The following is a 115,343-nucleotide window of genomic DNA, read 5'->3' on the forward strand; positions in this document are numbered from 1 at the left end:
CGATGCCCGCTTCGTCGTCGTCACCAACGGACCCATCGACGAAGCGATGGCGTACCGGGCGAAGGTGGGCAACACGATGGACTGGTACTCGTCGTCGGAGAGTTCGTTCGGCGCCGACGTGGACGCGCCGCCCGGCGGCGGTTTCGCGGTGAACGTGTTCCTCCGGGACGGCGCCACGGTCTATCGCACCTGGCATACCAGCGGCCGCGGTACCGAACAGCTGAGCTACACCTTCGCGCTGGTCGACCTCCTGCCGTGGGGCCGCCAGGAGGATTGGCAGGATTCACCCGGCGGATGGCCGAAATCGCCGGCCTACTCCAAATGGCTCGACTCGCCGGATATCGCCCGGCTCTATGGGCCCGGTGGCGACGCCGCGGCGGGGCCCGCCGGTAACCGGTGACCGGCCCGGGCCGGCCGCGCGACGTGCGCGACCGGCCCGGCGTGGTCGATCAGTGTGCGAACACCAGCCCTTCCTCGCCGGTATCGGCCGCCTTGTCCGGTGCGGAGAGCTGGACGATCCGGCGCGGCAGCGCGACCGCGACCACCGCGCCGACGAGAGCGGTAGCGGCGCCGATGAGGAACGCGATGGTGAACCCGCGGTCCAGGTAGAACACCGCGCCCTGGGTCATCTCCGGCGGGATCGGCGCGATATAGGAGTTGTTGAGGACCGTGAAGGCGACGACCGGCAGCACCGCCGGGAATACGCTCTGGGACACCCCGACGATGCTGGCGGTGCTCGCCTGCAACTGCGGCGGGACCGCTTCGATCAGCAGGTTCGGTACCGCCGCATAGGCCATACCCATACCGGTGCCGAAAACGCCGGCGAAGACGATGAGCAGCGGCTTACTGTCGTGGACGACCGCGGTCAGGGCGAACCCCGCTCCCATCAGCAGCATGCCGGTGGCCATCAGCGGGCGGGGCCGGATATCGCGGCCGACCAGCAGCCCCACCAGCACGCCGCCGACGACCACCATCAGTCCGATGGGTGCCTGGAAGATCGCGAAACCCTCTGCTGTGACACCGAATCCGTAACCGAGGCCCAGCGCGGCCGGAGTCATGGCGAGCATCGGCAGCAGGATGGTGAACAGGCCGCTCGACCCGTAGCACAGTCCGGCGCCGAGGGTGGTCAGCAGAACCGAACGACGCCCGAGGACGTCGAGGTCGATCAGCGGTTCCCGGATCATCCGGGCGGTCACCGCCCAGACCAGCAACAGCACGATACCGCCGGCCAGGTACGCGAGCGTCGCTCCGTCGCGCCAGCCCCAGGTCGGGCCGAAGCTCACCGCGACGAGCACACCGGCGATCCCGCCACCGAGCAGCACCGCGCCGAACAGATCGATCCGGGAGCGCAGCCGCACCGGCGATTCGGCCGTGGTCAGGAAGATCAACGCGCCCAGGACCGCGAGGCCGATCACGAAGAACCAGAAGATGCTGCGGAACCCGTGATTGTCGATCAGCCAGCCGGTGAGGAACGGTGCGGGGATGGCGATCAATCCCATACCGCTGGTCGCGATGCTCACGGCCAGCGCGATCGTTCTCGCCGGGAACACATCCCGGATCAGCGAATAACTCAGGAACAGGCAGGGGACCAGCAGCCCGGTGAGCGCCCGGCCCGCGATCAGCACCGCGTAACTGCCCGCGACCGCGGAGACCAGCGATCCCGCCGCCGCCACGGCCACGCAGCCGAGCAGCGCCTTACGTTTGCCGAACATATCCGCCAGCTTGCCGATCAGCGGTGCGGTCACCGCGCCTACCAGCAGGAACGCCGTCAACAGCCAGGCGCCCTGGGTGGTCCGGTAGTGCGCGGCGATCGACGGCAGCGCCGTCGAGATCATCATGTAGCTCACCGCGAGCATTTCGAGTAGGAGCACGATCGAGGCGAGCGAGAAGATCAGCCGGGGTGTCCAGCGCTGCGGAGCGTCGGACGTGGGGGTGGGAGCGACCATCATCGGTCCTTTCGGGTGGTTCCCGCATTCGACTAGCGATCGGAATGCGTAACCGACATCACACTTTCTCCCCGCCGGTCACTGATCGGCCGATCCCACCCATCGGGAGACGAGTATGCCTGATAGGCATATCGAGACAGCTGATTCAGCGTTGACCAGCTGTTTGTGCGTGTAGCACACCCCTTCGGCCGCCGCCGCCGCGAAAACTGCCACACCACGGGAGCACTCGGTCGGCACGCCGAGGCCGCCGGATCGCTGGTCTTCGCTCACCGGGGCCGGGTCACTCGGCGGGGCGGATTCGCTCGCCGTGGGGGAGAACCCAGGCGGCGGCGACGACGGATCCGCTGGCCGGGTCGGTGACATCGGCGACGAAATGCCAATCCATCCGGACCCGGTCCGCGGTCACGTCGAGGACGCCGTAGCCGTGCGATTCGAGATCCGCGTACCGGATATGCCGGTTGAGGGCGCGTATCGAGGTGGCGAGGGCGGCCGAGGCGGTATGCGGGGGTCCCGGAAGCAGATCGCCGATCGCGGCCGAGGTCACCGACGGGACGACGAACTCGGCGCCGGTGGTCGGGCCCGCCGGATAGTCGGCCGCGTCGAGCGGGACGTCCGATGCCCAGGAGCTGTGGATATCGCCGGTGAGGAAGACGACGTTCGAGATCCGGTGGTCGGCGAGCGCGGTCAGCAACCGGTGGCGGTCGGCGGGGTAGCCGTCCCATTGATCGGTGTTGGGGGCCAGGCCTTCCCGCGGTATCCCGAGTGCTCCGCTGACCGTGGCCGTCGTATCAGGATCCAGCGGCGGGAACGCCAGTGGAGCGATCATCACCGACGTGCCGACCAGTTGCCAGCGCGTCGCTCCGGACACCAGGCCGGCGGTCAGCCAGTCCATCTGCTGCGAACCGGTGAGGGTCCGGGCCGGGTCGTCGACCTCGCGGGCGCTCGGACCCGGCTGGATATCGCGGTAGCTGCGCAGATCCAGCATGGACAGCTCGGTGAGTGTTCCGAACCGCAGCCGGCGGTAGATCCGGATACCGCCGGCGTCGGTCTCGGCGCGTACCGGCATCCATTCGAGGTAGGCGCGTATCGAGGCGGCCCGGCGTTGCTGCCAGCTGCCCTCGGTCGCGGGGTCGTGGTTCTCGGCGCCGCCGGACCAGGCGTTGTTGGCCGATTCGTGGTCGTCCCAGGTGCAGACGAACGGCACCCGGGCGTGCAGGGCGGCGAGGTCGGGGTCGGTTTTGTACTGTGCGTGGCGGATTCGGTAGTCGGCGAGGGTGACGGTTTCGTGGGCGGGTTCGTGGCGGCGCACCGCACCGGAGCGGCCGCCGAATTCGCCGGGCGCGTACTCGTACAGGTAATCGCCGAGGTGGACAACCGCGTCGAGATCATCGCGGGCGGCCATATGCCGGTAGGCGGAGAAGTAGCCGGCCTCCCAGTTCGCGCACGAGACGACGCCGAAGCGTATGTGCGCGGGCTCGGCGCCGGCGGCGGGCGCGGTGCGGGTACGTCCCACCGGTGACCGTTCGCCGAGTGCGGTGAACCGGAAGTAGTAGTCGGTGCCGGAGGCCAGACCACGGACGTCCACCTTGACCGTATGGTCGGACTCGGCGCTCGCGGTGACGGTTCCGGCGGCGACGACCGTGCCGAAGGCGGCGTCGCGGGCGATCTCCCAGTGCACGGCGGCGGAGGCGCCGAGGCCCGAGCCGGGAACAGCGTCCGGGGCGGTGGTCACCCGGGTCCATAGAAGGATGCCGTCCGGCAGCGGGTCACCGGAAGCGATACCGTGCCCGAACACCGGGACCGCGGCGCGGGCGCGGCCCGCCGGTAGGGCGAGAGCGGCCGCGGAGGCCACGGCTCCGGCCTGGAGCAGTGTTCTGCGGCCCACCGGACCCGGGCTCGTCCACACCGTGCTGTCTGCGCTCACGTGCACCGATCCCAGCCGAACGGGCGCGGATCGGCAAGCCGAAGCGCCGGATACCGGGGTTGTTCGTGGTGTGCGCCACTACGCGCCCCGGTCGCAGTGACCGGGGCGCTCGCCACGGTGGTTCACACCGGCGTGGGCATGGCACCCGGTGACGACGCGGGAGCCGCCGGCCGTAGCCGGGCGATGATGCCGGTGAGGTCGGTGGTGAACAATGCCGGCCGGAAGACGTGACCGCCGGACACCTCGTGCGAATCATGGGGGATACCGGCGTTGTTCAAACGGGTACGGAACTCTCGCTGCCCGGCGAGTACCTGGGTTTCGTTCACGCTGTCGAACCAGTTGACCGGACTCGGACTGGTGCCGGCGACCAGGAAGATGCGCTTGTTCCGGTATCTTTCGACCCGTTCGACCGGGTTGTCGGCGGTGACCCGGGCCTGGTTCCAGAACGGCGCGCCGTAGATCGTGCCGCCGCCCAGTTCCACCGCCGCCGAGGACAGATTCGCCCAGTGGACGACCAGGCCGAAATCGCGACGCAGACTGGCCGGCCCGGAATGGCTGCTGACCGAGGCGAAATGGCCGGGGTATTTGGCCAGGTACTTCAGCGCGCCGAAACCACCCATGGAGAACCCGGAGACCGCGCGGCCGTCGGTATCGGCGTAGGTGCGGAAGTTGGCCTCGATCCAGGGGATCAGCTGGGCGATGTGGAACGTTTCCCAGTTGCGCGGGCCGGCGAACGAGCTGACCGGGTTGGAGTACCAGCCCGCGTGGCCGCCGTCGGGCATCACGACGATGATCGGTTTCCCGGCGGTCAGGTCGCGGATGCCGAGGAAATCGAAGGTGCGGAAATCCTCGTTGCCGCCGTGGAACAGATAGAGGACGGGATAGGTGAGTCCGCTGGTGCGGTAGTCGGCCGGGAGCAGGACGTTCACTCCGGGGTTCCAGCCGATCGCCTGGGTCTGGAACCGGTAGTACCACATACGGGTGTCGTCCTCGTTGCTGTCCACGATCGTCAGCCCGAACCCGTCACTGCGTCCCGTGAATACGACCAGTACGGTCCCGGCGGTGACGGCGTCGGGGTCGGCGATCTCGTTGACGGCGGTGATCAGCGGTGCGAACGAGGTATCGCCGTAGAAGCGTGACGCCAGCTCGGGCAGGGTGTCTCCCGCGAGAACCGTGTATCCGGCCAGCTCGGGAACGATCAGCCGATCCCCCGCGTCGATCGTGTCCGGGTCGGTGATTCCGCTGGCGGTGGCGATGAAGCGGTGGAGTTCCGCGTCGCCGTAGTAGTGCGCCGCCAGGGCCGGGAGTGTTTCCCCCGCGGCGACGGTGTGCCCGGTGAAACCGGGAACGACGAGTCGCCGGCCGGCTTCGACGGCGCCGGGTTCGGTGATTCCGCTGGCGGTGGCGATGAGCCGGTGGAGTTCCGCGTCGCCGTAGAAACGCAATGCCAAGGCGGGCAGCGTTTCCCCTGTGACGACCGTATGTGTTCTGACCATGCGAATCACCCCTTGATAGCAGATTGCTCTAGTGTCCATCGCGGGGAATTCGTTGTCCAGTACTCTTTTCCGTGGTCGACCGTGCAACGGAAAGTGTTGCAGCAGTGCGAGAGTGCGGTCGCAGACCTGGTTTCGGAGGTGTGCCTGCGCCGCGAGGCGCGAGCGACTGCTGCGAGAGTGGTTGGTGATCTAGAACACTGTTCCGATCTCGAGGCGGGGGAGAGCGTCGTGTCGTTTCGGCGCTACCGCATTCCTCCGTGGCCCGCGGATGTGCGGGCACGCATCCGCGCGGCGGGGATCAGAACCGTTGTGTGCCAGCGGTCCTCCTCCCAGAGGTGTTCGGGAAGCGGCCGGTCCGGACCGCGGTCGAGGGGCGCGGCGACACCGATCACCAATGTGGTGCGTTCGATCAGGCGGCGTCGTCTGCGGGTGAGCGGGCCGGAAACCTCCAGTACCCCCGGTCCGGGACCGATGGTCGTGGGGATATCCATCCGCAGCGGTTCCGCTTTCCAGGTGGTGGGGCGGGCGCAGTTCCGGGCGAGGTACAGGCGCGGAGCGTCCTCGGTGCCGAATGTGAGAGCGGCCAGGACCTCGTCGGCGCCGGGGAGGGCGAAGAGATCCCAGAAACCCGCCGACAGCCAGGAATGGATCGGGAGCGCGATCGTCCGGTCGTCCCGGACGATCGCCGGGGGAGTGATCTGCAGGAGGGTGATATCACTCGTGGACGTGCGCATTCTCGTGCTCGATTGTCGGCCCATGGCCATCAGGTGCCGGCGACCATGCTGCCATAGGGAACGGCCTCCAGGAGGGTCACCCGGATTTCGGCGCCGTTGGGTACACGGTACGTGCGTTGTTCGCCGCGGTGTGCCCCGGTGAGTGCGGCGCCCAGGGGCGAATCCGGTGAATAGACCTCGAGTTCGCGGTGTTCGGCGTCGCGGTTTCCGAGCAGGAAGGTTTCGGTATCGCCGGCGTCGTCGTAGCGGACGGTGAGCACCATGCCCGGCTCGGCGATACCGTCGTCGGGCGGGTCCTGCCCGAATACGGCATGGCTCAGCAGGTCACGGATATGCGCGATCCGGGTCAGGCGGAGATGCCGGGCGGTGACCGGATCGTCGGAGTCGGCATGGCCGGCGCCACCGCCGGCGTCGGCGGCCAGCAGCTCGGCCAGTTCGGCCCGGAGCCGGTCGTATGCCTGGGGTGTGAGCCAGATGGGTGCGCCGGTGGTCATATCGGTCCTACGTTCGATCGGTTGGGTGGTCCGGCCGTCGGGGCGGCGGAGGGAGAGGAGGGCCGCCCCGACGGCAGAACTCCGTGGAGCCGGGTACGACGAACACCGGCTCCACGGATGGGGAAATGGTTCAGGGGTCAGCCGGGTATCGGGCGACCTGCCCGGTACCGTGCCGCTCGTTCGCGGTCGAGCCGACTCGTTGTGCGCGCCATGCCCACCTCCCACGTCGAACGATGCGCTGTCCCAGTCATCATGGCGGAGAGGCCAGCCCGGTCGCATGTCCGATCAGGACAATTCCATCCCCTCGGGTTGTCCGAGTGCCACAACGGCCGGTTTCACCCGAAGGCGGCGAGGTCGATCGTCATGGCCAGGCGCGCGCGGGCGTCCTCGAGGTCGAGCGCGGCGGTGACCTCACGCATTTTCCGCAGCCGGTTGCGGACGGTGTTCGGATGAACCCCCAGCCGGGCACCGGCATCGGCCGGATCGCCCTGGGCGTCGAGCCAGGCGCGCAGGGTCGCGACGAAATCGGTGGCGTGCTCGCGGTCGTACCGGCGTAATTCCGCGATCGGGCCGCGCGCCGGAATCCGGCCCGACCGCGCGGCCGTCCGCAAGCGCTGCAGCAGGATCTCGCCCCAGGACTCGTCGTAGGCGGGAACGGCAGGATCCGTGGCGCCCTGTTCGTCCAGGGCCAGACATTCGTCGGCCTCCTGCCGGGACGCGGGCAGATCGGTCGCCGTGGCCGGTCCGCCGATACCGGCCGAAACCGTCACCCGGGCGGGCAGTGCCGCCCGCAGGGCCGTCACCCAATCACGTGCCGCCTGCACCCGCTCACCGGGCAGGATCGTATACACGGTGTTGTCGGCCAGAGCGCTGCGGCCCGGCCTCGACCAGCCGAAACCGAACGTCGCCTGTTCGAAGGCGAGCAGCAGCCCGGCATGACGTTCGGCCGCGACCCGGGCCCGCACCGCCACCACCCGCAACGGCACCGGCGCCAGCCCGAGCCGGCCCGTTACGGTTGCGGCGTCCGGACTGCCCTCCAGCAGCCGGATCACCAGATCGGATTCCACCTGACGTTCCAGGTCCGCGCTCGCCCGCGACCGGAGCAGATGCTGGGCCACCGTGCGGGCGCCCTCGACCAGTGCCGTCCGCCGCTCGCGGGGTAACGGCGCCGCGCAGGCCACCCATACCGAACCCAGCAGTTCCCGGCCCACACGGACGGCGACGACCATCCGCCCGCCGAACCCCCGTCCGGTGTCCGGTGCGACGAACACGGGCTCCTCGGAGCTTTCCAGCTGCGCGTACACGCCCCGGGATTCGAAGAGTTCCCGCAGGTGATCGGGTTGCCGGCGGTGCAGCACCGTCTCCGCCAGGGCATGGTCGGCTCCGCGCTGCAGCGTGGAGTGGGCCATCACCCGCGACAGTGGATCCTCGATGGTCACCGCGCCGTCCACGGCGACCGCCAGGCTGTCCGCCAACGCGAAGAGGTCCGTCGGTCCGCGGCCGGACGCGGTCTCCCGGCCCTCGAGCACGAGCCCGTATACCACCCCGGCGAGCTGACTCCACGACACCGCGGGGTCGACCACCAGCACTGCCACTCCGTCCCCGGGACCGGACTCCCCGGAGGCGGTGGCGGCGTCCCCGCGCACGAGGACGGCCACGGCCCGCGCCGCCCGGGCCGCGGTCACCGCCTCCCGGAGCGACCGGGCGCCGACGGCGAGGAAGATATCGCCGGTCGCCGTCTCGTCTCCGGCCGCGTCGAACATCGCGACACTGCGGACCACGGTCTCCCGCGGGACCGGGCAGCAGCGCAATCGCACACCGTATCCGCCCAGCACGTTCACGAGATGGTCCAACCGCACCATGAACGACTCCTGTTCAGCCTGGTCCGGCCACCGTAGCCGTCGCGGTCAGGATCTCCGAGCCGCCCTCCGGTGGCCGTCGCGGCGGATCGGTCACGGTGTACGGCGTCGGCCCGCCGCCACTACCGCCGGTACGCCGCACCGGGGTGGTCCGCGGCCAGCCGCGGCCCGGCTCCGCCCAGCTTCTCCCGCAGGGTCGCGCGCTCGGTACGCTCCGGAACCCGCCCCCGGCGCCGCAACTCCGGTACCACGAGACGGGAGAAGTCGGCGAAAGTCCCTGGTGTGGTCACATACGCGATATTGAAACCGTCGACATCGGCCTCGTCGACCCAGCGTTCCAGTTCGTCGGCCACTTCACCGGGCGACCCGGCGACCACCGGCCCGCGGCCGCCGATGCCGAGCGAGGCGGCGAGTTCGCGCGGGGTCCAGGTGCGGGTCGGGTCCGAGGTGAAGGAGGTCAGGGCCGACCGGTTCGCGTCGGTTTCCACATGGCGCAGCGGCCGGTCCGGGTCGGCCCGCGACAGATCCACGCCGGTCCACCCGCCGAACAGGGCGAGCGCTCCCTCGAGGCTGACGTACTGCTCGTAGGAGCGCCGCGCCGCCAGCGCCTCCTCCCGGGTTCCGGCGACGATCGGCGTCAGCATCGTGAACACCTTGATCGAACGTGGGTCGCGGCCGAGGTCGGCGGCCGCCTCGCGCAGGGCCCGCACCGGGCGTCGCACCACCTCGGGGTTCGGGCCGGAGACGAACACCGCTTCCGCGTGCGCGGCGGCGAACCGCACTCCGCGCGGGGAGGCGCCGGCCTGGAACAGGGTCGGGGTGCGCTGTGGGGACGGTTCACACAGGAAAGGGCCCGGAACCGTGAAATAGCGGCCCTCGTGCTCGATATCGTGGACTTTGGCCGGGTCGGTGAAAACTCCGCGGCGTGGGTCCCGTTGCACGGCATCGTGTTCCCACGATGCTTCCCAGAGCTTGTAGCAGACCTCTAGATACTCCTCGGCGATCTCGTACCGTTCGTCGTGCGGAATCTGTTCGTCCAGTCCCAGATTCCGCGCGGCGCCGGTGAGATACGAGGTGACGATATTCCAAGCGACGCGGCCGCCGGTGAGGTGGTCGAGCGTGGTGAGCCGGCGGGCCAGCGCGTACGGCTGCTCGTAGGTCAGCGAGATGGTGACCCCGAAACCCAGGCGTTCGGTGACGGCGGCCATCGCCGAGACCGCCAGCGTCGGATCGTTCACCGGGAATTGCGCGGCATCGGTGACGGCGGCGTCGCGGGAACCGCCGTAGACGTCGTAGGCCCCGAGCACATCGGCGAGGAACAGCGCGTCGAAGCCCCCGTCCTCCAGCAGGCGGGCGAGGTCGGTCCAATAGCCGAGTTCGTGATAGCGGTGCCCCTGGTCGGCGGGATGCTTCCACAATCCCGGCGACTGATGGCCGACGCAGGCCATATCGAAGGCGTTGAGGTAGATACGTGTCATCGGACCTCGTCCAGATCGTCGCGATAGGTATCGCGGGCCGCTACGGCCGCCAGCGTCGTCAGGGCGGACAGCGCGATGAAATAGCCGACGATCAGCCACGGCCGGCCGCCACCGGCCACCAGGAGCGCGGCGGCGATGAGTGGGGCGAATCCGCCGGAGAGCACCGCTCCGAGGTGATAGCCGAGTGAGCTTCCGCTGTAGCGGACCCGGGTATCGAACAGTTCCGCGAACCACGCTGCCTGCGGCCCGTACATGGCGTCGTGCAGAACGTTGACGCCGAAGACGATCGACAGTACGACAGCGATCTCCGAGCCGCTGTCCACGGCCAGGAAGAACAGGATGAGGGCACCGGGACCGCAGACCGCGCCGAACAGGTACAGCGGCCGCCGCCCGATACGATCCGACAGACGCGACCACAGCGGGGTGCTGAGCAAGCCCAGCGCCGAGGCGATGAGCACGGCCACCAGACCCACGGAGCCGTCCCCGGCGAACTCGTCCTGGATATAGGTCAGCGAATACGTGGTCAGCAGGACGAACAGGCCGATCTGGGCGAGCCGCAATCCGGTGGTCAGCACGACATTCCGCGGCCGGGTGCGCAGCACCTCGACCACCGGCAGCCGGGCCACCGCACCGTCCGCCCGCAGCCTGCCGAATATCTGCGCGTCGGTCAGCCGCAATCGGATCACCAGTCCGACCGCCACGAGCAACACGCTGAGCAGGAACGGGATCCGCCACGCGCCGTCGAGGAACGCCTGTTCACCGGCCGCCGCCCGGACCGCGTAGAAAACGCCTGTGGCCAGAAGCATTCCGGCGGGCGAGCCGAGCTGGGTGAAGCTGCCGTACCAGCCGCGCTGCCCGCGCGGCGCGTGCTCGACCGACAGCAGCGCCGCCCCACCCCATTCCGCGCCGACCGCCAGACCCTGCAACACCCGCAAAGTCGCGAGGAGAGCGGGGGCGGCGAGACCGGCCTGCGCATAGGTGGGCAGGACACCGATCGCCGCGGTGGCGGCCCCCATCAGCAGTAACGCACCCACCAGCACGATCTTCCGGCCGATCCGATCGCCGAGATGTCCGGAGATGATCGCACCCACCGGGCGGGCGCCGAAGCCGGCCGCGTAGGTGGCGAAGGTCGCGAGAGTGCCCGCGGTGGGCGAGACATTCGGGAAGAACAGCGGTTTGAACACCAGCGCGGCGGCGGTCGCGTACAGGTAGAAGTCGTACCACTCGATGGTGGTGCCGACCATACTGCCGAACGCCACGGTCCGCGGTGACGGCCGGTTGGGGGCGGGGGCCTCGGCACGGTCGGTCGCGATACTCACCGGCGGGAACCTAGTGGCCGGCAGCGGCGGGGCAGAGGTTTGTTCTCCCCGTGATCACAATCCGCGGACTTCTCCGTGGTCAGCGCCGGCCGATCGACCCCAGCCAGCTCTCGGTGAGAACGTCGAGCATCTCGTCGTGCCCCGCTCCCCACTGCCCCGGAGTCCAATTCCGGGCCACATGATCCAGTTCGGTGATCGCCAGCACGCTCCGGAGCCGCCGGGTCGCGGCCGGGAACCTTCCGGCCCGGCCGAGTCCGTCCTCGATATCGCCGATCGCCTCGTTCAGCCATTCGTCGAACAGCCCGCGGATTTCCGGATCCACCGCCGCCGCCTCGAACGCCGTGGTGGTGTAGGGCCGGATCGTGTCCCAGCGCTGCGCGCTCGCCGCGAGCCAGGCGCGGATCCGCTCGCGTGACCCGTCCTCGGCCACCGCGACCAGTTCCCGTTCGGTGGAACCGTGCTCGTCGGACGGCACCCGGTTCAGCGCGGGATTGAGGCGTTCGGTGATGAGGGCCTTCATGAGATCGACCTTCGAGGGGAAGTACGCGTAGAAGGTCACCCGCGTCGTTCCCGCCGCCGAGGCGATGTCGTCGACCTTGGTCGTCGCGTAACCCTTCGATACGAACAGTTCGAGACCGGCGTCGAGCAGGAGTGTGCGGGTCATCTCCTTCTGGGCCTCACGCAGCGTCGCCATGGCATCAGCGTAGAGCACGACGGCCGGGTTCCTTCCCTAACGCTCGCGCTGGATGCATGCTGATCGAATACTTGACGGTAAGTCAAGCGATGTGACAGCTCTCGGATGACGCGGGATGCCCCGCCGAACGGCCGTCCGGAGGTCCGGGCGGTCAGGCGGCCGTGCGAGGGGTTTCGCCGCGTTTCGGGTAGACGCCGTGACCGACCTGCAGGACCGAAAGCCGGTCGGCCAGCCGGGTACTGAACCGGCGCACGATGTCGTAGACGCGGGCGTCCTTGCCGATCACGACGCGACCTCTGCCCTGGGCGGTCGCGTCGACCATGCGGCGGGCGACCCGCTCGGGATCGGCCGAGAAGGCCTTGGCGAGCTTCTCGGGGGCGCCGAGTTGGCGGGCGACCTTGCGGACGAGGTCGGTCCACACCGCCCCCGGGAGCACGGTGGTCACGGTGATATTCGAACGGCCACGCAGATCCTGGGCGAGCCCGTAGCCGAACAGGGCGAGCGCGGCCTTCGACGCGCCGTATATCGCCGACCCCGGAACCGGGACGATCGCCGACAGGCTGGAGGTGTTCATGATGACCGCTTCCGGACGGTCCAGCAGATGTGGGAGGAAGGCCCGGGCCATCCACACCGCCCCGAAGAAGTTCACCCGCATGATCAGTTCGATCCGGTCGTCGCCGAGCTCGGCCACGGTCTGCAGTTCCTGGGCGATACCGGCGATATTGAACAGTCCGTCCACCGGGCCGTGGGCCGGGATCACCGAGTCCGGGAACGCCGCCACCGCCGCACGGTCGGAGATGTCGAGCGGAAAGCCGGTGAAACGCCGCGGGTCCGAGACCAGCGCGGCGGTGCCGGCCAAGGCCTCTTCGTCGAGATCCGCGCCGAGGACGATCGCGCCCCGTCCGACCAGTTCCCGCGCCACGCAGCGGCCGATTCCGTTACCGGCCCCGGTGACCACGAATACTCTTCCCGCGACCTGCACGCCGGACTCCTCCACTCACTGTTCAGCGGATTCAACGTAACAGGGCTCCGCGGCCGGTCCGACGGCCGTATCACGACCGGGGTATCCGGTATGCCACGATTGCCCGCGCCGCCGAGTTCATCGCCCGACTCTTCGCGAACGGAGCATCCGTGGACGCCAGCACGCCCGACGCCGCGACCATCGTGTCCACGGAACCGGAATCGTTTCCGTGGACGGTGCTGACCCGCCGTCATCCGGCGATCCTCGACCAAGTGGGCGACGCGCATCCGTATCCGCCGGACATCCGCCGGCGTCTCGACGACCTGCGGGACGAGATCACGGGAACTGTGCGGCCGTTGCCGGAAGGCCGCGCGGGGAAGACCCAGTGGGACCGATGGGGCCGGCGGATGTACAGGCGCCGATGGCTGGACGTCCCGTTCCTGTGGGCCGAGAGCTACTTCTACCATCTGCTGCTGGACGCGGTCGGCTACTTCGAACCCGGGCCCTGGCAGGGCATCGACCCGTTCACCCGGAAACACGCCGAACTCGCCGATCCCGCGCTCGCCGCCGATATGACCGCGGCCCCCGATCTCACGGCCGCGTCGCCTCCGGAACGCACCGCGGCGCTCGTGCGCGCCGCACTGTGGGGTAACCGGGCGGATCTGGGTTTCCGGCTGTCCGGTCCGGCGGCGGCCGAATCGCCCGGCGACATCCTCGACGATCACACCGACGCGGTGGCCGACCATCTCAACGGTCACTCGATCGGATCGATCGGCCTGATCGCGGACAACGCCGGCCGCGAGCTGATCCCGGATCTGCTGCTCCTCGACCACCTGCTGCGGCTGCACCGGGAACTATCCGTCGAGCTTCACCTGAAACCGCGGCCCTACTACGTGTCCGACGCCACCACCGCCGATCTCCTGGACACCCTCGAACGTCTCGCCGGTATTCCGGGCCCCGCGAGCGCGGCGGCCGTCCGCCTCGGCGCCGCACTGCGGTCCGGACGCCTGCGGGTCCGCGCCCACGAGTTCTACTGCGCGCCCTGGTCCTTCCATCATCTTCCGGACGACCTGACCGCCGATCTCGCGCGAACGGACACGGTGATACTCAAAGGCGATCTCAACTACCGGCGGCTGGTCGGCGACCGGCACCGGCCGGCCACCACGTCGTTCGCCGCACTCACCGAGTACTTCCCCACCCGGGTGATCGCGCTGCGCACCCTCAAATCCGAGGTCGCCGCGGGTATCGACGCGACCCTGCTCGCCGGCCTCGAAGCCACCGATCCGGGGTGGCGAACCAGTGGCTCCCACGGAGTCGTGCAGATGCGGGGAGCGCGCGGGGTCTGAGCCGGCGCGTTCGCGCTGTGCCCATCGCCGGATCATTCCCGGCAACGCTCGCTGTCGGCCGGACCGTCCGGCAGTTCGCTTACATAGAAGTCGTTCAGTTGACATCATGTAAGGAAATATGGCACCGTCTCTAGCGACGGCGTGACCGCAGTCACTGACCCCGGAATGCGGCATATCAGCCGGAGGCGCCATCGGAGCGCGAGGCCGTCGTCCCCGACGGAAGGACATCGACGTGAGCTACGTCGGCATCGAAAGGAACAGCCTGTGAACGGCGACCGCCTCGGCCCGCGCGAGACCGTCAGCACGGTGCTCGGCCCCGTCCCCGTGTCCGACCTGGGTGTCGTCGCCGTGCACGAAACGCTGCTGTCGGTGGTACCGGGCGCGGAGCACGCCTTCGACATCACCCTGGACCGCGCCGAGATCTTCGCGACCCTCGCCGCGAAACTGCGCGATTTCCGTGCTCTGGGCGGGGGCACGATCGTCGACAGCGCCGGGATGTTCCACGGCCGGGACGTGCGGCTGTACGAATCACTGTCGCGGGCGACCGGCGTGCACATCGTCGCATCGACCGGAATGGGTCCGGAGGAGTTGCTCGGCGGCTATTTCCTCACCCCGCAGACCGATCCGCCGACGCCGTGGCCGGCACCGAGGTTCGCCGAGTTGTTCACCGCCGAGATCACCGAAGGCATGGTGGTCCCGCGGGTCGAACGACGCGGTCACGCGGGGCTGGTGGCGACCGCCGCCGGCCGCAACGGGATGACGGCGACCGATGAGAGCCTGTTCCGGGGCGCCGCCCGGACCGCACTGCGGACCGGGGTGCCGGTATCCGTCCGGTACGGCGCCGACGCCGTGCACGATCTGGATATCGTCCTCGACGAGAAGCTGCCGGCGGATCGCGTGGTGGTCGGTGGGCTCGACCGCCCGGACGCGATGGCGGCCGGCGCGGCGCGGGAGGTGGCGCGGCGCGGGAGCTACGTGGCGCTGGACAACATCGGTTCCGAGGGGCCCGGGTTCGTGCGCGACAGTGAGCGGGCGGCTCTGGTGCTCGAGCTGGTCGGGGCCGGGCACGGTGACCGGATCCTGTTGTCCAGCAACGCGATCGGCGCCGCGTACGGGCAGGAGGGCCGGGAGGTGCCGTTCTCCCACGTCCTGTCGGCATTCGTTCCGCTGCTGATGTCGCGGGGACTGACCGAAGCCGATCGGCGCCGAATTCTGGTGGACAACCCCCGGGACCTGCTGACGGTGCGCTGAGCCCTCGCGATCGTTCCATTCCGACTTCGAAGGTGAGTGTTGTGTCGAGAGTGAATACCGTGCTGGGCCCGATCCCGGCCGAAGAACTGGGGTTCGTGGCCATCCACGAACATATCGGTTACGGGATGCCGGGATCCGAGCTGGACACCAGATGGTGGAAGAGCCCGGAACAGCGGTACGCCGAGACGGTGCCGAAGCTGCGGCAGTTCCACGAGAACGGCGGCGGGACCTTCGTCGACGTCACCGGAATCTGCAACGGCCGCGATATCGATTACTACAAATCGCTGTCCGCCAAAACCGGGGTGCATATCGTGGCCTGCACCGGATTCGTCGGTGGCGATACCGCGCTGCCGTTCTTCGAGCGGGCGAGCGTGGAATACCTGACCCGGCAGTTCGTCCACGAGATCACCGTCGGTATCGGTGACACCGGAAGCCGCGCCGGGGTCATCAAGGTCGGTGTCAGCCGCGGCGGCCGGATGACCGAACTGGACAAGCGCATCTACCGGGCGGCGGCCCGCGCCGCGCTGACCACGGGTGTGCCCATCCTGACCCATCTCGCGATCGATGCCGAGAACGCGATCGCGATCTTCCACGAGGAAGGTCTCCCGCTGGACCGGGTGCTGTTCGGGCACGCCGACGACGGGGTGAACGCGGAGAAGACCCGTGACACCTGGATCGCCGAACAGGGCGGCCGGGTCGGCTTCGACACCTTCGGCTACGAAACCGAACTCGAGGATCCGCCGTTCTGGGCCCGCCCCCGTCAGGAGCGCCTGGACCACTTCCTGCGGTTCCTGCGCCGGGGATACCTGGACCGGGCGCTCGCCTCCGCCGACGCCAACTGCAGTCCGCTGGGCTGGCCGGGCGTCGAAGGTCACACGGTGAACTACCTCTTCGACGATCTCATCCCGGACCTGCGCGCGGCGGGAGTCGACGAGGCCACCATCACCACGTTGTTCGTCGACAACCCGGCCGCCTTCCTGACCATCCAGGCCTGAGCCGCGCCCGCGCGCGAACCCACTCCGGCGCAATGCCGCGCCCGTCCAGAGAGAAGAATCATGCAAGCCTCGGACCTGTCGAATCTGAAGATCGCCGTTGTCGGAGCCGGATACGCCGGTGCGGCGGCCGCGAAGGCGCTGAGCGTGCTGGGCGCCGATGTCGAGGTGTACGAGCGGGCCACCGAGATCCGGGAGGTGGGCGCCGGGATCGGCCTGCGTCCCTCCACCATGGACCGGTTCCGCCAGTGGGGCATCTTCGACGCGATCGCGACGGTGAGCTCGCCCAGCGACTACTTCGAGATCCTCACCGCCGGCTGTGACCGGATCATGCGGGAGGAATGGCCGGGTGTGCACGACTACGGCGAACAGACCAGGACCCACCTGATCCATCGCGGGGACTTCATCGACGCGCTGCTCGGTGTCCTTCCGCCCGGCATGGTGCATCTCGGTCACCGGCTGGAGACCATCGAGGACCGTGGTGACCGCGCCGTGCTCACCTTCGCCAACGGCGAGACCACCGAAGCCGATCTGGTGGTCGGCGCCGACGGCATCAAATCCGTGGTCCGCCGGCAACTGTTCAGCGAGCAGGAACCGGTGTTCTCCGGTGAGCACGCCTACCGCGCGGTGATACCCGTCGCCGCCGCCTGCGGAATGGTCGTCGACGACAACCTGCGGATGTACATCGGCAAGGGGACGAAGGTCTACCTGCTGCCGTTGCGTCACCGCGATCAGGTGTCCTTCGATATCACCGCCCTCTGCCCGGACGGCACCTGGGCGCCGGAGGTCACCAGGGACGACATCGTGGCCACCGTCGAGGGCTTCGACGAGCGGATCGTGAATATCGCGCGCGCACTGGATATGAGCACCGTGAACGTGCGCGCGGTCTACGACATCGATCCGGTCGACACCTGGCATACGGAGTCGGTGGTGCTGGTGGGCGATGCGGCCCATTCGATGCTGCATCACCAGGGACAGGGGGCGAACTCGGCGATCCTGGACGCCGGTTCGCTCGCCGACGCCCTGCGCGATGCCGCCTCGGTACCGGAGGCACTGGCCGCCTATCAGGCCATCCGCAAGCCCGTCACCGACGAATTGCAGCGCATTTCGCGCCAGGGCTGGACCGAGGACGAGGTCGAGGACGTGTTCCCCGGCCAGAAGACCGCCGCGAAGTAGAGGAGGGCACCGCTATGCCACTGCATCCCGAAATCGCCCGGGTGATCGCCGAATCGCCCGCTCCACCGGAGGGACCCCTGGACCCGGCGGCCATGCGGGCCGGCGAAGAGGCGCGGGTGCTGCCGGTCGAGCGGCGATTGCCGGTGCACACGGTCGAGGACATGATCGCGCGGACCCCGGCCGGGGAGGTCCCGGTGCGGATCTGTACACCGGCCGCGGCCGATTCGTACCGGGTCCTCGTGTACTTCCACGGCGGCGCCTACTTTCTCGGCAGCCTCGATACGCACGATCACATCGCGCGTGAGCTGGCGGCGGCGACCGGATTCCGGGTGGTCTCCGTCGGGTACCGCCGTGCCCCCGAAGCGGCGTATCCGGCCGGTCTCCAGGATTGCTACGGCGTGGTGCGCTGGATCGCGGACCCCGGGACCGGCATGGACTGGGACGGGACGTCCCTCGCGCTGGCCGGAGACAGTTCGGGCGGCGGAATGGTCGCGGCGGTCGCCGCGATGGCCCACGACGACGGCTTCGACCGCATCACCCACCAGGTGCTGTTCTATCCCTCGCTCGATCTGCGTTTCGATCCGGACCGCTATCCGTCGCTGCGGGAGAACGCGCGCGGCTGTGGTCTCGAAACCGCCGCGCTGAGACCTTTCAACGCCTTCTATCTCGACAGTGGCGCCGACCCCGCCGATCCGCTCGTCTCACCGATCGAACGTGCCGATCTCACCGGATTCCCCCCGGCACTGATCGTCACCGCCGAATTCGATCCGATGCGCGACGAGGGCGAACTCTACGGTGCGCGGCTGGAGAAAGCCGGGGTGGACGTGACGGTCTCCCGCTACGCGGGCGCGAATCACGGTTTCGTCCAGAACTTCTCGTGGCTACCCGAATACCGGAAGGTCTACGAGGAGACCGCGGCGTTCCTGAACCGGGCCGGATCATGACCCGGGAGGTGGCGGTCCACCCGCTCCTGTCGCGGTGGGGCCGGTTCGGTCTCTACAGTTTCTTCGTCGACGCGCCCGAACCGGCCATCGTCGATACCGGTATCGCGTCCTCACCCGCCGACGGTATGGCCGCCGCGTTGGAGAAGCTGGGACGCGATATCGCCGAGGTGCGATGGATCCTGCTCACCCACGGACATATCGACCATATCGGCGGTGCCCACGCCCTGTGGGAGCTGACCGGCAGACGCGCGAAAGTGGTGATCCACGAGGCCGACGCGCCCATGCTGCGGTCGCGCCGGGCGCATATCGACGAATACCTGGCCGGTCGCGGGCAATACCTGGACGACCCCGCCGGTGTGGCCGGGCAGATCCGGGTCACCGAGGCGGTGATCTCGGGCGAAATGGAGCCCGCTGTGCTCGTCCGGGGCGGTGAAACCCTCGACCTGGGCGGCGAGGTGACCGTTTCCGTCCATTCCGTGCCCGGTCACACCCCGGGTTCGGTGGCCTACGTCGTCGACGGGCAGAACGATGTCTTCGCCGGCGATGCCGTGCAGGTCCACGGGGCCGCCAACGGATTCCCGGGGTTCGGTGATCCCGCGGCCTACCGTGCGAGCCTGCGATACCTGCGAGACGAGATCCGGCCGCGGCGCCTGTATCTCGGACACCCCTACCGGCGCGCGACCGGTGAGCCCTACGGTGTCGAGCTCGACGCCGAGCAGGCGCGCGAAGCCCTGGACCAGAGCCTCGAGATCGAAGGCCGGGTGCGGCGGGCCGCGCACCGGTGCCTGTGCGCGGGCCTGCCGAGCACGGATTCGGTCTACGCCCCGTTCGCGACCGCTGCCGCGGAACTCGGCTACGACGGCGACCCCACCCTCGAACCCTCGCCGTTCTTCACCTCGATGCACGGCTATCGCACGCGGTTCGACGACAACCACTGAGAGAGAACAGGAGTCGCAGACCCATGGCCGAGTTCGACATATTCGACGCCGCCGGGCAGACCATCCGAATCCGCAAGGATCTGCGGGTGCCGATGCGCGACGGGATCGAACTCGTCGCCGACGCCTACCACGCGTCCGGCGATATTCCGCGGCCCGCGCTGGTCGCGCTGAGTCCCTACGGTAAAGAACTGCAGGCGCTCGCGCTGACCACTCCGCCCCAGCGGCGGCCCAGCCCGATGTGGGACGGCTGTATCGAAGCCGGTGATATCGCCCGCGTCGTCGGCGAGGGCTATGTGCATGTGATCGGCGACCTGCGCGGCTCCGGCGGGTCCGAGGGCGACCATATCGGTAACTACAACGCGGGCGGCGTATCGCTGGGCCGCGACGCCTACGATTTCATCGAGTGGGTCGCCGCGCAGCCGTGGTGTGACGGCAACGTCGGCATGATCGGCATCTCGTACTTCGGATCCATGCAGGTGCTGGCGGCCGCCGAACGGCCCCCGCATCTGCGGGCGATCTTCGTCTCGGGCGGTCACTACGACTTCTACGAGACCACCTACCACGGGGGCATCATGTGGTTCATGCCCCGCGCTGCGCGCGAGGGCCGCGGCGGTGACTCCGGGTGGGCGTTCACCGACAGGGTGAAATCGCGGATGCTGGAGACGTATTCGGCCGAGGAGATCGGCAGGCGGGTCGCCGCCCGCCTCGCGGACCCCGATGTGGCCGCCTGGCCGAACCTGGTGCACGTCCTGAACTACCCGAAACACCACGAGGCCTGGTTCGACATCGTCGTGAACGAGGTGGACGGCCCATGGTACGAGGAACGCAATCCCGTCACCCTCGCGCCGAATATCGAGATCCCGGTCTACCTGCAGATCGACCAGGGGCGCGGTTGGACGGTGGACGGCACCATCGCGCTGTTCGACCGGCTGAAGGGTCCGAAGAAGCTCGATATCGGCTCCTACCCGCCCATGCAGTCGCGGCCCTTCGTCGAAGAGCACGACGCGATGTTCCGCTGGTACGACTACTGGATCCAAGGTATCGACAACGGTGTCATGGACGAGCCGGCCGTTTCCGTTTTCGTCGAGGGGTCCCGGCAACGGGTGACCGCCGACCGATGGCCGCCGAAACCGCCCGCCTACCGGCCCCTGTATCTGCGCCCGCGCGGCCGGCTCACACCGCGACCGGAACCGATGGATGCCCGCTACGCCGCCCCGGACGGGTTCTATCAGGCGCCGCTGACGGTGACCGACACGGTCGAGATACTGCGCTGGAGTACGCCCCCGTTCGAGGAACCGGCCGAGATGATCGGCACCGGCGCCGCGCACCTGTTCGCCGAGATCGACCAGGACGATACGAATTTCATTCTGCGGCTCTGGGACGAGGACCCGCGGGGCGGTCGCCAACTGCTCACCTCGGGCTATCTGAAGGCCTCCCACCGGGAACTGGACCCGCGCAGCACGGAGGGCGACCCGTACCACCCGCACACCCGCGCGGTCCCGGTCGAGCCCGGGACGATCCAGGAGTACGTCCTGCGTCTCTACCCGTTCGCCGCGACCCTGCGGCCCGGACATCGGCTGACAGCGGAACTGTCGAACAACGAACCCCTGCAGGACGCGCACAACGCACTGCTACCCCCCGATGCCTTCCACCTTCCGGTGGGGCGCCCGGTCACCCACAAGATCTATCGTGACGCCACGCATCCGTCCCGGCTGGTGCTGCCCTTCACGACGGCGGTGGACATCCGGTAGGGCGGTGCGGCGGTGGGGGATACCTGTCACCCACCTGATGTGCGTTTCCGGCCGTCCGGCCCGCGTCGCAATATGTAACCTGTCATTCTTTAGGCAGTTGAGACTTCGAGTCCCGTTGGTCGTGTGACGCGCGCTACATGATCACAGGTGACAAGCCGTGTTGATTCGAGCGCTTCGACGCGCACTGCCTATTCATGAGGTTTGCGACGGAGTGGCCCGGTGTCGCGTAACTACTCGCCAAACCATAGACAACTGTCTGGTACAGCTGATAAGTTAATCACAGTTCTTCGACCTCTGGAGGACTCGGTTTTGCACCGCGCCGGCGGTGATCGAACTCAACGAGGAGTGGCGAGATGGATGGATTGACCAGGCGTGATGCGTTGAGGGCCGGTGGCGTGGCCGGTGCCGCGGGGGCGTTGGTGTTGGCGGGGGCGTCGGCGGGGCGGGCGCAGCCGTGGTCGTGGTCGCCGCAGGGGTCGGTGGCCGGTAGCGGGCCCGGCGCCGATCCGATGGGGGTGTGGGATCCCGAGGCCGATCAGCTGGTGGCCTCGATCCTGGATCGGGGCGAAACCGCGCGCGTCAACGATCTGCTGCGCACCTGGACCCGCAACGGCCAGCCGCTGCCGGCGGGACTGCCGCAGGATCTGCGCGATTTCATGGAGTACGCCCGGCAGATGCCGTCCTGGGCGGATCCCGGAAAGCTCGCCACCGCAGTGGATTTCAACAAGAAGCGCGGTCTGTATCTCGGCGTCCTCTACGGTCTGGCGAGCGGAATGATGAGCACGGTCATTCCGAAAGAGGCGCGGTCGGTGTACTACTCCAAGGGCGGCCAGGATCTGAAGGACCGGATCTCCAAAACCGCCAAACTCGGCTACGACATCGGGAACGGCAACGCCTACGGTCCCGACGGTGAGATGGTCGTGACCTGCGTGAAGACCCGCCTCGTGCATGCGGCCGTGCGGCACCTGCTGCCCCAGTCACCGCACTGGGTGGCCTCCGCCGACGAAGACATCCCCATCAGCCAGAACGACATCATGGTGACCTGGCACAGCCTGCCCACCACCGTGATGCGTCATCTCACCGCGTGGAAGGTGCCGATCCCGGCGCACGAGTCGGACGCGTTCCTGCATTCCTGGCAGGTGGCCGCCCATATGCTCGGCGTGCGCGACGAATACATCCCGAATTCGTGGGATCAGGCCAACTCCCAGGCCGCGCAGGTGCTCGACCCGATTCTGATGCCGACGCCGGAAGGCGCCAAGCTCGCGGATCGGCTGCTGCGACTGGGCACCAATCTCGATCTCGCGATCCTGAGCAAAGGGGTGCTCGGTTCGTTCACCCGGTTCCTGCTCGGTGACCCGATCGCCGACGGCCTGGCCATCCCGCGCGAACCGGTCTGGGATCCGCTGCTGCGGTTCAGCTGGGGGCCCTTCATCGCCGTCCGCGAGGGCATGCTGACCCTCGCGCCGCCGATGCAGGAAGCGTACTGGCTGTTCGACGAATTCCTGCGGCAGTTCGCCCTCTGGTATCTGGCCGAACTCCGGATGCCGATCAGTATCGAACTGCCCAGCGCGAACCGGGATATGAGTCAGCCTCCGCGCTGACCTCGAACACGACCGCACCGGGAATCCGAGAGGGGTTCCCGGTTTCCGTCCTGCCTCGGCGGCCACCCGAACGAACCTCCGGCACCGGATGTCCCGGCCGCCGGACGAGCCGGAGTACCCATGTCCACCCGATGGAAGATCACCGCCGCCTGCCTGCTCGCCGTCGCGTCCACCGCCGTCGCGGTACGCGGCGGTGCGGCCGCGGCGCCACCGCAATCCTGCCCGGACCTGTACGTCGTGGCCGTTCCCGGAACCTGGGAGACCTCGCATACCGAACCCGGAAAGGGCATGCTCGCCCTCGTCGCCGACGATCTGCCGGGCAACGTACGCGTCGACTACGTCCGCTATGCCGCGACGGCGTTCCCGTGGGAGGGCGAGGTCTACGGACGTTCGAAAGGAGAGGCGCTCGACGCGGCGCGCGGCCTGGTCGCCGGCATCGCGCGGACCTGCGCGGCGACCCGGATCGCGCTACTCGGCTACAGCCAGGGCGCCGACGCGGCCGGGGACCTGGCGGCGGAAATCGGTACCGGGCTGGGGGTGGTACCCCCGCACCGGGTGGTACTGACCGGGCTGATCGCCGACCCGCGCCGGTCACCCACCGATGTTCTCATCGGACCGCCGGTGCCCGGGGCGGGAGCCGCCGGCCCGCGCCTCGGCGGTTTCGGACTGCTGTCCCCGCTCACCTATACCTTCTGCGCGACCGGCGATCTGTACTGCACGATGCCCGACGGGGATATCGCCGGCCGGATCGCCGGTTTCGCGGTCCAACTGTCCAACCCCGATCCCGCGGCCCTCGGCTCCTATCAGCAGCAGATGACCGATATCCTCGGCGACGCCCTGGAGGCCGGCGGGCTGGGGGCGCTGACCGACGAACTCACGCCTTCGGCCTACCAGCAACGACGGCAGCAGATCGGCGACTTCCTGAAATCCGGTGCCCATCAGAGCTATCCGAACTACCCCGTCGACGCCGGCGGTGCCACAGCGCTGACCTGGTTGCGGCAGCGCCTGCTCGCGGCCGTCCGTCCGTGAGCAGGCGCGTCCCCGATCGGTCTCGAATCAGTCGAAGGTGCAGCCGGGCAGCGGCTTATCGGCGAATCGGTCCATCAGGTATTGGAAGGCGTTGTCGGGGCCGTAACCGTCGATGATCTCCGGGCCGAAATGGTTGGGCAGGGTCGCGCCCGGCAGGATCGGGGGCAGGCCGTTGGTGCGGAAGGTGACCGTGGCGCCCTGGGCACACCAGTCGTCGGCCAGTTGGCGGGCCTGCTCGAAGGGCACGGTGTCGTCGTTGATCCCGCTGGTGACCAGGACCGGCGTCGGCGGCTTGCGCGCGCCGATCTTCTGGTCGGCCAGGATCTCGCGGGCGGCCGGCACCTCGCGCAGGTGATCCATGATGGGGCGCCGGTCGATCGTCATATCCGTGGTGTGGACGAACGGGTGCTCGAACATGACATCGGCGATGCAGGACACCGAGGCCTCACCGAGCAGGGCCGAGCCGACCGGGGAGAGGCGGGCGTCCAGTTCGGGGCGCAGATCGGGGTGACGCTCGATGAAGCCGTTGACCGCGAATCCGATCACGCCGGCGATGAGCGCACCGTCGATCCGGCCGATCACCGCGCTCAGATCGGCCGTCGGGGCGCCGGCCCAGGTACCGCGGACGTTCAGTTCCGGCGCGTACTCGGGGAGCATTTCGATCGCGGCCGCTGTGGCGCCGCCGCCCTGGGAGTAGCCCCACAGTGCCAGCGGGGTGTCCGGTCCGGAACCGGACAGGGTGTTCGCGGCCCGGGCGGCGTCGAGGACAGCATGTCCTTGTTCGCGCCGGTTGACGTAGGTGTGGAGACCGGGTGTGCCCATGCCGATGTAGTCGGTGACGAAGACCCGGGCGCCCAGCGCGTTCCAGATCGCGGCGGAGGCCAGTTCCTGGTTGGCCGACAGGCTGGGGTTGTTCGGGTCGACGTACATGCCGAGGGGGAAGGCCTTGGACATCGCGCACTGGTCGCCCTGCCCGGTGGTGCCGGGGGCGATGATCACGGTGGGGCGTTCGCCGGCTCCCGACCAGGGCCGGTTCGCCTCGATATAGACGCCGCTGACCGCGGTCGGCGTGTCGTCCTCGGTGTGGGAGGTGTAGAGGACCCGCTGTGCGGGGACCGGCCATCCGCTGTTTCCCGGAATCGCCTGCAGGATCGGCATCGGCGCGGTGCGGATCACGGACCCGGGGGCGGCGGCAATACTCGCGGGCGGGTTGTAGAAGGCCTCGTCGATCACCTGGGCGGGTGCGTCCGCGATGCCCGCCAGGGTCGCGGCCGCACCCGTGCATACGGCGACCGTGATGGCGGCCGCGGCGGAGAGACATCTACCCGTGCCGGTACGGACAGGGCGGCCCGTGCGTTCGATGTGACCACTCGTTCCGAAGGTGTTGTTCGACCCTTCGGGTGCCGGCGATCGTCGCCGCGACCTGAATCCGGTGCGTAGCGCCCGGGGTGATGACTCCGATGTCATAGTACTGTTGCCCGCTCCGATGCGGACGGCCTTTCTCTCCGGTAATCGGCTTTCCCGCGGTGATCACACGCCGTAAGTAAGCCCCCCGAATCGTGTTCCGATCACCTACCGGAGTAACTGCTCCGGTTGATACCGTAGTGTGCGTGAATTCACCCCGCCGCGTCAACAGAGGGCCCGCGGCAGCCGCGGAGAACCGCGCCGCCATTCTCATGGCCGCGCGGAGAGTGTTCTCGCGGCACGGGCCGGCCGCGCCGATGTCGACGATCTCGACCACCGCCGGCGTGAGCCCGGGCGTGCTCTACCGGCATTTCCCGGACCGGGAAACCCTGATCCAGGCGGTTTTCGACGAGGACATCCGCACAATGGAGCGGATCGCGTCCCGTCCGGGTTGTACCCTCGACGACCTGGTCACCGCCATGCTCGACCAGCTGGTCGAATGTACGGCCTTCGTGGCCACGGTCCGCTTCGACCGCATCGATCCCGCCCACGCGACTGCGGAATTGCGCGTGCAGACGCTGCTCGCCGATAAATTGAACGACGGTGTGGGGTCTTTCCGTGCGGGCACCACCGCCCGCGATCTACTGCTCGCCATCGGGTTGGTGGCCGCGCTGCTCACCAAAACGGCCGAACCCATGCGCCGAGTGGTCGCCGAAGAATCCTGGGAATTGATCCGGCGCGGGTTGGGAAATGAATACTGTTGATTTTCCGAAATATTCGCCGGCGTGACTGTGCGGTCTCATAAAGAAGCCGGATCCGCTTCGATGTGAGCGAGCATTCTCGCCGGCGATCGGATCGACTACCGCCTCCTCCGGTCAGCTGAGATCAGGCGGGACTCAGCCGGACCGGCAGGTGAGTGGGACCGCGCAGCGAACTGTTGGTCGACCATGTCGTCGGGCCGGTCGCCGTGATCTTGTCCACGCGGGTGACGAGTTCGCGCAGAATGGCGTGCGCCTCCATACGGGCCAGGGGCGCCCCGATGCACATATGCGCTCCGTGACCGAAGGCCAGATGGGTGCGAGGGTTGCGATCCGCGTGGTATTCGTCGGGGTCGTCGAACACCTCCGGGTCCCGGTTTCCCGCGCCGAAGGACAGCAGCACGCGGGAACCGCTGGGAATGACGACCTCCCCGACCTTGTAATCGGTGCGGGTGTACCGGTAGAGGTTCTGGATCGGGCTGGAATAGCGCAGCTGTTCCTCGACGGCCATGGGGATCAGATCCGGGTCCGCCCGGATCAGGTCGTATTGGCCGGGGTTGCGGGCGAGGGTGTCGAACATTCCGCCGAGCAGGTTCGTGGTCGTCTCGTTGCCGGCGATCAGTAGCAGCATGGCGATGTAGAACAGGTTCTCGTCGGTGAGTTGCTCGTCGGTGTTGTATTCGAGCAGCCGGCCCAGGATGGTGTTCGACCCCTTCAGATTTCCGGAGGCCAGCTGGCGGCGGAAGTATCGGCGCAGCGCCATGACGGCACGGATCGAGCGGGCCGCGCCGGTGATCCCGGCGGGTGTGGGCGCGAAGTCGATGATCTTGACCGCGTTCTCGGACCAGCGCCGGAAATCGTCGATATCGGTATCCGGGATGCCGAGGATTCCCGCGATGAGGCGCAGCGGCATGGGAATCGCCAGGCGCGCCACCACATCGCCGGGTTCGCGCAGGAGTTCGGTGACGAGTTCGGTCGCGATCTCGTCGGTGATACGGCTCCAGCTCTCCAGCGCCCTCTTGGAGAATCCGGGCTGTACCTGTTTGCGCAATTGAGTGTGCCGTTCGCCGTCGGTGAGCACCACGACATCGCCTGTCATCCTGATCCGGGTGACACCGTGAGAGCTGGTGATCGCGTCGGTGTCGCGCAACGCCGTGCGGATATCGTCGAGTTTGCTCAGGACCCAGGTCGCGCGTTGGGGGTTGTAGTGGACCCGGCCACCGCTGTGCAGCGATCGGTATGCCGCGAACGGCTGGGCCGCCGTCGCCGGATCCAGGGGGTCGTAATCGGTGTTGACGGCGCCGGCCCAGCCGCCGTAGCCGCGGCGCCGGGTCCGGATCACGCCGGTCAGGTTCATTTGCATCGCGTCGGTGAGGGGTTTGATCGCGGTGGCCGCGCCTCGCACGCTGTCGGTGACGGTCATCGGGTGTGTCCTTCGGGGGTGGGTGGGTGAGAACCGGTGCCGGGAGCGGGTTCTCGACTGTCGAACGCGGACCGCAACGCGGCGCATTGTCCGGCGAAGAAGGCCTTCGCGACACCGGTTCCCGGAAGCAGAGCGTCGAATCCGTGGAACGCGCCGTCCACCACGCTCACCTCGCAGGCGACACCGGCGTCGGCCAGCCGGTTCGCGTAGGTGAGGTCTTCGTCGTGGAACAGGTCGAGGGAGCCGACGCCGATCCACGCCGGTGGAAGTCCGGTGAGGTCGGCGGCGCGTGCCGGGACGGCGCTGCCGGGGTGGGCGTCACCGAGATAGGAACGCCAGCAGAAGGCGTTGCTGCGTTGATTCCACATGCGCACGGATGCGGAGGTCGCGGACTCGGTGGATCCGGTGCGGTCGTCGAGCATCGGATAGACGAGCAATTGGTGGACCGGCCGGATTCCGCCGGAATTCCGTAGCCGGATCGCGAGCGCCGCGGCGAGACCGCCGCCGGCGCTGACCCCGCCGACGGCGATGCGGGTCGTATCGACCGCGGGCAGCGCGGCGAGCAGCCGGAACGCCGCGTGACAGTCGTCGAGTGCCGCGGGGTACGGATGTTCGGGCGCGAGCCGGTAGTCGACCGAGGCGACGGTGATACCGAGTGTGTCGGCGAAGCGGCGGCAGAGACGGTCGTCGAGCCGGGCGGTTCCCGTGGTGTATCCGCCGCCGTGCATCCACAGCAGCGCCGGTGCGTGTTCGGGCGGGGCGGCCGGTTCGTACAGCCGTACCCGGGCGCCGTTGCCGAGGGTCTCGGTGCGCACGCCGGGAGTCCGGGGGCGGTACCACGACATGAGCCCGCGCATGATGCGCATCGCCACCGGCCCACCGGCGGTGCCGCGCGGAAGGAAACGTGCCACCCGCCGCAATTCGGGGTGGAAGTCGCTGTGCGACAAGTTCTCATCCTCCTCGATATTCCTGCTGTTCGCTGATCCCGGAGCATCGCCGGTGGGCCGCCCGATTGCGGTGCCGCCGGGGATACCGGCGGCTGTGCCCGGTCGTTCCGCTTCTGCTCTCAGCCTGGAATCCGGCCTACGGCTCAGTCAACGCTGCCCGCGCAAGCTGCAACGCGCGCCGTCTCGGCAGTGGCGGTGCGTTTCTCATCCGACCTCTGTGAACAGGGATGATGCGCCCCGGAGCCGTGCCGGAATTCTCACTGCGAGGAACTTCTTTTTCGTTCGTCACTCGGCCACGGGACCGGAGCCGTGCGGACTCAGAGGCTGCCGGAGAATCCCGGAGCCAGGAATTGGCGGACGATCGTTTCTTCCGTCCCGGGATCGGTTACGGGCCAGCGCCACAGCGCGAACACCGCGCGAATCAGCCACTGCGCCGCGGCGGGATCGCGGAGCGGGCGACCGATCATCTCTTCGGCGAGGATCGCCACACCGGGTGATTCGATCAGCCAGGTGCCTTCCTGTTTGTTCATGATCGAATGCATCATCATCGGTCCGAGCGGATCGGATCTGATCCGCCGCAATGCCACGAGGACCGCGGTGGCGACGCGTTCGGTTCCCTCCAGATCCCGGATCCCGTCCCGGACGAATTCCACGACTCGTGCGGAGAACAGGAGGAGGACGGCTTCCCGGATCGCCGCCTTTCCGCCGGCGTGGCGATAGATGGTCGCGGTCGAACAATGGATCTTCTCGGCCAGCGCGTCGATGGTGAACCGGTCGAAACCGTCCCGTGCGATCAACTCGGCGGCGGCGGCGTAGATACGCTGCGAGGCCTCGGCGGCGCGGTCGCGCCCGAGCAGCCAGTCACCGGATGTCACAGCGCGCCGTCCTCCGTCGGTGGCGGATATCTCAGAGCAGTTCGACCTTGCTCGCGAGCCAGCGCTCACCGTCGCGGTCCATGGTCATGACGATGCGGTTGCGGTCGAGGCGCGGGGCCGGTGTGGTGCTGTTGGTGATCTCGGCGTCGACGAACAACAGCACCACCACGCGGTTTTCGGATGCCGACTGCACACTGGACGCGATGATGCGGCCGTTGCTTACCGATTGTGCCTCGGTCAGAAGGGGTTTGAGCTGTTCGGCCGAGCGGGTGTACATCTGCTTGAACTCGCCGGTGGCGCCCTCGGCGATGGCCGTGAAATCCGCGTCCATACTCTTCACGTCGATGCTGGTCAGGGCGACCGCGTACTGCTGTGCGGACGCGAGCGCGGCGGTGGCGGCGCGGTCGACCTCGCGGCGTTCCAGCCACTGCAGGCCGAGAACGGCGGACAGGGTGGTGGTGACCGCCAGCAGCAGGACGAGTACGCCGAGGAGGGTGCGCCGCGATGAGATGCGGCCCGGTCTCCCGGCGGACCCCGGCCGATCGTCCTCGGTGCCGGATCGATCGTCGCCGTCGGCCGCGGCCGACATTGGTTCGTCGGCGGTGCCGGTATCGGAACGCTCGGTATCCGGCGGCGCCGCGCTGTCGCTTGTCGTGCCGGGTCCGGATTCCGCGGTGATGTCGGGTGATGTCATGGTGTTCCTCCGTTGGGCGGCACATAGGTCGGTGCGTGCGGCCCGCCGTAGGGCAGCGGGATGCTGTACGGCCCGGTCGGGGTGGGATCGGCCGTGGCCAGCGGGTCCGCGCCGGGCGGGACACCCGGCGGTTCGACGCCGGGCGGGCGTGGGGCGTTGCGGGCGCCGCGCGGGAGCAGGGTGGGATCGGGATCGGTGCAGTCGGAGTACAGGTAGGGCTCGGGGTAGTCGGGTACCGTCCCGGGGCGGCGCGGGACGTCGTAGGTGCATTGATACCGGGGGTAGATACTGGCCAGCGCCCAGACCTCGCCGTGGTGGAATCCGGTGCGGATGGCGTCGAGGACCGATCCGGTCCGCTGCCGGGGGAAGAAGAATTCCTCGAACGCCGGTACCCGCGGATTCGCCATCTGGGCGACGGTGGTCAGATTGCCCAGCAACTGCACCATGGTCGGCGAGTTCTGGGCGATGAGGGTGTCGACGGCGGCCAGTGTCTCCGGGGTGCGGCCGACGAGCTGTTCGAATCCGCCGGCCATGGCGGCGATTCCGCCGAAGGTGGCCGATAGGTTCGCGGCGGTGTCGTGGATTCCCGGTGCGGAGTCGGCGAGCGTGGTGAGGACGGTCCGGCTGTTGCGCAGCAGGCTCACCGTCTGAGGGAGCACCCCGTCGAGGGTGGCGAGCATGAAGGTGCCGCCGTCGATGATGGCGGCCAGCTTCTCGGGTCCGGCATCGCTCACGCCCAGTTCGTTCGAAATGGTGCGCAGCTGTTCGGGATCGAGTTGGGCCAGAACCGCCGAGAGCCCCTCCAGCATGGTGGCCAGGGTGGTGGGGCCGGACGTGCGGTCGAGGGGTACCACGGACCCGGATTCGAGGAAGGGACCGTTCTCGGTATCGGGGAGGAAATCGAGATACTGTTCCCCGGCCGCCGACAGCGCCGCGGTGCGAACCGGCCCACTGGCCGGGATCCGGGTCTTGTCGTCGATGCTGGCGATCGCCACGACCTTGTCGCCGGTCGCCTGCACCGAGTCGACGCGGCCGATCCGCACCCCGCGCAGGGTGACGTCCTGTCCTGGAAGCAGGCCGCCGGATTCGGCCAGTTCGACCTGCACCGTGTACTTTCCGGCGAGCGGATCCAGGTCGAGGGCGCCGAATACCAGGTACCCGCTGCCGGTGAGCAGAACGAGCGCCAGCCCGGTCAGGGAGGTCGTCGTTCGGCGGCGGCTGATTCGCCGGGCGAGGCCGACGACGACGCGCGCGGGGGTCTCGACGATGCCGTGGTGGCTGCGCCGGTTCATCGGGGAGGTCCGTTCAGTCGGCCGCCGAGGCGGTTCAGCATGTATTGGAGGGAGCCGACGAAGGCCGTCCAGTCGGTGATATCCGGCGGCCGGGCGCCGGGATCGCCGGGGAAGTTGGGGTCGGGCGCGGCACCGAGAGCTATCTGGGCCACATCGACATCGATATGAGCCGATTGGGCACTGGTGACCTTGTAGACGATGGACAGGATCTCGTTGAGACCGTGCGTGCTGGCCTCCGGATTGACCGCCGCGGCATTCAGCCCGGCGGCGAGTGCGTCGAGATCGGCGACCATACTGCCCTGGTTGGTGCCCTGGATCGAGGGAAACCGGGCCAGTTGCCCGGTGATGACGTGGATCCGGTCGACGAGCGCGATGATCGAGTCGGTTTCGTCGCCGATCACCTGCGCCGCCGGCGCCGCCGCGGTGACCGCGTCGCCGAGCGCGGTGTGCTGCTCGGCGAAGGTGGTGCTCAGCGCCGCGCTGCTCGCGAGGATCGCGTCGATCTGGCCCGACCGGCCCGCCAAGGTGGCCAGCAACTCCCTGGTCCGGGTGAGGAGAGTGGCGAGTCGTTCGCCGCGGCCGTCGAGATGCTCACCGAGCGCGGTGACCAATTCGGTGAGGTTCTTGATCGCGGAACCGTTGACCAGCAGCGAGGAGCGGCTGAGAACTTCTTCGATCGTCGCGGCGGCCGAGGTGGAATCGATCGGGATGGTGGCGCCGTCGCGGAGCATCCCGCCACCGGGGGAGGGGGTCGAGGGTGCGGCCAGGGCGATATAGACGTCGCCCATCGGGGTGGCGGAGCGGAGTTCGGCGGTGGTGCCCGCCGGGAGTTCGACGTCGGGCCGGATGCGCATGGTCACCACGGCGGTGTAGTCGCGGGCGACCATCGATTCGACCTGGCCGATATCGGCGCCGTTGAACCGCACCTTCGCCTTCGCCGGCAGGTTGAGCGCGTTGTCGAAGGACGCGGTGAGCGACCAGGAATCGGCGGGGATACCGGGGGAGGGCAGTGGCAGCTGATCTAGGCTCAGCGCACAACCGGCGGTCGCGGTGGTGCAGGCGACGATCGTTGTCGCGGCGAGGAACCGGGTGAACCGTCGAGAGATCATCGCGGCGGCTCCTGGGCCAGTCCCTGCAGGATGGCGGTGATACCGAAATCCGGTCCCATATCGCGCATGGATCCGGTGTCACAGCCGAGTTCGGTGAGATGCAGCAGATTGCACACCTCTTTCACCATCTGGCCGTCCAGCAGGACCCGGTTCAGGTCCACAGTGGCGCGCAGCGCGCCGACATTCTGGTCGATGGCGTTGTAGACGTTATCGGTGACCAGCGGGAAGACATCGAGGAATTCCCCGATATTCGCGTCGTACTCGGCCAGGGTGGAGAACATCGTGCCGGTGTTGCCGGCGAGTTCGGTCAAGGTGCCCTGATTCTGCTGGAGCAGTTCGGTGACCGTGGTGATGATCCGGTTCAGCAGCGCGCCGGTATCGCCGGAGCCGAGACCCTGCGCGGCGAGGAAGTCACTGAGCTGATGGACACCGGCGCCGAACTCACGCAGGGTCGTATCGTTGCGGGCGGCGGCGGCGACCAGCCCGTCGAGGCCGGTGACCACCTCGGTGATCGCGTCGCGGGTCGCGGCGCCGTGATCGCTGCCGAGCTGCATCGCCCGGGACAGCTCGCCGAGCGCGGTGCGCATCTGCTCGCCGTGCCCGGTGGTGACGCCGGTACCGAGATCCATCAGATCGCCCACCGGACCGGCGCCGGCTCCGTCGCCGCCGAGTGAGCCGGCGAGTTTGTTCACCATGGTGAGCAGGCTGTCGAATTCCACCGGCGTTCTGGTCCGTTCGGCCCCCAGTACCGCGTGCCGGGGCAGTTCGGGACCGCCGCGGTAGGCGGGACTCAGTTCGATCCGGCGGTCGGTGAGCAGGGAATCGGATACGGCGACCGCGAGAACATCGGCCGGTAACTGGATGGAGCCGTCGATATGCATTTCTATCTCGACGCCGGTGGGGTGCGCGCGCACCTCGGTGATATCGCCGACCCGCATCCCGAGGACGGAGACGGCGTTGCCGGTGTACATACCGTTGGCATTGGCGAAACGAGCGGTGATGACGGTGTCTTCCTGGCGCAGCGCGGGCACGCTCGCACAGCCGGCGAACAGTACGCCGAATACGGTGAGCGCCAGCACTGTCCGGCGAGCCGGTGTGTTCATTGGCAATCCTTGTAGTACGGGGCCTTACCCACCTGTACGGCCCGCCCGCTGAGCGCGCACATGAACGAGTCGATGAAGGCGCCGTCGGGGGCGTTGGCGGACAGCTCCATCCCGGTGCCGGTGGCATTGGCGAACAGACGCCAGGGCACCGGGAGGACCTGTAGCAGATTGCGGAGCAGGGCATCGTTGTTCGCGATCATGGCGGTCATGGCCCGCAGATCGTCGAGCAGTGTCTGGATCTTGCCGCGATCCCCGACGACGATCGGTTCGAGCTGGTGCACCAGCACCGTGGTGGCGTCCAAGAGCCGTTGGAGTGCCCCCTGACGTGCGTTGATCTCCTGGAGCACGGTGCTCGCCTGACCGATCAGCGCGCCCAGATCGGCCTGCTGGTCGTGCAGGACGGTGGTGATCTGTTCGGTGCTGTGTAGCAGAGCCCCGATCTGGTCGCGGCGCTGCCCGATGATGGTCGCGACGGTCTCGACGTTGTGCAGCGCCTCCGGTACCAGCGGGGGCAGTCCCTGGAGTTGCTGGGCCAGCGTGGTCATCGACTGGGCGATCTGATCGGCATCGACCCGGTCGAAGGTGGTGGTCGCGTCCTGGAGCGCGGTTTCCAGGTTGTAGGGCACGGTGGTCCGGTCGAGGGGGATGAGACGGTCCGGTAGCGTTCCGGTCCCGTCGGACCGCAATTCCACATAGCGCGTTCCGAGCAGGGTGGTGAGTTTGATGGCGGCCCCGGTATCGGACCCGAGTCGTACCGATCGGTCGATCTTCATGGTGACGGCCACGCGGTCGCCGTCGAGCCGGGTGCCGGTCACGGTCCCGACCGGCACACCGGCGTAGGTGACCGAATCGCCCGACGCGATCCCCGCGGCCTGCTGGAACTGCGCCCGATAGGTCACCTTGCCCAGTTGCAGGGAGTTCACGAAGACCATCGCGGCGAGAACCACCGCGACCACGCCGACCGAGAGGAGGCCGACCCGTAGCGGTGTGGCCGGTCCGCGCCGGCGCCACCGGTCCGGCAGTCGATGACGGAGTGCCTTCGCGCGGCGCAGTGCCGCGCGGCGTGCCGATTCCATGGTCCTCACCTGCATATCGCGGAATGCTCTACCCGGCCGCTGGGCGATGCGGCCGCGAGTATCTGGGCAATCAGGGGATCGACACCGGGAACCATGCTGAAGCCCACGTCGCAGACGTAGGCGTTGAGATAGGCGCCGGTGTCGGTGATTCGGGAAAGGGATTTGAACATCGCCGGCAGGTTGTAGCCGAGGTAGGCGAAATCCCCTTTGTTCTCGACGAAATGACGGGAGAAGCCGGGTTCGCGGGTGACGAACCGGGCCAGAGTCGGTGCCGCGCCCTGGACCACCTGCGCGGCCCGGTCGAGCACCGTGGCGATCTCGGTGGTCTGGGTGAGCAGGGTGTCCCGGCGCGCGGACAGGCCGTCGAAGATCTTGCGTGTCTGCGTGATCGTGGTCTGCAATTCACCACTGCGCTGCGCGAGATCGGTCAGCACGCGACCGAGATTGTCGATGATCGGGCCGAGGACCTGGTCCGGCCCGGCGAACGATTCGACCAGTGACGTGGTTTCGGTGATCAGGGCGAGCACCGCGCCGTCCTCGCCCTGTAACGCGCGGATCAGCGAGCCGGTGAGGTTGTCGACGTCCTCCGGATCCAGCATGCCGAACAAGGGCTGGAACCCGTTGAGCAGGGCCGAGATATCGAAGGACGGTTCGGTGTGTTCGACCGGTATCACCGCGTCGGGTTCCAGCACCTGGGGACTGCCGAAGTCGTCGAGCGCCAGGCCGAGATACCGCTGCCCGATCAGGTTCTGATAGGTCACCGAGGCGACCGTGTTGCCGTACAGCGATTGGTCCCGGGTGACCTGGAAGGTCACCCGGGCGTGGGTCCCGTCGATCTCGATGGCGTCGACACGACCCACCTGTACGCCCGCCATCCGCACGTCGTCGCCCGGACGCAGGCCGGACACATCGGTGAAAATCGCGGCGTAGCTGTGGGTGCTGCCCGGGACATCGCGCTGCAGGGTCACATGGACCATCCAGGTCAGCACCAGGGAGATGATCAGGAATACGGACAGCCCGATCAGGGGCCTGCGGTAACTCATCGGGGCGCCTCCGTTGCCGCCGGTGTGCTCTGGACGGGTGTGACGCTGACATCGTTACCGCGGAGCAGCGGTCCCAGCACGAGGGTGGACAGCGTATCGGGTTCGCCTCCCAGCACCGTGGCGACGGCGTCGCGGTCGCCCGGGCCCACGACCTCGCCCGGCGCGGTACTCGCCGGCGTGAACCCGCCGGGGATGAGCGGTGCCGAGCCCGCCGGTCCGGTGGTGCAGCTGGGTCCGGCCAGTTCTCCGTAGCGGGGGCAGTCGGCGCGGGTGTACTGCTTGTGTGGAGTGAGTTCCACGATGATCCTCGCGCGGGCGCTCTGGGTGTCGGTTCGCCAGAATTCCCGGAATACCGGATTGAGCCTCCCCAGCGAGGTGGTCATCTGGACGAAGTTCTGGCTGCCCCGGCCGAGCGCATCGAGGACCGGTGCCATCTTGCCGGTGATATCGGTGAGAGTGCCGGTGTGGTTGGTCAGCGCGGTCCCGACCGTCGTGGAGGTGACGAGGCCGCCGGAGAGCAGCGCGGTGAGCCGGTCGCGCTGCTGGGCGGCGATATGCATCGGGGTGACCGAGTTGTTGACGGCCGCGAGGAGTTCGGGCGAGGACGACTGCAATCCCGCCAGCGCCCGCGCGAGCGAATCCATCGTGGAGGGGCCGCCGTCCGGCGCGGTGACCTCGTTCAATGCGGTCGCGATACGTTCGAGTTGCGCCCCCGCCCGTAGCATCTCGTCGCCGCGACCGCTGGTGGCGCGCTGCACGGTTTCCAGGATGCCGACCGTGGGGTCGGTGGGGGAGCGGCCGGCGGCTGTGGCGATCCGGCTCAACGCCGTCAGCGAGGTCTGCAACTGGACCGTGGCGAGGCTGCGGTCCTGCGGTATCTCCGCGTCGGCCGCCAGGGTGTGCGCGGGTCCGTTGTCCACCAGCTGGACCGAGGGCACCGCGAAAACATTGCTGGGCACGACTCGCGCCGTCACGGTCGCGGGAATACCCCCGGCCTGCCGCGGCCACAATTCGATCCCGACCCGGTTCGGTCCGTCGCCGCCGGCCGGCGCCACCTCGGTGACGATTCCGACCAGCACTCCCCGGTACTTCACATCCGATTTCACCGGCAGCCCGTCCCCGATATCGGTCATCAGGGCCGTGACATGGACGGTCGGTTCGAACACCCCTTGCGAGCGGGCGATTCCGGCGGCGACGAGGGCCGCGGTGACGACGGCGAACGCGACGCCGCTCACCAGGAGTTTCCAGTCCGCGAGGTTACGATCGTCTGCTTCGAAAGCGCTGGGCATCGCTACTCCCTATCCACTCAGCCGCGAACCGGAGTCGAAACCCCACAGCGCCAAGGTCAACAGCAGGTTCACCGTGATCATCACGGTGATACTCGCCCGCATGGCGCGTCCGGCGGCCACGCCCACGCCCTGGGGTCCGCCGGCCGCGTAATAGCCGTAGTAGCACTGCACGGTCGTGGTGATGACCACGAATATCAGTGCCTTGAGCAGCGAGTACAGGATATCGGTGCCGCTGATCACCAGGTTGAAATAGTGCGCGTAGGTGCCGAAGGAATCGCCGCCGGCCACCCAGACGAAGAATTCGACGGCCAGATAGTCCGCGGCGAGGGCGGCGAGGTACAGCGGGACGACCGCGATCATGGACGCCAGCAACCGGGTGGATACCAGATAGGGGATCGGGCGGATCGCCACCGAATGCAAGGCGTCGATCTCCTCGGCGATCCGCATGGCGCCGAGCTGCGCGGTGAACCGGCAGCCCGCCTGGGAGGCGAAGGCGATGGAGGCCATGATCGGCGCGAGTTCGCGGGTCGCGGCGGTGGCGGCGATCATGCCCGTGGCCTGCTCCATCCCGAGCAGCTTCAGCGCGCTGAAGCCTTCGATACCCACGATGGCCCCGGCGGCGGCGCCGAGCACGATGATCACGCCGGCGGTGCCCCCGCCGACCACCAGCGATCCGTTGCCCCAGGTGACATCCGAGAGGATCCGCATCGATTCCCGGCTGTAGTGCCGCAGTGCCACCGGGATGGAACCCAGGGCGCGCAGGAAGAACACGAACATATGACCGAGCGTGATGAACACGCGGGTACCGGTCCGGATCGCTTTGAGCGGCAGCGCCGTTCCGGGCACCTTGTAGGTCGCGGCGGTCACAATGTCGTCCTGGGGAACAGGATCGTGTACATCTCGGTGAACCCGACGTTCACGACCATCAGCACGATGATGGAGGCGACCACCGTGGCATTGACGGCGTCGGCGACACCGCCGGGCCCGCCCTTGCTGCTCAAGCCCTTCTCGCAGGCGATAACGGTCACGATCATCCCGAAGACGACGGCTTTGACCATGGCCAGGTAGAGGTCGCTCGCGGTCGCGAAGGAGGAGAACGTGGCCATGAAACTGCCGGGAGTGCCGCTCTGCACGTAGACGTTGAACAGGTATCCGGCGAGAAAACCGATGAAACAACTCAACCCGGTGAGGGCCACGGCGACCACCACCCCGGCCGCCAGGCGCGGCACCACCAGCCGGCGCAGCGCGGATACGCCCATCACCTCCATCGCGTCGATCTCGTCGCGAATCGTGCGGGCACCGAGATCGGAGCAGATCGCCGATCCCACCGCCGCGGCCAGCAGCATGGCAGTGACCAGCGGCGCCGACTGGCGGATGACCGCGAGTCCGCTCGCTGCCCCGGCCAGCGATGTCGCGCCGACTTGACCTGCGAGTAGCCCGAACTGGATCGACAGGGTGGCGCTGATGGGAAGCGCCACCGCCACCGTCGGCAGCCAGGACGTCCGGACCATGAACGCCGCTTGGTGCACGAACTCACCGATCGGGAAACGCCCGGCGGCGAGGTCGGCGAACAGGTGGCGCAGAGCCTGACCGCCCATGATGAGCTGACGCCCGAGGGTATCCAGCGCGGCGATCGGATGACGTCGGAGAACGCCCTGGAACCAGGCCGTGATCTCGTCGGTTGCCGCTGGTCTGTTGTTATCGAGGGTTGGTCCGTTTTTCACGGGGACCTCCGCCTATTCGCTGTGGAACCACCTGCGCTCGATGGCGCTGGGAGCAGGCTAGCGGAACCGGCAAGCCGATGCTAGCCGTTCGGCTAGAAAAAAATTGATCGGGCGATTCCGGGTTCCTCTGCCGCGTTCGAGTGGTAATCGGTTGTGCGGCAGAAAAGTCGGGGTCGACAACTCGCCTCGGGTGACCTAATCTCGATCTAGCCGATCGGCTAGATCAGGTGGTCTCATCCGATGCTAGAGCATCCCCCTGCGAATCCGATGCCGATCTGAGTGAATCGAGGTGCGATGCAGACTCTTGCCGATACCGGCCGCCCGGAATCCGGGGCCGATCTCGAGATTCAATCGATCTGCTTGTGGACAGGGCCGGTGGCCGGTGTTGTCCTGGCGATCGCGTTCCTGGCTTTTCCCGGATTCTTTCCGCCGATTTCCCCGGCGTTGCCGGCGCAGGAAGTAGCGGATTTCTACGCCGAGAATCAGGCCCTCGTGCGTTTCAGTATGATCACGTTCAATCTCTGCGGGATCATGCTCATTCCGTTCTTCATGGTGATCGTGGCGCAACTGAAACGGATGGCCACACAGAGTCATGTGTTCGCCTACTGCTACCTGACCGCTACCGTCAGCGGGGCGACCATCTTCGCCCTGGCCGATATCTTCTATCTGGTCGCCGCCTTCCGGCCCGATCGCAGTCCCGAACTCATTCTGCTGCTCAACGATCTGGCCTGGATCGTCTTCGTCGCGCCGGTGGGGGTCCTGGTCGCGCAGAATCTGTTGCTCGCCGCGGCGGTCTATTTCGACAGCGGGCCACAGCGGGTGTTCCCGCGCTGGGTGGGCCATTTCGCCGTGGTCATCGCCCTCGCGATGGCTCCGGCCACCGCCGCGGCCGTGGTTACCAGTGGCCCGCTGGCCTGGGACGGCGCGATTTCGTTCTGGTTGCGCAACGCCGCGTTCGCGGCGTTCATCGTGGTGATGTTCGTCGTGCTGCGGTCGGCGCTGCGGCGGCAGGCCGAGGAGGCGGCGCTGCGATGAAGGTTCCGGCACCACCGTCCGGCGCGATGCCGGATCAGCGCTCGGCGGATTCCGTGAAACCGGCCGGGAAAAGGGATGTCTGGCTGTGCTTCGCGATAGTCCCGGGGTTCTACACTGCGTTCGGATTGATCTTCGTTCTTCTCGGCCGGGTCATGCCGCCACCACGGCCGGATACCGATCCCGGGCAGATCACCGAATTCTTCGACGCGCATTCCCTCACCATCAAGATCGGGTTCGCGATCCTGCTGCTCATCGTCGGCGGTGCGGGAATATCGAACGGCATCGTCGTTTATCACATGAAGCGTATGACATCCGGATCGGTCGGCGCCTATATCTATATGGGCGGTATGGCAGTGGGCGCTCTCCCCGGATGTCTGCTGGTGGCCTTCTGCTTTCTGGTCGCGGTGTTCCGTCAGGATCGCGATCCTGAGCTGCTGGCCCTGCTCTACGATCTCGGCCTGCTCTCCTATGTGGGATCGCTCGGATGTTTCGTCGCCGCGTATTTCGGTTTCGCCCTCGCGATTTTCTACGACCGCAACGAAATTTTTCCCAAATGGCTCGGATATGTGACGATCTGGCAGATCGTCACCGAGATCATGGCTGCCCCCGTATTCATTTCGACGGCCGGGCCGTTCGCCTGGAACGGGTCGATCTCGTTCTGGATGGGCACCGCTGTCTTCGGATTCTGGTTGATGTGCCTCATCACTTTTCTCCGCAAGGCCGGGCAGTTGCAGCCCGCCGACGAATCGCCGCTGCCGTGAGCCGCGCGATATCGCCCGATCCGCACGAGAGGTATTCGCGATGACCGATATCGACCGCGCCGTCGGCACCGAGCACGGCCCCGATACCGCTGTGGGAGCACGGCTCCCGCTGCCCGGCGACGGGCACATGTGGGTCATGGTGCTGGGTGACCTGCTGATCTTCGGCGCCTACTTCGTGATCTTCATGGTGCACCGGGCCATGGCGCCGGCGGAATTCCTGGCCTCCCAGCGATACCTGAATCTCGACCTCGGCACCCTCAACACGCTGGTCCTGCTCACCAGCTCCTGGTTCGTCGCCCGCAGCGTGCACGCGACCAGAGCCGGTGCACCGGACCGCGCGTTGCGCCTGGTCTACACCGGTGCCGCGCTCGGGGTGGTGTTCATGGGCATCAAGGCCTACGAATGGTCCACCGAAGCCGCCGACGGGCATACGTTCTCTGCCGGCGAGTTCTTTACCTTCTACTACATGCTCACCGGGGTTCACCTGTTCCATGTGGCGCTGGGGCTGGTGATCCTCGGAGTCGTCGTCCGCGAACTGCGTGACCCGCGGCGCCGGCGGGCCGCGGTCGCCGAATCCGGGGCCATCTACTGGCATATGGTCGATCTGCTGTGGATCGTCATCTTCGGCCTGCTCTACGTGATGAGGTGAATCAGCATGACCCGATCCGTCACCGTGCGGGCCACCACCGTGGTGTGGCTCCTGCTCTGTGCTGTGACGCTGCTGTCCTGGGTGCTGGCGCCCGGGCACGGCGATTCGCCCGTATCCGCCAGCACTCCGATCACGATGGCGGTCGTCGCGCTCGGCGCGCTGAAAGGGCGGCTGATCATCGGATACTTCATGGAGGCGCGGAGCGCGCCGCGCTGGCTGCGTATCGCTACCGACCTGTGGCTGGTCGTGTTGTGGGGCACGGTGCTCGGGATATATCTGTGGTGAGCGCGGCCATGGTAGGCGCTCCCGCACGCGGTGACGAGGCCGGCGCGGTAGCAGGGATACAAGTCCGGTGGTCGCTCGAGTTCGATCGGATAACCTCCGTCCATGCTCGCCGACAGTAATCCCCTGCGGCCGTTCAGCGGCATCCGCTGGACCGCGGCCCAGCGGCGGACGATGGCGGCCGCCCTCCATCTCATCGGGTTGCACGGTGTCAGCGGAACCTCATTGAAAATGATCGCGGACACATTGGGGGTGACCAAGGCGGCGGTGTACTACCAGTTCAAGACCAAGGATGAAATTGTCATCGCGGTGACCGCCGGTGAACTGGCCGTACTCGAGGACGCCCTGATCGCCGCCGAGGCCGAACCGGAACTTCCCAAGGCACGAAAAGTGCTGCTGGACAGTGTTATCGACCTCGCGGTGACCCGGCGGCGGTGGGTCAGCACCCTGACCAACGACCCGGTCATCGTCCGCCTGCTGGGCGAGCACGAACCCTTCCGGTTGTTCGTGGCGCGGCTGTATTCGGTCCTCCTCGACCAGGGGCAGGGCGATAATGCGCTCGCCCGGGTGTCGGCCGCGGTGCTGTCGGGCGCGATCGCAGGGTCGGTGGTGAACCCGCTGGTCACCGAACTGGACGATGACACACTGCGCGCCACCCTGACCCATCTGACCCACCGGATGCTGGACCTGCCCGACTGACTTCCGAGACGGCGATTCCGGGCGATCCGGGTCAGTCGCTGCTTTCGTAGAACCGCCGGACGGTATCGACCGTATCGGCTTCGGCGGCGGTCTTGTCGTCGCGGTAGCGCACCACGCGGGCGAACCGCAGCGCCATACCGCCGGGATAGCGGGTGGAACCCTGGACTCCGTCGAAGGCGATCTCGACGACCTGTTCGGGGCGTAATCTCACGACGTACCCGTCGGTCGGACCCTCGGCGAGTTCGGTGAAACGGGTGGTCTGCCATTCCAGCATGGCATCGGTCATCCCCTTGAACGTCTTGCCGAGCATCACGAATCCGCCGGTGCCCGGATCACGGGCGCCCAGATGGATATTCGAGAGCTTGCCGGTGCGCCGCCCCGACCCCCATTCGACCGCGAGAACCACCAGGTCCAGGGTGTGCACGGGTTTGACCTTGAGCCAGCCCGCGCCGCGGCGGCCGGCCTCGTAGGGCGCCGACGGTGACTTCGCCATCACGCCCTCGTGCCCGGCGGCCAAGGTGCGGTCCAGGAACTCCTGGGCCGCCGAGGCGTCCGCGGTCACCAGGCGGTCGACCCGCCGGTCGGCGGGGACGAGCGCATCGAGGGCGGCGAGGCGGTCACGGGCGGGCAGGTCGAGGAGGTCCCGCCCGTCCAGATGCAGCAGATCGAAGAAGAACACCGACAGCGGTTCCTGCTCGCCCGGGTTCTTGCGGCCGAACCGGGCAGCGGTGACCTGGAAGCGCTGCGGCCGGCCGTCGGGCCGGAGTGCGATGGTCTCGGCATCCGCGATCAGATCGGTCGCCGGTAGCGCGAGGGTGGCCGCCACGACCTCGGGTAGCCGGACGGTGACGTCGTCGAGGCTGCGGGTGAAGATCGAGACCTCCGATCCCGCGCGATGGATCTGCACCCGGGCGCCGTCGAGTTTGGCTTCGAGGATCGCCGTACCGCCGAGCCGCTGGAGCGCGTCGGTGACCCCGTCGGCGGTCTGGGCGAGCATCGGTCCCACCGGCTGTCCCGCACGTAACCGGAACTCCTCGAGGGCGGCGCGGCCGCCGGTGAGGGCCGCCGCCGCGACCGTGGGGAGAGCCCCGGCCAGCATCGCGGCGCGGCGCACGTCGGCGGCGGGAATACCGGCGGCCCGGGCTGTCGCGTCGGCCATGACTCCCGACAGTGCCCCCTGACGCAACTCACCGCTGAGCAGCCGGCGGAGAAACGTCTGCTCGATATCGGTTGCCGTGCCGAAGAGTTCGCGGACCAGTTCGGCGCGCAGGGCCTTGGATCCTTTCCCGGAAACCGCGCCGATCCGGGTGAACCGTGCGTCCACCTCGGCGACCGTGAGCGTCGCGGTGCCGGCGGGCGGCGGCAGCGTCCGCAGTGCCGCCCAGCCCACCCCGATCTGACGCTGCGGCAGTTCACCGGAAAGCCAGGACGCTGTGACCGCGACCATCCGGGCGTCACCGGGAGCCGCGACCCGTGCGAGGAGTGCGGCGAGGTGATCGATCTTGGCCAGCCGGGCCGGCGCCGCGGCGACAGCGGCGGACGCGGCGGCTACCTCGGCGAACAGCACGCCAACAGCCTCGCATGCGCACCGGCCTCGGGCAATCGTCCCGGACGACGTGGAGCCCACAGTTTACGACTCTATGTAGTAGATGCTCCGGATTTCGAGTAGCGTCTCGTTCCATGGATTTCGTCTACAACGTCGTGGTCGTCACCCACCTGCTCGGTATGGCGGCCGTGGTCGGTGGCTGGGCAGCCGGACGGCCCGCGGTCAACGAGGTGATGGTCTGGGGTGCGCGAGCGCAGATCATCAGCGGAGTGGTCCTGGTGGGGATGGCCGAATCGCTGTCCTCGCTCGACAAGGACCTGAATATGGTCAAGATCGGGATCAAACTCGTCATCTCGGTGCTGGTGGCCGCGTTCGCGGAGATGGCCCGGTCCGATGCCAAACGGGGCAAGGAGCCGGTGGCGTGGATGTCGGATGCCGCGGGTGGGCTGGCGATCGTGAATGTGCTGATCGCGGCGCTCTGGGTGTAGCGCCGGCCGCCGGCGGAACGGTGCGACGCCCGCCACCGACCGTGTGGTCGGTGGCGGGCGTCGCTGTGGAGCAGCTGTCAGTTCCGCGCCGGTTCCGCCGCGAGCTTCGCGTCGGCGTCGAGTTCGGCCGGATCGTCCGGGATCCGGGTTTCGGCGAGGAGCGCGGACCCGGTACCTGCCGTCTCCGCGGTGCCGGTGTGCCCGGGCGCGGTTTCGCTCTCGGCGTCGGACTCGATATCGATCGTCCGGCGCAGCGGCCGGTTCGGCAGCAGCGCCGCGGCGATCAGGGCGACCACCGTCGCGGCGGCGGCGATGAGGAAGATCCGCCCGGTGGCGTCGCCGTAGGAGAAGCGCACGATCTCGGCGATGGGCGCGGGCAGCGCCTTCAGGTCGAGATTGCCGCCGCCTGCGGACGAACCGGCCGGGACGCCCAGCTCGGTGAGCCGCGCGGTGGACAGTTCCCCGACGCGGGTGGCCAGGACGGAACCCAGGACCGAGACACCGATGGCGCCGCCGAAGGTGCGGAAGAAGGCGACGCTGCTGGAGGCGGCGCCGATGTTCTGGACGCTGACGGTGTTCTGGACCGCCAGCACCAGGTTCTGCATCATCATCCCGACACCGAGACCGGTGACGGTGATGAAACCGCCGATCAGCCACATGTTCGTCGCGTGGTCGACCGTGGACAGCAGCCCGAATCCGACCACCAGCAGCGCGGCGCCGGTGACGACGAATCGCTTCCATTTGCCGAACCGGGTGATCAGGGCGCCCGACACCACGGAGGCGGTGAGCATGCCCGCGACCATGGGCGCCGACAGCAGTCCGGCGGCGGTGGGGGAGTAGCCGCGGGCGGTCTGGAAGTACTGGCCGAGGAAGGTGGTGGCCCCGAACATGCCGACGCCGACGGCGATGGAGGCGATGATGGCCAGCGCGGTGGTGCGTTCGGTGACGATCTTCAGCGGGATGATGGGTGATTTCACCCGAGATTCGACATACACGGTCGCGGCCAGCAGGAGCAGCCCTGCACCGACATATTCGGCGGTTTCGCGGGACACCCAGTCGTAGTAGCCGGCCTTGCCCGCGAACGACACCCAGATCAGCAGGACCGACACGCCCGCGGTGAGCAGTCCGGCGCCGAGCCAGTCGATGGACACATCGCTCTTGCGGACGGTGGGCAGATGCAGGGTGCGCTGCAGCAGGAACAGCGCGACCACGGCCAGGGGGACACAGATGTAGAAGCACCAGCGCCAGCCCAGTGCGCTGTCGACGATGACGCCGCCGAGGATGGGTCCGCCGGTCATGGAGACGGCCATGACCGCGCCCATATAGCCGGAGTAGCGGCCGCGTTCACGCGGGGCGACGATGCTGCCGATGATGGCGACCACGAGGGCGGTCAGCCCGCCCATGCCGACGCCCTGGAGCGCGCGAGCGGCCAGCAGTACCGGCACGTTGTGCGCCAGTCCGGCGATGACCGAGCCGATGACGAAGATGACGATGGCGGTTTGGACCAGGGTCTTCTTGTTGAAGAGGTCGGCGAGTTTGCCCCAGATGGGGGTGGAGGCGGCGTTGGTGAGCAGGGCGGTGGTGATGACCCAGGCGTAGGCGGTTTGGGAGCCTTGTAGGTCGGCGATGATGGTGGGTAGGGCGTTGGCGACGATGGTGGTGCTGAGCAGCGCGGTGAACAGCGCGGCCAGCAGGCCTGTCATCGCTTCGAGGATCTGGCGATGGGTCATGGCGACCGGCTCTCGCGAGATCGGCGCCGCGGTACTAGTCGACATCGACTCTCTCTTCCGAATGTTTCCGGTGGTCGGCCGCGGCGTTGCGGCTGTCCCGTTCGATGAGGCGGCTCCGGAGCGTGTGCAGGATCTCCCGGGCGCGTTCGGCGTCGTCCTGGGTCCAGTCGGCCAGTACCTCCTGCAGGCCCCGCACCCGCGAATCGCGGATACGGGCCAGGAGATCGCGGCCGGCGGGGGAGACCTCGACGCGGGTGGCGCGGGCATCGCTGGGGTCGGCACTGCGCACCACATAACCGTCGGAGACGAGTTCGGTGATGTGCCGGCTCATGGCCGAGGCGCTGATACCGATCTGGCAGGCGAGTTCGACCTGACGGCAGGGCCCCGCCATCTCCAGGTTGACCAGGACGCTGATTCCACCCGGCAGCAGGTTGCCCTCCTCGGGCTGCGCGAGAGACCGGCGCAGCGCTCGACTGATCAGGAACAGTTCGTCGAGAACGCCCTGTGCGGTGTCGGGGGAAACGGCCATGTGGGCTCCAGAGGTTGTTCAGTTGCTTGCAGTAATCAACTATAAGTTTGTTGCTTTACCTAATCAACTATCCACGGGTGTGCCGCTGACCACAAATGACCTGCGAAAACGCGTGGACCCGGGTTCCGAAGAACCCGGGTCCACGCGGTGGGCGGTGGCTCAGCGGACGAAATGGCCCGCGCTGTCCGCGAGATTGAGCAGCGGCTGGGCCACGATGCCGAACAGCAGGGTGGCCGTGGCGGCGAGACCGATCAGCGCCGTGGTGGCCGGTGGGGCGGCGAGAACCGGTGGATCGGCGGGCGGATCGGTGAAGAACATCAGCACGATCACCCGGATATAGAAGAAGGCGGCCACGGCGCTGGCCAGGACACCGATCACGACCAGGAATCCGGCATCGCCGGCGGCCGCGGCCTGGAACACCGCGAATTTTGCGACGAAACCGGCCGTGAGCGGGATACCCGCGAACGACAACAGCAGCAGCGCGTACGCACCCGCGAGCCAGGGCGCGCGCCGGCCGAGGCCGGCCCACCGCGACAGTTCGGTCGCCTCGGTGCCGTCGGCATCGCGCACGGTGCTCACGATCGCGAACGCGCCGAGCGTGCCGAGGGCGTAGACCGCGAGGTAGAACAGGGTCGCCGAGATGCCACGGTCGTCCGCCGCGACCAGGGCGGTGAGCAGGAACCCGGTATGGGCGATCGAGGAGTAGGCGAGCATGCGCTTCATATCGGTCTGCGTGATCGCCAGCACCGCGCCGGCCAGCATGGTGGCCACGGCCACCGCGGCCAGCACCGGACGCCAGTCGCCGGCGATCCCGGGCACGCCGACCTGCAGGACGCGCAGCAGGGCGCCGAGCGCGGCGATCTTGGTAGCCGCGGCCATGAACGCGGTGACGGGGGTCGGCGCGCCCTGGTACACATCGGGCACCCAGGCCTGGAACGGGACGGCGCCGATCTTGAACAGCAGACCCACCGCCAGCATCGCCACGCCCAGCAGCGCCAGGGTCGGTTCGCCGGTCTCGGCCGCGAGCGCGTCCGCGATGCCGGTGAGCCGGACGGTTCCCGCCTGGCCGTACAGCAGAGCCACCCCGTACAGGAAGAACGCCGAGGAGAAGGCGCCGAGCAGGAAGTACTTCAGCGCCGCCTCCTGCGAGAGCAGGCGCCGCCGGCGGGCCAGCCCGCACAGCAGGTACAGCGGGAGTGAGAGCACCTCGAGGGCGACGAACATGGTGAGCAGATCATTGGCCGCCGGGAAGAGCAGCAGTCCGCCCAGCGCCAGCATCAGCAGCGGGAAGACTTCGGTCGGGGTGATACCCGCGGTCGCGGCGGACCGCTCGGCGGCGCTACCGGGTACGGCCGAGGCCTGCGGGGTGAACGCGTCCATTCCGTAGCCGGGTTCGGCGGCGGCTCGGGTCCACGTCCCCGGACCCGAGCGCGGGCGCGGCAGCGGCCCGCGCTCGGCGGCGAAGGGCACCACCAGGATCGCGACGACCAGCATCGTCGCCTGCAGGAACAGGGTCACGCCGTCGACGGCGACCGCGCCGCCCACCGCCGTGGTGGAACTACCCGCGAGCAGGATCACCGCCACCAGCGCCGCGACCAGCCCGGCCAGGGTCAGGATCAGCTGGGCGGCATAGCGGCGGGCCCGGGGGACGAAGGCGTCCACCAGGACTCCCAGCACCGCCGCACCGAAGACCACGAGAATCGGTGCCAGCAGGTGGTATTCGATACTGGGTGCGGGGATGGACGCGGCGAGAATCGCGCCGCCGGTCGGCTCAGCGCTCATGATGCGCACCTCCGCTGTTCGCCGCCTCCGGCCGGGCCGGTACCGGTGGGGGTGGATCGACACTTCCGATGGTGGTGAGGGTCTGGTTCACGGCGGGATCGATGAAATCCAGCACCGGTTTCGGGTAGAGGCCGAAGAAGATCAGCGCGGCGATGAGCGGGACCACCACCGCGAGTTCGCGGGGGGCCAGATCGCGGATCTTATCGCTGCCCTCGGCCACCGGGCCGGTCATCATGCGCTGATACAGCCACAGCACGTAGACCGCGGCCAGCACCAGGGCGGCCGACGCGATCACCGCGGCCACCTGGTATCTGCTGAATGTGCCTATCAGGACCAGGAATTCGCTGACGAACGGGGCCAGTCCCGGTAGTGACAGCGTCGCCAGCCCCGCGATGAAGAACGTTCCGGCCAGCACCGGCGCGACTTTCTGCACACCGCCGTAGTCGGCGATGAGCCGGCTGCCGCGCCGCGACACCAGGAACCCCGCCACCAGGAACAGCGCCGCCGTCGACAACCCGTGATTCACCATGTAGAGGGTCGCGCCGGTCTGGCCCTGGCTGGTCATGGCGAACACGCCGAGCACGATGAATCCGAAATGCGAGATCGAGGTATAGGCGATCAGCCGCATCACATCGGTCTGCCCGATCGCCAGCAGCGCCCCGTAGATGATGCCGATCACGGCCAGCGTGATCACCAGCGGGGCGTAGGTGCGGGCGGCATCCGGGAAGAGCAGCAGACAGTAGCGCAGCATGCCGAAGGTGCCGACCTTGTCCACCACGGCCATCATCAGCACCGCGCTCGCCGGGGTCGCCGCGACCGCGGCGTCCGGGAGCCAGGTGTGCAACGGCCACAGGGGGGCCTTCACCGCGAAGGCGAACAGGAATCCGAGGAACAGGGCGTTGAGCAGTGCCGGCGCGGCGCCGAGTTGTCCCGAGTTCGCGGCCTCCACCACGACGCGCAGATCGAAGGTGCCCGCGCCGTCGGCGCCGAGATCCTGCTGGACGGTGAGGACATAGAGCCCGATCACCGCCGCCAGCATGATCAGACCGCCGAGCAGGTTGTACAGGAGGAATTTCACCGCCGCCCGGGACCGCTGGCGGCGCACCTGGGCGTCGTCGGTGCGGGGTCCGAAGCCGCCGATGAGAAAGTACATCGGGATGAGCATGGCCTCGAAGAACACGTAGAACAGCAGGATGTCCAGCGAGACGAACGACACCAGCACCATCGCCTCGACCAGCAGGGTGAGCGCGATATAGGTGTGGGTCACCCGTTTACCGGTGCCGACCTCACGGTCGTCGTGCCAGCCGGCGAGTACCAGCAGCGGCACCAGGCCCGCGGTGAGCAACACCAGGACCAGCGCGATCCCGTCGACTCCCACGGTGTAGCCGGCGCCGAACGCCGGTATCCAGGTCTGGGATTCGACGAATTGGAACTGCTCGCCACCCGGTTGGAAGGCGGCGGCGATCCCGAGCGCCACCGCGAAGGTGCCGATCGCGAACAGCAGGCCGGCCCAGCGGGCCGCCGCCCGCGCGGACGCGGGTAGCAGGAGTACGACCGCCGCACCCACTACGGGAAGCAGCCACAGCACGGTCAACCAGGGCACGTCGCTCACCAGATCCTCACGGCCAGCAGGGCTGCGGCCACCAGGGCCGCGCCGGTGAACATGGACAGGGCATACGAACGGACGAAACCGGTCTGGATCCGGCGGAATCGCGCGGATACGCCGCCGATGACGGCGGCCGTGCCGTTGACGAGTCCGTCGATTCCGCGATTGTCGAGGAACACCAGCGCCCGGGTCAGATGCCGGCCGGGACGCATGAAGACCGCCTCGTTCACCGCGTCCCCGTAGAGGTCACGCCGCGCGGCGACGGTCAGCGCGGTGACCGCTTCGGGGGCCGTCTCGGGAACCTCGGCGCGCGCGTATTGGCGGTAGGCGACTCCCACTCCGGCCGCGACCACCGCGAGCGCGAGTCCGGTGATCACCGGAACCGGTAGCGCGGGCTCGCCGTGATGTTCACCGACCACCGGGGCGAGCCAGTGCTGCAGTGAGGAACCCCAGACGAAAATCGCCCCGGCGCCGACCGACCCGAGGGCCAGCAGGATCATCGGACCGGTCATCACACCGGGTGATTCGTGCGGATGGGTATCGGGTTTCCAGCGTCGCGCGCCGAAGAAGGTCAGCAGCATGACCCGGGTCATGTAGAAGGCGGTGAGCCCGGCGCCGAGCAGGGTCACCGTGCCCAGGATCGGTCCCGCGATACCGTCCGCGGCGAAGGCGGCCTCGATGATCCGGTCCTTGGAGAAGAATCCGGCGAAGGGCGGCACCCCGATGATGGCGAGATAGCCGAGACCGAAGGTGACGTAGGTGATCGGCAGCAGTGTGCGCAGCCCGCCGTAGCGCCGCATATCGGTTTCGTCGTCCATCGCGTGCATCACCGAGCCGGCGCCGAGGAACAGGCCCGCCTTGAAGAAACCGTGCGTCAGCAGATGCATGATCGCCACCGCGTACCCGGCCGGGCCGAGGCCGACCGCCAGCACCATATAGCCGATCTGGCTCATGGTGGACGCCGCCAGCGCCTTCTTGATGTCGTCCTTGGCGCAACCGACGATCGCGCCGAACAACAGCGTCACCGCGCCCACCACGACCACCGCCACCTGCGCGGCGGGTGCGAGATCGTAGATCGGGTTGGACCGGGCGATCAGGTACACGCCGGCGGTCACCATGGTGGCGGCGTGGATGAGCGCGGAGACCGGCGTCGGGCCCTCCATGGCGTCCCCGAGCCACGACTGCAGGGGTACCTGGGCGGATTTACCGCAGGCCGCCAGCAGCAGGAACAGCCCGATGGCGGTGAGGGTTCCGTCGCTCGCGCCCGGCGCGGCGTCGAATACGGCGCCGAAATCGAGAGATCCGAAGGTGGTGAACATGACCATCATGGCCAGTGCCAGGCCCATATCGCCGACCCGGTTGACCACGAACGCCTTCTTGGCCGCCGTGGCCGCCGACGGTTTGTGATACCAGAACCCGATCAGCAGATAGGAGGCGAGGCCGACACCCTCCCAGCCCAGGTAGAGCACCAGGTAGTTGTTCGCCAGCACCAGCAGCAGCATGGCCGCGAGGAACAGGTTGAGGTAGGCGAAGAAACGCCTGCGGTCCGGATCGGCGCTCATATAGCCGATCGAATAGATATGGATCAGCGAGCCCACACCGGTGATGAGCAGCGCGAAACAGATCGACAGCTGGTCCAGGCCGAGCCCGAAGTCGAGCTGCAGCCCGGCTACCGGAACCCAGCTGAACAGATCGACGGCGACCGCGCGATCGGCGTCGGCGCGGCCCAGCATCCCGGAGAACGCGACCACGGCCACCACGAACGAGGCCAGCGCGGCCACGGTGGCGAGCAGATGACCCCAGGCATCGGACCGGCGTCCGGTGAGCAGCAGTACGGCGGCGCCGGCCAGGGGCAGGGCGGGCAGCAGCCACAGCGATGCGGTATCCATCTCAGAACCGCAGCAGGTTGGCGTCGTCGACCGAGGTCGAGCGGCGGGCGCGGAAGATGGTGATGATGATGGCCAGGCCGACCACGACCTCGGCGGCGGCGACCACCATCGTGAAGAACGCGAACACCTGACCGTCCAGGTTCGCATGCATCCGGGCGAAGGTGACGAACGCCAGATTCACCGCGTTCAGCATCAGCTCGATGCACATGAACACGATGATGGCGTTGCGCCGCAACAGCACTCCGGCCGCACCGATGGTGAACAGCAGGGCGGATAGGAACAGATAGTTCTCGGGGTTCACCGGGTACCTTCCTCATCGGCCGGGCGAGCGGTGGTGGCGGCGGCGGTCTCGCCGGCGGCCGGGGCGCCCACCGAGAGCACTGCGGCATCGGTGAGGGCCTGGGTGCGGCGGTGGCGCAGGATGGTCGAGACCGACAGCTCCTCGAAGGAGCCGTCGGGAAGCCGGGCGGGGATATCGACGGCGTTGTGCCGGGCGTAGACCCCCGGGGTGGGTAGCGGTGTGGGCCGGTGCCCGGGATCGCGGAACCGGCGCCGGGAAAGTTCTCGCTGGCCGAGTTTCGGTCCGAAGTGTTCGCGGTGCGCGAGCAACATGGCGCCGATGGTGGCCGCGATGAGCAGCGCGCCGGTGAGTTCGAACGCCCATACGTAGCGGACGAAGATCAGCTCGGCGAGTTCGCCGATCACATCGCGGCCCGGGAACCCGGTGGCGGGGAATTCGATTCCGGAACGGCGCACCCCGTGCGCGATACCGGTGCACAGCAGCAGCCCGAAGCCGGCCCCCACCACGACGGCGGCGATCCGCTGGCCGCGCAGGGTCTCCCGCAGTGACTCCGCGGAATCGACGCCCACCAGCATCAGCACGAACAGGAACAGCATCATGACCGCGCCCGTGTAGACCACGATCTGCACCACGCCGAGGAACAGCGCGTCCTGAGCGATGTAGAACACCGCGAGGGTGATCATCGTGGCCGCCAGGCAGATGGCCGAGTGAACGGCCTTGGCGGCGAACACCATACCGAGCGCGCCCAGTACGGCCAGGGGCGCGAGGATCCAGAACTGCACCGCCTCCCCGGTTCCCGTCTCGGACAGGGGCGCGGCGGCGAGGAGGCCGGTCGAGGTGGCGAGCGTCATCGGGGGCCTCCCTGGGCGGTATCCGCGGTGGGTCGTTCCGGGGTGCCCCGGACCCGGCCCAGGTAGTAGTCGGCCTCCGTGGCGCCCGGGCTCATGGCATGCGGCGGGGCCTGCATATCCGGCGCGAGCGGGGCGAGCAGCCGGTCCTTCTCGTAGATCAGGTCGGCGCGGTTGTCGTCGGTGAGCTCGTAGTCGTTGGTCATGGTGAGGGCGCGGGTGGGGCAGGCCTCGATGCACAGACCGCATCCGATACAGCGCAGATAGTTGATCTGATACACCCGGCCGTAGCGCTCACCCGGGGAGAACCGCTGCTCGTCGGTGTTGTCGGCGCCTTCGACGTAGATGGCGTCGGCGGGGCAGGCCCAGGCGCACAGTTCGCAGCCGATGCACTTCTCCAGCCCGTCGGGATGGCGGTTGAGCTGATGGCGGCCGTGGTAGCGCGGCGCCGTCGGGACCTTCTCCTCGGGATAGAACTCGGTGTTCGGCTTCTTGAACATCGTGAGGAAGGTGACCGCGAAACCGGCCAGCGGCGCGAACAACCCGGGCGAGGAGGTGATGGTCGATGTCTTTTCCGGTAGCGGTGGGGTGGGGAACCCCAGGAACACCTCGGTCCCGCCCGCTGATCTCGGTGCGGCGCCGGGAGCCGGGAGATCGTCCTCGGGGCCGAATTCCGGCGCCCGGGCCGGGGCGTTACCGGCCCGCAGGAACAGTCCGATCAGCAGCCCGGTGATCAGCAGTCCGGCGATCACCAGGATCGGGGTGGCCACGGGGTAGCCCTCGAGGTCGAGCACGAGCACCCGGGCGGTGGCCACCACCATCACCCAGGCCAGTGACGTCGGAATGAGTAGTTTCCAGCCCAGGTTCATGAACTGGTCGTAGCGCAGGCGGGGCAGCGTTCCGCGCAACCAGATGAAGACGAACAGGAACATCCAGACCTTGGCGGTGAACCACAGCAGCGGCCACCAGCCCGAATTCGCGCCCGCCCACAGATTGATCGGGAACGGCGCCCGCCAGCCGCCGAGGAACATGGTGGTCGCCAGAGCCGAAACGGTGGCCATGTTCACGTATTCGGCGAGCATGAACATGGCGAACTTCAGCGACGAGTACTCGGTGTGGAAACCGCCGACGAGTTCGCCCTCCGCCTCGGGCAGATCGAACGGCGCCCGGTTGGTCTCGCCGACCATGGAGATGCAGTAGATGAGGAAGGAGGGCAGCAGCAGGAAGACGTACCAGGTCGGTTGCTGGGCGGCGATGATCCCCGAGGTGGCCATGGTGCCGCCGAGCAGGAAGACCGCCGCGAAGCACAGGGCCATGGCGATCTCGTAGGAGATCACCTGCGCGGTGGAGCGCAATCCGCCGAGCAGCGGATACGTCGAACCCGACGCCCAGCCCGCGAGCACGATCCCGTATACGCCGATCGAGGTGACCGCGAGGATGTACAGCACACCCACCGGTAGATCGGTCAGCTGCAGGGCGGTGTTCTGCCCGAATATCGAGACCTCCGGCCCGAACGGGATGACCGCGAAGGCGAGGACGGCGGAGACCACCGAGATGATCGGGGCGAGGATGAATATCGGCTTGTCGACGATGGCGGGGACGATATCTTCCTTGAACGCCATCTTCACGCCGTCGGCGGCGCTCTGCAGCAGCCCCTTGGGGCCGACCCGGTCGGGACCGACCCGCATCTGCATCCAGGCCACGACCTTGCGTTCGATCAGCACCCCGAAGAGCACGGTCAGCAAGAGGAAAACGAAGATGGCCACGGCTTTGGCGGCGACCAGCCACAGCGGGTCGTGACCGAAGAGCGACAGGTCATACATGCTCGGATGCCTCCGTCCGATGGTCGGCGCGCCGCACCGTGACGACGCTGCCCGGTCCGGCACCGAGATCGGTGTAGAGCGAGCAGCCGGGTGAGTTCATCGGCAGCCAGACCACCCGGTCCGGCATCTCGGTGACCGCCGCGGGGAGGGTGACCGTGCCGTATTCGGTGCCGACCGTCACCGGATCACCGTCGGCCGCACCCGCTTCGGCGGCGGTGGCGGCCGACAGCCGCACCACCGGTGGCCGGGCGATACCGGCCAGGTTCGGCTCACCGTCCTGCATGCGGCCGCGATCCAGCAGCATCCGCCAGCCCGCCAGGACCGCCGACCCCGGCCCGGCCGAGGCCGCCGGCGTGGCCGGATATTGCGGCGGGGCGGTGGTCGTGCCGGTCCAGGATCCGAGCCGGTCGAGTTCGGCGCGGGCGGCGGCGGTATCGGGTACGCCGAGGGCGACGCCCATCTCCGCGGCGAGGCTGTGCAACACCCGCTGATCGGACAGCGGCGCGGCGGTCCGCCGCACGGTGTTGTCGGTCAGTGCCGCCGCGAACGGCCGGGGCCGGCCCTCCCAGGTGCGGAAGGTGCCGGATTTCTCGGTGGCCGTCGCGACCGGGAACACCACATCGGCCAGGGCGGTGACCTCGCTGTGCCGCTGCTCCAGCGATACCACGAAATCGGCTGCCGACAGCGCGGCCCGGGCGGCGCCGGGGTCGGGCAGATCGGCCAGTTCCACCCCGCCGACCAGGAACCTGCCACCGGTCGCGGTGCCCGCCAGGATCGCACCGGTATCGCGTCCGGGGCCGGCGGGCAGTTCGGGGATGTTCCAGACTTCGCAGACCTGCCGGCGGGCCTCGGGATCGGCGAGCGGACGCCCGCCCGGCAGCAGCGCCGGCAGGGCGCCCGCTTCCACAGCGCCGCGCTCGCCCGCGCGCCGCGGCACCCAGGCCAGCGCGGCACCGGTATGCGCGGCGAGCCGGACCGCCGCCGACAGTGCGCCGGGGGCCGCCGCCAGCCGTTCCCCGGCCAGGATCACCGCGCCCGGTTCGCGCAGTAGGCGGGCCAGGACGTCGGGACCGGGGGTCATACCGGGGGATTCGAGAGCGGTGAGGATCCGGGCCTCGTCACCGGGCACCGCCGGGACCACAGTGCCCGCCATCCGCTCCAGCCCCCGCGAAGCGAACGCCGCCAGGGAGAAGACCTGGAGACCGCCGGTCCGTGCCGCCTTGCGCAGCCGCAGATAGACGATGGGGGATTCTTCCTCCGGTTCGAAACCGGCGAGCAGCACAACGGGCGCGGCGGCGAGACTCTCGTAACTCACGGCGTCGGTATGGCCCGCGACCCAGGCGCCCAGGAATTCGGCTTCTTCCGCGGAATGGGCCCGGGCCCGGAAATCGATATCGTTGGTGCCCAGCACCGCCCGCGCGAATTTGGCGTAGCTGTAGGCCTCCTCCTCGGTTACCCGGCCACCGGGCAGCACCGCCGGCCTGCCGTCGCCGGTGCGCAGACCGCGGGCCGCCGCGGCCAGCGCCTCCGACCACGAGCAGGGCGCGAGTTCACCGTCCGGGCCGCGCAGCAGCGGGGAGGTGAGGCGATCGGGTTCGGTGGCGTAGGCGAACGCCCACCGGCCCTTGTCGCAGTTCCATTCTTCGTTGACCTGCGGATCGTCACCGGCCAGGCGTCGCAGCACCTTGCCGCGGCGGTGGTCGGTGCGCTGGGCGCAACCGGAGGCGCAGTGCTCGCAGATATTCGGGCTCGACACCAGGTCGAAGGGGCGGGCCCGGAACCGGTAGCTGGTGCCGGTGAGCGCGCCGACCGGGCAGATCTGGACGGTGTTGCCGGAGAAATAGGAATCGAGTGGTTCGTGTTCGGCCGTACCGACCTGCTGCAGGGCGCCGCGGTCGAGCAGTTCGATGAACGGATCTCCGGCTACCTGCTGGGAGAAGCGGGTACACCGGGCGCACAGCACACAGCGTTCGCGGTCCAGCAGCACGGCGGTGGACAGCGGAATCGGTTTCGGGAAGGTGCGTTTGACGCCCTCGAACCGGGTCTCGGTGCGGCCGGTCGACATGGCCTGGTTCTGCAGTGGGCATTCGCCGCCCTTATCGCAGACGGGGCAGTCCAGCGGATGGTTGATCAGCAGCAGTTCCATCACACCCTGCTGCGATCTCGCCGCGGTCTCCGAGCTCAGCTGGGTGCGGGCCACCATGCCCTCGGTGACCGGCATGGTGCAGGAGGCCACCGGTTTCCGCTGACCCTCCACTTCCACCAGGCACTGCCGGCAGGCGCCCACCGGCGCCAGCAGCGGATGATCGCAGAACCGCGGGATCTGCACGCCGATCAGTTCGGCGGCGCGGATGAGCAGGGTGCCGGGCGGCACACCGACCGTCGTCCCGTCGATGGTGAGGGTGACCAGCTCGGCGGGCTGCAGATCGGCGGAATCGGAGCGAACAGTGGCTGTCATCGGTTTCCCTCTCCGGCCGCGGATCCGGCCCAGGCGGTCGCGCGGGCGGGATCGAAGGGGCAGCCACCCTGTTCCAGATGGGTGATGTACTCGTCGCGGAAATACTTCATCGAGGAGATGATGGGACTGGCCGCACCGTCGCCGAGCGCGCAGAAGGATTTGCCGTTGATGTTGTCGGCGATATCCAGCAGCTTGTCGAGATCGGCGGTGGTTCCCGACCCCGCCTCCAGCCGGGTGAGCAGCTGCACCAGCCAGTAGGTGCCCTCCCGGCACGGGGTGCATTTCCCGCAGGATTCGTGGGCGTAGAACTCCGTCCAGCGCAGTACCGCCCGCACCACGCAGGTGGTGTCGTCGAAGATCTGCAGCGCCTTGGTGCCCAGCATGGAACCGCTCGCCATCACGTTCTCGTAGTCCAGCGGGACATCCAGATGTTCGGCGGTGAACAGCGGCGTCGAGGAACCACCCGGGGTCCAGAATTTCAGATCGTGTCCGGCGCGGACACCGCCGGCGTAGCCGAGCAGTTCCCGCAGGGTGATGCCCAGCGGTGCCTCGTACTGGCCGGGCCGGGCGATATGGCCCGACAGCGAGTACAGGGTGAAACCGGGGGACTTCTCGCTACCCATGGAGCGGAACCAGCCGGTGCCGAACCGCAGGATCGGCGGCACGCTGGCAATGGATTCCACATTGTTCACCACCGTCGGACTGGCGTACAGCCCGGCGACCGCGGGAAACGGCGGTCGCAACCGGGGCTGGCCACGCCGGCCCTCGAGGGAATCCAGCAGCGCCGTTTCCTCACCGCAGATATAGGCGCCGGCGCCGGCATGGACCACGAGTTCGAGATCGAAACCGGACCCGAGGATATCGCGGCCCAGCAGCCCGGCGGCATAGGCCTCGGCCACCGCGGCCTGCAACCGGCGCAGGACCGGAACCACCTCGCCGCGCAGATAGATGAACGCGTGCGCGGCGCGGATCGCGTAGGCCGCGATGATCACGCCTTCGATCAGCGCATGCGGATCCGCCAGCATCAACGGGATGTCCTTGCAGGTCCCCGGTTCGGATTCGTCGGCGTTGACCACCAGGTAGTGCGGTTTCACCGTGCCGTCCGATTCGGGATCCTGCGGGATGAAACCCCATTTCATCCCGGTCGGGAAACCGGCGCCGCCGCGGCCGCGCAACCCGGCGTCCTTGACCGTGGCGATCACCTCGTCGGGCGTCATCCCGAAGGCGACCGGCAGCGCGTCGTAACCGCCGTGGGCGCGGTAGGTGTCCAGGGTCCACGATTTCGGCAGACCCCAGTGCTTGCTCAGAACGGGTGTCAGCGTCACGGCGTACCGCCCTCGGCCGGGTCGGGTGCGCGCAGACCCTGTTCACGTGCTGTGTCCAGCCCGGCCAGCGTCGGCGCCCCGGGCTCCCCGTCCAGGACGCCGGGGCGGGTATCCGGGAACCCGGCCAGCACCCGTGCCGTCTCCCGGAAGGTGCACAGCGGCGCCCCCCGAGTGGGGGTGACCGTCTGGCCGGCGCGCAGGGCGTCGACCAGGGCCCGCGCCGACTCCGGGGTCTGATTATCGAAGAACTCCCAGTTCACCATGACCACCGGTGCGTAGTCGCAGGCCGCGTTGCATTCGATGTGTTCGAGGGTGACCGCGCCGTCGGAGGTGGTGTCTCCGTGCCCGATTCCCAGATGGGAGCGCAGCGCGGCGAAGATCGCGTCACCGCCGAGTACCGCGCACAGGGTGTTGGTGCACACCCCGACGTGGTAGTCGCCGGTGGGGACCCGCCGGTACATGGAGTAGAAGGTGGCCACGGCGGTGACCTCGGCGCCGGTGAGCCCGAGCAGTTCGGCGCAGAACTCGATACCGGTACTGCTGACATGGCCTTCCTCGGCCTGCACCAGATGCAGCAGCGGTAACAGGGCCGACCGGGGCTGCGGGTACCGGTCGATGATCTCCTTCGCGTCCGGTTCGAGCCGGGCCCGGACGTCGGCGGGATACGGCTGCGGCCGGGTGCTCAGGCGCAACAGGATTTCGGTCAACGGTCCACACCGCCCATCACGGGATCGATACTGGCGACCGCGGCGATCACATCGGCGACCATGCCGCCCTCGCACATCGCCGCCACGGCCTGCAGATTGGTGAACGAGGGGTCGCGGTAGTGCACGCGGTAGGGACGGGTGCCGCCGTCGCTGACCATATGCACCCCGAGTTCGCCGCGGGGCGATTCCACCGCCTCGTACACCTGCCCGGGCGGTACCCGCATCCCCTCGGTGACCAGTTTGAAGTGGTGGATGAGGCCCTCCATCGAGGTGCCCATGATCTTGCCGATATGCCGCGGTGAGTTGCCCAGGCCGTCGTCACCCAGGGTCAGATCGGCCGGCCAGGCGATCTTCTTGTCCGAGACCATCACCGGCCCCGGCCGCAACCGGTCCAGGCACTGCTCCACGATCTTCAGCGATTCCTTCATCTCCTCGATCCGGATGAGGTACCGGCCGTAGCAGTCGCAGGTGTCGGTGGTGGGGACCGCGAACTCGTAGGTCTCGTATCCGCAGTAGGGCATGGCCTTGCGCAGATCGTGCGGCAGGCCGGTGGAGCGCAGCACCGGGCCGGTGACCCCGAGGGCGATACAACCGGTGAGGTCGAGGTAGCCGATATCCTGGGTGCGGGCCTTGAAGATCGGGTTGTGGGTGAGCAGATGTTCCATATCGCGCAGCCGTTTCGGCATCAGCTCGAGCAGTTCCCGGACCTTGGTGACGCCGTCGTCCGGGAGGTCCTGGGCGATACCGCCCGGCCGGACGAAGGCGTGGTTCATCCGCAGCCCGGTGATCGTCTCGAAGACGTCCAGGATCAGTTCGCGTTCCCGGAACCCGAACAGCATGGGGGTGAGGGCGCCCAGTTCCATACCGCCGGTGGCCAGGGCCACCAGATGCGACGAGATGCGGTTGAGTTCCATGAGCAGCACGCGGATCACGGTGGCGCGCTCGGGAATATCCTCGGTGACCCCGAGCAGCCGTTCCACCGCGAGGCAGAAGGCTGTCTCGTTGAAGAACGGCGAGAGGTAGTCCATCCGGGTCACGAACGTGACGCCCTGGGCCCAGTTCCGGAACTCGAGATTCTTCTCGATCCCGGTGTGCAGGTAGCCGATTCCGCAGCGGGCCTCCACCACGGTCTCGCCCTCGATCTCCAGGATGAGGCGCAGCACGCCGTGGGTGGACGGATGCTGCGGGCCCATATTGACGACGATGCGTTCCTCGCCCGCTCCGCGCAGGGCGTCGGCCACCTCGTCCCAGTCCTGTCCCGCGACGGTGATCGCGGGCGCGGTGGTCTCGTCGCGGCCGCCGCCGGGCGGCGGCGCGGGGTTGTCGTGGCCGGGTCCGCCGGAAACCCCGGGCCGCGTATCGATCTCGCTCATCAGCTGTACGCCCTCCGCTCATCGGGCGGCGGGATGCGCGCGCCCTTGTACTCGACCGGAATCCCGCCGAGCGGGTAGTCCTTGCGTTGCGGGTGACCGCGCCAGTCGTCGGGCATCGTGATGCGGGTCAGCGACGGGTGGCCGTCGAAGCGGATCCCGAAGAAGTCGTAGGTCTCCCGCTCGTGCCAGTCGCAGGTCGGGTACACCCGGTACAGCGACGGGATATGCGGGTCGGAATCCGGTGCGGCCACCTCGAGCCGCACGCGGCGCCCGTGGGTGATGGAGTTCAGGTGGTAGACGGCGCGCAGTTCGCGACCGGTGTCGTCCGGGTAGTGGACTCCGCTCACACCGAGACACAGTTCGAAACGCAGTGCGGGATCGTCACGCAGGGCCCGGGCCACCGCCACCAGATGGTCGCGGCGCACGTACAGGGTGAGTTCCCCGCGATCGGCCACGATCCGCTCGATCGCGGCGTCGAATCCCGGACCCGGTGCGAGGGCGACGCGCAGCAGTTCGATCCCCTCGTCGAACCAGCCGCCGTAGGGCGGCGCGCTGCCGCCCGGCAGCGCGACCTCGTGGACCAGCCTGCCGTATCCGGAGGTGTCGCCACTGCCGGCGATTCCGAACATGCCCCGGCGCACGCCGATCACCTCGTCGTGCGGGCCCACCGGCTGCTCCGGTTCCACGGCCCGGCTGTCGGTCGATTCGGGACGGTCGGCGCTCATCGCAGCAACCCCTCCATCCGGATGGTCGGGGTGGCCGCCAGCGCCGCCTGTTCGGCCGCGCGGACGGCCTCGGCCCGGTTCACACCCATCGGGGTCTCCTGGATCTTGGCGTGCAGGGCCAGGATCGCGTTGAGCAGCATCTCGGGCCGCGGCGGGCAGCCCGGGAGGTAGATATCGACCGGCACCACATGGTCGACGCCCTGCACGATGGCGTAGTTGTTGAACATCCCGCCGGAGGAGGCGCAGACACCCATGGCCAGTACCCATTTCGGCTCGGTCATCTGGTCGTAGACCTGGCGCAGGACCGGCGCCATCTTCTGGCTGACCCGCCCGGCCACGATCATCAGATCGGCCTGCCGCGGGGAGGCGCGGAAAACCTCCATCCCGAAGCGCGCCGAGTCGAACCGGCCACCCCCGGTGGCCATCATCTCGATCGCGCAGCAGGCCAGGCCGAAGGTGGCCGGCCAGACCGACCCCTTGCGCATATAACCCGCCATGGCTTCGACCGTGCTGAGCACGAAACCGCTGGGCAGTTTCTCTTCCAAACCCATGTCCGACTACTCCCTGGGTCTAGTACCGGCGCCCCGGCGCCGGTACGGCTGATCGGAGGTTCGCGGCTAGTCCCAGCTCAGGCCGCCGCGCCGCCATTCGTAGGCGTAGGCGACCGAGACGTTGACGATGAACAGCGCCATCGCCACCAGGCCGAACACCCCGAGCGCATCGATATGGACCGCCCACGGGTAGAGGAACACGATCTCGATATCGAAGATGATGAACAGCATCGCGGTGAGGTAGTACTTCACCGGGAAGCGTTGTCCGGTAATACTTCCCGCGCCGCCGGCGGTCGCATGCGGAGTCGGCTCGATACCGCATTCGTAGGCCTGTAGCTTGGCGCGGTTGTAGCGTTTGGGGCCGATGAGGCCGGCGATCAGGATCGAGATCACCGCGAACGCGGCGCCTACCGCGCCGAGAACCAGTATCGGCAGTTCGGTGTTCACGACTGCGCTTCCCCTCCTTGCGAACTGGAATCCCGCGGTGGTGCCGCCGGATTCCGCGAACGGGGCCGGGCGGTCGATGGGTACGGCCCGCGCCGCCGGAACGTCCCCGTGATCCGAGATCGGCCGGGGGAGTATTCGCCGCCGCGGGTTATATGTCATCTCCCGCGCTCATGTGAGCTACAGCACAGCCTACAACTGTTACGCCTGGGCCAACGCGGATTTACGGGCCGCTTTGATCGAATTCGGGACTGAGATTTATGAGCGAATGAACGTAATCGAACTCAGGCCACCGGGCGGCGGCGCAGCACCTCGACCACGATCTCGGTGAGCCGCAACGGGTCGATCGGATGCGCGGCGACAGCCTCGGCGCGCGACCAGTTCGCCAGCCAGGCGTCATCGGCGCGGCCGGTGAGCACGATCAGCGGCGGGCAGCCGGCGATCTCGTCCTTGAGTTGTTTGGCCAGGCCCATTCCGCCGACCGGGGCGGATTCGCCGTCCAGGACGGCGAGATCGGCGGCGCCGGCGTCCATCCGTTCCAATACCACCGGGGCGGTGGCCACTTCGAGGTACTCGAGCGGTGGTAGGTCGGGGTGCGGACGGCGACCCAGCGCCGACATCACCTGGTTCCGGGTGTCGGCGTCGTTGCTGTAAACCAGGACCCGCAGCGCGGCGGGAGGATTCGCATCGGCCACGTCCGCATGGTACGTCCGCGCGCGTGTTCTCGGTGGCACCTTGGCCGAGAAGGGTCCGTGACCGGGCCGGTACGATGCCGGCGTGACGGAGGAGACGGTCGGCGAACTCATCGATACGGTCGCCTGGGTGCTGATCGTGGAGGGACGGATCCTGTGCGCCCGGCCGCGGGACAAGGACGTGTTCTTCATTCCGGGCGGGAAGCGCGAACCCGGGGAGAGCGATAGGCAGACCCTGCTGCGGGAGGTCGCCGAGGAACTCACCGTCGCGCTGGTTCCGGGGACCGTGGAACATGTGGGCGTCTACGAAGCGGTGGACGGCGCGGCGCTGGTCCGGATGAGCTGCTACCGGGCGGACTACCGGGGAACGCTCGCCGCGAGCAGCGAGATCGCCGAACTGGCGTGGTTCGGCTACGCCGACCGGCCGCGGGTGCCGCCGGTGGACCGGCTGCTGTTCGACGAACTGCACGCCGCCGGACTACTGCCCTGAGTGCCGCGGCGGGGCCGGGGACCGGCCCCGCCGGCGATCAGCTCTGCTTGGTGGTGAGATTCGGCCGGGTCGCCCGGTCGATGAGATGCTCGATCAGGCTGAGCAGCACATTCTTCGCCGAGACCCGATCGCGGGCGTCGCACAGCATCACCGGGATGGCCGCTTCCAGATCGAGCGCGTCGCGGACCTCGTCGATGGTGTAGCGCGGCGCGCCGTCGAAACAGTTCACCGCGATCAGGAAGGGCAGGCCGCGCCGCTCGAAATAATCGATGGCGGCGAAGGAGTTGCCCAGCCGGCGGGTATCGGCCAGCACCACGGCGCCGAGGGCGCCGCGGGCCAGTTCGTCCCACAGGAACCAGAAGCGGTCCTGTCCGGGTGTACCGAACAGGTACAGCACCAGATCCTTGTCGATCGTGATGCGGCCGAAGTCGAGTGCGACGGTGGTGGTCGTCTTGGATTCGACACCGGACAGATCGTCGATCCCCGTACTGAGTTCGGTGATCATCTCCTCGGTGCGCAGCGGCGGGATCTCACTGATCGAGGCCACCATGGTGGTCTTGCCGACGCCGAAACCACCGGCGATGAGGACCTTCACCGACGCAGCAAGAGCCGGTGCCCCGGGGTCCATCCGGGCAGGGTCAAATTTTTCGGATTCCATCCAGTACCGCTCGCAATATGTTGAAGTCGCCGGGACCGGACTCCATCTGCACCGGAGCCCGGAAGATCAGATGGCCGTCACCGATCAGATCTCCGACGAGAATCTTGGTCACCGCCAGCGGCAGTTTCAAGGCGGCTGCCACCTCCGCCACGGTTTGTGCTTCTGTGCACAGGTGCACGATATCGATGTACTCGGGTTCACTGCGGCGCAACGGCGGGGCTCCCCGGGCTTTGACCACGACCGTGAGCATATCCAGATCGTGGCCCGCGCCCATGGTGCGGCCCCGGGTGATGGCGTACGGACGCACCAGAGGTCCGGCGTCGTCGTCGTACCAGGGTTCCCGTGTACCGGTCATCGCGGTGCCGCTGTTCTCACGGTTGCGGTGTATCGGCCCCGGTTCCGCTGCGGGAACTGGTCGAGAGATGGCTGCCCACCCGCTGCACGGTCAGATTCATCTCGTAGGCGACCATGCCCAGGTTGGCGTCCGCGGCCGCCTGCACCGCGATGCAGGCGTTGTCGCCCGCGGAGGTGACGAACAGGACCGCCCGGTCGAGTTCGATCACCGCCTGCCGGACGTTCCCGCCTTCGAACCGGGCGCCCGCGCTGCGGGCCAGTCCGTGCAGGGTGGACGACATCGCCGCGAAGTGCTCGGCTTCGGTGCGATCCATTTTCGAGGAGTGGCCGAGCAGCATTCCGTCGGTGGACAGTACGACCGCCAGCCGGACCCCCGCGAGTCGCTCGACGAGGTCGTCGAGCAGCCAGTTCAGATCACCTTGAGTGGAAGTGGACACTTAGCCTTCCTGTTCATCCGGGGACGCGCCGTCCGACGTCGGGCTCCCGGAATCCGCGGCCGACAGGGGCCTGCGGCCCTGCCGGGTGCCGTTTTCGATCGCCGCCATCAGGTCTCGGGCCTGTTCGGCCGAGCGTGGCCGCGTCGTCGCGTCCTGCGTGGCTCCCGAATCTTCCGGTCGCGGTGCGACTTTAGCCTGCCTGGTACGGCGTGGTAAAGCCGGACGACCGTCGGCCAGCACTTCCGGTTCGGCGGCGGTCTCCGGGGCGCCCGCCGAAGGCGCCGCCGTATCGGCGGGATCGGCCGCCGGCGGCGTGCTCGGCGCTGCCGGTACGGGGGCGCCGAGGACCGGTCGTGGCCGGTCCTGGACCAGGGTCGCGGTGGCGACGGCCTCGCCGCCGGGCTCAGCGCCGTCCTCCGGGCCCGGCTGTACGGCCCGGGGCAGTCCGGTGAGCGGGGTGGTCTCCTCCGCGGGGTCGGTGAGCAGGCCCGCCGGGACGATGACGACCGCGCGTACGCCGCCGTACTCCGATTCCCACAGGCGGACCGAGATCCCGTGGCGGCCGGCCAGCTGCGCCACCACGAAGATGCCGAGGCGGGAATCGCTCTGCAGCGAGGCGACCTCGAAGTTCGGCGGGCTGTCGAGGAGGTCGTTGAGACGTTCGCGGGTGTCCTCGGGGATTCCCATGCCCTGGTCGGTGATCTCCACGGCCACGCCTTTACCGATCACCGAACCGGTGACCTGCACTCGCGACTGCGGCGGCGAGAACGAGGTGGCGTTGTCGACGAGTTCGGCGAGCAGATGGATCAGATCACCCACCGCGCTCCCGGCGACCCGCATTTCGGGCAGCCGGGCCAGGCGCACGCGGGTGTAGTCCTGGGTCTCGCCGACCGCGCTGCGCACCAGATCCACCAGGGGCACCGGAGCGCGCCACTGGCGGCCCGGTTTGCCGCCGCCGAGCACGGTGAGGTTCTCGGCGTTGCGGCGTTCACGGGTGGCGAGGTGGTCGAGTTTGAACAGGATGTCCAGCATCGCCGGATCCTCTTCGCGCCGTTCGGCCTCGTCCAGGATCTCCAGTTGTTTGTGGACGACGATCTGGCTGCGGTGCGCGATGTTCAGGAAGATCGACTTGACGCCCTCCTGGGTGCGGGCCTCGGTGACCGCGGCGGTGACCGCGACCGCGTGCGCGTGTTCGAAGGCGGTGGCCACCGCCCCCAGCTCGTCGTGCCCGAAGTCGAGTTTCGCGGCGGCCTCGGATTCGTCGATGTCCTCCCCGGACCGGAGCCGGGCGAGCATATCGGGCAGTCGTTCGTCGGCCAGGGCCAAGGTGTGGTCGCGCAACCGGACCAGGCGGTGGATGAAACGGTTGGCCAGCACCAGCGAGACGCCGAACGCCGCCGCCGAGATCACCAGTACGGCCAGTCCGATGAGCAGCGACTGGGTCGTGGTGCGTGCCGCCGCGTCCAGCGACGTCTGCTGCATGACCTGGTTCTGCTCGTCCCACAGTTCGAGCATTTCGTGATTGACGTGATCGGCGGCGGCCTGCCACGCCGCGAGCTGCGCCGGTGGCAGCGGAGCCGAACTCTCGCCGGACTCCGCGCCGGGCGTGCTGCGGGCGATGAGCGTGTTCTCGGTGCGCACCAGCTGCTGCCACTGGGGGCTGCTCAGGAGATTGCGCAGCCGTTCGGCGGGTTCGGCGTCGAGTTCGGCGGCCATCAGGGCCGTCTCGGTGTGGTAGAAGCCGGTCTGCTGGAAGTATTCCTCGGGCAGGGCGACCGGTTTTCCGGTGCGCAACGCCGCCCCGGCGAGCCCGTGGCTGCGGGAGGTCGCCTCGAGCAGATGCATGATGCGGGTGGACAGGGCGAGCTGGGTGGCCGCTTCCGCGTCGGGCGCGAAGGAACGCGAGAGATGCGCGCCCACGGCCAGCGCGTCCAAGAGGCGCGCGTAGAAGGTGTAGGCGTCGCCGGGGGACACCGTCCGGGCGTCGACCGCGGTGCGGATGTTGCCGAGTTGCTGGATGAGCGTGGTGAAGGATCCGACATCGTCGGAGATCTCGTCCGGTTGCAGATCGCGTAGCCGTTGGGCCGAATCGACCAGGCCGCGCAGGGCCTGCTCGCTGTTGGGCCGAACGGCGGCCAGGGCGGCGGCGGCCTCCGGATCACCCGATAAGTAGGTGAGCGTCAGGCGACGTTCGTTCTGGACGATCTCGTACACCGTGCGGGTGGGTCCGGAGGCTTCCCGCATCGCTTCGGTCACCTGGCGGTCGTGCTGTCCCTGGTCGATCAGATAGCCCGTCGCACCCACACCGACCACCAACAGGGTCAGGCTCGGGATGAGTGCGATGGCCAGGATCCGGGCGCGGACACCGAGCCTCGCTCTGAACATCGCCACAAAGTAGCCGTTCAGAGCTCGAAGTGCACATCGAATCCCATTGAACAGGACTCCTTTTGACACCGAGTCGGGAATGTGACGCGCGATGGGTGCCGAGCGGCGGCGCCGATGGGTAGATTCTCTTCCGACCTCGGATTTCGCCGATAGGTAGGAGGTATCGATGCCGGTCCCGGACACCGCCGTATTCGATCGACTGTCCGCCCTGGCCGCGATCGACGATCCCGGCGCCGGGCCCGCCGCCGAACTCGCCGAGGTCTTCACCGGCCGGCCTCTGGGCACCATACCGGTCGGGACGGCCGAGGATGTCGCCGCCGCCGTCGGCCGGGCCCGCGCCGCGTGGCCGCAGTGGGCCGCGCGGCCGGTGAGTGAGCGGGCCCGGGTACTGCACCGTTTCCGGGCCTCGGTCGTCGAGCACCGTGCCGCCCTGATGGATGTGATCCAGGCCGAAACCGGAAAGGCGCGCTGGGCGGCTCAGGAGGAGGTCATGGGGCTGGTGTTCGCCGCGCGCTATTACGCGCGGATCGCACCGCCGCTCCTGGCGGAGCAGCGGGTGCCCGGTGCGTTCCCGGTCGTGAACCGGGCGACGGTGGGCGCACGCCCGGTGGGGGTGGTCGCGGTGATCGCACCGTGGAACTACCCGCTGGTGCTCTCGCTGGGGGATGCGATACCGGCGCTGCTGGCGGGGAACGCCGTGGTGCTGAAACCGGACAGCCGGACCCCGTTCTCCGCGCTGGCCGGCGCCGATCTGCTCTATCGGGCGGGGCTGCCGCGAGATCTGCTGGCGGTGGTGCCCGGCCCGGGTGCGGTGGTCGGTTCGGCGATGGCGGACACCTGCGATTATCTGATGTTCACCGGGTCTTCGGCCACCGGTCGTACGCTCGCCCGCCGGTGCGGTGACCGGCTGATCGGATTCTCCGCCGAACTGGGCGGCAAGAACCCGATGATCGTCACAGAGGATGCGAATATCGCGCGCGCCGCCCGCGCGGCGGTCCGAGCCTGTTTCTCCAACGCCGGGCAGCTGTGTATCTCCATCGAACGTATCTATGTGCAGCGCGCGATCGCCGAGGAATTCACCGCGGCTTTCGCGGCCGCGGTGGAATCGGCGAAACTGGGTGCCGTCTATGACAATTCGGCCGATATCGGATCATTGATCTCCGAGGACCAACTGCGGACGGTGAGCGGTCACCTCGCCGACGCGGTGGAGCGGGGCGCCCGGATCCGGACCGGTGGCAGGCCACGGCCCGATATCGGGCCGCTGTTCTTCGAACCGACCGTGCTCACCGGGGTGACCGACGAGATGGTCTGTGGACGGACGGAGACCTTCGGGCCGCTGGTGGCGGTGTATCCCGTGGATACGGTGGACGAGGCGGTGGCCGCCGCCAACGACAGCGACTACGGGCTGAACGCCAGTGTCTGGGCGGGTAGCCCGGCCGAAGGTGAGCGGATCGCGCGCCGCCTGCGCACCGGAACCGTCTGTGTGAACGAGGGCTACGCCCCGGCGTGGGGCAGTACGGCCGCGCCGATGGGCGGAATGGGGCAGTCCGGGGTGGGGCGGCGGCACGGACCGAACGGACTGCTGAAGTTCACCGAGCCCCAGTCGGTGGTGACCACTCGTTTCCTGAATCTCGACCCGCCGCCGCTGATCCCGCGGGATCTCTGGCAGCGGATCCTGATGGGTATCACGCGCGGTCTGCGGTTCTGGCCGGGCCGCTGAGCGCGGCCGGGGTCAGCTTCCGGCGCCGCGGCCGCGGCGCCGGGCGTCGAGGGCCGCGGTTTCGGTGGCGCTGAGCCGGCGGGCCCGGAGCAGGAAGGTCGCCGAGGGCCCCGGCACCGCGCCGCCGGCGTCACCGGCCGGGGCGGGGCCGAGGTCGGGGGGAACATCGACGGTGAGATGTTCGCGGTGGAAGCGGGTATAGGCCTGTTCGCTCATCCACAGTTCGGTATGCCAGGCGAGACGCCCGAACAGGGTATCGCCCTCGGCGGCGCGGAAATCGCGGATCGGCAGCCATTTCGGGCTCGGATCACCGGGGCCGTGGTGGGGCAGATAGAGCAGGATCGGGCCGTGGTGCTCGATCAACTCGCGTAACGCGTTGCGGGCCCGATCGGTGACCGCGACCCGGTCGCTGCGATAGGCCATCAGCAACCCCGTGCCGGGCCGCGGTCGCCCGCCGGCAGCAACGAACAGATCCGATGAGACATCTCGCTCCCTCGCCCTCGGTATACCGTGCGGCGCCCGCCGCGGCGCCCGGTTTCCGGTCTGCCGCGGCCCCGGTGTCCGGGTGGCTTCGTCGCCGGCATTCTTGCGAACACATTCTTGCGTATTGGGATCGCGGGAGCGAGAGGGTGGCGTGCGACCGGTGAAAAGCGTTGTGGTATATGAACGAAGCGCGCCGCCCCGGTGTTCCCGGCGACGGTCCCGCCGCCGGGAGCCGCGCGTCATCGCTTACTACTTCCGGATGAAGATTCCGGCGATATCGGCGCGTTCGATCGGAGTGTCGGCATTGGCCTGCACACTGCACAGGCCGTCCACCGCGGCCATCGACAGATCCACATTGGTCCCGGTGGGTTCGCGGCCGAGCTGTTCCTCGAGGAACTTCGTGATGGTGACCCGCTTGGTCTTCTGATCCTGCTGAACGTATTCGCGGCACGGGGTGTCGCCACCCTTGTTGAGCGCCTGTTCGATCTCGGTACAACCGGCCAGTGCCAGCGCGGCGGCCGCGATCATCAGGCCGGTCCGGGCTTTCGTGGCGTTCATGATGTTCCTCCTGGTCGGCTCGGGGGGCGCGGCGCCCACCCGGCGCGAACCACTGTATGGGCAGCGGCCGCGCCGGTGCGCCCTGCCCGGCCGGTATTCCCGTTCTGCGCGGTCGCTATCGGCGGGGTATGCAGGAGAGGTGACATCACCAGGTGAATTCCGCTTCGGCGTCAATATGACGGTCCCGCAGTCCCGCGACGACTGGGTGCGCAAATGTCGCCGCGCCGAGGAACTCGGATACGACGTCATCGGTGTGGCCGACCATCTCGGCCTCGTACCGCCGTTTCCCGCGCTGGTGCTGGCTGCGGAGAACACCGAGCGGGTGCGGTTGAACACCTTCGTGCTCAACGCGGGTTTCTACAACCCCGTTCTGCTCGCCCGCGAGGTCGCCGGTACCGACCGTTTCGTCGCCGGACGGCTGGAACTGGGGCTGGGAGCAGGGTATGTCCGGGAGGAGTTCGACACCGCGGGGATACCGTTCGGCACCGGCGGCCGGCGGGTGACACATCTCGAGGAGACCGTGCGGACCTTGCGTACCACGCTGGCGGACCCGGAGTACCGGCCGAGCCCGGCGCAATCCGGTGGGCCGCCGCTGCTCATCGCGGGCTGGGGGGATCGGGTGCTGACCCTGGCCGCCCGCTATGCGGCCGTGGTGGGTTTCACCGGTGCCGCCACCACCGGGTCGGGTGCTCTGCGCCTGGCCGGGCCCGAGGCGATCGACGAGCGGGTGGCCTTCGTGCGCGCGGCGCTGGGGGACCGGGCTCCGGAGGTGGAGTTGAACGTGCTCGTGCAGACCGTGGTGCCGCCCCAGGGGCGCGCGGAGTTCCTGGACAGGTACCGGTCCGTAGTGGAACCGGAGGTGCTCGCGGCCGTCGACGAGTTGCCCACCGTCCTGATCGGCAGCGCCCCGGAGATCGCCCGGCGGCTGCGGGACCACCGCGAACGGTTCGGTTTCGGGTACATCACCGTCCTCGAATCCGATCTGGAGACGTTCGCCGAGGTGATCGCGGAGCTGCGGTGAGGTTCCCGACGCCCCGCGGAGTCGGATCGGGACCGGCCGTGGGGTTGAACGATGCTTCGGGTGCGCGCACGATCGAGTCTGTAACCGGGCTCGCCGGCGATTTCGCGGGACCCGGTCGTGGACGGCCGTGGCTCGCGACAGTGTCAGGTACTCTCGGTTACACATAAGGGTTCGTTTGTCGTGATTCCCGGCGACGGCCCCGGGCACGAGAGCAGACGAGGAACGCAATGACGCGGCATGTCGACGTACTGATCATCGGGGCCGGCCTGTCCGGTATCGATGTGGCCTGCCACCTGGAGAAAGAGAACACCGGGCGCAGCTACGCGATCCTGGAGCGCCGGACCGCCATCGGCGGCACCTGGGATCTGTTCCGCTATCCCGGGATCCGGTCCGACTCCGATATGTACTCCTTCGGGTACGGCTTCCGTCCCTGGCGCGGGACGAAAATGCTCGCCGACGGCGCCTCCATCCGGCGCTATATCGAGGAGACCGCCGACGAATACGGCGTCACGTCGAATATCCGCTTCGGCCGCAAGGTCGTCTCGGCGAGCTGGTCGACCCCGGACAACCGGTGGTCGGTACGGGTGCTCGAGGAGGCCACCGGCGCCGAGGAGATCTGGACCGCGACGTTCCTGGTCGGTTGTACGGGTTACTACGACTACGACAGCGGCTACCGGCCCGAATTCCCCGGCGAGCAGGACTTCGCCGGGCAGATCGTGCACCCGCAGCACTGGCCAGAGGATCTGGACTACCACGGAAAGAAGGTCGTGGTGATCGGGAGCGGCGCCACCGCCATCACGCTGGTGCCGTCCATGGTCGACGACGCCGAGCACGTGACCATGCTGCAGCGCTCGCCGACCTATATCGCCTCCATTCCCGCCGACGACCCGGTCGCGGTGGGGCTGACGAAGGTCGGGTCCCCGGCCGGTCTCACCTACCAGGTGGGCCGGGCCCGCAATATCGCGGTCCAGCAGGCCAGCTACCAGCTGTCGCGTAAACAGCCGAAACTCGCGCGCAGGCTCTTCCTGAACTGGGTGCGCGCCGCGATCGGCCCCGGCGTGGATATGCGGCATTTCAGCCCGTCCTACGCGCCGTGGGACCAGCGGTTGTGCGTGGTGCCCGGTGGCGACCTGTTCAAGGCGCTGCGCCGCGGCCGGGCCTCGGTGGTGACCGATACGATCGACACCTTCACCGAGAAGGGCGTACGTGTCGGTTCGGGGGAGGAGATCGAGGCCGATATCGTCGTGACCGCGACCGGTCTCAGGATCCAGATCCTGGGCGGCGCCGTGCTCGAGGTGGACGGCGAACCGGTCGCGACCAGGGACCGTGTGATGTACAAGGGATCACTGCTCGACGGAGTTCCCAACGCGCTGATGGTGCTCGGCTACACGAACGCCTCGTGGACACTGAAGGCCGACCTCGCCGCCGAATACTTCTGCCGGGTGCTCGACCGTATGCGTGACAAGGGATACACCCGGTTCGAAGTGCATGCCGGGCCCGAGGACCGGTCCGAGATGTCGGTGATGGGTGGGGCATTGAGTTCCGGCTATATCCGGCGTGGTGACGCGGTGATGCCGCGGCAGGGCACCGGCGGGCCCTGGAAAGTGGTGAACAGCTACTTCCGGGATCGCGCCTACCTGCGCAAGAGCCCGATCGAGGACGGCATCCTGACCTTCACCGACAGCACCGGGACCCGCACCACCGGAACCCGCGGTTCCGCGCGGTCCGCGGTGGGGCGGCGGGCGGCGCTCGGGTCCGGTTCGGCCTGAGGGTATCGCCGGGCGCGGGCGGCGCGCCCGGCGCTGGGTAGGTTGGTCGTATGACCGATCGGTTGGTGATCGTCGGAGGTGACGCCACCGGAATGTCCGCGGCCGCACAGGCGCGGCGCTACCGGGCGGCGGGCGACCTCGAGATCGTGGCGTTCGAACGAGGCCATCACACCTCGTATTCCGCCTGCGGAATCCCGTACTGGGTGGGCGGGCAGGTCGCACACCGCGACGATCTGATCGCGCGTACCCCGGAGGAACATCGTGCCCGGGAGATCGATGTGCGATTGCGCCACGAGGTCGTCGAGCTCGATATCGCCGGGCGCCGGGTCCGCAGCCACGACGCGGCCACCGGAGCCGAAACCTGGACCGGGTACGACGCCCTCGTCCTGGCGACGGGCGCCCGCCCGATCCGCCCGGACCTCCCGGGTATCGACGCGCCCGGTGTACACGGCGTGCAGACCCTGGACGACGGTGAGTCCCTCATCGCCACCCTGTCCGCCACCACGGGCCGGCGCGCGGTCGTGGTCGGTGCGGGCTATATCGGGGTCGAGATGGCAGAGGCACTGATCCGGCGGGGATTCGAGGTGACCGTCGTCCACCGTGGGACCGAACCGATGTCGACACTGGATGCCGATATGGGGTCGCTGGTGCGCGGCGCCCTGTGCGGGCTGGGGGTGACGGTGGTGGGTGACAGCGAGGTCCGGGAGATCCGCACCGGCGTCGACGGGCGGGTGTCCGGTGTGGTGGCCGGCGATACCGAGTACCCGGCCGATGTGGTGGTGCTGGGTATCGGCGTGGTTCCCGAAACCGGTCTCGCCGCCGCGGCCGGGCTCCCCCTCGGTGAACACGGCGGCCTGCTGACGGATTCGGCCCTGCGGGTCCGCGGCCACGAGAACATCTGGGCGGGTGGCGACTGCGTGGAGGTCCTGGATCTGGTCTCGGGAATGCGCCGCCATATTCCACTCGGCACCCATGCGAACAAGCACGGGCAGATCATCGGCGCCAATATCGGGGGCGGTTACGCCACCTTCCCCGGCGTGGTCGGTACCGCCGTCAGCAAGGTGTGTGACCTCGAGGTGGCCCGGACCGGGCTGCTCGAGAAGGACGCGCGCGCCGCGGGCCTGCAATACGTCACCGCCACCATCGAATCGACCGGCCGCGCAGGTTATTACCCGGACGCGGCTCCCATGACGGTGAAAATGCTCGCGGAACGCGGTACCGGCAGACTGCTCGGCGTGCAGATCGTGGGCCGGGAAGGCGCCGGAAAACGCGTCGATATCGCGGCGGTCGCACTGACCGCGCGGATGACCGTAACCCAGATGACGGCACTCGATCTCGGCTACGCCCCGCCGTTCTCGCCGGTCTGGGATCCGGTGCTGGTCGCGGCCCGTAAGGCAGTGCGCGCGGTGGAGGAGCGCGGTTGAACTCCCTCGCGCGCCTACCCCGTACTATCTTCCATCGTCAGTACGGAACGGGTCGGACGAAGGGGGCGGTGTGCGGGCCGGGGGTATCGGGATCGGGCAACACCGGGAGCTATTCATGAACAGGGCGGCAGGATGAACTCCGACGCGAACGCCGGGGGCGCCGACCCGGCCGACATCCTGGACGCGGTGACCGAACCGATGCCGAGAGTGCGGGAGACGACCGATACCCGGCGCCGTCTCGCGGCGGCCGAGGACACCGTTCCGCGGCAGGCGGTCGCCCCGGGCGTCCACCGCGTCGCGTTACCCGACGACGAGCTCGCCGAAGTCGTCTGTGTGCACTGCGGGACCCAGGGCCGCGGACCGCGCTGTTCGTCCTGTGAACGCCCGCACCGGGTCCAGGACCGTTTCGAGGCCGATCTGGGAGTGGCCGGCCTGGTCACCGACAGAGGGATCCTGCACGCGCGTAACGAGGACGCCGTGGCCGCCGCGGTGGTCCCCGACGACGACGGGCATCCGGAGACCCTCGTGCTGGTGGTGTGTGACGGAGTGTCGTCCTCGCCGGACCCGCAGGCGGCCTCCGGCACCGCGGCGCGCACCGGTGTGGACGCGTGCCTGGCCGCGCTCGCCGGTGACCGGACGGCCGAGGAGGCCGCGGCCGCGGGGATGGCGGCCGCGTCGGAGGCGGTCCGCAATCTCGTCGGTCCGGACGGCGACGCGCCCTCCTGCACCTATGTCTCGGCGATCGTGCGTACCGAGGCGAGTGGACGCACCTCGGTGACCGTGTCCAATATCGGCGACAGCCGCGCCTACTGGCTGGCCGCCGGTGAACCGGCCCCCGAACAGCCGGCCCGGCCCGGGTACCCGGCCGCCCTCTCCGCCGCGCAGAAACTCACTGTCGACGATTCCTGGGCACAGACCTTGATCGAGGCGGGCGCGATGGACGAACAGGCGGCCATGGCCGATCCGCGAGCCCATACCCTGATGCGCTGGCTGGGTGCGGACGCGGGGCAGCATCCCTGGTCGGCGGACAGTATCCGCACGTATTACGTGGAAGCTCCCGGGCTCCTCCTGCTGTGCACCGACGGGCTGTGGAACTACCTGCCGGGCCCGGCGGATCTCGCCCGGCGCGCGCTCGGCGCGCCGACCGTGGACGCGGCGCGTGCGCTCGTCGATTACGCCGTGGTCTGCGGCGGCAGCGATAACATCACGGTCGCGCTGGCCCCGGTCTCCGGCGGTTCGTGAGCCGATCGCCGTCGGTGGCAACTTTCCGGCAATCGGTGGCCGTCGTCCGCGGTTCGCCGGTTCCGGCCGGTCCGCACGCTGTGGACACCGCGGATATCCGGTTGTCCGCTGTGTTTGCAAAAGTGCGAAGTCGGGTACAAATCCGGAAAGCCGGTGCCGACAACCGAGGTCGGCCCGGGTGAGCAGGTACGCACCTACCGCAAGGAGGTTCGTCATGAAGGGTGGCCTGTCCGCCGCTCCGGGAACAACCATGGTCACCACGAATCACGAGGTCATCCGACAGTGGGCTCAGCGGCGCGGTGCGAATCCGGCGACGATGCCCGGCGGCCGGTTCGACGGCGAGGTGGGCGTGCTGCGTCTGGATTTCCCGCACTACGGCGGTGCGGTCCTGCAACCGGTCAGCTGGAACGACTGGTTCGCGAGTTTCGACGCACGCAAACTGAGTTTCCGGTACCAGGAATTACGTGCGGACGGAACGCCGAGCAACTTCTTCCGTCTGGAAGATACGCACCATATCTGAACGTGAGGCATTTCACTTCGGGGGTTTACTTCACGTCCCTTCCGGCTATTCGTATAACCGAAAGGTTGCTCGAGTAAGCTGAGTAGCGGGCTGTCGCGTCGGTTTGGGGATGCGAGACCCGCGCCGCGGCACGCCACGTGCGTCTGCAAGGGAATGAAAATTTGAGCGCGAACCTGATGATCGTGGAAGACGACGACCGGGTCCGGGGTGCTCTGCGCCTGGCGATGGAAGACGAAGGCTACGACGTCGCGGAGGCCGAAGAAGCCGAGGCCGCGCTCACACACCTGCGCACGATCGGTGTGCCCGATGTGATGATCGTCGATCTGATGCTGGGCGGAATGGACGGGTTCACCTGCATCCGTGAGATCCGCCGGGAGCACGACGTACCGATCATCGTGGTCAGCGCCCGCGACGATACCCACGATGTGGTCGCCGCCCTCGAGGCGGGCGCCGACGATTTCGTCACCAAACCCTTCGAGATCAAGGAGATCACCGCGCGGATGCGGGCGCTGCGCCGCCGGGCGCGGTTGTCCGTGGAGCGTGAGGCTCCGATCGAAGTGGTCCTCGACGCCGATCCCGATGCCCCGCTGATCCTGTCCCCGGACGGGGGCGCGGTCCGGCGCGGCGACGAGGAGATCGGTCTCACCATCACCGAGTTCCGGCTGCTGTGCGAGCTCGCCGAGGCGCCGGGCCGGGTATTGAGCCGCGATGTCCTGCTCGAGCGGGTCTGGGACCGCGGGTTCTTCGGTGACGAGCGGATAGTCGATGTGCATATGCGCAGATTGCGAACCAAGATCGAGCGGGACCCCTCCGATCCGCAGATCGTGGTCACCGTCCGTGGCCTCGGTTACCGGCTGGACGTGCAGCGCTAACCGATGAACAGTGTCCAGAGCGCGACCCGGATCGGACCCGATCCGGGACGCTGGAGCCTGCGCAGCCGGGTCACGACCGCGTTCGCGGCGTCCTCCGGCCTGATGGCGCTGGTTCTGGTGCTCGCGGTGTTCGCCGTGGTCAGTGAGGAGAGCCGGACCTTCAGCGAACGCCTCCACCACCGGCCCGTGCTGCTGATCAGCTGTGCGGTGGCCGCGGCCCTGGTCGGCGCCGGAGTCGGGGTCTGGGTCGGCCGGCGGATGCTGAAACCGCTGCGCGATGTGGCCGAGGCCGCCGCGCTGATCGCCTCGGGAGAACTGGATACGCGGCTGCCCGACAGCAACGATCAGGACCTGGCGAGTACCGTGGCGTCCTTCAACAGAATGATCGACTCGCTACAGCGGCGCATCGATCGGGAACATCGCCTCTTCGGTGATGTGAGCCACGAGTTGCGCACCCCCCTGACCACCCTCACCACCGCGGTGGGTGTACTGAATCGGTACCGGGACGACTGTCCGCCGCGTTCGCGCCAGGCCCTGGATCTGGTGACCGCCGAGGTGGAACACCTCCGGCGGCTGCTCGACGACCTGCTGGCGCTGGCCCGGGTGGAAGCGGGTATGCACCACGGTGACGCGGACCCGGTATCGGTGGGTGATCTGCTCACGCACACCCTCGGCGACAGTCATCGGCCGGCCGGGTTGCTCACGGTGGACGACGAGGTCACCGTGCTCGGCCGCAAACTGGAACTGGAGCGTGCCGTGCTGAATCTGCTGAAGAACGCCGACCGGCACGGTGGCGGCGTGGTCGGGGTCACGGTGCGCCGCGACGGCCCGGACGCCGTGGTCGAGGTCGACGATGCCGGGCCCGGCGTGGCGGCCATCGACCGCGACCGGATCTTCGAACGTTTCGCGACCTCGCGCTCCGGGCGTCGTTCCGCCACCGGTGGGACGGGAATCGGCCTGGCGCTGGTCGCGGAAACTGTGGCGACCCACCGCGGCCGCGTGGAATGTGTCGAACGTCCCGGTGGTGGGGCCCGTTTCATCATCCGGCTTCCGGTTATACAAAGAGAGGAACGACGTCATACGCCTGTAACACGATCGTAAAGAACTCGACCAGGTCACCTCAAAGTTCGTTCGTAAGCCTGGGAAAGTACTGCAAGCAGACATCGGAGTTGTATGTCTTTACAAGCTGAGTCCACGCAGACCGCCGGCCACGCCGGCACCGACTCGACCCCTTCGTCCGCCGCGACCGATGCGGAGCCCGCCAGTACCGGCGTGGTGCTGCGCGCGCCGCGGATCGCCGACGCCGCGAGGTTGTGGCAGATCGCCGACGAGTCGCAGGTCCTGGATGTCAATTCGAGCTATGCCTATCTGCTGTGGTGCCGCGATTTCGCCACCACATCCGTGGTCGCCGAGAGCGACGGCCGCGTGGTCGGCTTCGTCACCGGCTACCTGAGACCCCAGGCGCCCGGCACCCTGTTCGTATGGCAGGTCGCCGTCGACGCCGACCAGCGTGGCCGGGGCACCGGCGTCGCCATGCTGGATTGGCTGGTATCCACCGTCACCGCGCCCGGCCATCCCGCCGGCGGCAGCGTCGACGCGCTGGAGACCACCGTTTCCCCCGATAACCCCGCCTCGATCGCCATGTTCTCGTCGCTGGCCCGCCGCCGCGGCGCCGATATGGTGCGCAGCGATCTGTTCGACCCGGATGTTTTCCCGGACAGTCACGCTGCCGAGGACCTCTACCACATTTCTCCGATCGCCCGTAAGAACGAAAGGGATCACTGAGATGATTACCCCCGAAACGACGATCTTCGATGAACTGGAATCCAATGTCCGCGGTTACTGCCGCTCCTGGCCGACGGTTTTCGAAACCGCTCAGGGCGCCTGGCTGCGTGATGAGAACGGCAAGGATTTCCTCGACTTCTTCGCCGGCGCGGGCGCGCTGAACTACGGCCACAACAACCCGCTGCTGAAGTCCGCGCTGGTGGACTACATCGCCGGTGACGGCATCACGCACGGCCTGGACATGTCCACGGTCGCCAAGCGCAAACTGCTGGAAACCGTCCGCGACACCCTGCTGGCCCCGCGTGGACTGAACTACAAGGTGCAGTTCCCCGGCCCGACCGGAGCCAACGCGGTCGAGGCCGCGCTGAAGCTGGCCCGCAAGGTGACCGGCCGGCAGACCATCCTGAGCTTCACGAACGCGTTCCACGGGATGACCCTGGGCGCGCTGTCGGTGACCGGTAACGCGATGAAGCGCGCCGGCGCCGGTGTGCCGCTCAACCACGCCACCCCGATGCCCTACGACGGCTACTTCGACGGCACCACCACCGACTTCCTGTGGATGGAACGGGTGCTCGACGATTCCTCGTCCGGTCTCGACCGCCCGGCCGCCGTCATCGTGGAAACCGTGCAGGGTGAGGGCGGTGTGAACCTGGCCCGTGACGAATGGCTACGCCACCTGGCCGCCCTGTGCTCCGAGCGCGGGATCCTGCTCATCGTCGACGATGTCCAGATGGGCTGCGGCCGTACCGGCCCGTTCTTCTCCTTCGAATCGGCCGGTATCACCCCCGATATCGTGACGCTGTCCAAGTCGATCGGCGGCTACGGCCTGCCGATGGCGCTGGTGCTGATGAAGCCGGAACACGATGTGTGGTCACCGGGCGAGCACAACGGCACCTTCCGCGGTAACAATCCGTCCTTCGTGACGGCGCAGGTGGCGATCGAGCACTATTGGTCCGATGATGTACTGGAGAAGTCCACCCTGGCCAAGGGTAAGCGGGTGGCCGCGGCGCTCAACGAGGTCGCCGTGGCCGTTCCGGGAGTCTCCACTCGCGGCCGTGGCCTGGTGCACGGGCTGGTCTTCGACGACGCCTCGCAGGCCGGAAAGGTATGCCAGGTCGCGTTCGACCGCGGTCTGCTCACCGAGACCTCGGGTGCGTCCGACGAAGTCGTGAAACTGCTGCCGCCGCTGACCATCGCCGACGACGAACTCGATCAGGGTCTGCACATTCTGAGCGACGCCGTCGAAACTGTTTGCAGCTGAAAGGATTAGCACCGAATGATCGTTCGCACCACCGAGGAAATCACCGGCACCTCCCGCGATGTGGGTGCCGAGGGCTGGCGGAGCAAGCGCATCGTGCTGGGCGGTGACAAGGTCGGGTTCTCGTTCCACGAGACCACGATCGAGCCCGGCACCACCCACGTCTTCCACTATCAGAACCATGTGGAAGCGGTCTGGCTGGTCGAGGGTGAAGGCACTCTCACCGACCTGACCAACGACCGCACCTACGACTTGGCCCCGGGCACCATGTATCTGCTCAACGGGCACGAGAAGCACGAGGTGCGGACACGGACACGGATGCGGATGCTGTGCGTGTTCAATCCTCCTGTCACGGGGCAGGAGGTGCACGACGAGAACGGCGTTTATCCGTTGATCGCCGTTCCGGCCGACTGAGAGGAAGGACGAACGACGTTGGTAGACAATCGGATCGATCGCTATCCGACCAGAATCGCGGAGCGCCTGCCGCTACAGGAGCGGCACGACGCAACTGTGTGGGGCCGGATCGGCAACGCGGAGCTGGCTGCGTTCGATACCGACGGTTTCGCAATGATGGATCGTTTGCTGGCCCCCGAGGAAGTGGCCGAGTACGCCGCCGAAATCGACAGGCTGGCAAGCGATCCCGCATTGCGGGGTGACGAACGGCTCATCGTCGAGAAATCGTCGCAGCAGGTGCGCTCGGTATTCGAGGTGCACAAGCTGAGCCCTGCGGTGGCGGAACTGGTGCGGGAATCCCGGGTGGTCGACCTGGCCCGGCAGGTACTGGGTTCGGATGTGTACATCCACCAGAGCCGGGTCAACTATCTGCCCGGATTCGGCGCCGGTTTCTACTGGCACTCCGACTTCGAGACCTGGCATGCCGAGGACGGTATGCCCTCGCCTCGGGCGGTGAGCCTGTCCATCGCGTTGACCGACAACTACCCGTACAACGGCAGCCTGATGGTCATGCCGGGGTCCCACCAGACGTACGTGCCCTGTCAGGGCGCGACACCCGCGGACCACTATCGGGAGTCACTGCGCGAGCAGGAGATAGGGGTGCCGAGCAAGGCCGACATCACGGATCTGGCCCATAAATACGGGATAACCCAGTTCACCGGTCCGGCCGGTTCGGCGCTGTTGTTCGACTCGAACATCATGCACGCGTCGGCGAACAACATCACGCCGTTCCCGCGGTCGAATATCTTCCTGGTGTTCAACAGTGTGGAGAACACCCTGGGAGAGCCGTTCGCCGCGCCGGAACGACGGCCGGCGTATATCGCCGATCGCGAATTCACGCCGGTGTAGAGCGGCGAGTCGCCCATGGCGACGGGGACGAACCTCGCGGGTTCGTCCCCGTCGTCGTGTCCGGGTCACCGGCGATGCCGTGCCACCTGTCGTAATCCGTGGTCCGGTTGCCCGCCGATACCGGCGTCGTACAGTGCGCGGAACACGATGAGCCAGGCATCCGGTGTCACGAACCCCACCGGGAGTTCGGCGGAGATTCCGGCCGCGGCGCAGGCGGCGGCCACCGCGCGGGCGGGGTGGCCGCGCCGCAGCGAGGCGGCGAACGACCCGCCGATACCCGAGAAACCCAGGTCGACCAGCGCCCGGTAGGGGGCGCGGGCGGATCTCGGAAGCAATGACTCGGTCCGGGGTGTGATCCGCAGCAGTGCCGCGTCGACCCGCGGCACCGGGAAGAATTCTCGCCGATCGAGGCGGAGCCCCAGGACGAATTCGGTATCCGGCCAGTGTGTCACGGTGAGTTTGGACCAGCGGCCGTAATCGCCGGTGTGCTTGCGGGCGAACTCGTACTGGGTGAGCAGTGTCGCGGAGGTGAGATGTCGTGCCGCGAGACACCATCGGACGATATCGGTGGTGACCGAGAAGGGGATGTTGGCGACCACCGCGAACGGCCGTTCCGGCGGGGTGGCCGAGCGGAAGTCGCTGTGCACCACGCGAAATCGCGGATCCCCGGCGAAGCGTACAGCGAGGTGCCGCGCGAAGTGGGAGTCCTTCTCGTAGGCGAGCACCCGCCCGGCCCGGCTCAGCAGCGGGCGGGTGAGCATCCCGTCGCCGGGCCCGATCTCCAGCACGAGATCGTCGCGTCCGATTCCGGAGGAACGAACGATGCGGCGGGCGGTGGCGGGATCGGTGAGAAAGTTCTGGGACAGCCGTTTACGGGTCGCGGTGACGCGGGCAGGCGAACGCCGGTCGTGGCGGGACATGGGAGCCTCCGGGAGGAGTGGGCCGAATCGAGGTATGTGATTCGCCCGGACCCATGCCGGGTGCAGGAACGGCGCCGAGGGCGTCCGATGGGTATCGCGAACGGGCAGGCCGGCCGGTTTCGGCGGTCCTGGCTACGACCGGGTGGGCCCCGAAAGGGGGACGACCGGGTTGTTCAGCGGAGTGTGGTGTGCACCGGCAGAGTCCGAGCTGCCGTGCGCAGGCGGATGTAGAACGCGCCGACCGCGCACACTCCGTTGATGCACAAAGTTCCCATGCGGGCGACTGTAGGCGCTGGCGGCGATCCGGTACAGCGAGTTTCCGGCCCGGGGACCCGGCGGGGATCGGCGGGAAACCGGTGTCGCCGCGGCCGGAAGGTGAGAATCTGATTCTGCTGAATGAGAAGGGATGATCTCATGATCGATTTCACCGGGCAGGTCGCGATCGTCACCGGGGCGGGCCGGGGATTGGGGCGTCTGTACGCACTCGAACTGGCCGCGCGGGGGGCGTCGGTGATCGTGAACGATCTGGGCGGGTCGATGGGAGGTGAGGGGACCGATAACGGTGTCGCCGACGCGGTGGTCGCGGAGATCCAGCGGGCCGGTGGGGTCGCGGTGGCGTCCTACGATTCGGTGGATTCGGCCCCGGGCGCGCAGGCCATCGTGCGGACCGCCGTCGACCGATTCGGACGTGTCGACACCGTGGTGAGCAATGCGGGGATCTTCACCAGTGTGCCCTTCGAGGATCTGACGCCGGAACAGTGGGAGAGGATGCGGGCGGTCCATCTGGACGGTGGTTTCTATCTGGCGCAGGCGGCCTACCGGGTCATGAAGGAACAGCGCTACGGCCGACTGGTTTTCGTGTCCTCGTCCGGGGGGATGTTCGGCCAGCCACTGGAGGCGCACTACGCCGCGGCCAAGGCGGGGCTGGTCGGTTTGTCGAATGTGATCGCACTCGAGGGCGAACCGTTCGGGATCAGGTCGAACACCGTACTGCCGTTCGGCTTCTCGCGGATGGTCACCGAAACCGTGGGCGACCCCGAAGTCCTGGAGAAGCTGGGTTTTCTCGCGGTGATCCGGCCCGAACTGGTGGTACCGCTGGTGGTGTTCCTGGCCAGTAGCGATTGCGCGGTCACCCACCAGAACTATTCGGCGTGCGCGGGCCGCTACGCGCGGGTCTTCGTCGGACTCGGTGACGGCTGGCTCGCGGAACCCGGCAGCGATCCCACCGCCGACGATATCGCCGCGCACCTTCCGGAAGTATCGGCCGACGAGCCGTTCACGGTTCCCGGATCGATTTTCGAGGAAGTGTTCGGGGTCTGCGAACGGCTCGGGGTCACGGCACTCTGAGGACGCGGGCTCCGATCGAGGTTCGGTGCCCGCGTCCCCGGCGGCCCGCTCACCGTGCGGCGGCCGGCGCTCCACAGTCGGCGGGAGAGGCGAGTTCGGCGAGTTCGTCGTCCAGGGTGACACCGGACTCTCCGGCGGCCACGCTATCGCTTGCCGCGGGCGCGGCGATGTCCTCGGCGCTCTGGCGGTAGCTGCGGCTCAGGCGGCGGTAGTGCTTGCTGCCCAGCGCGTATCCGGTGAACAGCAGACCCAGGACGCCGAGCAGAACGAAAACCAGCGCCATTCCGCGGGCCTCGCCGGTGCCGAACCAGGAGCCGATCGAGCGCGCACCCGGACCGCCGGTCATGAACGGAATGAAGAAGAACTGGGCGAGTGGGCTGATCAGGAAGGCGGTCAGGGGAGAGGCGGCCTGTTCCACACTCTGTGCGAAACCGAACACCCGGCCCTGCCGCTCGTAGGGCACGACCTTCTGCAGCACCGTCTGTTCGGCGGCCTCCGCGAACGGCATGAGCAGCATGAACACCGCCATGCCGCCGAACAGCAGCAGTATCGAATCGCGCAGCGGGAAGATCAGCATGACCGCCCACAGGGCCATATTCACCAGCAGGATCAGCCGTACCGGATTCGACGAGGTGCCCGTCCGGGCGACCAGCAGTCCGCCCACGATCATCACCCCGCTGAGCACACCCCAGGCCACGCCCCAGACCTGCACCGACATCATGGACAGCGCGTAGGGGTCCATCAATGCCATGAGCCCGCCGAAGAGCAGGTTGTTCAGCGCCGTGAACGCGATCAGCGGAATCATGCCGGGGATCCCGCGGACGACGCCGATCGTGCCGCGGAGATCGACGCGCCGGGGTTCGCCGGCGGCCGCGGCACGGGCGAGCGTTTCGGGCAGGGTGAGCCGGTGCAGATGCGCCAGCGCGCCGGTGAGCACGACCACCGCCAGCACCAGAACGCCCAGCATCCCGTTCCAGCCGACCAGTAGCGCACTGGCCACCGAGGTCACCAGATGCGCGATCCCGGTCGTGGTGCCGACGAGTCCGTTGGCCCGGTCCCGGACCCGGGCGTGGAACATCGCGGTGACCACGGTCGGCAGCGCGATCGTGCGCAGGCCGCCGGCCACCACACCGGTCATCAGCAACACGATGAGAATCCACAGCCGGACGCTCGCCGGGTCCTGCCAGGCGGTCGCCGGCGTCGCCGCGTAGAACACCAGCGCCACCGCGTAGATACCCAGCGAGATCAGCGCGGACGCCTGCATGACAGATTTCTTGCGCCGGTGGTCGACGATACTGCCGAACCAGATACCGGTGCCCGCCATGGCGACCAGGAAGATCCCGGCGATCATGCCCGTGGCGAACACCGAATGGGTTCGCAGGTACACGAAGAAGGTGATGGCGAACCACACCGTGAAGTTGATGAACGAAACGAGCAGCACGTTCACCAGCAGCTGCGCGAAAGTGCGCACGGTGGGGTCGTGGATATCGAGGCGATCGGCGGCCTCGGCGGCGGCGCGGTGCGGGGTTCCCATACTCATGAACTCAACTACCTCGACAATGGTTCAGGTCAAGGATGACCTTGCGGATACGTCATCACCTGAGACCGAGGCCGCCGCCGAAACTAATCGCTGCCCGCCGGGCCGGCGGCCGGATGGGCGGCGGTCGCGATCACTTCCTCGGCGACCGCCTGGGCCCGCCACATCCGTGCCTCGGCCCCCGCGCCGCGCCGATCGAGCAGATCGGCCAGCCCCGACATGGCCGGAATCAGCCGTCGCGTCGCGGCTGCCCGCCACCACACCTCCGCTTCCTCGGGTTCCGCGCGCCGCAGATAGAGCAGACCGAGGTCGTACGCGGCGCCGATATGGCCGGCCCGGGCCGCGGGTGCCCAGAGCCGCACGGCCTGTTCGTCGTTGCCGAGCGCCTGCGCGGCGCCGCCCAGGGTGTGGAGGCGGTCCGGATCCGCGAGATCGGTGGCCGGTGCGACCTGCACGGCCGGCACCGGCGGCAGCGAACCGTCGGCCACGGTATCGGCCAGCGCGTCGTGATCGGGTATCTCGAACCCGTCGTCGTCCGGGTACCGTGGCGCGGCGGCCCGGTGCCGCGGGACCACCGCGACCTCGCCGCTCGCGGGTGCGGGCCGGGGCGGTTCGTGACCGTAGTCGGGAAGGTCCGCGTCCCGGATCACCGGCACCAGACCGGTCTGCTCCGGGTGATCGGCCCATCCGGCCGGGCCACCGATATCGTAGATATGGGAGCCGCCGGAGTGCCGGTGGCGGTCATCGGTGTCGTCGTACCAGGTCTCGTCGTATTCCCCGTCCCATTCCGCCGGCCACGCCGCGTAGCCGCCGAAATCGCGATCACTCGGGTCCAGGTTCGAGGTGACGACGGCGGGGACTTCCCGCGCGTAGCGCGGGGAATCCGTGCCGTGCCACGGGTCCCGGCCCAGCGGGAAGAAATCGGCGAAGCTGCAGGGATATCCCTCCACCTCGCCCATATCCGGCTGCCGGACGGCGGTCGCGGCCGGATCGAGGTCGTCGGTGATCTCGGAGGACATCGGATCCGGATCCCGCGGGACGCTGCGGATCTCCACCACCAGATCGGCGAAATGCGGTGGGCCCTCGCCCATACTGCACCACAGCACCGTACGGCCGGAATCGGTGTGCTCGACGACGATGCCGTAGTTGCCCAGCCACGATCGCGGTGCGCCGGCCGAATCCGACCACACCGGCGTCAGCACGAACAGCGCGTCGGGGGACTCGGCGGCCAGATCGACGGTAATACCGTGCTCGAGGGCGTCGCGCCAGATATCCACTCCGGTGAGCTGTTTCCCGTCGATGCCGATGTATCCGTCGACCACGGACAGTCCGATCCCCACCCCGGCCGTGCCGGGGGGCGGCGTCGCCGAGAGCAGCGTCATCGTGAGCGCCGATGCGGGCGTGGGCAACTGCTCGGTGTACATCGGATAGACGTCGGCGCCCTGCCAATCGATCGGATCGGCGCTGAGGTAGAGGTCGGCCAGGACGGCCGGTTGTCCGGGCGAATCCTCCGGAGTTTCCGCGATCGGCGGCACCAGCGCCAGCAACGGGCCGGCATCGCTGCCCGGGCCGCGTAGATGCCGGGGCAACTGGCCCGCGGCCGGTACGTATACGTACCTATCGTCCTGCGATGGAATCACTCCGGTCGTCGACGCTACCGGATCGTACATATCCTGCCCCGCCTTTCCCACCGCTCCGATTCACCCCGCAGCAATGCGGTGGCTATACCGTACTAGCCGGATCCTCCGGATGTGGTGCGATTTCGTGCCCGACGACACGTTCGAGTGCCGCGATATCGCTTTCCAGCGCCCGGAACAGCACATACACCCCGGCGAAGGCGAGCGCGCTACCGCACAGCAGGACACGCAGGGGCACGATGACTTCCGCGATCCGGTCGATCGGCAGGAACGTGGCGCCCGCCGCGCCGAGCAGCGGGACCGCGGCGGCGAGTACGAGGAAATAGGTGCTGCGCCGGTCCAGGGCACGCAGCCGTCCGATATCACCGGCCACCGGACCACCGAGCGGCAGGAATATCGGGTAGAGCGAACGCACGGCGTAGAAACTCACCAGGAAGTACGGATAGGCCATCGCCATCGCGCCGCAGACGATCTGGGTACCGAAGAAATGCGCGGATGCCCGCGCGCCGAGGGCGTCTCCTGATGCCTGAACCGTGATCGGCACCACCACACCGGTGATCGCCCACAGCACGAAACAGGCCAGTACCGTCCGGATTCCGAGCAGGAGGGTGTCCCGGCGGGCCCGTTCCAGCGCCGCGGCGTCGTACTGTCGGCCGCGCCGCAGCCCGCGGATGACCGACCACAGATGCGCGGTGAGGACACTGGTGACGGCGATACCGACGAGGAAGGCGACCACATAGGTGGGCAGGGCGACCCGATCGAAGAGTTCGCGGGCCTGCGCGTCGAGGTCCTCGATGATGAGAGCCCGGTTGTGGCGGTAGCTGTACCAGATCGCGACCGCGTTCGGGACGGCGATCGCCAGGAACATGAGGGGATGCAGCCACGCCCGGGCCCGGCGGCGCGGGCTGCGCGGCGGCGGGTCCACCAGATCGCGGGCGCGCGGGTCCAGGCAGACCTGCAACTGCCGGGCCATCTCGGCGCCGCGGCGCCAGCGCTGCCCGGGATCCGGGTCCAGAGCCCGCACCAGCGCCCGGCGAAGCGCGGCGGGGCAGTCGGGCGGAAGATCGTCGTAGGGGAGCGCCCCGGCGCCGCTGCGGCGCAGGGCCAGCATGGCCTCGAGTGTGGTCCGGTCGCCGGGCGTCCGCTCGGTGCCGGCGCCCGATTCGTCCGCGCCGGTGCGCGCCGGTGCGGTGTCGTCGTCGAAAGGACGGCGGGTGGTGAGGAGTTCCCACAGCACCACGGCCAGGGCGTAGAGGTCGCTGCGGGTGTCGAGATCGGCGGCGCTGCCGGGGAGTTCGGGATGCACCACGGCGAGTTGCTCGGGTGACATATAGGCCAGGGATCCGCCGAAATAGGCGACCGGGGACGCGCCCGCCACATTCGCCCCGAAACTGATGTTGAAATCGGCGATCCGCGGTACGCCTTCGGCCGTGAGCAGGATATTGGCCGGTTTGATATCGCGATGCAGCACCCCGGCCCGGCCCGCGTAGTCGAGGGCCAGGGCGAGCCGGCGGCCCAGCCAGGCGACCGTCTCCGGCCAGGACAGGGTGGCGAGTTCGGCGCGCAGATCCGATTCGGCGGGCCGGATCTGGGCCTTGGCGTCGAGGACCTCGTCGACGGCGTCGAGCAGTAACGACCCGTCGGGCCGGCGATCCCGGTGTTCGCGGAGTTTCGTGAGCACCGTGAGCAGCGTTCCGCCGGGCACGTATTGCATATAGAGGAGCCGCAGTCCCCGATCCGGGAGTACCCGCTGATCGAAGACCCGCACGATGTAGTCGTGGTCGAGCTGCGCCAGGGTCTGCGGTTCGGAACCGGAATCGCGGGAGATCTTCAACGCGACCAGGCGTTGCATCTCCCGCTGGCGGGCCAGGAAGACCTTGGCGAACGCGCCGCGGCCGAGCAGGGTGAGCAGATCGAAATCGTCGATGCGGGCGCCGGCCTCGATCTGGTCCACGCCGTCCGGGCCGGTCGTGTCCGCGCCGGTGGCGAGGCGGGTGCTGCGATATTCGCCGGTGGCGAGCAGTTCACCGAGTTGCGCCGCCCGGCCGGGGTATTCGGTGGTGTATTCGCCCGGTTCCACGCGGACACCGGCTCGGCGGCGCATATGGAATTCTTCGTAGATCAGATCCGGCGGCAACGGCCAGTCGCCGAGTTCCGGGAGTTCGGCGACGTAGTCGGCGAGACGTTTGGGATTGTCGCCGAGATTCCAGCGGTGGGCCAGATCGATCTTGATCAGTTCGACCAGCGCCACCCGCCGCAGGGCGGGCTCGTCGGGGAGGTAGCGAGGCAGATCCGGGGGCGCGGTGGGCGCTGCCCAGGCCTCGGTGAACCTGCGCAGGGTATCCGCGAGCCGATTATCGTGCACCGGCCCGAGGCTGTCCGCGCGAGGTGTGGCGGGGTGCCCCATCTGCGCATACTAACGCCGGACCACATCGCAACGATCGGGTTGCGGGGGCGGGCGCGCTGAGGAATTTATGTGTAACCGACGGTTACAGGTAAATCCTCTGGGGTAGGAAGCTGCCGAACGGGCAAGCGGAACGCCGCCGGATCATCGGCGGTCGGACCCAGACTACACGACCCGATGATCCGGGACCGGGGGTGCCCGTCCGACAACGCTCGTCCGATGGTCATCGCGCAGTCATCCCGGGGCCACGCTGTGGTCGGTCCGATGCGGGATTCCTTGATGATGGACACCACACGCAGGCGCTTCCTGACCGGCGCCGCGGCGGCCGCCGTCCTGGTGGCCGGCACCGGCGCCGCCGGCAGCGCCCGGTTCCGTGCTCCACGGCAACTCGGCGACCCGTTCACCCTCGGGGTGGCCTCCGGCGACCCCACCCCGGACGGCATGGTGCTGTGGACCCGGCTCGCGCCCGATCCGATCGCCCCGGACGGCCTCGGCGGGATGGGACCGGACCCGGTTACGGTGGATTACGAGATCGCCCACGACGAGGGTTTCCGCCGTATCGCACGGCGCGGTTCCGCGGTCGCCGACCGTGCGCTCGGCCACTGCGTGCATCCGGAGATCCGCGGGCTCGCGCCGGGGCGCTGGTACTACTACCGGTTCCGGGCGGGGACGGAGATCTCGCCGGTCGGCCGTACCCGTACCGCGCCCGCCGCCGGTGCGCCGACCCGGCGGATGCGGTTCGCGTTCGCGTCCTGCCAGGCGTGGAACGACGGCCGGTACACGGCGTACGACCATATCTCCGAAGAAGATCTGGATCTCGTGGTGCACCTCGGTGACTACCTGTACGAGTATCCGATCTCCGGTGAATCCCGCGGTGTCGCGGTGGAATCGCATCTCCGGCACGAACCCCGTGACCTGCGCGGATATCGTATCCACTACGGCTGGTACAAATCCGATCCGGCGTTGCGCCGGGCGCATGCCGCGTTCCCGTGGCTGGTGACGATGGACGATCACGAACTCGCCGACGACTGGGCCGGGGACCGCCCGGGCCCCCGCCCCGGCGCCGACCGGCTGGCTCCGATGTTCCGGGCTCGGCGCGCGGCCGCGTTCCGGGCACTCTATGAGCACCAGCCGCTGCGGTTGGGGCAACTGCCGTCCGGATCCCGGATCCGCCTGCACCGGCGCTACCGATTCGGTGACCTCGCCGACATCACGATGCTGGACACCCGGCAGTACCGTGGCGGCGGATCCATTCTCGGTGCCCGGCAGCGGGATTGGCTGGTCGACGGTTTCGCGAGCTCACCGGCGCGCTGGCAGATCCTCGGTAATCAGGTGGTGCTGGGCCGTACCGATCACGAGGCCGGACCCGGCGTGGCGCTATCCGCGGACGCGTGGGACGGGTACCCGGCCGAACGCGCCGCGGTCCTGGCGGCCGCGGCCGCGCGTTCGGTGCCCAATCTCGTGGTGATCACCGGTGACCGGCACGAGAACTACGCGGCCGATCTGCGTGCCGATCCGGCGGATCCACGGACGCCGGTGGTCGCGGCCGAATTCACCGGAACCTCGATCACCAGCGGCGGCGACGGTGTCGACAGTTACGCCCGCGGCGAGCAGTTGCTCGCCGCGAACCCCGACCTGAAATTCTTCAACGCACAGCGCGGATATGTCCGGGTCGAGGTCGACCCGCGGTTGTGGCGCACCGATTTCCGGGTGGTCCCGTACGTGAGCCGGCCCGGCGCGCCGGTGTACACCAGGGCCTCCTATGTGCTGGAGAACGGTGTGCCGGGGGTGCGTCCCGCGGCCGAACCGCGACGCCGCGGCCCGGCGGCCGGGTCCCGGCACGGGACGCCGCCGGACGATTCCGGTGATGCCCGGTAGGGGTGGGCGCGCCGGATTCAGAAGATATGCATACCCGGAGTCGGCGGGAATTCGACCGGTAGTGCGGTGAGAGCGCGCTGGAACGGACCCGGTCGCCAGAGGGTCTCGTCCGGATCGAACGCCGGGCGCAGATCGGGCAGGGCATCGAGGAGTTGATCGATCGCCTCCTCCGCGATCAGGCCGGCGATCGACCGGGCGTGCGCGGGACAGGCGTGCACCCCCGCGCCCCACGCCAGACCGGTTTCCGGTGCGGACAGGGCGTCCATGGTCCGTTCGGGGTCGTTGTTGCAGGCCGCCAGGCCGATGAGAACGGGCTGGTCGGCGGGCAGCCAGATATCGTCGATCAGCACCGGCAGCGGCGGATAGGTGATGCAGTGGTTGGCCAGGGGCGGGTCGGTGGCGAGCACTTCGTCGAGGGCCGCGCGTACCGGCGGTGCGAATCCGGTCTGATCGGCCGAGAACCGGGGGTCGGTGAGGATCAGCAGCAGCGTATTGGCGATGAGATTGCGCGGCGGCTCCACCCCGGTCCAGAACAATCCGAGCAGCTGGTGGGCCATCTCGTCGTCGGACAGTTGTGCCGGGTGCCGGATGAGGCGGCCGGTGACGTCGTCGCCGGGTTCGGCGCGCCGCGCGGCGATCAGTTCGATCAGCGCCTTCCGCGCCAGTGCCTCGGCTTCCTCGTCGGTGCGCATATCGAGAATCGGGCCGAGACCGTGCATCAGCTGATCGCCCAGTTCGGGCGGACAGCCCAGGATCCCGTTGAGTACCTCGAACACCAGCGGTACGACATAGCGGTCGATGAGGTCGGCCGCGCCATCGGCGCAGAACCGGTTGATCAGCGGGACCGCCGCCCGCCCGACCCTGGTACGCAATGCGATGAGATCGACACCGGCGAGGGCGTCGACCACGACGCCGCGGTATCGCTCGTGATCGGCGCCGGTGCTGCGCAGGGCATTCGGGCGCCACTGCATCGTGGGCACGATCGGCAGACCGGCCGGTGCCTTCAGCTGCCAGGCCCGCGGGTCCGAGGGGAACTGGGTCGTATCGCCGAGTATCCGCAGGGCCGTCCGGTAGCCGATCACCAGGGTGGCGGGCACGCCCGGTGCGATATCGACCGGTGCCAGCGCCCCGTAGCGCAACCGCATCCGCCGGTAGGCGGTATGCGGATCGGCGGCGAACTCCCTGGTGTAGATCGGGATGCGGGAACCGCTGGAATCGGTGGACGCGGCGGTTCTACCGCGGCGGTGCGCCGGCTGCAGCCGGGACTGCCCTGTCACTCGAGTACCCCCTGAGGTCGGTGCGCCCGGTTCCGGGCGCGCTCGTCAACCGGCCGAAAGAAATCCCTGCTCGAAAGCGTTCGGCCGGCACACATTTCGTTACCGGCGAGGATGATACCCAGCGCGGTTCACGCCGCGCACGCGAACCGCCGAGGCAAAATCGGGGTATCGCCCGATCCGGCGGATCAGAGGTCCGCCGGCACCGGAACCGGGGCGACCAGCGTGCCGAACTCGAGTTTCACGATGCGATCGGCGCAATCGAAGTAGCGGTCGTCGTGGGTGATGACTACCACGGTTTTCCCGCGCCGCCGCAATCCATCCAGGATCTCGCGGTAGAACACCTCGCGGAACTGCGGTTCCTGATCGGCGGCCCATTCGTCGAAAACGTAGATCGGCCGGTCTTCGAGCAGGGCCGTCAGCAATGCCAGCCGCTTGCGCTGCCCCTGCGACAACGCGAGCGTGGAGAGCCTGCCCTCGCGCACCTCGACTTTGTCCTCGAGCCGCAACTCGGTCAGGTAGCGCCGGACCTCGTCGTCGATATCGGGTCGGTCGAACCCCAGAAACTCCTCGAACAGGTGGAAATCCGTGAACACCGCCGCCGAATTCTGCCGGAACCATTCGATATTTTCGTGATCGACCAGTTCTTCGTTCACAGTTATGGTGCCGCCGCGCGGTACATAGAGCCCGGTGATCAGTTTCGCGAGCGTGGATTTCCCGCTGCCGTTGCCGCCGATCACGAAGGTGATCTCCCCGGGTTCGAACACCAGATCCAGCGGTCCGAGCCGGAAACCGGATATCTCCTCGTCGGGTTCCGGGCGCAGTGGGATCGGCCGGTCGTCACGGTGGTGCGTGCGCCGGCCGTCGACATCCGGCGGCGGGGCCGGGGGCCCGCCGGGCCGCTCGGGCGGATGCGGCGGTCCGCCCGGACCGGGCGGCATCGGCGGGGGTGCGTCGGCGCGGTAGGTGTAGCGGACTCCGGTCAGCACCAGCCGGGCCGATTCGAGGGCGGGCCGGTCGGCGTAGGGCAGGTGCTCCTCGTTGTGCGGCGTGTCCATCGACAGGTTCATGGCCCGCACCTTGGCCAGCGCGATATCCCCGCGCAGCAGATCGGGGAGGCGGTGCATGAAATTCTGCATGGGCATCGACAGGAACGTCGTCACCAGCACGTAGCCCACCATCACCTCGCGGGACAGATCCAATGCCGTGGCGATCCCGAAAAGGATGAGCGCCATGGTGGCCAGCTGCAGAACCTGCCCGAGGCTCTGCGCCACGGCGAATCCGGCCCCGGCGTCGACGTTCCGGGACCGCAGCGTCGCCGCCGAACCCAGCAATCGGCGCCGCATGAAATCACGCCGCCGGCCGCGATGCAGTTTGAGCTCCTTGATGCCCAGAGTTACGGCCTGGAATGCGCGGATGAGCGAGTCCTCGGTGTCCCGCGCCTCCCGGTAGCTACGGCGGACCCGGGTCAGGAACAGTTCGACGCAGGCCACTCCGGCGAGCGTGCCCGCCACCGTGATCGCGAACAACGGGCCGGACAGGGTCGCGAGGAAGACGAAGCATCCGACGATGGTCGCGATATCGATACAGATGGCCGGAATCGCGGTCACCGCCATCGACAGCGAGCGCACATCCTCGATGAGAGTGGCGACCAGCCGGTGCGTCCCGAGCCGCTCCAGATGTTCGAGCGGCGCCGCGACCACACCCGCACCGAGATCGGCGCGGAGGCGGTAGACCGCGTCCTGGGCCAGCCGGACCAGCAGTATCTGCGAGAGCAGACCGCTGACCAGTACGACCACGACCGTCAGAGCGAACTGCCCGAGGGTGGCCGGTGGTCGCGGGCCGGGTGCGACCACCCCGTTGATCAGCATGATCAGCTGGGTGTTCGCGACACCGCAGACCAGGCCCGTGGCCACCACGGCGGCGATCCGGGTCCACGAGATGGTGACGAGGAATCCGATGAGTTTCATGATGAGGTCGCTCTCTGCGCGGAGACGCGTCCGGCGGCCGGTCGCTGGATCAGCGCCGGACGATATCGAAGATCAGGCCCTCGAGCGTGACCCCCGGGGCGAAGGAGAAGGCCACGCCGGTGGAGAGACCACCGGTGGCCGCGGTGTCACCGATCATCCGTTCCAGCACGAAGATCAGCGAGACGGACAGCATATTGCCGAATCGGGACAGAATATCCCAGCTGGTCCGGGCGCAACCGGGATCGATCCCCAGCGAGCGGACCGATTCCGAGATGATCCTGGGCCCGCCCGGGTGGATGGCCCAGTGCGCGATATCGGACTTGGCCAGCCCGTGGCGGGCCAGGACCCGGGTGACCACCGGGTCGACACCGCGCAGGATGTAGCGGGGCAGATCCTCGGCGAGTTCGCAGGTGATGCCCTCGGGACCGACGCCCAGCACGATGCCGTCCGCGGCGTCGTCGAACAGGTGGCTGAAGGTATCGCGCACGACCACGGTGCCGGCGGCCAGCGGATGGTGCACCGGGGCGGCGCCGACCACCACCGCGCCGCAGCCGTCTCCGAAGAGGCTGTGGGTGATCACATCGTTCACATCGTCGGCGAAAACGGCGTTCACCGAGCTCAGCTCCAGGCAGATCACCATGGCCTTCTTGTCCGGGTGCGCCCGTGCGTAATCGATCGCGGTCCGGATTCCGTTCATGGCCGCCGCGCAGCCCATGAAATTGACCGTGATCCGGTGCACGGCCGGAGCGAGGCCGAGTTCGCGCACCACGGCGATATCCACGCCCGGCGCCAGCAGACCGGTGCTGGTGACGAAGACCAGCAGCCCGATCTCCTCGGCCGGATCGTCGAACCCGGCCAGTGCCCGGCGCGCGACGTCCACGGCCAGCGGCACGGCGTGGTCGTAGAAGAGATTCATTCGTGTGCGGACGGTGCCCCGGGTGCGGCCGAATTCCAGGAATTCGGGGGCGAGCGGGTCCACTGCCAGCTGCCTGGTATCGATCCGGGTCCGATCGTAGATCCGGGCGATCCGTTCACGTTGGTTCGGGTCGTCGAACAGGGCGGCGACCCGTGCCGCGGCCTCCGGCTGAGCGACAGTCGCGGCGGGGAATCCCGTGGCCACGGCTTCGATCACACCCACGGTCGTCGGCGGCGCGGGCGGTAGCGGACTGTGGTCGAGTTCGCCGGGGGCATGGTGACCGGCCGGGGTGAACCCGTCGATATCGAGGGACAAGGACACGATTTCTTCCTTTCGGGAAAGGAGCCGGCGACGCCGCCCCCCGATTGATCGATCGGGGCGGCGCCGGCGTGAACGAATCAGACGGTGCCGATTCCGGTGAATCCCTGCGCCATGTAGACCCCGCAGGTTTTCCACGCGGCCGGAGACAGGTGTTCGCGTACCGGACCCCAGCCCTGCTCCTGTGCGTCGCGCGAGCGCGAGAACAGATAGGTCCGGCACAGTTTCGGGAAGCGGTCCGTGAGAAAACTCTTCGGCGGCAGCCAGGCCACCCCGGATTTCGCGGCCTCTTCGCGGACGATGTCCTCGGAGGCGATATTGGCGAAACCGCTGCGCTGGTAGGGCAATACGTGATGGACGCGATGGGGGCTCAGCCCCGCGGAGAGGAAACAGTCGATATACCGGTTGCCGACCACGGTGAGGTCGTAGGCCTGTTCCAGCTGGTGTACGGCCCAGTCGCCGGTATCGGAAACCGGCAGATCCTCGGTGCCGACCTCGAAATCGTGGCTGGCGACCACCAGGAAGGTGCTCAGCCACAGTGTGACGACGAATTGCAGTGCCCAGGCCCAGAAATCACCCGCCACGATGAACGCGACGAGCTCGGCGACCAGCAGGAAACGCACCCCGAAGGAACCCAGGAAATGGGGGAGCGCGCCCCCCATGGACCCGTACATCTCCTTGACCCCGACCTTGCGGGTCAGCCGGACCACATCCAGCAGCCGGATGGTCATACCGGTGACGGTGTGCCCGAACTTGTGCACGGTGTGTACCGGTATCCGATAGAGCCGCGGTATCTGCATCATCATGGTGAAGACGTTCTTCTTGATATCGACTTCACTCTGCGTATGCGGATGGTGCAGCAGGGCGTGCCCGTCGGCGGTGACGAACGACAGTGCCACGTAGTTGATATCGAACGAATTCGTGAAGACCTTGTTCATACCCTTCTGCGCCCGGTGGATCGCGTAGTGGCCGAATCCGGCGAGCGAACTGCGCAGGACGACCATGGCGATCACGAACAGCGGCAACGGCATCCAGGCGGGAACCGCCAGCCGGAGCCCCTGTACGGCGAAGTAGGCGATGACGAGCAGAATCGCGACGATATCGAAGAGCCGGTCCATCCGGGCGATCCGCGCGGCCACGGCGGGTTCCTTCAAACGGGCCTTGATCCGATGGAGCAGATCGCCGGTATCGGAGAAATCGTATTCCGGGGTGTCGCGCCGGCTGTCGAACCCCTCCTTGAAGAGGAAATCGGGCGCGTTGTTCGTCGGATGGATATCCTCGGGAAGCGCGTCGCGATCCAATGCGTAACGCGCGAGCATCCGTTCGATCCGCTCCGGTTCCCTGTGATAGGAGCCGACGATCGAGGTGATATCGCGATTCTTGGTGCGCCCGATGAAGAATTCCCCGCCGGGATGCCTGGAGATCCAGTCGCTCAGGTCATAGGCTTTGCCGTTGTATACCCAGACATTCGAAATCGGGGGCCGGCCCGGAGGCCGCGGGGGCCTGCGGAACTCGTCCTCCGGCAATGCCTCGGATCGGTCGCCGACCTCCGCGTGGTCGCTGGTCGTCATGTCATTCCTTTGTTGCCGATCGGCGGTGGGCCCGCCGATCAGGGTGTCCTCGTATCGTCTGCGGCGGGCACGCGCGCGGCGCCGAACCGGTGCGAATACGGGGTACGCGGATCGTGTCGAAACGTCGGCCGGATGACTCTGTGCGCCAATGCTTTCCGCATGGCCTCGGCTCCCGCTCGACGAATACTCGAAGGCGTCGGCGACAGCGCCGACGGGTGCGGCCGGTCATCGGACCGGAACGGGTATCCGGTGCCGCCTCTGCGCGGGCGGCACCGGATACGTCCGTACCGCCCGGCGCCGGGAACCGGCGCCGGGCGGAGACGGAAGAATCAGCCCTGCGGCTTGACGACCTCGACGGGCTCGGCCCATTTCGACAGCGTCACCTGGATGGTGCCGGGCGCCTTGTCGACCACCGCGCGGACCAGGTTCGGGCCGTCACCGGGGGAGGCCTCCTCCGACGGTTTGGGCGCCTGGCCGGTCTCCGGCGGCGCCACATCGGCGATCCACAGGGTGATCGGGAAGCTGCCGCCGCCCTCGCCGGAGCGCGGGACGATGGGGTCGATCACCGCGGAGTCGATGGTCCCGGAGATCTTCACGACGTCGATACCGTCGAGCGTTTCCCGGCCTTCGGTTTTCGGGTTCTGGACCTGCGCGATCACATGGGCCAGGCCTTTGTCCTTGTCCAGGATCACGCCCGGGTCGTAGATCTTCTCGGCCGGGCCCACCGGCGCGTACGCCGCGTCGCCCGCGGCGGTGTAGAGGGTTTTGTCGACCACGATGAACTCGGCGTCGATGAAAGGCTCCTCCGGCGCGGTGCGTACCCGCGCGGTCCCCATGGCCTGACCGGCGCCCTGCGGCTGATTGGTGACATCGGCGGATACGGTCTCCACCGGGAGATCCGGCAGATCGCTCACCTCGAGATCGAGATGGACCGCCTGCAGCGTCTGGGTCGTGCGGGCGGATTCCTGCACGATCTGCGAGGCATCGGGCAGCGGCGCCGAAGCCGGCGGCCCGGCCGAATCGGTGCCCTCGTCCGTGGAGGTGCAGCCGGTGATCATCGCCGCGGCCAGCGCCGCGGCCGCCAGCACCGGCGTCACTCGGAGGAACCGCGGTCTGTGCCCGGTATACGCGCGCATTGCAAGGTCGGTCATGGTTACCACCCCGTAAGAGATCCGTTCGGCGCCGAGGAATTCGGCGCCGAGGGTTGCGGCAGCGATGCTGCCTCGCACAGAGTATGCGCAAGATCGGCGGTGAGCACCAGAGCTATCGCGATCTCGGTACCGGCTCGATGCCGTGGTCGTGCGGGGATTCCGGCCGTGCGCGCGGGCCGTGCCGGATGCGGAACCTCCTCCGGCACCGGCGTTCCCCGCCGGTCGGGGTGGGATCAGCGCTCGCGGCGGACCGGCGCCGGAGTGTGCCGCAGTTCGATGGCGACCAGTAGTTCGACGAGATCGGTGACGCGGCGGACATTGCGTCCGGTGAGTTGCTGGATCCGCCGCAGGCGGTACTTGGCCGTGTTGTGGTGGATTCGCAGCGCATCGGCCGCCTCCCGCAGATTCATATCCGCGGCCACGAAGGCATGGATGGTCTCGGCGAGCACCGCGCCCTTGGCATGGTCGTCGGCCAGGGTCCGCGAAACCCGGGGATCGACGAGGCCGCGCGCGGTGTCGTCGGAATTCAGGACCAGGTACCGGAAGGGGCTCAGTTCCGGGAGTGCGGTCACGCCACCGCCTTCGGGGACCAGATCCAGTGCGGTGCAGGCCTCCTGGCGTCCGCGCGGTAGTTCGGCCGCGCCGGTGAGCACCGTGCTGACGCCGAGGGATACCGTCATCCCCTCGCCGGCGAGGGTGTCGTGGGTGCGGCGCAGGCGCGCGCAGAGGTCCTCGACGGTCCCGGTGCGGCCGAGGCCGGCGACGGCGACGATATCGGATTCCCGGACGACGGCCAGGGTCCGATGCCCGTTCACGCCGGTCCGGGCCAGGGCGGCGGCGACGATATTCGGCGCCTCGGTTTCGGAGACGAGGATGCCGTCGCGATCGGGGCGTTCGGAGACGGTCGCCGCGACCACGACGAGTCGTTCGGCGGCGGCCAGGCCGATGCCGTGCGCGGCGGCCGTGTCGAGCAGCGGTCCACGGTCCGGGAGCGCGCCGCCGAGCAGACATTCCAGCAGATCGCGGCCGTCGCGGGAGGCCTCGGCGGATTGATGCTGCTGGAACTCCAGGTACGCGTGGGTGGCCTGGGAGCTGATGAGGTCGCAGTACCTGGTCAGGGGTAGGACCATCGCCAGGGTGGCCTCCCGGGCGGCCGGTGAGTCCCCGGCCTGCGCGACGAGGGTTTTCCAGAACGCCTGCTGGCCGAGCCGGAACGCGGTGATGTAGTCGGTGAGCGGAACCCCGGACTGGGCCCGGCGTACCGCCGCGCGCCGAGTCGCGGCGAGATCGGCCGCGGTGACCCGGCGTTTGTCCAGGAGCGCGCCGAGGCCGGTGCGGCACAGGCGGGCGACCTGCTCGTGGACATCGGCCCGGAAGTCGTTGTCGCGGCCGGCGTACCCGGGGACCTGGGCGAGGATGGCGGAGCTGCCCAGTTCGGCGATCTCGTCCGCGCGGTCGTAGATGGTGCCGACGATCCGGGTGCGTGCCGCCTGTACCGGTCCGGGAAGCGCGGCGGCGATCGACTGTGATCCAGCAGACATAGTCGGATGGTCCACGCAGCCGATGGGAATGTCAACACATAGCGGTAGATGTATCAAAATATGCGCAGTTCGCTTGTCCTCGGCGGACAACTTCCCGGTCGATAATTGGGACGCAACGGCTGATGTGTTTCATTCGGTGCGCTCTTACGCTGGCCTGACCCATAGCCGGTACAGCGGACTGTGCGCTGCCGCACAGTCTTTCGGTCCGGCTCCCGACCCGGAGGACTCATGCTCGAGATATCCGGCCTGACCGTTCGATTCGGCGGTATCACGGCCCTGGAGGACGTCGGATTCGCCGTCGCCGCCGGTGAGATGGTGGGCCTCATCGGGCCCAACGGCGCGGGGAAGACCACCCTGTTCAACTGTCTGACCAGGCGCTGCGCGCCGACCGCGGGCACGATGCGGTACCTGGGGACCGATCTGCTCACGGTGCGCCCCGATCTCCTGGCGCGCCTCGGTATCGCGCGTACCTTCCAGAACCTGGGCCTGTTCACCCGTATGTCCGTCCGGGACAACGTGCTCGTGGGGGCGCACCATCGGGCGCGGGCCGGATTCCTCACGGCGGGCCTGTTCCTGCCGGGTGTGCGCTCCGAGGAACGTACGCTCCGGGACCAGGTCGACGGCCTGCTGGAGCGACTGGATCTGCACGATGTCGCCGACCATCCGGCGGCCGGCCTGCCGTTCGGGACCCTGAAGCGGATCGAGCTGGCCCGCGCGCTCGCCGCGGGTCCGCGCATGGTGCTGCTGGACGAGCCGGTCAACGGGCTCAGCCACGGGGAAGTGGGTGAGTTCGCCGACCTGCTGGCCGGCCTGCGCGTCGATTTCGACCTCACCGTCGTGGTGGTCGAGCACCATATGGGCTTCGTCATGGGTATCTGCGACCGTGTCGTCTGCCTGGAGTTCGGCCGGGTCATCGCCGACGGCGCACCCGAAGCGGTCCAGCGCGATCCCGCCGTGATCGAGGCCTACCTGGGGACCGCGGCGTGAGCGAGTGGGGCCCGGAGGAGGTAGCGGAGCGTGACCACGGAGGGCCCTCGCGCATGCCTGATGGATACAGCATGAGCGAGTGGGGCCCGGAGGAGGTAGCGGAGCGTGACCATTTCCTCGCTGTCACCGGGCTGACGGCGGGCTACGGCGCCGGCGAGGTCCTGCACGGGATCGGATTCTCGGTCGCCGCCGGCGAGATCTGCGCGATCCTCGGACCCAACGGCGCCGGAAAGACGACCCTGCTGCGCGCGCTGTCGGGGATGGTCCGCACCCGGGGCTCGGTCGTCCTGGCGGGCACCGAGGTCACCGGCCGGGCGCCGGAGAAGCTGGCGCGTATGGGTGTGGCCCACGTTCCGGAGGGCCGGGGCACCTTCGCGCCGCTGACGGTCGAGGAGAACCTGCGGCTGGGCGCCTATTCGCGGCGCGATCGCGGGAGTGCCGAAGCCGATCTGCGTCGCGTCTTCGACTACTTCCCGATCCTGCGGGAGAAATTGCACGAGACCGCGGGCCGGTTGTCGGGTGGCCAGCAGCAGATGCTCGCCCTCGGCCGCGCCCTGATGTCCCGGCCGCGCCTGCTGCTGCTCGACGAACCGTCGCTCGGGCTCGCCCCACTGGTGACCCGGGAGCTGTTCCGCATCGTGCAGACCATCAACACAGAGGAACGCACCACCGTGATCGTCGTCGAGCAGAACGCTCATCTCGCCCTGCGCGCCGCGCACCGGGCGCATGTCCTGGAGAGCGGGCGCATCGTGCTGTCCGGTTCCGCCGCCGATATCTCGGCGAACGAACAGGTCGCGCAGTCCTATCTCGGATACCGGGTGTAGCCGTGACCGGATTCCTCCAACAGATCATCGAAGGTCTGAGTGCCGGCGCCCTGTACGCCGGGTTGGCCCTCGCCCTCGTCCTCATCTACCGGTTCACCGGAATCGTCAACTTCGCTCAGGGCGAGCTGGCCATGTTCTCCGCGTTCCTGGCCTGGCAGCTGGTCCAGGCCGGAACTCCGTTCTGGCTGGCGCTCCCGGTCACCCTGGCGATCTCCTTCGCGGCGGGGATGCTCATCGAACGCGTTGTCATCCGGCCCGTGGAAGGCGCGCCGGAGCTCACCCTCGTGATCGTGACGGTCGGCCTGTTCTTCGTCGTCAACGCCGCGGCCGGCTGGATCTGGTCGTATCAGCTCAAATCGTTTCCCAACCCGTTTCCGGAGGGAATGCTGCGGGTCGGTGAGGTCGGTGCCGGGTACGGCAACCTCGGCATCCTGGCCGTGGTCGCGGTGGTGATGGGCCTGCTGTACCTGCTGTTCCGCTATACACGCACCGGTCTGGCCATGCGGGCGGTGGCAGCGAACCCGCAGTCCGCGCGACTGGTGGGGATCGGGGTGGGCACGGTGCTCGCGCTGGGCTGGGGCCTGGCCGCGGCCGTCGGCGCGGTCTCCGGGGTGTTGTCGGCGCCGCTGCTGTTCCTGGAACCCAACATGATGGGCGGCGTTCTCATCTACGCCTTCGCCGCCGCCACCCTCGGCGGATTCGACAGTCCCGGTGGCGCGGTCGCGGGCGGGCTCATCGTCGGAGTCGCCGAAACGCTGGCCGGAGCCTATCTCGACGTCATCGGCACGGAACTCAAGATCGGCGTGCCGCTGGTGATCATCCTCGGCGTGCTGCTGGTGCGTCCGCAGGGCCTGTTCGGCACTCCGGCGGTGGAAAGGGTATGAGCGATATGGGAATCCGGCACAGCACGGTGGAGCCCGTACCGGCGGCGCCGGTCACGCCGGCCGGCGAGGCGGGCACCGGCGCGCCGCGGCCGCGACGGATCCGGATCGGCGCGTCCTCGGTCGCGGTGGCGGTCGTGGTGGTGGCGGCCTGCTGGGCGCCGTTCGAACTCGCCCCCTTCCATACCTTCCAGCTGGCGCTGGCGATGATCTACGCGGTCGCGCTGCTCGGGCTGAATCTGCTGGTGGGACATACCGGGCAGATATCGCTCGGCCACGGGGCCTTCTTCGCGGTCGGCGCCTATACCGCCGCGATCATGATGGATCGCTGGGATACGCCCTACCCGCTGACTCTCCCGGCGGCGGCCGCGGTGGCCTTCGTGCTCGGGATCGGGCTGGGTGTGCCGGCGCTGCGCCTGCGCGGTCTCTATCTGGCGCTGGTGACACTGGCCATCGCGATCTTCCTGGTACCGCTGCTGAAGCGGTTCGAATCGGTGACAGGCGGATCTATGGGCCTGACCCTGGACAAACCGCGGCCGCCGGCCTGGACCGGACTGGCCGAGGACCAGTGGCTGTACTTCCTCGCGCTGGCGGTGACCGGGGTGAGCTATCTGCTCGTCGCGGGGCTGCTGCGTTCGCGGGTCGGCCGGGCGCTGCACGCGGTCCGCGACAACGAGATCGCCGCCGAGGTCACCGGTGTGCGGCCCGCGTTCTACAAAACCCTGGCCTTCGCCTGGGGCGCGATGTTCGCCGGTGCCGCGGGCTGCGTCTACATCTGGGTGATCGGCTACGTCTCACCGGATTCGTTCACGCTCACCCTGTCCATCACCCTGCTGGCGGGCCTGGTCGTCGGGGGCCTGGGCGGACAGTGGGGGCCCCTGCTGGGCGGGATGTTCGTCATGTACGTCCCCACATTCGCCCAGGACGTCAATCAAGCCGCGCCGGGAGTGATCTTCGGGCTGCTCATCATCGCGGTCATGTACCTCGCGCCGAATGGATTGGCCGGACTCGTCGGCCGGGCGGCGCACTGGCTCGGACACCGGGCCCGGAAAGGAAGAACGCATGCGCACTAGAGCGATACAGGCAGTGGCGGCCGCGGCCGCCGTGCTGCTCGCGGTGGCCGGCTGCGGTAGCCGTGACGACGGGGACAGCGCCGTCGCCTCCGGCGACTGCCAAGGCCAGCAGACCACCGGGCTCACCGATACCGGTATGAAACTCGGTGGTGTGTTCCCGCTGTCGGGTCCGGCCTCGGCCTACGCCGAACTGCCGAAGGGAATGCAGGCCTACTTCGCCTATGTCAACGCCGAGAAGGGCGGTATCGACGGACGCCAGGTCGACTATCTGCTGCGCGACGACGGCTACCAGCCGCCGAAAACCGTGGAGGAGACCCGGCGCCTGGTCGAACAGGACCAGGTGTTCGCGATGCTGTCCACCCTCGGCACCCCCACCTCCGCCGCGGTCTGGGACTACCTGAACCAGCGGGAGGTGCCGCAGATCTTCGTGGCCGGCGGCGCGACCCAGTGGGGCGTGGGTGAGGGCCATCCGTGGACGATCGGATGGCAGCCCAGCTATCACGCCGAAGGCCGGATCTTCGCGGGCTACGTCAAGGAACAGAAGCCCGACGCCACCGTCGCGGTGATCTACCAGAACGACGACTTCGGCAAAGACCTGCTGGCCAGCTTCAAGGAAGGCACCGCCGGTAGCGGCGTCCGGGTGGTCGCCGAACAGAGTTACGAGGTCACCGATCCCACCGTGGATCCGCAGCTGCGGAACCTGGCCGGTTCCAAGACCGACGTCCTGCTGAATTTCGCGACCCCGAAATTCGCGGCGCAGACACTGGCCGCAGACGCCCGGAATCCGGAATGGAATCCCCTGCACATCTTGTCCCAGGTGTCGAGCACCATGAGCGTGCTGACCCCGGTCGGGCTCCCGAACGTCCAGAATGTGGTGACCTCGGTATTCGTGAAGGATCCGGCCGATCCGCAGTGGGCCGAGGACCCGGGGATGAAGCTGTACCGCGACAAACTGGCCCGGTACGTCCCCGACGCCGACCCCGACGACGGCTACACCCTGGTCGGCTGGGCGATGGCGCAGAGCTTCCACAAGACCTTCGACGCCGCCTCCTGTAAGACCCGCGAGGGCCTGCGCGACGCGATGCGCTCGCTGAACGACGTCGAAATCGACCTCCTGCTGCCCGGTATCACATTGAAGACCGGCGAAGGCGACGGATATCCCATGGAGGCCATGCAGATTCAGCGGTTCGAGGGGGACCGCTGGGTGCTCGCCGGCGATCTCGTCGATACCGCCGGTCGATGACGGAATCCCCCCACAACGTCCGCGGCGCAATCCTGCGCCGACGGCCGCCTCGATATCAACCGATGAGGACAGTCACGATGAAACTCAGAACCAGCGTTGTCACCGCCGCGATCGCGGTGGCGGCCCTCGGCGCGACGGTGGCCCCCGCCTCGGCGCAGCCGGCTCCGGCGCCGCGCGAGCTCACCTACGAGATCACCCACGAGGGTGATTCGGCGGTGGTGGCGACGAACGGCAAATGGCAGGTGGCCGGCGATCAGCTCATCCTGAAGGCCGTCGACGACACCCCGTTGACCACGGTGCCGCTGACCTACCGCAAGGACAATGTCGCCTTTCCGATCGCGGCGACCGTCGAGGGCGGCACCGCGGTGCTCACCCCACAGCGCGACGGCGGGGTGCCGGTGGCTCCGGTGAACGCCCCGGTGATCACGCCGGAGCAGGCGGGTAAGGAGATCGCCGAACAGTTCACGCCGCGGGATATGCAGGCGCTCGGAGTGTTCACGCAGCGCGCGACCATGAGCGCGGCCATCGCCGGTGCCGTCGGCGCGGTGATCGGCGGCAGCCTGGGCTGTGTCCTGGGCGCCGCGACCGGTGCGCTGGTCTCGAGCCCGGTCGCGCTTTTGCTGGTGCCGTTCGTCGGCGCCACGATCGGCGGTTGTGTGGCGGGAGCGGCGGCGCTCGGCGCCGCGGGCGGCATCATCGGCGCCTTCCTGATCGGTGGTCCGGTGGCCGTTTTCGCCGCGTTCCAGTACTTCTCGACCATTCTGTCGCCGTGCCCGCCGGAGCATCCGGCGTGCCGCCCGACCACTCCGTAGGAGTTCGTCCCCGGTTGTGCCCGTCCCGTATCGCGGGGCGGGCACAACCGTGCCGGTCCCGGATCCGGGACACGGATGGCATGCTGTCCCCTATGGCCGATATTCGCCTCGATGTCTCCGACTCCGTCGCCACCCTGACCCTCGACCGCCCCGACCAGCTCAACGCCTTCACCACCGCCATGGGCCGGGAGCTGATCGAGGCGTTCGACACCTGCGACCGCGACGACGCGGTCCGCGCCGTCGTCATCACCGGCGCGGGCCGCGCCTTCTGCGCGGGAGCGGATCTGTCCGCCGGAGCGGAAACCTTCGTCGCGCCCGACGGCCAGGACGCCGCGGACTTCCGCGACGGTGGCGGGGAAGTGGTCCTGCGGATGTTCGAATCCCGCAAACCCATCATCGCCGCGATCAACGGTCCCGCCGTCGGGGTCGGTATCACCATGACCCTGGCCGCCGATTTCCGGCTGGCGGTGGACACCGCCAAGATCGGCTTCGTCTTCAACCGCCGCGGTATCGTCCCGGAATCCTGCTCGAGCTGGTTCCTGCCGCGCCTGGTCCCCGTGCAGAAGGCCCTGGACTGGGTGTACTCGGGCCGGATCGTGGCGGCGGCCGAGGCCTACGAGGCCGGACTGTTCTACGGGTTGTATCCGGCGGAAAGCCTGCTGGACGAGACCTACGCGCTGGCGCGGAGCCTGACCGAGCACACCGCCCCGGTCTCGGTGGCGCTCTCGCGGCAGATGCTGCTGCGCGGGCTCGGCGCCGACCATCCGATGATCTCGCACCGGATCGAGTCCCGGGGTATTCGCAGCCGCGGCGCCAGTGCCGATGCGAAGGAAGGGGTTTCGTCGTTCCTGGAGAAGCGGGCGGCGGCGTTCCCGGACAGCGTGGTGCGCGACCTTCCGGATATCTTCGGTGACGATCTGCCGGTCCCGCCGTTCCGGCCCTGAGGCCGATCCCGCGGGAGCGCGAAGGTCGCGATCCGGCAACCGGCAACGATGAGTTCGCAAAAGTGCGCGGACACCCTGTCCCGGGTCTAGGATCTGTGGCACAACGAATTTCGGAGGTGCTGCATGCCGGACGAAGTCCTGGCGCCCAACATCGAGCTCTTCTCCCGCAACGGTTTCGCCGGTCCGAACACCACCATCGTCCGGGCCCAGTACCGGCCCCGGTTCCTACGTGCCCGCGGTGACTACGTGCCGCGGCGCTTCCACACCTGGGACCTGCCGGCCGGCGTATTCGCCGAACCCAAGGCCCTATCGGTGCCCATCCTGCAGGGCGAGGGCATCTCCTTCGAACTGAATCGCCGCTCGGCGGCAACGACTTTCGGCTACGTCAACGTCTGGGCCGACGAGCTGCACTACATCGTTTCCGGCCGGGGCGAACTCGATACCGAGGTCGGCACCCTCGAGGTCCGCACCGGCGATTTCGTCCTGATTCCGCGCGCGGTCACCTATCGGTGGGGTGAGATCGCCGAGGAGATCAGCGAATTCGTCGTGGTCACCGCGAGCGAACTGCGTCTCGACCCCGAGGGCGCCCCCGGCACGTTCAACCCCGACCTGCACCTGGATCGCCCGGTCCCGCACGGTCGGCCGGGACTGCCGACCGACGAGGAATACGAGGTGGTCGTCCGCACCGGCGAGACCTTCACCTCGTATTTCTACGATGTCGATCCCATTCCCTGTCTCGACGCGCTGGGCGCTCCGCTGGTGCTGCGTTTCAATATCGAGCATGTCCAGGGTCTCGGTGTCGCGGAGGGCGGTCTGGCGCCGGCCCGCCTGATGAGCAGCACCTCGGGTCACGATTTCGTCTTCGGCACCGGCAGCCGGCACAGTACCCGGCCACCCATCCACCACAACGCCGATTTCGACGAGGTGATCTGCTACGCGATGGGGCCGTCGCCATGGGGGTCGGTCGATACGCCCGGAACCGTGACCTGGACTCCGAAGGGGCTGCTGCATCAGGGCCCGGAGGAGAACGTGCAGCCCGGATACCGTGCCTTCCTGGTCGAGACCCGCGCCTCGCTGACCATGACCCCGGCCGGTCGCGATATCGCCCATCTGATGGAGACCGATCAGTACGGCGTCCATCCCACCGAGGGGCAGCCCGTCACAGCACGCTGACGAGGCGAGTACCGGCAGCCTCGAGGCCTGCCGGTACTCGGCTACCGCTGCTGTGCGAGCCAGTCGGCGATCGCGCCGGTTCCCTCCCGGAACGCGCGGGACCGGGGCCGGTTCAGGAATCCGTGCCTGGACGCGTGGACCACGATGTGATCGGCGGCGACCCCGGACTCGGTCAGCTCGCCGGCGAACGCGGTGCTGGACGCGCCCAGGGTGTCGTGGGCGGCATCGAGCAGCAGCACCGGCGGCAGTCCGGCCAGTTTCCCGCCGCCGGGAAATACCTCGGGATCCCGGAGTAGTTCGGTGGAACCGGTGTAGTTGAGATTCATGCGCCGGATGACATGCGGCGAGAATGTGTAGAGGCGGTGCCGGCCGCCCACCCGCGCCCGCACCGCATCCGGCAGTGCCGGAAGCTCGGCGTGCAGGGTGGCATAGGCGAGGACGAGTCCGGCCGGTGGTTCGGCCTGCCGGTCGCGCAGTCGCAACGCCGCCGAAGCGGCAAGGCAGGCGCCGGCGCTCGCGCCGCCGAGCACGATCCGCGGCTGCTGGGTCATGAGGTCGGTGGCCGCGGCCAGTACATCGTCCAACGGCGCGGGGTAGCGGTTGCCGGACGGGCGTAGTTTCGGCGGGCCCCAGACCCGGAACCGGGGGACCAGCGCGTAGTCGACGGTTCGTACCCGGCGACCGGTTCCGGCGATCCGCGATGCGACCTCATGGGATTCGGGCTGGTCGAGTCCGCCGGAGACGAAGGCGCCGCCGTGCACCCACAGCAGCGGTGGCGCGTCGGGATCCGTCGCGGCGGGTAGGTATTCGCGAATGGGCACCGGGCCCCGCGGACCCTCGACCGTCGTATCGCGGATATCCAGGTCGCTCATCCACCGTCCTCGCCGTGTTCGTCTCGGGTTTCCCCGGCGATCGTATCCCCGCGCCTCGGCGCCGCCCCACGGTCCGGTGTGGATCAGCTCTTGCCGAGCGCTTCGGCGCGGATCAGCTCCAGCATCGTGGGGTTGTTCTCGGGTGTCGCGACACCGATGACGGTGCGCACGTACCGGTCGTCTCCGGCGACCCGCAACAGGCAGGCCGCGAGATCGGCGCGGGAGGTGAACCGGCCCTCGGCGCGCTCCTCGGCGATCTCGTAGTCGCTCACCTGCGGGAGGTCGAACAGGCCGCTCGGCCGGACTACCGTCCAGTCGAGGTCGGAGGCGGTGACCAGTGCTTCCATCGCGCGCATATCGTCGTAGAGGGTTCTGCCGAGGTAGCGCGTGATGAACGGTTGCAGCACCCGGTTGAACAGGAAACCCGCGTCGGCGTAGGGCCGGGCGTCGACAGCGCTCGACGAGACCACCGCGAGCCGGCGGACCCCGTGGCGGCGCATGGCCGCGACCATATTGGCGGCCCCTTCGGAGTAGGTGCTGATCGGTGCGCGTCCGTACGGGACACCCAGTGCGGACAGCACGGCGTCACCACCGGCCACCGCGTCCTCGACCGCTCGGGCGTCGTGGACGTCGCCGCCCGCGATATGGAGCCGGTCGTGGGCGAGGGGGAATTCGCCGGGCCGACGGGTGAAGGCGACAACCTCGTGGCCGGTGGCGAGGGCCTGGGCGGTGAGCAGGCGGCCGGTGGGGCCGTTCGCGCCGAAGATGACGATTCGCATGATCTTCCTTCTTTCAGTCGCGCGGAACCGGTGCCTGCGGGATGTGGAATCGAGGGCGCGTATCCGTTTGACTCCGTGATTCTGAAAGTATGAAAACCATATAATACGAATTCAACCATTCTGGCAAGGGCTCGTGATCGCGGAGGTGGCCGGGCCGTCGCGGACAGTGGGCCCGATCGGATCCGTATCATCAGGGTTCCGGATCATGTGAGGGGAATATGACCAAGGCGGAGGCGGGCTCTGCGCGGGAACGCAGACGGTTGATCGTCGGCGTCAAGGACGCCCTGCGCGAGCTACGGGTCCAGTTGTCGCTGCTCAATCACCGGGTGGGCACACAGGTGGAACTCAAGGATGTCGACCTCGACTGCCTGGATATCGTGAGCAGACAGGGGCCCCTGGGGCCCAGCGCTCTCGCCCGGCTCGCCGGCCTGCATCCCGCCACCATGACCGGAATCCTGGACCGGCTGGAACGGGGCGGCTGGATCGTCCGGGAACGGGACGCCGCCGACCGTCGCGCGGTCGGTGTGCGGGCGGTGCCCGGACGCAATGCGGAACTGTTCCGCCAGTACGCCGGAATGAACGCCCTGATGGACGAGGTCTGCGACGGTTACAGCGAGGCCGAACTCGCCGTGATCGCCGATTTCCTGCGCCGGACCGGTAATGCCGGCCGGGCGGCCACCGAGCAGTTCTCGGCCGGCTGACCGGCGCGGGCCCGGCGACGCCGGCCCGGAGGTTCCGGGGCGTGCCCCAACTCACAACGTGGCCCGGAACCCCCCGTGCCCCGGGCTTGTTACACCGGAGCGTGACTTCTACCGCTACCGGTCCGGCCACGAACCCCACCACCACCACCGCGCGCACCGGCTGGCATATCCCGGCCATGCTGGCGCTGGCGCTGGGCGGGTTCGGCATCGGCACCACGGAGTTCGTCACCATGGGCCTGCTCCCGGATATCGCGAGCTCGTTCTCCGTTTCCGAGCCGACCGCCGGGCACGCCGTCTCGGCATATGCGCTGGGTGTGGTGTTCGGTGCGCCGGTGATCGCCGCCGCCTGCGCCGCGGTACCGCGCAAACGGTTGCTGATGATCTTGATGGCCGCGTTCACGATCGGCAATATCGCCTCGGCCTTCGCGCCGAACTTCGAGACCATGATCGGCGCGCGATTCCTGGCCGGACTGCCGCACGGCGCTTATTTCGGCGTCGCCTCATTGGCCGCGGCGACGCTGGCGCCCCCGCGTCAGCGGGCCAAGGCCGTCGCCGCGGTGATGCTCGGGCTGAGTATCGCCAACGTACTCGGGGTTCCCGCCGCGACCTGGCTGGGGCAGAACCTCGGCTGGCGCAGTGCCTATGTGCTGGTCGCGGTGATCGGCGCGGCCACCGTACTGGCGATAGCCCGGTTCGTGCCGCCGCTGACCGCGATCGTCATCACCAACCCGCTCACCGAACTCGGTGCGCTGCGCCGGCCCCAGGTGCTGCTCACTCTCGCCGTGGGCGCGATCGGCTTCGGCGGCATGTTCGCCGTCTACACCTACGTGAGCACCACCCTCACCGATGTGGCAGGTATGGGCGCGGGGCTGGTGCCGGTGGTGCTCATGCTGTTCGGTGTCGGCATGGTGCTCGGCAATATCGGCGGCGGGATCCTCGCCGACCGCGGCGTGGACCGGTCGATCTTCGTCGCGATGGGCGCAATGATGGTGGTGCTGCTCGGCTTCGTGGCAGCTGCGCACAATCCGATCACCGCCGGTATCGGCGCGCTGCTGGTCGGAGCGACGGGTGCCGCGCTGGCCCCCGGGCTGCAGACCCGGCTGATGGATGTGGCCGCCGACGCGCAGACCCTGGCCGCCGCCCTCAACCATGCCGCACTGAACATCGCCAATGCCGCGGGCGCCTGGCTCGGCGGACTGGTGATCGCCGCCGGATACGGCTATACGGCGCCGACGCTGGTCGGCGCCGGGCTGGCCGCCGCCGGTGTCCTGCTGTTCACCGTGACAGTCTGGGCCGCGCGCCGCTCCTGACCTCCGCCCGCGATTCCGTGGGCCCGGCCGAGCCGCAGGCTCGCGATATTCCGACACCCCATCGGCAAACGCTCCGCTTGATCCGGGGCCGGGCCGTGATGATGCATCATCACTGATGAGCGTCGACGAATGAGCTGCAGTACCGGGTGGTGAGGCGAGCGGAGAGGTCGTGGCGATGACCCAGCAGCAGGTGCCGGAGCGGGCGGCGAAAGTCACGGTTCTCACACTCACCGCCATGGTTGTCGGATCGATGGTCGGGGCGGGCGTCTTCTCGTTGCCGCGTCGCTTCGCGCAGGAGACCGGTGTCGGCGGCGCGCTGATCGCGTGGACGATCGCAGGGGCCGGGATGCTGATGCTGGCCCTGGTGTTCCAGCGGCTGGCGGTGCGCAAACCGGATCTGGATGCCGGTGTGTACGCCTACGCCAAAGCCGGCTTCGGCGAATTCGTCGGTTTCTACTCGGCGGCCGGCTACTGGGCCAGCGCCTGCGTCGGGAACGTCACCTACTGGGTCCTGATCATGTCCACCCTCGGGCAGTGGATCCCCGCGCTGGGCTCCGGCGACACGTTGATCGCGGTCGCGCTGTCCTCGATCGGGCTGTGGTCGTTCTTCCTGCTGATCCGGCGCGGAACCGAGGAGGCCGCCGCGATCAACCGGATCGTCACAGTGGCGAAACTGGTGCCGATCATCGTCTTCGTCCTGCTCGCCGTTTTCCTGCTCGATCCGCGGATCTTCGCCGACAACTTCCGCGGCGCCGACTACGCGGGCTCGCTGTTCGATCAGGTCAGCGGCACGATGCTGGTTACCGTATTCGTCTTTCTCGGGGTCGAGGGTGCGAGTGTGTACTCCCGGCACGCCCGGCGGCGCGAGGATGTCGGCCGGGCGACGCTTCTGGGTTTTCTCAGCGTGCTGGCCATTTTCGCCTCCGTCACGGTGGTGTCCTACGGCATCATGCCGATGAGCGAGATCGCGCAGCTGCGCCAGCCGTCGATGGCCGGGGTACTGGAAGTGGCGGTCGGTTCGTGGGGAACGGCCTTCGTCAGTGCGGGACTGATCATCTCGGTCCTCGGCGCCTATCTGGCCTGGGCGCTCATGGCCGCCGAGGTTCTCTTCGTGGCGGCCAAGGATTCCGATATGCCGCGCTTCCTGGGACGTTCCACCGACCGCGACGTCCCCGTCAACGCCCTGCTGCTCAGCACCGCCCTCTCCCAGACCGTCCTGGTGATCACCATGTTCTCCGAGGACGCCTTCGATTTCGCCCTCGATCTCACCGCCTCGCTCACCCTGATCCCGTTCCTGCTGGCCGCGCTGTACGCACTGAAGCTCTGTCTCACCCGCGAAACGTATACCGAGGAACGTGCGGCCACCCGGCGCGGCGACCTGGCCGTCGCGGTACTCGCCACGCTCTATACCGCGTTCCTGCTGTACGCGGCGGGTTTGCGATTCGTCCTGGTATCCCTCATCTTCTACGCGCCCGCGACATTTCTCTTCGTCCGCGCACGCCGGGATCAGGGGCGCTCGGTGTTCACACCCGCCGAAGCCGCGTTGTTCGCACTGGTCGCGATCGGCGGTGTACTCGGGATCGTTGCCCTGGTGGCGGGCTGGATCGAACTGTGACCGGCGCCGGATCCGGTGCCCCGAACGAGCCGACGGAAGGTAGCGTAATGACCGCGAACCCCGAATCACCTCGGTACGGCGTGCATTCCGAGGTCGGCCGGCTGCGCCGGGTACTCGTCTGCTCGCCCGGCCTGGCGCACGAGCGGCTGACTCCGACCAATTCCGACGAACTGCTCTTCGACGATGTCATGTGGGTGGAGGCCGCGCAGCGCGACCACCTCGACTTCGTGAACAAGCTGACCAACCGCGGCGTCGAGGTCGTCGAACTCCACGATCTGCTGGCCGAGACCATGGCCGACCCGGCGGCGCGCACCTGGCTGCTCGATCGGAAGATCATCGCGAACCGGGTAGGGCTTGGCATGGTGGAGAACACCAGGGCCTATCTCGACACGCTCCCGGCCCGCGAACTCGCGCGTTTCCTGATCGGCGGACTGTCCACCGTGGATCTGCCCCCGGATTTCCGCACCGGCTATATGGCGTTGGCCCGGGAGTCGCTGGGCAATCCCGAATACCTGCTGCCGCCACTGCCGAACACCCTCTACACCCGCGATACGACCTGCTGGATCTATGGCGGACTCACGCTCAACCCGCTGTACTGGCCGGCCCGGCACGACGAAACACTGCTGATGAAGGCGATCTACCGGTTCCACCCCGACTACGCCGAGTCGACCGTGTGGTGGGGTGATCCCGAAAAGGAATGGGGGCAGGCCTCCCTCGAAGGCGGTGATGTGATGCCGGTCGGGAACCGCACCGTTCTCGTCGGGATGAGCGAGCGCACCTCCCGGCAGGCGATCACCCAGCTGGCGAAGGCCTTGTTCGAGGCGGGGGTGGCCGAACAGGTCGTTGTGGCCGGGATGCCGAAGCTGCGGGCCGCGATGCACCTGGATACGGTCTTCACCTTCGCCGACCGCGATCTGGTCACCGTCCACCCCGGGATCGTCGACGGTATCCATCCCTTCACCCTGCGGCCGTCGGACAGCGCGCCGGGTGTCGAGATCACCGACGAACGAGGCACCCCCTTCGTCGATGTGGTCGCGAGGTCACTCGGTTTGCCGGCGTTGCGCGTCGTCGAGACCGCCGGTGACTTCTACGCCTCCGAACGGCAGCAGTGGGATTCGGGCAACAATGCCGTCGCGCTGGAACCGGGAGTGGTGTTCACCTACGACCGCAACACCCAGACCAATGCGGCCTTGCGCCGGGCCGGGGTGGAGGTGATCACCATCGTCGGCGCCGAACTCGGGCGCGGACGCGGCGGCGGTCACTGTATGACCTGCCCCATCGTCCGCGACCCGATCGACTGAACCGGGCGGATCCGTACTCATTCCGCGTGCCTTCACCCTCGGTACCGAGTTCCGCCCCGCGCCGCGTATCGACCGCGATCAGATCCTGCACTGGAATCGTGGTGCGTCCGCAGCGGCGTCGAGCGCCGTCGCCTCAGACCGGGACCGGCCGCCCGGCCGCGGTATCGGCCGCGGCGAGGCCGAAGACCAGGGCCGGTGCGATTCCGCCCGCATAGGCGTCGTGGTAGAGGCCGCCGATATCGGATCCCGCCGCGAACAGGCCAGCGATCGGGCTGCCGGTGGCGGAGAGTACGCGGGCAGCGGCGTCGATACGGATGCCGTGGAACGGGAAGGTCAGCGCCGGGCAGGTTTCGATGATGTAGTAGGGGCCCCGGTCCAGCGGCAGGGCATCGTGGGTGCGCGGGGGCTGTACCGCGGCCCCGGCGGAATCGACGGCCCTGATCTGTTCGGCGATCGCGGCCCCGTCGTAGCCCCATTCCGCGGGGAGGTAGGCGAAATCGTCCAGGGTGTCGGCGGTTCCGCAGCGGCCCCCACGGCGTTGCGTGAGATCGAATTTGTCCACCGCGACAGCGCCTTCGACGTAGCTGCCCAGCACCCATTCGCGGTACACCCGCTCATCGGCCACGAGCAGGCCGCGTGCCTCCGGTTGCTCGAGCAGCCGCATGGCGGTGAGGTGGTCGCCGAGGGTTTCGTCGGTGAACCGCTGATTGTCCAGGTTGAACAGGAGTGCGTGTTCGCTGTAGTAGAGCGACAGCGCTACGAAATCGGCGGGGTCGCGAAAGGGAACACCGGTGGGAACCAGGTGCCCGTAGAAACCGGAGCGCGGGGTACCGGTCGCGGCCCCCACACTCCCGGCAAGGCGCAGCCCGGCGCCCGCGCTGGTGGGATTGGAACGGAGCTGCATCGCGGGCGCCTGCGGATGGATGTGCTCGGCGATGAGCTCGGTATCGGCCTGGAAACCGCCGGTGGCGAGAACGACGGCCTTACTGTGTATTTCGATTTCCGCGCCGTCGGGGCGACGCACCCGCGCGCCCGCGACGGCGTTGCCGCGGGTCAGCAATTCGAGGGTTTCGGTGCCGGTGAACAGCTTCCCGGACGCGGTGATCCGGCGCCGGCATTCGTCGATGTACTGGTTGGTGTCGAATTGGTGACCGATTCCGTAGCGGAGCACCG

The 115,343-nt window shown here is 68.2% G+C and carries 103 protein-coding genes (2 of these 103 only partly in view); 44 read left to right on the plus strand and 59 right to left on the minus strand.

Annotated elements, in window-relative coordinates:
• Positions 1 to 400: the 3' portion of a DUF899 domain-containing protein gene (locus ACZ6SF_RS03455; RefSeq protein WP_466060379.1), read on the plus strand. It extends 326 nt beyond the left edge of the window; only the last 400 of its 726 coding nucleotides appear in the window; its start codon lies off the left edge, out of view; its stop codon occupies positions 398 to 400.
• Between the two features lie 49 nt (positions 401 to 449).
• Here the strand turns inward: ACZ6SF_RS03455 and ACZ6SF_RS03460 are convergent, their stop codons facing one another.
• From ACZ6SF_RS03460 to ACZ6SF_RS03505, 10 genes are all read right to left on the minus strand, one after another.
• A complete protein-coding gene (locus tag ACZ6SF_RS03460) occupies positions 450 to 1,946 on the minus strand; it encodes an MFS transporter (RefSeq protein ID WP_466060380.1) in 1,497 nt (498 codons plus the stop codon).
• Between the two features lie 280 nt (positions 1,947 to 2,226).
• On the minus strand, positions 2,227 to 3,870 hold the full coding sequence (locus ACZ6SF_RS03465) for an alkaline phosphatase D family protein (protein WP_466060381.1): 1,644 nt from the start codon (positions 3,868 to 3,870) through the stop codon (positions 2,227 to 2,229).
• Positions 3,871 to 3,992: 122 nt separating this feature from the next.
• On the minus strand, positions 3,993 to 5,366 hold the full coding sequence (locus ACZ6SF_RS03470; RefSeq protein ID WP_466060382.1) for an alpha/beta hydrolase-fold protein: 1,374 nt from the start codon (positions 5,364 to 5,366) through the stop codon (positions 3,993 to 3,995).
• A gap of 242 nt (positions 5,367 to 5,608) precedes the next feature.
• On the minus strand, positions 5,609 to 6,100 hold the full coding sequence (locus ACZ6SF_RS03475; RefSeq protein ID WP_466060383.1) for a hypothetical protein: 492 nt from the start codon (positions 6,098 to 6,100) through the stop codon (positions 5,609 to 5,611).
• Between the two features lie 29 nt (positions 6,101 to 6,129).
• A complete protein-coding gene (locus ACZ6SF_RS03480) occupies positions 6,130 to 6,594 on the minus strand; it encodes a GreA/GreB family elongation factor (protein WP_466060384.1) in 465 nt (154 codons plus the stop codon).
• 335 nt (positions 6,595 to 6,929) lie between these two features.
• Positions 6,930 to 8,456, minus strand: coding sequence for a PucR family transcriptional regulator (locus ACZ6SF_RS03485; RefSeq protein ID WP_466060385.1), 1,527 nt, complete (start codon positions 8,454 to 8,456; stop codon positions 6,930 to 6,932).
• A 119-nt stretch (positions 8,457 to 8,575) separates the two neighbouring features.
• Positions 8,576 to 9,931: an LLM class flavin-dependent oxidoreductase gene (locus ACZ6SF_RS03490; RefSeq protein WP_466060386.1), complete on the minus strand. Its 1,356-nt coding sequence runs from the start codon at positions 9,929 to 9,931 to the stop codon at positions 8,576 to 8,578.
• Positions 9,928 to 11,175 (minus strand): MFS transporter, encoded by a 1,248-nt coding sequence (locus ACZ6SF_RS03495; RefSeq protein ID WP_466061327.1) that lies wholly within the window; start codon positions 11,173 to 11,175, stop codon positions 9,928 to 9,930. The genes ACZ6SF_RS03490 and ACZ6SF_RS03495 overlap by 4 nt, the downstream gene beginning before the upstream one ends.
• Before the next feature lie 154 nt (positions 11,176 to 11,329).
• Positions 11,330 to 11,962, minus strand: a complete 633-nt coding sequence (locus ACZ6SF_RS03500) for a TetR/AcrR family transcriptional regulator (RefSeq protein ID WP_466060387.1) — start codon at positions 11,960 to 11,962, stop codon at positions 11,330 to 11,332.
• Between the two features lie 133 nt (positions 11,963 to 12,095).
• Positions 12,096 to 12,926 (minus strand): SDR family NAD(P)-dependent oxidoreductase, encoded by an 831-nt coding sequence (locus ACZ6SF_RS03505; protein ID WP_466060388.1) that lies wholly within the window; start codon positions 12,924 to 12,926, stop codon positions 12,096 to 12,098.
• 149 nt (positions 12,927 to 13,075) lie between these two features.
• Here ACZ6SF_RS03505 and ACZ6SF_RS03510 point away from each other — a divergent pair, with 149 nt between their 5' ends.
• The 9 genes from ACZ6SF_RS03510 (at position 13,076) to ACZ6SF_RS03550 (ending at position 23,933) form a co-directional block, all read left to right on the plus strand.
• A complete protein-coding gene (locus ACZ6SF_RS03510; RefSeq protein ID WP_466060389.1) occupies positions 13,076 to 14,251 on the plus strand; it encodes a damage-control phosphatase ARMT1 family protein in 1,176 nt (391 codons plus the stop codon).
• A 264-nt stretch (positions 14,252 to 14,515) separates the two neighbouring features.
• Positions 14,516 to 15,502 (plus strand): phosphotriesterase family protein, encoded by a 987-nt coding sequence (locus ACZ6SF_RS03515; RefSeq protein ID WP_466060390.1) that lies wholly within the window; start codon positions 14,516 to 14,518, stop codon positions 15,500 to 15,502.
• Positions 15,503 to 15,543: 41 nt separating this feature from the next.
• Positions 15,544 to 16,497, plus strand: a complete 954-nt coding sequence (locus ACZ6SF_RS03520; protein ID WP_466060391.1) for a phosphotriesterase family protein — start codon at positions 15,544 to 15,546, stop codon at positions 16,495 to 16,497.
• A 60-nt stretch (positions 16,498 to 16,557) separates the two neighbouring features.
• Positions 16,558 to 17,670: an FAD-dependent oxidoreductase gene (locus ACZ6SF_RS03525; RefSeq protein ID WP_466060392.1), complete on the plus strand. Its 1,113-nt coding sequence runs from the start codon at positions 16,558 to 16,560 to the stop codon at positions 17,668 to 17,670.
• A 14-nt stretch (positions 17,671 to 17,684) separates the two neighbouring features.
• Complete coding sequence (locus ACZ6SF_RS03530) at positions 17,685 to 18,614, plus strand: alpha/beta hydrolase (RefSeq protein WP_466060393.1); 930 nt, start codon at positions 17,685 to 17,687, stop codon at positions 18,612 to 18,614.
• The gene (locus tag ACZ6SF_RS03535) at positions 18,611 to 19,552 is read left to right on the plus strand and encodes an MBL fold metallo-hydrolase (RefSeq protein WP_466060394.1); all 942 of its coding nucleotides are present in this window, start codon (positions 18,611 to 18,613) and stop codon (positions 19,550 to 19,552) included. Before ACZ6SF_RS03530 ends, ACZ6SF_RS03535 begins: the two co-directional genes overlap by 4 nt.
• A gap of 23 nt (positions 19,553 to 19,575) precedes the next feature.
• On the plus strand, positions 19,576 to 21,303 hold the full coding sequence (locus ACZ6SF_RS03540) for a CocE/NonD family hydrolase (protein ID WP_466060395.1): 1,728 nt from the start codon (positions 19,576 to 19,578) through the stop codon (positions 21,301 to 21,303).
• A gap of 353 nt (positions 21,304 to 21,656) precedes the next feature.
• A complete protein-coding gene (locus ACZ6SF_RS03545; protein WP_466060396.1) occupies positions 21,657 to 22,904 on the plus strand; it encodes an oxygenase MpaB family protein in 1,248 nt (415 codons plus the stop codon).
• 120 nt (positions 22,905 to 23,024) lie between these two features.
• Complete coding sequence (locus ACZ6SF_RS03550; protein WP_466060397.1) at positions 23,025 to 23,933, plus strand: cutinase family protein; 909 nt, start codon at positions 23,025 to 23,027, stop codon at positions 23,931 to 23,933.
• Positions 23,934 to 23,960: 27 nt separating this feature from the next.
• On the opposite strand, the gene ACZ6SF_RS03555 is transcribed toward ACZ6SF_RS03550, so the two are convergent.
• A complete protein-coding gene (locus ACZ6SF_RS03555) occupies positions 23,961 to 25,295 on the minus strand; it encodes a lipase family protein (protein WP_466061328.1) in 1,335 nt (444 codons plus the stop codon).
• 248 nt (positions 25,296 to 25,543) lie between these two features.
• Here ACZ6SF_RS03555 and ACZ6SF_RS03560 point away from each other — a divergent pair, with 248 nt between their 5' ends.
• A complete protein-coding gene (locus ACZ6SF_RS03560) occupies positions 25,544 to 26,101 on the plus strand; it encodes a TetR/AcrR family transcriptional regulator (RefSeq protein ID WP_466060398.1) in 558 nt (185 codons plus the stop codon).
• Positions 26,102 to 26,222: 121 nt separating this feature from the next.
• Here the strand turns inward: ACZ6SF_RS03560 and ACZ6SF_RS03565 are convergent, their stop codons facing one another.
• The 12 genes from ACZ6SF_RS03565 to ACZ6SF_RS03620 form a co-directional block, all read right to left on the minus strand.
• Positions 26,223 to 27,518 (minus strand): cytochrome P450, encoded by a 1,296-nt coding sequence (locus ACZ6SF_RS03565; RefSeq protein ID WP_466060399.1) that lies wholly within the window; start codon positions 27,516 to 27,518, stop codon positions 26,223 to 26,225.
• Complete coding sequence (locus tag ACZ6SF_RS03570; RefSeq protein ID WP_466060400.1) at positions 27,515 to 28,465, minus strand: alpha/beta hydrolase; 951 nt, start codon at positions 28,463 to 28,465, stop codon at positions 27,515 to 27,517. The genes ACZ6SF_RS03565 and ACZ6SF_RS03570 overlap by 4 nt, the downstream gene beginning before the upstream one ends.
• A 317-nt stretch (positions 28,466 to 28,782) precedes the next feature.
• A complete protein-coding gene (locus tag ACZ6SF_RS03575) occupies positions 28,783 to 29,340 on the minus strand; it encodes a TetR/AcrR family transcriptional regulator (protein ID WP_466060401.1) in 558 nt (185 codons plus the stop codon).
• Between the two features lie 31 nt (positions 29,341 to 29,371).
• The gene (locus ACZ6SF_RS03580) at positions 29,372 to 30,034 is read right to left on the minus strand and encodes a hypothetical protein (protein WP_466060402.1); all 663 of its coding nucleotides are present in this window, start codon (positions 30,032 to 30,034) and stop codon (positions 29,372 to 29,374) included.
• A complete protein-coding gene (locus tag ACZ6SF_RS03585) occupies positions 30,031 to 31,326 on the minus strand; it encodes an MCE family protein (protein WP_466060403.1) in 1,296 nt (431 codons plus the stop codon). The genes ACZ6SF_RS03580 and ACZ6SF_RS03585 overlap by 4 nt, the downstream gene beginning before the upstream one ends.
• Positions 31,323 to 32,435: an MlaD family protein gene (locus tag ACZ6SF_RS03590; RefSeq protein WP_466060404.1), complete on the minus strand. Its 1,113-nt coding sequence runs from the start codon at positions 32,433 to 32,435 to the stop codon at positions 31,323 to 31,325. The genes ACZ6SF_RS03585 and ACZ6SF_RS03590 overlap by 4 nt, the downstream gene beginning before the upstream one ends.
• A complete protein-coding gene (locus tag ACZ6SF_RS03595; RefSeq protein ID WP_466060405.1) occupies positions 32,432 to 33,538 on the minus strand; it encodes an MCE family protein in 1,107 nt (368 codons plus the stop codon). Before ACZ6SF_RS03595 ends, ACZ6SF_RS03590 begins: the two co-directional genes overlap by 4 nt.
• A complete protein-coding gene (locus ACZ6SF_RS03600) occupies positions 33,535 to 34,614 on the minus strand; it encodes an MCE family protein (protein ID WP_466060406.1) in 1,080 nt (359 codons plus the stop codon). The genes ACZ6SF_RS03595 and ACZ6SF_RS03600 overlap by 4 nt, the downstream gene beginning before the upstream one ends.
• Before the next feature lie 5 nt (positions 34,615 to 34,619).
• On the minus strand, positions 34,620 to 35,657 hold the full coding sequence (locus ACZ6SF_RS03605) for an MCE family protein (RefSeq protein WP_466060407.1): 1,038 nt from the start codon (positions 35,655 to 35,657) through the stop codon (positions 34,620 to 34,622).
• The gene (locus tag ACZ6SF_RS03610; protein WP_466060408.1) at positions 35,654 to 36,946 is read right to left on the minus strand and encodes an MlaD family protein; all 1,293 of its coding nucleotides are present in this window, start codon (positions 36,944 to 36,946) and stop codon (positions 35,654 to 35,656) included. Before ACZ6SF_RS03610 ends, ACZ6SF_RS03605 begins: the two co-directional genes overlap by 4 nt.
• Positions 36,947 to 36,955: 9 nt before the next feature.
• The gene (locus ACZ6SF_RS03615; RefSeq protein ID WP_466060409.1) at positions 36,956 to 37,813 is read right to left on the minus strand and encodes an ABC transporter permease; all 858 of its coding nucleotides are present in this window, start codon (positions 37,811 to 37,813) and stop codon (positions 36,956 to 36,958) included.
• Complete coding sequence (locus ACZ6SF_RS03620) at positions 37,810 to 38,670, minus strand: MlaE family ABC transporter permease (protein ID WP_466060410.1); 861 nt, start codon at positions 38,668 to 38,670, stop codon at positions 37,810 to 37,812. The genes ACZ6SF_RS03615 and ACZ6SF_RS03620 overlap by 4 nt, the downstream gene beginning before the upstream one ends.
• Positions 38,671 to 38,964: 294 nt before the next feature.
• Here ACZ6SF_RS03620 and ACZ6SF_RS03625 point away from each other — a divergent pair, with 294 nt between their 5' ends.
• From ACZ6SF_RS03625 to ACZ6SF_RS03645, 5 genes are all read left to right on the plus strand, one after another.
• The gene (locus tag ACZ6SF_RS03625) at positions 38,965 to 39,705 is read left to right on the plus strand and encodes a hypothetical protein (RefSeq protein ID WP_466060411.1); all 741 of its coding nucleotides are present in this window, start codon (positions 38,965 to 38,967) and stop codon (positions 39,703 to 39,705) included.
• The gene (locus ACZ6SF_RS03630) at positions 39,702 to 40,466 is read left to right on the plus strand and encodes a hypothetical protein (RefSeq protein WP_466060412.1); all 765 of its coding nucleotides are present in this window, start codon (positions 39,702 to 39,704) and stop codon (positions 40,464 to 40,466) included. The genes ACZ6SF_RS03625 and ACZ6SF_RS03630 overlap by 4 nt, the downstream gene beginning before the upstream one ends.
• 127 nt (positions 40,467 to 40,593) lie before the next feature.
• Complete coding sequence (locus ACZ6SF_RS03635) at positions 40,594 to 41,115, plus strand: cytochrome c oxidase subunit 3 (RefSeq protein ID WP_466061329.1); 522 nt, start codon at positions 40,594 to 40,596, stop codon at positions 41,113 to 41,115.
• Between the two features lie 6 nt (positions 41,116 to 41,121).
• Positions 41,122 to 41,400 carry a cytochrome C oxidase subunit IV family protein gene (locus tag ACZ6SF_RS03640; protein ID WP_466060413.1) on the plus strand — a complete coding sequence of 93 codons (279 nt, stop codon included), beginning with the start codon at positions 41,122 to 41,124 and terminating at the stop codon, positions 41,398 to 41,400.
• A gap of 102 nt (positions 41,401 to 41,502) precedes the next feature.
• Positions 41,503 to 42,096, plus strand: coding sequence for a TetR/AcrR family transcriptional regulator (locus tag ACZ6SF_RS03645; RefSeq protein ID WP_466060414.1), 594 nt, complete (start codon positions 41,503 to 41,505; stop codon positions 42,094 to 42,096).
• A 31-nt stretch (positions 42,097 to 42,127) separates the two neighbouring features.
• On the opposite strand, the gene ACZ6SF_RS03650 is transcribed toward ACZ6SF_RS03645, so the two are convergent.
• The gene (locus ACZ6SF_RS03650) at positions 42,128 to 43,663 is read right to left on the minus strand and encodes an ATP-dependent DNA ligase (protein WP_466060415.1); all 1,536 of its coding nucleotides are present in this window, start codon (positions 43,661 to 43,663) and stop codon (positions 42,128 to 42,130) included.
• A gap of 113 nt (positions 43,664 to 43,776) precedes the next feature.
• On the opposite strand from ACZ6SF_RS03650, the gene ACZ6SF_RS03655 reads away from it, so the two are divergent.
• Positions 43,777 to 44,130 carry a hypothetical protein gene (locus tag ACZ6SF_RS03655; protein WP_466060416.1) on the plus strand — a complete coding sequence of 118 codons (354 nt, stop codon included), beginning with the start codon at positions 43,777 to 43,779 and terminating at the stop codon, positions 44,128 to 44,130.
• A gap of 77 nt (positions 44,131 to 44,207) precedes the next feature.
• Here the strand turns inward: ACZ6SF_RS03655 and ACZ6SF_RS03660 are convergent, their stop codons facing one another.
• From ACZ6SF_RS03660 to ACZ6SF_RS03735, 16 genes are all read right to left on the minus strand, one after another.
• On the minus strand, positions 44,208 to 45,905 hold the full coding sequence (locus ACZ6SF_RS03660; RefSeq protein WP_466060417.1) for an MDR family MFS transporter: 1,698 nt from the start codon (positions 45,903 to 45,905) through the stop codon (positions 44,208 to 44,210).
• Entirely contained in the window at positions 45,895 to 46,389 is a 495-nt protein-coding gene (locus ACZ6SF_RS03665) for a MarR family winged helix-turn-helix transcriptional regulator (RefSeq protein ID WP_466060418.1), read from the minus strand. Before ACZ6SF_RS03665 ends, ACZ6SF_RS03660 begins: the two co-directional genes overlap by 11 nt.
• Positions 46,390 to 46,548: 159 nt before the next feature.
• Entirely contained in the window at positions 46,549 to 48,171 is a 1,623-nt protein-coding gene (gene nuoN, locus ACZ6SF_RS03670; RefSeq protein WP_466060419.1) for an NADH-quinone oxidoreductase subunit NuoN, read from the minus strand.
• Positions 48,161 to 49,783 (minus strand): NADH-quinone oxidoreductase subunit M, encoded by a 1,623-nt coding sequence (locus ACZ6SF_RS03675; protein WP_466060420.1) that lies wholly within the window; start codon positions 49,781 to 49,783, stop codon positions 48,161 to 48,163. The genes nuoN and ACZ6SF_RS03675 overlap by 11 nt, the downstream gene beginning before the upstream one ends.
• Positions 49,780 to 51,666, minus strand: a complete 1,887-nt coding sequence (gene nuoL / locus ACZ6SF_RS03680; RefSeq protein WP_466060421.1) for an NADH-quinone oxidoreductase subunit L — start codon at positions 51,664 to 51,666, stop codon at positions 49,780 to 49,782. The genes ACZ6SF_RS03675 and nuoL overlap by 4 nt, the downstream gene beginning before the upstream one ends.
• Before the next feature lies 1 nt (position 51,667).
• Positions 51,668 to 51,967, minus strand: a complete 300-nt coding sequence (nuoK, locus tag ACZ6SF_RS03685; RefSeq protein ID WP_357427962.1) for an NADH-quinone oxidoreductase subunit NuoK — start codon at positions 51,965 to 51,967, stop codon at positions 51,668 to 51,670.
• The gene (locus ACZ6SF_RS03690; RefSeq protein WP_466060422.1) at positions 51,964 to 52,818 is read right to left on the minus strand and encodes an NADH-quinone oxidoreductase subunit J; all 855 of its coding nucleotides are present in this window, start codon (positions 52,816 to 52,818) and stop codon (positions 51,964 to 51,966) included. The genes nuoK and ACZ6SF_RS03690 overlap by 4 nt, the downstream gene beginning before the upstream one ends.
• The gene (gene nuoH, locus ACZ6SF_RS03695) at positions 52,815 to 54,638 is read right to left on the minus strand and encodes an NADH-quinone oxidoreductase subunit NuoH (protein WP_466060423.1); all 1,824 of its coding nucleotides are present in this window, start codon (positions 54,636 to 54,638) and stop codon (positions 52,815 to 52,817) included. The genes ACZ6SF_RS03690 and nuoH overlap by 4 nt, the downstream gene beginning before the upstream one ends.
• Complete coding sequence (locus ACZ6SF_RS03700; protein ID WP_466060424.1) at positions 54,631 to 57,096, minus strand: NADH-quinone oxidoreductase subunit G; 2,466 nt, start codon at positions 57,094 to 57,096, stop codon at positions 54,631 to 54,633. The genes nuoH and ACZ6SF_RS03700 overlap by 8 nt, the downstream gene beginning before the upstream one ends.
• Positions 57,093 to 58,421, minus strand: a complete 1,329-nt coding sequence (nuoF, locus tag ACZ6SF_RS03705) for an NADH-quinone oxidoreductase subunit NuoF (RefSeq protein WP_466060425.1) — start codon at positions 58,419 to 58,421, stop codon at positions 57,093 to 57,095. Before nuoF ends, ACZ6SF_RS03700 begins: the two co-directional genes overlap by 4 nt.
• A complete protein-coding gene (gene nuoE / locus ACZ6SF_RS03710; RefSeq protein ID WP_466060426.1) occupies positions 58,418 to 59,128 on the minus strand; it encodes an NADH-quinone oxidoreductase subunit NuoE in 711 nt (236 codons plus the stop codon). The genes nuoF and nuoE overlap by 4 nt, the downstream gene beginning before the upstream one ends.
• Positions 59,125 to 60,501, minus strand: coding sequence for an NADH-quinone oxidoreductase subunit D (locus ACZ6SF_RS03715; RefSeq protein WP_466060427.1), 1,377 nt, complete (start codon positions 60,499 to 60,501; stop codon positions 59,125 to 59,127). The genes nuoE and ACZ6SF_RS03715 overlap by 4 nt, the downstream gene beginning before the upstream one ends.
• On the minus strand, positions 60,501 to 61,226 hold the full coding sequence (locus tag ACZ6SF_RS03720) for an NADH-quinone oxidoreductase subunit C (protein ID WP_466060428.1): 726 nt from the start codon (positions 61,224 to 61,226) through the stop codon (positions 60,501 to 60,503). The genes ACZ6SF_RS03715 and ACZ6SF_RS03720 overlap by 1 nt, the downstream gene beginning before the upstream one ends.
• Positions 61,223 to 61,777 (minus strand): NuoB/complex I 20 kDa subunit family protein, encoded by a 555-nt coding sequence (locus tag ACZ6SF_RS03725; RefSeq protein WP_466060429.1) that lies wholly within the window; start codon positions 61,775 to 61,777, stop codon positions 61,223 to 61,225. The genes ACZ6SF_RS03720 and ACZ6SF_RS03725 overlap by 4 nt, the downstream gene beginning before the upstream one ends.
• A 66-nt stretch (positions 61,778 to 61,843) precedes the next feature.
• On the minus strand, positions 61,844 to 62,224 hold the full coding sequence (locus ACZ6SF_RS03730; protein ID WP_449998842.1) for an NADH-quinone oxidoreductase subunit A: 381 nt from the start codon (positions 62,222 to 62,224) through the stop codon (positions 61,844 to 61,846).
• Between the two features lie 281 nt (positions 62,225 to 62,505).
• A complete protein-coding gene (locus ACZ6SF_RS03735; protein WP_466060430.1) occupies positions 62,506 to 62,916 on the minus strand; it encodes an Rv3143 family two-component system response regulator in 411 nt (136 codons plus the stop codon).
• Between the two features lie 82 nt (positions 62,917 to 62,998).
• Here ACZ6SF_RS03735 and ACZ6SF_RS03740 point away from each other — a divergent pair, with 82 nt between their 5' ends.
• Positions 62,999 to 63,403 (plus strand): NUDIX hydrolase, encoded by a 405-nt coding sequence (locus ACZ6SF_RS03740; protein WP_466060431.1) that lies wholly within the window; start codon positions 62,999 to 63,001, stop codon positions 63,401 to 63,403.
• Between the two features lie 37 nt (positions 63,404 to 63,440).
• Here ACZ6SF_RS03740 and ACZ6SF_RS03745 read toward each other — a convergent pair whose 3' ends face one another.
• Genes ACZ6SF_RS03745 through ACZ6SF_RS03760 form a run of 4 tightly spaced genes read right to left on the minus strand, consistent with a single transcriptional unit; the run spans position 63,441 to position 67,237 of the window.
• The gene (locus ACZ6SF_RS03745) at positions 63,441 to 64,031 is read right to left on the minus strand and encodes a GTP-binding protein (RefSeq protein ID WP_466060432.1); all 591 of its coding nucleotides are present in this window, start codon (positions 64,029 to 64,031) and stop codon (positions 63,441 to 63,443) included.
• Positions 64,032 to 64,041: 10 nt separating this feature from the next.
• The gene (locus ACZ6SF_RS03750) at positions 64,042 to 64,416 is read right to left on the minus strand and encodes a DUF742 domain-containing protein (protein ID WP_449998847.1); all 375 of its coding nucleotides are present in this window, start codon (positions 64,414 to 64,416) and stop codon (positions 64,042 to 64,044) included.
• Between the two features lie 16 nt (positions 64,417 to 64,432).
• Positions 64,433 to 64,852, minus strand: coding sequence for a roadblock/LC7 domain-containing protein (locus tag ACZ6SF_RS03755; RefSeq protein WP_357427986.1), 420 nt, complete (start codon positions 64,850 to 64,852; stop codon positions 64,433 to 64,435).
• Positions 64,853 to 67,237, minus strand: coding sequence for a sensor histidine kinase (locus ACZ6SF_RS03760; protein ID WP_466060433.1), 2,385 nt, complete (start codon positions 67,235 to 67,237; stop codon positions 64,853 to 64,855).
• Positions 67,238 to 67,403: 166 nt separating this feature from the next.
• Here ACZ6SF_RS03760 and ACZ6SF_RS03765 point away from each other — a divergent pair, with 166 nt between their 5' ends.
• Positions 67,404 to 68,957 (plus strand): succinic semialdehyde dehydrogenase, encoded by a 1,554-nt coding sequence (locus tag ACZ6SF_RS03765; RefSeq protein ID WP_466060434.1) that lies wholly within the window; start codon positions 67,404 to 67,406, stop codon positions 68,955 to 68,957.
• 12 nt (positions 68,958 to 68,969) lie between these two features.
• Here ACZ6SF_RS03765 and ACZ6SF_RS03770 read toward each other — a convergent pair whose 3' ends face one another.
• Positions 68,970 to 69,380: a DUF779 domain-containing protein gene (locus tag ACZ6SF_RS03770; protein ID WP_466060435.1), complete on the minus strand. Its 411-nt coding sequence runs from the start codon at positions 69,378 to 69,380 to the stop codon at positions 68,970 to 68,972.
• A gap of 309 nt (positions 69,381 to 69,689) precedes the next feature.
• A complete protein-coding gene (locus tag ACZ6SF_RS03775; protein WP_466060436.1) occupies positions 69,690 to 69,998 on the minus strand; it encodes a hypothetical protein in 309 nt (102 codons plus the stop codon).
• 139 nt (positions 69,999 to 70,137) lie between these two features.
• Here ACZ6SF_RS03775 and ACZ6SF_RS03780 point away from each other — a divergent pair, with 139 nt between their 5' ends.
• The 11 genes from ACZ6SF_RS03780 to thpD all read left to right on the plus strand — a co-directional run bounded on the left by ACZ6SF_RS03780 (position 70,138) and on the right by thpD (position 81,191).
• A complete protein-coding gene (locus ACZ6SF_RS03780; protein ID WP_466060437.1) occupies positions 70,138 to 71,019 on the plus strand; it encodes a TIGR03621 family F420-dependent LLM class oxidoreductase in 882 nt (293 codons plus the stop codon).
• A 227-nt stretch (positions 71,020 to 71,246) separates the two neighbouring features.
• The gene (locus tag ACZ6SF_RS03785) at positions 71,247 to 72,788 is read left to right on the plus strand and encodes a flavin-containing monooxygenase (protein WP_466060438.1); all 1,542 of its coding nucleotides are present in this window, start codon (positions 71,247 to 71,249) and stop codon (positions 72,786 to 72,788) included.
• Between the two features lie 50 nt (positions 72,789 to 72,838).
• Positions 72,839 to 74,212, plus strand: a complete 1,374-nt coding sequence (locus tag ACZ6SF_RS03790) for an FAD-dependent oxidoreductase (protein ID WP_466060439.1) — start codon at positions 72,839 to 72,841, stop codon at positions 74,210 to 74,212.
• 132 nt (positions 74,213 to 74,344) lie between these two features.
• On the plus strand, positions 74,345 to 75,454 hold the full coding sequence (locus ACZ6SF_RS03795) for a PP2C family protein-serine/threonine phosphatase (protein ID WP_466060440.1): 1,110 nt from the start codon (positions 74,345 to 74,347) through the stop codon (positions 75,452 to 75,454).
• Positions 75,455 to 75,668: 214 nt separating this feature from the next.
• Complete coding sequence (locus ACZ6SF_RS03800) at positions 75,669 to 75,974, plus strand: hypothetical protein (RefSeq protein WP_466060441.1); 306 nt, start codon at positions 75,669 to 75,671, stop codon at positions 75,972 to 75,974.
• A gap of 161 nt (positions 75,975 to 76,135) precedes the next feature.
• Positions 76,136 to 76,846, plus strand: coding sequence for a response regulator transcription factor (locus ACZ6SF_RS03805; protein WP_466060442.1), 711 nt, complete (start codon positions 76,136 to 76,138; stop codon positions 76,844 to 76,846).
• A 3-nt stretch (positions 76,847 to 76,849) separates the two neighbouring features.
• Positions 76,850 to 77,947, plus strand: coding sequence for a sensor histidine kinase (locus ACZ6SF_RS03810; protein WP_466060443.1), 1,098 nt, complete (start codon positions 76,850 to 76,852; stop codon positions 77,945 to 77,947).
• A gap of 72 nt (positions 77,948 to 78,019) precedes the next feature.
• Positions 78,020 to 78,631, plus strand: coding sequence for a diaminobutyrate acetyltransferase (gene ectA / locus ACZ6SF_RS03815; RefSeq protein WP_466060444.1), 612 nt, complete (start codon positions 78,020 to 78,022; stop codon positions 78,629 to 78,631).
• A 1-nt stretch (position 78,632) separates the two neighbouring features.
• Positions 78,633 to 79,892: a diaminobutyrate--2-oxoglutarate transaminase gene (gene ectB, locus ACZ6SF_RS03820; protein WP_466060445.1), complete on the plus strand. Its 1,260-nt coding sequence runs from the start codon at positions 78,633 to 78,635 to the stop codon at positions 79,890 to 79,892.
• 15 nt (positions 79,893 to 79,907) lie between these two features.
• Complete coding sequence (locus ACZ6SF_RS03825; protein ID WP_466060446.1) at positions 79,908 to 80,303, plus strand: ectoine synthase; 396 nt, start codon at positions 79,908 to 79,910, stop codon at positions 80,301 to 80,303.
• Positions 80,304 to 80,321: 18 nt separating this feature from the next.
• Entirely contained in the window at positions 80,322 to 81,191 is an 870-nt protein-coding gene (thpD, locus tag ACZ6SF_RS03830) for an ectoine hydroxylase (protein ID WP_466060447.1), read from the plus strand.
• Between the two features lie 65 nt (positions 81,192 to 81,256).
• Here thpD and erm read toward each other — a convergent pair whose 3' ends face one another.
• Positions 81,257 to 82,111, minus strand: coding sequence for a 23S ribosomal RNA methyltransferase Erm (gene erm / locus ACZ6SF_RS03835; RefSeq protein WP_466060448.1), 855 nt, complete (start codon positions 82,109 to 82,111; stop codon positions 81,257 to 81,259).
• Between the two features lie 414 nt (positions 82,112 to 82,525).
• Here erm and ACZ6SF_RS03840 point away from each other — a divergent pair, with 414 nt between their 5' ends.
• Positions 82,526 to 83,458 carry an SDR family NAD(P)-dependent oxidoreductase gene (locus ACZ6SF_RS03840; protein WP_466060449.1) on the plus strand — a complete coding sequence of 311 codons (933 nt, stop codon included), beginning with the start codon at positions 82,526 to 82,528 and terminating at the stop codon, positions 83,456 to 83,458.
• Between the two features lie 49 nt (positions 83,459 to 83,507).
• On the opposite strand, the gene ACZ6SF_RS03845 is transcribed toward ACZ6SF_RS03840, so the two are convergent.
• The 3 genes from ACZ6SF_RS03845 to ACZ6SF_RS03855 form a co-directional block, all read right to left on the minus strand.
• A complete protein-coding gene (locus ACZ6SF_RS03845) occupies positions 83,508 to 84,998 on the minus strand; it encodes an MFS transporter (protein ID WP_466060450.1) in 1,491 nt (496 codons plus the stop codon).
• A gap of 83 nt (positions 84,999 to 85,081) precedes the next feature.
• A complete protein-coding gene (locus ACZ6SF_RS03850) occupies positions 85,082 to 86,665 on the minus strand; it encodes an SEL1-like repeat protein (RefSeq protein ID WP_466060451.1) in 1,584 nt (527 codons plus the stop codon).
• 52 nt (positions 86,666 to 86,717) lie between these two features.
• Positions 86,718 to 89,039: a serine/threonine-protein kinase gene (locus ACZ6SF_RS03855; RefSeq protein WP_466060452.1), complete on the minus strand. Its 2,322-nt coding sequence runs from the start codon at positions 89,037 to 89,039 to the stop codon at positions 86,718 to 86,720.
• A gap of 279 nt (positions 89,040 to 89,318) precedes the next feature.
• Here ACZ6SF_RS03855 and ACZ6SF_RS03860 point away from each other — a divergent pair, with 279 nt between their 5' ends.
• The gene (locus ACZ6SF_RS03860) at positions 89,319 to 90,914 is read left to right on the plus strand and encodes an alkaline phosphatase D family protein (protein ID WP_466061330.1); all 1,596 of its coding nucleotides are present in this window, start codon (positions 89,319 to 89,321) and stop codon (positions 90,912 to 90,914) included.
• 17 nt (positions 90,915 to 90,931) lie between these two features.
• Here ACZ6SF_RS03860 and ACZ6SF_RS03865 read toward each other — a convergent pair whose 3' ends face one another.
• The 6 genes from ACZ6SF_RS03865 to ACZ6SF_RS03890 form a co-directional block, all read right to left on the minus strand.
• Positions 90,932 to 92,191 carry a cytochrome P450 family protein gene (locus ACZ6SF_RS03865; RefSeq protein ID WP_466060453.1) on the minus strand — a complete coding sequence of 420 codons (1,260 nt, stop codon included), beginning with the start codon at positions 92,189 to 92,191 and terminating at the stop codon, positions 90,932 to 90,934.
• A gap of 185 nt (positions 92,192 to 92,376) precedes the next feature.
• Complete coding sequence (locus ACZ6SF_RS03870) at positions 92,377 to 94,158, minus strand: ATP-binding cassette domain-containing protein (RefSeq protein WP_466060454.1); 1,782 nt, start codon at positions 94,156 to 94,158, stop codon at positions 92,377 to 92,379.
• A gap of 49 nt (positions 94,159 to 94,207) precedes the next feature.
• Positions 94,208 to 95,395, minus strand: a complete 1,188-nt coding sequence (locus ACZ6SF_RS03875; protein WP_466060455.1) for a type III polyketide synthase — start codon at positions 95,393 to 95,395, stop codon at positions 94,208 to 94,210.
• Positions 95,396 to 95,472: 77 nt separating this feature from the next.
• Positions 95,473 to 96,963: a fatty acid desaturase gene (locus tag ACZ6SF_RS03880; RefSeq protein WP_466060456.1), complete on the minus strand. Its 1,491-nt coding sequence runs from the start codon at positions 96,961 to 96,963 to the stop codon at positions 95,473 to 95,475.
• Positions 96,964 to 97,292: 329 nt separating this feature from the next.
• On the minus strand, positions 97,293 to 98,114 hold the full coding sequence (locus tag ACZ6SF_RS03885; RefSeq protein WP_466060457.1) for an LppX_LprAFG lipoprotein: 822 nt from the start codon (positions 98,112 to 98,114) through the stop codon (positions 97,293 to 97,295).
• 233 nt (positions 98,115 to 98,347) lie between these two features.
• Complete coding sequence (locus ACZ6SF_RS03890; protein WP_466060458.1) at positions 98,348 to 99,655, minus strand: PucR family transcriptional regulator; 1,308 nt, start codon at positions 99,653 to 99,655, stop codon at positions 98,348 to 98,350.
• Positions 99,656 to 99,883: 228 nt separating this feature from the next.
• Between ACZ6SF_RS03890 and ACZ6SF_RS03895 the strand changes: the two genes are divergently transcribed.
• The 8 genes from ACZ6SF_RS03895 (at position 99,884) to ACZ6SF_RS03930 (ending at position 107,592) form a co-directional block, all read left to right on the plus strand.
• Positions 99,884 to 100,642: an ABC transporter ATP-binding protein gene (locus ACZ6SF_RS03895; protein ID WP_466060459.1), complete on the plus strand. Its 759-nt coding sequence runs from the start codon at positions 99,884 to 99,886 to the stop codon at positions 100,640 to 100,642.
• 71 nt (positions 100,643 to 100,713) lie between these two features.
• On the plus strand, positions 100,714 to 101,466 hold the full coding sequence (locus tag ACZ6SF_RS03900) for an ABC transporter ATP-binding protein (protein ID WP_466060460.1): 753 nt from the start codon (positions 100,714 to 100,716) through the stop codon (positions 101,464 to 101,466).
• 2 nt (positions 101,467 to 101,468) lie between these two features.
• Positions 101,469 to 102,350, plus strand: a complete 882-nt coding sequence (locus ACZ6SF_RS03905) for a branched-chain amino acid ABC transporter permease (protein WP_466060461.1) — start codon at positions 101,469 to 101,471, stop codon at positions 102,348 to 102,350.
• Positions 102,347 to 103,420: a branched-chain amino acid ABC transporter permease gene (locus ACZ6SF_RS03910; RefSeq protein WP_466060462.1), complete on the plus strand. Its 1,074-nt coding sequence runs from the start codon at positions 102,347 to 102,349 to the stop codon at positions 103,418 to 103,420. Before ACZ6SF_RS03905 ends, ACZ6SF_RS03910 begins: the two co-directional genes overlap by 4 nt.
• Positions 103,410 to 104,663 carry an ABC transporter substrate-binding protein gene (locus ACZ6SF_RS03915; protein WP_466060463.1) on the plus strand — a complete coding sequence of 418 codons (1,254 nt, stop codon included), beginning with the start codon at positions 103,410 to 103,412 and terminating at the stop codon, positions 104,661 to 104,663. The genes ACZ6SF_RS03910 and ACZ6SF_RS03915 overlap by 11 nt, the downstream gene beginning before the upstream one ends.
• 77 nt (positions 104,664 to 104,740) lie before the next feature.
• The gene (locus ACZ6SF_RS03920) at positions 104,741 to 105,475 is read left to right on the plus strand and encodes a DUF8020 domain-containing protein (protein WP_466060464.1); all 735 of its coding nucleotides are present in this window, start codon (positions 104,741 to 104,743) and stop codon (positions 105,473 to 105,475) included.
• Between the two features lie 92 nt (positions 105,476 to 105,567).
• The gene (locus ACZ6SF_RS03925) at positions 105,568 to 106,419 is read left to right on the plus strand and encodes a crotonase/enoyl-CoA hydratase family protein (protein WP_466060465.1); all 852 of its coding nucleotides are present in this window, start codon (positions 105,568 to 105,570) and stop codon (positions 106,417 to 106,419) included.
• A gap of 123 nt (positions 106,420 to 106,542) precedes the next feature.
• Positions 106,543 to 107,592 (plus strand): AraC family ligand binding domain-containing protein, encoded by a 1,050-nt coding sequence (locus ACZ6SF_RS03930; protein WP_466060466.1) that lies wholly within the window; start codon positions 106,543 to 106,545, stop codon positions 107,590 to 107,592.
• Positions 107,593 to 107,633: 41 nt separating this feature from the next.
• Here ACZ6SF_RS03930 and ACZ6SF_RS03935 read toward each other — a convergent pair whose 3' ends face one another.
• Together ACZ6SF_RS03935 and ACZ6SF_RS03940 are read right to left on the minus strand one after the other, a co-directional pair.
• Positions 107,634 to 108,464, minus strand: coding sequence for an alpha/beta hydrolase (locus tag ACZ6SF_RS03935; RefSeq protein ID WP_466060467.1), 831 nt, complete (start codon positions 108,462 to 108,464; stop codon positions 107,634 to 107,636).
• A gap of 83 nt (positions 108,465 to 108,547) precedes the next feature.
• Positions 108,548 to 109,243 carry an NAD(P)-dependent oxidoreductase gene (locus tag ACZ6SF_RS03940; RefSeq protein WP_466060468.1) on the minus strand — a complete coding sequence of 232 codons (696 nt, stop codon included), beginning with the start codon at positions 109,241 to 109,243 and terminating at the stop codon, positions 108,548 to 108,550.
• Between the two features lie 218 nt (positions 109,244 to 109,461).
• Between ACZ6SF_RS03940 and ACZ6SF_RS03945 the strand changes: the two genes are divergently transcribed.
• From ACZ6SF_RS03945 to ACZ6SF_RS03960, 4 genes are all read left to right on the plus strand, one after another.
• Positions 109,462 to 109,944, plus strand: coding sequence for a MarR family winged helix-turn-helix transcriptional regulator (locus ACZ6SF_RS03945; RefSeq protein ID WP_466060469.1), 483 nt, complete (start codon positions 109,462 to 109,464; stop codon positions 109,942 to 109,944).
• Between the two features lie 101 nt (positions 109,945 to 110,045).
• Positions 110,046 to 111,254, plus strand: a complete 1,209-nt coding sequence (locus tag ACZ6SF_RS03950; protein WP_466060470.1) for an MFS transporter — start codon at positions 110,046 to 110,048, stop codon at positions 111,252 to 111,254.
• Between the two features lie 175 nt (positions 111,255 to 111,429).
• A complete protein-coding gene (locus ACZ6SF_RS03955) occupies positions 111,430 to 112,869 on the plus strand; it encodes a basic amino acid/polyamine antiporter (RefSeq protein WP_466060471.1) in 1,440 nt (479 codons plus the stop codon).
• A gap of 47 nt (positions 112,870 to 112,916) precedes the next feature.
• Positions 112,917 to 114,170 (plus strand): arginine deiminase, encoded by a 1,254-nt coding sequence (locus tag ACZ6SF_RS03960; RefSeq protein WP_466060472.1) that lies wholly within the window; start codon positions 112,917 to 112,919, stop codon positions 114,168 to 114,170.
• Positions 114,171 to 114,303: 133 nt separating this feature from the next.
• On the opposite strand, the gene ACZ6SF_RS03965 is transcribed toward ACZ6SF_RS03960, so the two are convergent.
• Positions 114,304 to 115,343, minus strand: the 3' portion of a protein-coding gene (locus ACZ6SF_RS03965) for an FAD-dependent oxidoreductase (RefSeq protein ID WP_466060473.1). It continues 289 nt past the right edge of the window; only the last 1,040 of its 1,329 coding nucleotides appear in the window; its start codon lies beyond the right edge, outside the window — the gene reads right to left on this strand; its stop codon occupies positions 114,304 to 114,306.

This window comes from Nocardia sp. NPDC049935 (assembly GCF_055586645.1).

Coding starts and splice junctions, on each gene's coding strand:
- ACZ6SF_RS03890 (WP_466060458.1), bottom strand. CDS start 99,655: ATGTCTGCTGGATCACAGTCGATCGCCGCCGCGCTTCCCGGACCGGTA.
- ACZ6SF_RS03945 (WP_466060469.1), top strand. CDS start 109,462: ATGACCAAGGCGGAGGCGGGCTCTGCGCGGGAACGCAGACGGTTGATC.
- ACZ6SF_RS03940 (WP_466060468.1), bottom strand. CDS start 109,243: ATGCGAATCGTCATCTTCGGCGCGAACGGCCCCACCGGCCGCCTGCTC.
- ACZ6SF_RS03870 (WP_466060454.1), bottom strand. CDS start 94,158: ATGAAACTCATCGGATTCCTCGTCACCATCTCGTGGACCCGGATCGCC.
- ACZ6SF_RS03750 (WP_449998847.1), bottom strand. CDS start 64,416: ATGACCGGTACACGGGAACCCTGGTACGACGACGACGCCGGACCTCTG.
- ACZ6SF_RS03810 (WP_466060443.1), top strand. CDS start 76,850: ATGAACAGTGTCCAGAGCGCGACCCGGATCGGACCCGATCCGGGACGC.
- nuoN (WP_466060419.1), bottom strand. CDS start 48,171: ATGAGCGCTGAGCCGACCGGCGGCGCGATTCTCGCCGCGTCCATCCCC.
- ACZ6SF_RS03550 (WP_466060397.1), top strand. CDS start 23,025: ATGTCCACCCGATGGAAGATCACCGCCGCCTGCCTGCTCGCCGTCGCG.
- ACZ6SF_RS03490 (WP_466060386.1), bottom strand. CDS start 9,931: ATGACACGTATCTACCTCAACGCCTTCGATATGGCCTGCGTCGGCCAT.
- ACZ6SF_RS03715 (WP_466060427.1), bottom strand. CDS start 60,501: ATGAGCGAGATCGATACGCGGCCCGGGGTTTCCGGCGGACCCGGCCAC.
- ACZ6SF_RS03960 (WP_466060472.1), top strand. CDS start 112,917: ATGACCGCGAACCCCGAATCACCTCGGTACGGCGTGCATTCCGAGGTC.
- ACZ6SF_RS03665 (WP_466060418.1), bottom strand. CDS start 46,389: ATGGCCGTTTCCCCCGACACCGCACAGGGCGTTCTCGACGAACTGTTC.
- ACZ6SF_RS03915 (WP_466060463.1), top strand. CDS start 103,410: ATGCGCACTAGAGCGATACAGGCAGTGGCGGCCGCGGCCGCCGTGCTG.
- ACZ6SF_RS03595 (WP_466060405.1), bottom strand. CDS start 33,538: ATGAACACACCGGCTCGCCGGACAGTGCTGGCGCTCACCGTATTCGGC.
- ACZ6SF_RS03770 (WP_466060435.1), bottom strand. CDS start 69,380: ATGGCCTATCGCAGCGACCGGGTCGCGGTCACCGATCGGGCCCGCAAC.
- ACZ6SF_RS03660 (WP_466060417.1), bottom strand. CDS start 45,905: ATGTCGACTAGTACCGCGGCGCCGATCTCGCGAGAGCCGGTCGCCATG.
- ACZ6SF_RS03895 (WP_466060459.1), top strand. CDS start 99,884: ATGCTCGAGATATCCGGCCTGACCGTTCGATTCGGCGGTATCACGGCC.
- ACZ6SF_RS03885 (WP_466060457.1), bottom strand. CDS start 98,114: ATGACCGACCTTGCAATGCGCGCGTATACCGGGCACAGACCGCGGTTC.
- ACZ6SF_RS03480 (WP_466060384.1), bottom strand. CDS start 6,594: ATGACCACCGGCGCACCCATCTGGCTCACACCCCAGGCATACGACCGG.
- ACZ6SF_RS03765 (WP_466060434.1), top strand. CDS start 67,404: ATGCCGGTCCCGGACACCGCCGTATTCGATCGACTGTCCGCCCTGGCC.
- ACZ6SF_RS03640 (WP_466060413.1), top strand. CDS start 41,122: ATGACCCGATCCGTCACCGTGCGGGCCACCACCGTGGTGTGGCTCCTG.
- ACZ6SF_RS03485 (WP_466060385.1), bottom strand. CDS start 8,456: ATGGTGCGGTTGGACCATCTCGTGAACGTGCTGGGCGGATACGGTGTG.
- nuoL (WP_466060421.1), bottom strand. CDS start 51,666: ATGGATACCGCATCGCTGTGGCTGCTGCCCGCCCTGCCCCTGGCCGGC.
- ACZ6SF_RS03610 (WP_466060408.1), bottom strand. CDS start 36,946: ATGCCCAGCGCTTTCGAAGCAGACGATCGTAACCTCGCGGACTGGAAA.
- ACZ6SF_RS03625 (WP_466060411.1), top strand. CDS start 38,965: ATGCAGACTCTTGCCGATACCGGCCGCCCGGAATCCGGGGCCGATCTC.
- ACZ6SF_RS03930 (WP_466060466.1), top strand. CDS start 106,543: ATGCCGGACGAAGTCCTGGCGCCCAACATCGAGCTCTTCTCCCGCAAC.
- ACZ6SF_RS03775 (WP_466060436.1), bottom strand. CDS start 69,998: ATGAACGCCACGAAAGCCCGGACCGGCCTGATGATCGCGGCCGCCGCG.
- ACZ6SF_RS03800 (WP_466060441.1), top strand. CDS start 75,669: ATGAAGGGTGGCCTGTCCGCCGCTCCGGGAACAACCATGGTCACCACG.
- ACZ6SF_RS03900 (WP_466060460.1), top strand. CDS start 100,714: ATGAGCGAGTGGGGCCCGGAGGAGGTAGCGGAGCGTGACCATTTCCTC.
- ACZ6SF_RS03605 (WP_466060407.1), bottom strand. CDS start 35,657: ATGAGTTACCGCAGGCCCCTGATCGGGCTGTCCGTATTCCTGATCATC.
- ACZ6SF_RS03845 (WP_466060450.1), bottom strand. CDS start 84,998: ATGAGTATGGGAACCCCGCACCGCGCCGCCGCCGAGGCCGCCGATCGC.
- ACZ6SF_RS03860 (WP_466061330.1), top strand. CDS start 89,319: ATGGACACCACACGCAGGCGCTTCCTGACCGGCGCCGCGGCGGCCGCC.
- ACZ6SF_RS03955 (WP_466060471.1), top strand. CDS start 111,430: ATGACCCAGCAGCAGGTGCCGGAGCGGGCGGCGAAAGTCACGGTTCTC.
- ACZ6SF_RS03470 (WP_466060382.1), bottom strand. CDS start 5,366: ATGGTCAGAACACATACGGTCGTCACAGGGGAAACGCTGCCCGCCTTG.
- ACZ6SF_RS03760 (WP_466060433.1), bottom strand. CDS start 67,237: ATGTTCAGAGCGAGGCTCGGTGTCCGCGCCCGGATCCTGGCCATCGCA.
- ACZ6SF_RS03725 (WP_466060429.1), bottom strand. CDS start 61,777: ATGGGTTTGGAAGAGAAACTGCCCAGCGGTTTCGTGCTCAGCACGGTC.
- ACZ6SF_RS03700 (WP_466060424.1), bottom strand. CDS start 57,096: ATGACAGCCACTGTTCGCTCCGATTCCGCCGATCTGCAGCCCGCCGAG.
- ACZ6SF_RS03585 (WP_466060403.1), bottom strand. CDS start 31,326: ATGAACCGGCGCAGCCACCACGGCATCGTCGAGACCCCCGCGCGCGTC.
- ACZ6SF_RS03635 (WP_466061329.1), top strand. CDS start 40,594: ATGTGGGTCATGGTGCTGGGTGACCTGCTGATCTTCGGCGCCTACTTC.
- erm (WP_466060448.1), bottom strand. CDS start 82,111: ATGTCCCGCCACGACCGGCGTTCGCCTGCCCGCGTCACCGCGACCCGT.
- ACZ6SF_RS03910 (WP_466060462.1), top strand. CDS start 102,347: ATGAGCGATATGGGAATCCGGCACAGCACGGTGGAGCCCGTACCGGCG.
- ACZ6SF_RS03600 (WP_466060406.1), bottom strand. CDS start 34,614: ATGGAATCGGCACGCCGCGCGGCACTGCGCCGCGCGAAGGCACTCCGT.
- ACZ6SF_RS03795 (WP_466060440.1), top strand. CDS start 74,345: ATGAACTCCGACGCGAACGCCGGGGGCGCCGACCCGGCCGACATCCTG.
- ACZ6SF_RS03825 (WP_466060446.1), top strand. CDS start 79,908: ATGATCGTTCGCACCACCGAGGAAATCACCGGCACCTCCCGCGATGTG.
- ACZ6SF_RS03475 (WP_466060383.1), bottom strand. CDS start 6,100: ATGCGCACGTCCACGAGTGATATCACCCTCCTGCAGATCACTCCCCCG.
- ACZ6SF_RS03545 (WP_466060396.1), top strand. CDS start 21,657: ATGGATGGATTGACCAGGCGTGATGCGTTGAGGGCCGGTGGCGTGGCC.
- ACZ6SF_RS03690 (WP_466060422.1), bottom strand. CDS start 52,818: ATGACGCTCGCCACCTCGACCGGCCTCCTCGCCGCCGCGCCCCTGTCC.
- ACZ6SF_RS03850 (WP_466060451.1), bottom strand. CDS start 86,665: ATGTACGATCCGGTAGCGTCGACGACCGGAGTGATTCCATCGCAGGAC.
- nuoH (WP_466060423.1), bottom strand. CDS start 54,638: ATGTATGACCTGTCGCTCTTCGGTCACGACCCGCTGTGGCTGGTCGCC.
- ACZ6SF_RS03540 (WP_466060395.1), top strand. CDS start 19,576: ATGGCCGAGTTCGACATATTCGACGCCGCCGGGCAGACCATCCGAATC.
- ACZ6SF_RS03535 (WP_466060394.1), top strand. CDS start 18,611: ATGACCCGGGAGGTGGCGGTCCACCCGCTCCTGTCGCGGTGGGGCCGG.
- ACZ6SF_RS03580 (WP_466060402.1), bottom strand. CDS start 30,034: ATGACATCACCCGACATCACCGCGGAATCCGGACCCGGCACGACAAGC.
- ACZ6SF_RS03855 (WP_466060452.1), bottom strand. CDS start 89,039: ATGGGGCACCCCGCCACACCTCGCGCGGACAGCCTCGGGCCGGTGCAC.
- ACZ6SF_RS03495 (WP_466061327.1), bottom strand. CDS start 11,175: ATGGTCGGCACCACCATCGAGTGGTACGACTTCTACCTGTACGCGACC.
- ACZ6SF_RS03565 (WP_466060399.1), bottom strand. CDS start 27,518: ATGACCGTCACCGACAGCGTGCGAGGCGCGGCCACCGCGATCAAACCC.
- ACZ6SF_RS03720 (WP_466060428.1), bottom strand. CDS start 61,226: ATGAGCGCCGACCGTCCCGAATCGACCGACAGCCGGGCCGTGGAACCG.
- ACZ6SF_RS03920 (WP_466060464.1), top strand. CDS start 104,741: ATGAAACTCAGAACCAGCGTTGTCACCGCCGCGATCGCGGTGGCGGCC.
- ACZ6SF_RS03785 (WP_466060438.1), top strand. CDS start 71,247: ATGACGCGGCATGTCGACGTACTGATCATCGGGGCCGGCCTGTCCGGT.
- ACZ6SF_RS03840 (WP_466060449.1), top strand. CDS start 82,526: ATGATCGATTTCACCGGGCAGGTCGCGATCGTCACCGGGGCGGGCCGG.
- ACZ6SF_RS03460 (WP_466060380.1), bottom strand. CDS start 1,946: ATGGTCGCTCCCACCCCCACGTCCGACGCTCCGCAGCGCTGGACACCC.
- ACZ6SF_RS03935 (WP_466060467.1), bottom strand. CDS start 108,464: ATGAGCGACCTGGATATCCGCGATACGACGGTCGAGGGTCCGCGGGGC.
- ACZ6SF_RS03790 (WP_466060439.1), top strand. CDS start 72,839: ATGACCGATCGGTTGGTGATCGTCGGAGGTGACGCCACCGGAATGTCC.
- ACZ6SF_RS03530 (WP_466060393.1), top strand. CDS start 17,685: ATGCCACTGCATCCCGAAATCGCCCGGGTGATCGCCGAATCGCCCGCT.
- ectA (WP_466060444.1), top strand. CDS start 78,020: ATGTCTTTACAAGCTGAGTCCACGCAGACCGCCGGCCACGCCGGCACC.
- ACZ6SF_RS03590 (WP_466060404.1), bottom strand. CDS start 32,435: ATGATCTCTCGACGGTTCACCCGGTTCCTCGCCGCGACAACGATCGTC.
- ACZ6SF_RS03925 (WP_466060465.1), top strand. CDS start 105,568: ATGGCCGATATTCGCCTCGATGTCTCCGACTCCGTCGCCACCCTGACC.
- ACZ6SF_RS03525 (WP_466060392.1), top strand. CDS start 16,558: ATGCAAGCCTCGGACCTGTCGAATCTGAAGATCGCCGTTGTCGGAGCC.
- ACZ6SF_RS03655 (WP_466060416.1), top strand. CDS start 43,777: ATGGATTTCGTCTACAACGTCGTGGTCGTCACCCACCTGCTCGGTATG.
- ACZ6SF_RS03645 (WP_466060414.1), top strand. CDS start 41,503: ATGCTCGCCGACAGTAATCCCCTGCGGCCGTTCAGCGGCATCCGCTGG.
- ACZ6SF_RS03880 (WP_466060456.1), bottom strand. CDS start 96,963: ATGACGACCAGCGACCACGCGGAGGTCGGCGACCGATCCGAGGCATTG.
- ACZ6SF_RS03630 (WP_466060412.1), top strand. CDS start 39,702: ATGAAGGTTCCGGCACCACCGTCCGGCGCGATGCCGGATCAGCGCTCG.
- ACZ6SF_RS03745 (WP_466060432.1), bottom strand. CDS start 64,031: ATGGACCCCGGGGCACCGGCTCTTGCTGCGTCGGTGAAGGTCCTCATC.
- ectB (WP_466060445.1), top strand. CDS start 78,633: ATGATTACCCCCGAAACGACGATCTTCGATGAACTGGAATCCAATGTC.